Annotated in this window: 99 protein-coding genes (1 of these 99 running past the window's edge); 55 read left to right on the top strand and 44 right to left on the bottom strand. The window is 38.2% G+C overall.

The genetic code is table 11. The features are described from left to right. On the bottom strand, positions 1 to 2,957 hold the 5' portion of the coding sequence (locus A6M55_RS11075; RefSeq protein WP_156511033.1) for a putative LPS assembly protein LptD. It extends 22 nt beyond the left edge of the window; only the first 2,957 of its 2,979 coding nucleotides appear in the window; the start codon lies at positions 2,955 to 2,957; its stop codon lies beyond the left edge, outside the window. 238 nt (positions 2,958 to 3,195) lie between these two features. Between A6M55_RS11075 and A6M55_RS11070 the strand changes: the two genes are divergently transcribed. From A6M55_RS11070 to lptB, 4 genes are all read left to right on the top strand, one after another. Beyond that, positions 3,196 to 3,966, top strand: a complete 771-nt coding sequence (locus tag A6M55_RS11070) for an N-acetylmuramoyl-L-alanine amidase (RefSeq protein ID WP_064197645.1) — start codon at positions 3,196 to 3,198, stop codon at positions 3,964 to 3,966. Between the two features lie 143 nt (positions 3,967 to 4,109). Then, positions 4,110 to 5,039 (top strand): MlaD family protein, encoded by a 930-nt coding sequence (locus A6M55_RS11065; RefSeq protein ID WP_064197644.1) that lies wholly within the window; start codon positions 4,110 to 4,112, stop codon positions 5,037 to 5,039. A gap of 160 nt (positions 5,040 to 5,199) precedes the next feature. Further along, entirely contained in the window at positions 5,200 to 6,912 is a 1,713-nt protein-coding gene (gene recJ / locus A6M55_RS11060) for a single-stranded-DNA-specific exonuclease RecJ (protein WP_064197643.1), read from the top strand. 173 nt (positions 6,913 to 7,085) lie between these two features. Further along, positions 7,086 to 7,823, top strand: a complete 738-nt coding sequence (gene lptB, locus A6M55_RS11055; protein WP_064197642.1) for an LPS export ABC transporter ATP-binding protein — start codon at positions 7,086 to 7,088, stop codon at positions 7,821 to 7,823. A 57-nt stretch (positions 7,824 to 7,880) separates the two neighbouring features. On the opposite strand, the gene A6M55_RS11050 is transcribed toward lptB, so the two are convergent. The 7 genes from A6M55_RS11050 to A6M55_RS11020 all read right to left on the bottom strand — a co-directional run bounded on the left by A6M55_RS11050 (position 7,881) and on the right by A6M55_RS11020 (position 13,985). After that, positions 7,881 to 8,282, bottom strand: coding sequence for a hypothetical protein (locus A6M55_RS11050; protein WP_064197641.1), 402 nt, complete (start codon positions 8,280 to 8,282; stop codon positions 7,881 to 7,883). A gap of 108 nt (positions 8,283 to 8,390) precedes the next feature. After that, positions 8,391 to 8,780 (bottom strand): hypothetical protein, encoded by a 390-nt coding sequence (locus A6M55_RS11045; protein ID WP_064197640.1) that lies wholly within the window; start codon positions 8,778 to 8,780, stop codon positions 8,391 to 8,393. An 84-nt stretch (positions 8,781 to 8,864) separates the two neighbouring features. Then, a complete protein-coding gene (locus A6M55_RS11040; protein ID WP_064197639.1) occupies positions 8,865 to 9,821 on the bottom strand; it encodes a cytochrome c in 957 nt (318 codons plus the stop codon). An 84-nt stretch (positions 9,822 to 9,905) separates the two neighbouring features. Further along, the gene (locus tag A6M55_RS11035) at positions 9,906 to 10,958 is read right to left on the bottom strand and encodes a hypothetical protein (RefSeq protein ID WP_064197638.1); all 1,053 of its coding nucleotides are present in this window, start codon (positions 10,956 to 10,958) and stop codon (positions 9,906 to 9,908) included. 79 nt (positions 10,959 to 11,037) lie between these two features. Then, the gene (locus A6M55_RS11030; protein WP_064197637.1) at positions 11,038 to 11,505 is read right to left on the bottom strand and encodes a hypothetical protein; all 468 of its coding nucleotides are present in this window, start codon (positions 11,503 to 11,505) and stop codon (positions 11,038 to 11,040) included. A 51-nt stretch (positions 11,506 to 11,556) separates the two neighbouring features. Further along, entirely contained in the window at positions 11,557 to 12,168 is a 612-nt protein-coding gene (locus A6M55_RS11025) for a response regulator transcription factor (protein ID WP_064197636.1), read from the bottom strand. Continuing rightward, entirely contained in the window at positions 12,165 to 13,985 is a 1,821-nt protein-coding gene (locus tag A6M55_RS11020; RefSeq protein ID WP_197491693.1) for a histidine kinase dimerization/phosphoacceptor domain -containing protein, read from the bottom strand. The genes A6M55_RS11025 and A6M55_RS11020 overlap by 4 nt, the downstream gene beginning before the upstream one ends. A 108-nt stretch (positions 13,986 to 14,093) precedes the next feature. On the opposite strand from A6M55_RS11020, the gene A6M55_RS11015 reads away from it, so the two are divergent. Together A6M55_RS11015 and A6M55_RS11010 are read left to right on the top strand one after the other, a co-directional pair. Continuing rightward, a complete protein-coding gene (locus tag A6M55_RS11015) occupies positions 14,094 to 15,398 on the top strand; it encodes a dienelactone hydrolase (protein WP_064197634.1) in 1,305 nt (434 codons plus the stop codon). Positions 15,399 to 15,738: 340 nt separating this feature from the next. Beyond that, positions 15,739 to 16,281 (top strand): hypothetical protein, encoded by a 543-nt coding sequence (locus A6M55_RS11010; RefSeq protein WP_156511032.1) that lies wholly within the window; start codon positions 15,739 to 15,741, stop codon positions 16,279 to 16,281. Positions 16,282 to 16,460: 179 nt separating this feature from the next. On the opposite strand, the gene A6M55_RS11005 is transcribed toward A6M55_RS11010, so the two are convergent. Continuing rightward, complete coding sequence (locus A6M55_RS11005; protein ID WP_064197655.1) at positions 16,461 to 18,164, bottom strand: alpha/beta hydrolase-fold protein; 1,704 nt, start codon at positions 18,162 to 18,164, stop codon at positions 16,461 to 16,463. A gap of 207 nt (positions 18,165 to 18,371) precedes the next feature. On the opposite strand from A6M55_RS11005, the gene A6M55_RS11000 reads away from it, so the two are divergent. From A6M55_RS11000 to A6M55_RS10975, 6 genes are all read left to right on the top strand, one after another. Next, positions 18,372 to 20,975, top strand: a complete 2,604-nt coding sequence (locus tag A6M55_RS11000) for a carbohydrate-binding domain-containing protein (protein WP_064197632.1) — start codon at positions 18,372 to 18,374, stop codon at positions 20,973 to 20,975. Positions 20,976 to 21,141: 166 nt separating this feature from the next. After that, complete coding sequence (locus A6M55_RS10995; RefSeq protein WP_064197631.1) at positions 21,142 to 22,185, top strand: sensor histidine kinase; 1,044 nt, start codon at positions 21,142 to 21,144, stop codon at positions 22,183 to 22,185. Further along, positions 22,185 to 22,940: a LytTR family DNA-binding domain-containing protein gene (locus A6M55_RS10990; RefSeq protein ID WP_064197630.1), complete on the top strand. Its 756-nt coding sequence runs from the start codon at positions 22,185 to 22,187 to the stop codon at positions 22,938 to 22,940. Before A6M55_RS10995 ends, A6M55_RS10990 begins: the two co-directional genes overlap by 1 nt. Positions 22,941 to 23,110: 170 nt before the next feature. Then, the gene (locus A6M55_RS10985) at positions 23,111 to 24,517 is read left to right on the top strand and encodes a DUF3500 domain-containing protein (RefSeq protein WP_064197629.1); all 1,407 of its coding nucleotides are present in this window, start codon (positions 23,111 to 23,113) and stop codon (positions 24,515 to 24,517) included. A 92-nt stretch (positions 24,518 to 24,609) separates the two neighbouring features. After that, positions 24,610 to 25,917 (top strand): HupE/UreJ family protein, encoded by a 1,308-nt coding sequence (locus A6M55_RS10980; RefSeq protein WP_064197628.1) that lies wholly within the window; start codon positions 24,610 to 24,612, stop codon positions 25,915 to 25,917. A gap of 122 nt (positions 25,918 to 26,039) precedes the next feature. Then, positions 26,040 to 28,292 carry a TonB-dependent receptor gene (locus A6M55_RS10975; RefSeq protein WP_064197627.1) on the top strand — a complete coding sequence of 751 codons (2,253 nt, stop codon included), beginning with the start codon at positions 26,040 to 26,042 and terminating at the stop codon, positions 28,290 to 28,292. Between the two features lie 43 nt (positions 28,293 to 28,335). On the opposite strand, the gene A6M55_RS10970 is transcribed toward A6M55_RS10975, so the two are convergent. Then, positions 28,336 to 28,824, bottom strand: a complete 489-nt coding sequence (locus tag A6M55_RS10970; protein WP_064197626.1) for a GyrI-like domain-containing protein — start codon at positions 28,822 to 28,824, stop codon at positions 28,336 to 28,338. A gap of 378 nt (positions 28,825 to 29,202) precedes the next feature. Between A6M55_RS10970 and A6M55_RS10965 the strand changes: the two genes are divergently transcribed. The 15 genes from A6M55_RS10965 (at position 29,203) to A6M55_RS10895 (ending at position 51,017) form a co-directional block, all read left to right on the top strand. Continuing rightward, positions 29,203 to 32,241, top strand: coding sequence for a TonB-dependent receptor (locus tag A6M55_RS10965; protein ID WP_229235513.1), 3,039 nt, complete (start codon positions 29,203 to 29,205; stop codon positions 32,239 to 32,241). Positions 32,242 to 32,263: 22 nt separating this feature from the next. After that, positions 32,264 to 33,772, top strand: a complete 1,509-nt coding sequence (locus A6M55_RS10960; protein WP_064197624.1) for a RagB/SusD family nutrient uptake outer membrane protein — start codon at positions 32,264 to 32,266, stop codon at positions 33,770 to 33,772. A 123-nt stretch (positions 33,773 to 33,895) separates the two neighbouring features. Further along, positions 33,896 to 36,574 (top strand): c-type cytochrome, encoded by a 2,679-nt coding sequence (locus A6M55_RS10955; protein WP_064197623.1) that lies wholly within the window; start codon positions 33,896 to 33,898, stop codon positions 36,572 to 36,574. A gap of 138 nt (positions 36,575 to 36,712) precedes the next feature. Beyond that, complete coding sequence (locus tag A6M55_RS10950) at positions 36,713 to 37,489, top strand: DUF1080 domain-containing protein (protein WP_064197622.1); 777 nt, start codon at positions 36,713 to 36,715, stop codon at positions 37,487 to 37,489. A 106-nt stretch (positions 37,490 to 37,595) separates the two neighbouring features. Next, the gene (locus A6M55_RS10945) at positions 37,596 to 38,447 is read left to right on the top strand and encodes a sugar phosphate isomerase/epimerase (protein ID WP_064197621.1); all 852 of its coding nucleotides are present in this window, start codon (positions 37,596 to 37,598) and stop codon (positions 38,445 to 38,447) included. A 169-nt stretch (positions 38,448 to 38,616) separates the two neighbouring features. Then, positions 38,617 to 39,444 (top strand): sugar phosphate isomerase/epimerase, encoded by an 828-nt coding sequence (locus tag A6M55_RS10940; protein ID WP_064197620.1) that lies wholly within the window; start codon positions 38,617 to 38,619, stop codon positions 39,442 to 39,444. A gap of 9 nt (positions 39,445 to 39,453) precedes the next feature. Further along, a complete protein-coding gene (locus A6M55_RS10935) occupies positions 39,454 to 40,263 on the top strand; it encodes an alpha/beta fold hydrolase (RefSeq protein WP_064197619.1) in 810 nt (269 codons plus the stop codon). A 40-nt stretch (positions 40,264 to 40,303) separates the two neighbouring features. After that, a complete protein-coding gene (locus A6M55_RS10930) occupies positions 40,304 to 41,332 on the top strand; it encodes an aldose 1-epimerase family protein (RefSeq protein ID WP_064197618.1) in 1,029 nt (342 codons plus the stop codon). A gap of 347 nt (positions 41,333 to 41,679) precedes the next feature. After that, the gene (locus A6M55_RS10925) at positions 41,680 to 42,882 is read left to right on the top strand and encodes a hypothetical protein (protein ID WP_064197617.1); all 1,203 of its coding nucleotides are present in this window, start codon (positions 41,680 to 41,682) and stop codon (positions 42,880 to 42,882) included. 96 nt (positions 42,883 to 42,978) lie between these two features. Then, entirely contained in the window at positions 42,979 to 44,010 is a 1,032-nt protein-coding gene (locus tag A6M55_RS10920; protein WP_064197616.1) for a sugar phosphate isomerase/epimerase, read from the top strand. A gap of 94 nt (positions 44,011 to 44,104) precedes the next feature. Then, entirely contained in the window at positions 44,105 to 45,283 is a 1,179-nt protein-coding gene (locus A6M55_RS10915) for a Gfo/Idh/MocA family protein (RefSeq protein WP_064197615.1), read from the top strand. A gap of 63 nt (positions 45,284 to 45,346) precedes the next feature. Further along, positions 45,347 to 46,858: a sugar ABC transporter ATP-binding protein gene (locus tag A6M55_RS10910; protein WP_229235512.1), complete on the top strand. Its 1,512-nt coding sequence runs from the start codon at positions 45,347 to 45,349 to the stop codon at positions 46,856 to 46,858. 110 nt (positions 46,859 to 46,968) lie between these two features. Next, positions 46,969 to 47,907 carry an ABC transporter permease gene (locus A6M55_RS10905; RefSeq protein WP_082892988.1) on the top strand — a complete coding sequence of 313 codons (939 nt, stop codon included), beginning with the start codon at positions 46,969 to 46,971 and terminating at the stop codon, positions 47,905 to 47,907. Between the two features lie 11 nt (positions 47,908 to 47,918). Next, entirely contained in the window at positions 47,919 to 48,851 is a 933-nt protein-coding gene (locus tag A6M55_RS10900) for a substrate-binding domain-containing protein (RefSeq protein WP_064197613.1), read from the top strand. Positions 48,852 to 48,896: 45 nt separating this feature from the next. Beyond that, positions 48,897 to 51,017, top strand: coding sequence for a bifunctional aldolase/short-chain dehydrogenase (locus A6M55_RS10895; RefSeq protein WP_064197612.1), 2,121 nt, complete (start codon positions 48,897 to 48,899; stop codon positions 51,015 to 51,017). Between the two features lie 174 nt (positions 51,018 to 51,191). Here the strand turns inward: A6M55_RS10895 and A6M55_RS10890 are convergent, their stop codons facing one another. Continuing rightward, positions 51,192 to 51,392, bottom strand: a complete 201-nt coding sequence (locus A6M55_RS10890) for a hypothetical protein (RefSeq protein WP_064197611.1) — start codon at positions 51,390 to 51,392, stop codon at positions 51,192 to 51,194. Between the two features lie 333 nt (positions 51,393 to 51,725). Between A6M55_RS10890 and A6M55_RS10885 the strand changes: the two genes are divergently transcribed. Further along, the gene (locus A6M55_RS10885; protein WP_082892987.1) at positions 51,726 to 57,176 is read left to right on the top strand and encodes an alpha-2-macroglobulin; all 5,451 of its coding nucleotides are present in this window, start codon (positions 51,726 to 51,728) and stop codon (positions 57,174 to 57,176) included. Positions 57,177 to 57,235: 59 nt separating this feature from the next. Here A6M55_RS10885 and A6M55_RS10880 read toward each other — a convergent pair whose 3' ends face one another. Further along, positions 57,236 to 59,404 carry a hypothetical protein gene (locus A6M55_RS10880; RefSeq protein WP_156511031.1) on the bottom strand — a complete coding sequence of 723 codons (2,169 nt, stop codon included), beginning with the start codon at positions 59,402 to 59,404 and terminating at the stop codon, positions 57,236 to 57,238. 210 nt (positions 59,405 to 59,614) lie between these two features. Then, complete coding sequence (glmM, locus tag A6M55_RS10875) at positions 59,615 to 61,018, bottom strand: phosphoglucosamine mutase (protein ID WP_064197609.1); 1,404 nt, start codon at positions 61,016 to 61,018, stop codon at positions 59,615 to 59,617. Between the two features lie 344 nt (positions 61,019 to 61,362). Here glmM and A6M55_RS10870 point away from each other — a divergent pair, with 344 nt between their 5' ends. After that, positions 61,363 to 61,827 carry a DUF4230 domain-containing protein gene (locus A6M55_RS10870; protein ID WP_229235511.1) on the top strand — a complete coding sequence of 155 codons (465 nt, stop codon included), beginning with the start codon at positions 61,363 to 61,365 and terminating at the stop codon, positions 61,825 to 61,827. A gap of 78 nt (positions 61,828 to 61,905) precedes the next feature. On the opposite strand, the gene upp is transcribed toward A6M55_RS10870, so the two are convergent. Both upp and A6M55_RS10860 read right to left on the bottom strand, forming a co-directional pair. Then, positions 61,906 to 62,550, bottom strand: coding sequence for a uracil phosphoribosyltransferase (gene upp, locus A6M55_RS10865; protein ID WP_064197607.1), 645 nt, complete (start codon positions 62,548 to 62,550; stop codon positions 61,906 to 61,908). Positions 62,551 to 62,623: 73 nt separating this feature from the next. After that, a complete protein-coding gene (locus A6M55_RS10860; RefSeq protein WP_082892986.1) occupies positions 62,624 to 64,366 on the bottom strand; it encodes a capsule assembly Wzi family protein in 1,743 nt (580 codons plus the stop codon). Between the two features lie 258 nt (positions 64,367 to 64,624). On the opposite strand from A6M55_RS10860, the gene A6M55_RS10855 reads away from it, so the two are divergent. Next, positions 64,625 to 65,845, top strand: a complete 1,221-nt coding sequence (locus A6M55_RS10855; RefSeq protein WP_064197606.1) for a 4-hydroxy-3-methylbut-2-enyl diphosphate reductase — start codon at positions 64,625 to 64,627, stop codon at positions 65,843 to 65,845. Positions 65,846 to 65,987: 142 nt separating this feature from the next. Next, positions 65,988 to 66,197 (top strand): hypothetical protein, encoded by a 210-nt coding sequence (locus tag A6M55_RS10850; RefSeq protein WP_082892989.1) that lies wholly within the window; start codon positions 65,988 to 65,990, stop codon positions 66,195 to 66,197. Positions 66,198 to 66,399: 202 nt separating this feature from the next. Here A6M55_RS10850 and A6M55_RS10845 read toward each other — a convergent pair whose 3' ends face one another. After that, on the bottom strand, positions 66,400 to 66,585 hold the full coding sequence (locus A6M55_RS10845) for a hypothetical protein (protein WP_064197605.1): 186 nt from the start codon (positions 66,583 to 66,585) through the stop codon (positions 66,400 to 66,402). A 185-nt stretch (positions 66,586 to 66,770) separates the two neighbouring features. On the opposite strand from A6M55_RS10845, the gene A6M55_RS10840 reads away from it, so the two are divergent. Further along, positions 66,771 to 67,151, top strand: coding sequence for a hypothetical protein (locus tag A6M55_RS10840; protein WP_064197604.1), 381 nt, complete (start codon positions 66,771 to 66,773; stop codon positions 67,149 to 67,151). Here the strand turns inward: A6M55_RS10840 and A6M55_RS10835 are convergent. The 6 genes from A6M55_RS10835 to A6M55_RS10810 form a co-directional block, all read right to left on the bottom strand. After that, the gene (locus tag A6M55_RS10835) at positions 67,108 to 67,632 is read right to left on the bottom strand and encodes a DinB family protein (protein ID WP_064197603.1); all 525 of its coding nucleotides are present in this window, start codon (positions 67,630 to 67,632) and stop codon (positions 67,108 to 67,110) included. The two genes, A6M55_RS10840 and A6M55_RS10835, sit on opposite strands and share 44 nt — an antisense overlap. 58 nt (positions 67,633 to 67,690) lie before the next feature. After that, on the bottom strand, positions 67,691 to 68,350 hold the full coding sequence (locus A6M55_RS10830) for a DUF2490 domain-containing protein (protein ID WP_064197602.1): 660 nt from the start codon (positions 68,348 to 68,350) through the stop codon (positions 67,691 to 67,693). 82 nt (positions 68,351 to 68,432) lie between these two features. Next, positions 68,433 to 69,068: a DUF4956 domain-containing protein gene (locus A6M55_RS10825; protein WP_082892985.1), complete on the bottom strand. Its 636-nt coding sequence runs from the start codon at positions 69,066 to 69,068 to the stop codon at positions 68,433 to 68,435. Further along, positions 69,037 to 69,837 (bottom strand): polyphosphate polymerase domain-containing protein, encoded by an 801-nt coding sequence (locus tag A6M55_RS10820; RefSeq protein WP_064197601.1) that lies wholly within the window; start codon positions 69,835 to 69,837, stop codon positions 69,037 to 69,039. Before A6M55_RS10820 ends, A6M55_RS10825 begins: the two co-directional genes overlap by 32 nt. Positions 69,838 to 69,874: 37 nt before the next feature. Continuing rightward, the gene (locus tag A6M55_RS10815; RefSeq protein ID WP_064197600.1) at positions 69,875 to 70,348 is read right to left on the bottom strand and encodes a hypothetical protein; all 474 of its coding nucleotides are present in this window, start codon (positions 70,346 to 70,348) and stop codon (positions 69,875 to 69,877) included. Between the two features lie 197 nt (positions 70,349 to 70,545). Then, positions 70,546 to 72,087 (bottom strand): CotH kinase family protein, encoded by a 1,542-nt coding sequence (locus tag A6M55_RS10810; RefSeq protein WP_064197599.1) that lies wholly within the window; start codon positions 72,085 to 72,087, stop codon positions 70,546 to 70,548. Between the two features lie 203 nt (positions 72,088 to 72,290). Here A6M55_RS10810 and A6M55_RS10805 point away from each other — a divergent pair, with 203 nt between their 5' ends. Next, positions 72,291 to 72,632, top strand: a complete 342-nt coding sequence (locus A6M55_RS10805) for a hypothetical protein (RefSeq protein ID WP_156511030.1) — start codon at positions 72,291 to 72,293, stop codon at positions 72,630 to 72,632. Positions 72,633 to 72,704: 72 nt separating this feature from the next. On the opposite strand, the gene A6M55_RS10800 is transcribed toward A6M55_RS10805, so the two are convergent. The 8 genes from A6M55_RS10800 to A6M55_RS10765 form a co-directional block, all read right to left on the bottom strand. Continuing rightward, positions 72,705 to 73,094, bottom strand: coding sequence for a DUF1398 domain-containing protein (locus tag A6M55_RS10800; RefSeq protein ID WP_064197597.1), 390 nt, complete (start codon positions 73,092 to 73,094; stop codon positions 72,705 to 72,707). A gap of 142 nt (positions 73,095 to 73,236) precedes the next feature. Further along, positions 73,237 to 74,001, bottom strand: a complete 765-nt coding sequence (locus A6M55_RS10795) for a helix-turn-helix domain-containing protein (protein ID WP_064197596.1) — start codon at positions 73,999 to 74,001, stop codon at positions 73,237 to 73,239. Positions 74,002 to 74,039: 38 nt separating this feature from the next. Next, positions 74,040 to 74,441: a VOC family protein gene (locus A6M55_RS10790; RefSeq protein ID WP_064197595.1), complete on the bottom strand. Its 402-nt coding sequence runs from the start codon at positions 74,439 to 74,441 to the stop codon at positions 74,040 to 74,042. Positions 74,442 to 74,695: 254 nt separating this feature from the next. Further along, positions 74,696 to 75,325: a hypothetical protein gene (locus tag A6M55_RS10785; RefSeq protein WP_064197594.1), complete on the bottom strand. Its 630-nt coding sequence runs from the start codon at positions 75,323 to 75,325 to the stop codon at positions 74,696 to 74,698. A gap of 135 nt (positions 75,326 to 75,460) precedes the next feature. Next, on the bottom strand, positions 75,461 to 76,078 hold the full coding sequence (locus tag A6M55_RS10780; RefSeq protein WP_064197593.1) for a hypothetical protein: 618 nt from the start codon (positions 76,076 to 76,078) through the stop codon (positions 75,461 to 75,463). Between the two features lie 85 nt (positions 76,079 to 76,163). Beyond that, the gene (locus A6M55_RS10775) at positions 76,164 to 76,745 is read right to left on the bottom strand and encodes a Crp/Fnr family transcriptional regulator (RefSeq protein WP_064197592.1); all 582 of its coding nucleotides are present in this window, start codon (positions 76,743 to 76,745) and stop codon (positions 76,164 to 76,166) included. A 129-nt stretch (positions 76,746 to 76,874) separates the two neighbouring features. Further along, complete coding sequence (locus A6M55_RS10770) at positions 76,875 to 77,588, bottom strand: endonuclease/exonuclease/phosphatase family protein (protein ID WP_064197591.1); 714 nt, start codon at positions 77,586 to 77,588, stop codon at positions 76,875 to 76,877. Positions 77,589 to 77,767: 179 nt separating this feature from the next. Next, a complete protein-coding gene (locus tag A6M55_RS10765; RefSeq protein ID WP_064197590.1) occupies positions 77,768 to 79,135 on the bottom strand; it encodes a CotH kinase family protein in 1,368 nt (455 codons plus the stop codon). Between the two features lie 161 nt (positions 79,136 to 79,296). Between A6M55_RS10765 and A6M55_RS10760 the strand changes: the two genes are divergently transcribed. The 4 genes from A6M55_RS10760 to A6M55_RS10745 all read left to right on the top strand — a co-directional run bounded on the left by A6M55_RS10760 (position 79,297) and on the right by A6M55_RS10745 (position 83,373). Further along, positions 79,297 to 80,082: a LytTR family DNA-binding domain-containing protein gene (locus A6M55_RS10760; RefSeq protein WP_064197589.1), complete on the top strand. Its 786-nt coding sequence runs from the start codon at positions 79,297 to 79,299 to the stop codon at positions 80,080 to 80,082. 96 nt (positions 80,083 to 80,178) lie between these two features. Beyond that, positions 80,179 to 82,815: a TonB-dependent receptor gene (locus A6M55_RS10755; protein ID WP_064197588.1), complete on the top strand. Its 2,637-nt coding sequence runs from the start codon at positions 80,179 to 80,181 to the stop codon at positions 82,813 to 82,815. Between the two features lie 88 nt (positions 82,816 to 82,903). Beyond that, entirely contained in the window at positions 82,904 to 83,104 is a 201-nt protein-coding gene (locus A6M55_RS10750; RefSeq protein ID WP_064197587.1) for a hypothetical protein, read from the top strand. Continuing rightward, positions 83,101 to 83,373: a type II toxin-antitoxin system RelE/ParE family toxin gene (locus A6M55_RS10745; protein WP_064197586.1), complete on the top strand. Its 273-nt coding sequence runs from the start codon at positions 83,101 to 83,103 to the stop codon at positions 83,371 to 83,373. The genes A6M55_RS10750 and A6M55_RS10745 overlap by 4 nt, the downstream gene beginning before the upstream one ends. Before the next feature lie 53 nt (positions 83,374 to 83,426). On the opposite strand, the gene A6M55_RS10740 is transcribed toward A6M55_RS10745, so the two are convergent. Together A6M55_RS10740 and A6M55_RS10735 are read right to left on the bottom strand one after the other, a co-directional pair. Next, on the bottom strand, positions 83,427 to 83,879 hold the full coding sequence (locus A6M55_RS10740) for a hypothetical protein (protein ID WP_064197585.1): 453 nt from the start codon (positions 83,877 to 83,879) through the stop codon (positions 83,427 to 83,429). A gap of 76 nt (positions 83,880 to 83,955) precedes the next feature. Next, positions 83,956 to 84,732 (bottom strand): aminoglycoside 6-adenylyltransferase, encoded by a 777-nt coding sequence (locus tag A6M55_RS10735; protein ID WP_064197584.1) that lies wholly within the window; start codon positions 84,730 to 84,732, stop codon positions 83,956 to 83,958. A 163-nt stretch (positions 84,733 to 84,895) separates the two neighbouring features. Between A6M55_RS10735 and A6M55_RS10730 the strand changes: the two genes are divergently transcribed. Beyond that, on the top strand, positions 84,896 to 86,437 hold the full coding sequence (locus A6M55_RS10730) for a M20/M25/M40 family metallo-hydrolase (protein ID WP_064197583.1): 1,542 nt from the start codon (positions 84,896 to 84,898) through the stop codon (positions 86,435 to 86,437). Positions 86,438 to 86,884: 447 nt separating this feature from the next. Further along, complete coding sequence (locus A6M55_RS10725; RefSeq protein WP_064197582.1) at positions 86,885 to 88,120, top strand: serine hydrolase; 1,236 nt, start codon at positions 86,885 to 86,887, stop codon at positions 88,118 to 88,120. Positions 88,121 to 88,143: 23 nt separating this feature from the next. On the opposite strand, the gene A6M55_RS10720 is transcribed toward A6M55_RS10725, so the two are convergent. Next, entirely contained in the window at positions 88,144 to 89,418 is a 1,275-nt protein-coding gene (locus tag A6M55_RS10720; protein ID WP_064197581.1) for a carboxypeptidase-like regulatory domain-containing protein, read from the bottom strand. Beyond that, entirely contained in the window at positions 89,411 to 89,992 is a 582-nt protein-coding gene (locus A6M55_RS10715; protein WP_064197580.1) for an RNA polymerase sigma factor, read from the bottom strand. The genes A6M55_RS10720 and A6M55_RS10715 overlap by 8 nt, the downstream gene beginning before the upstream one ends. A gap of 201 nt (positions 89,993 to 90,193) precedes the next feature. Between A6M55_RS10715 and A6M55_RS10710 the strand changes: the two genes are divergently transcribed. Both A6M55_RS10710 and A6M55_RS10705 read left to right on the top strand, forming a co-directional pair. Then, on the top strand, positions 90,194 to 92,128 hold the full coding sequence (locus A6M55_RS10710; RefSeq protein WP_064197649.1) for a VWA domain-containing protein: 1,935 nt from the start codon (positions 90,194 to 90,196) through the stop codon (positions 92,126 to 92,128). A 189-nt stretch (positions 92,129 to 92,317) separates the two neighbouring features. Beyond that, entirely contained in the window at positions 92,318 to 93,706 is a 1,389-nt protein-coding gene (locus tag A6M55_RS10705) for a thioredoxin family protein (protein ID WP_156511029.1), read from the top strand. A 64-nt stretch (positions 93,707 to 93,770) separates the two neighbouring features. Here A6M55_RS10705 and A6M55_RS10700 read toward each other — a convergent pair whose 3' ends face one another. Both A6M55_RS10700 and A6M55_RS10695 read right to left on the bottom strand, forming a co-directional pair. Then, a complete protein-coding gene (locus A6M55_RS10700; protein ID WP_064197578.1) occupies positions 93,771 to 94,133 on the bottom strand; it encodes a DUF779 domain-containing protein in 363 nt (120 codons plus the stop codon). A gap of 314 nt (positions 94,134 to 94,447) precedes the next feature. Then, positions 94,448 to 95,971, bottom strand: a complete 1,524-nt coding sequence (locus A6M55_RS10695) for an aldehyde dehydrogenase family protein (RefSeq protein ID WP_064197577.1) — start codon at positions 95,969 to 95,971, stop codon at positions 94,448 to 94,450. Positions 95,972 to 96,315: 344 nt separating this feature from the next. Between A6M55_RS10695 and A6M55_RS10690 the strand changes: the two genes are divergently transcribed. After that, complete coding sequence (locus A6M55_RS10690) at positions 96,316 to 97,236, top strand: AraC family transcriptional regulator (protein ID WP_064197576.1); 921 nt, start codon at positions 96,316 to 96,318, stop codon at positions 97,234 to 97,236. Positions 97,237 to 97,293: 57 nt separating this feature from the next. Here the strand turns inward: A6M55_RS10690 and A6M55_RS10685 are convergent, their stop codons facing one another. Both A6M55_RS10685 and A6M55_RS10680 read right to left on the bottom strand, forming a co-directional pair. Beyond that, positions 97,294 to 98,163 carry an alpha/beta hydrolase gene (locus A6M55_RS10685; protein ID WP_064197575.1) on the bottom strand — a complete coding sequence of 290 codons (870 nt, stop codon included), beginning with the start codon at positions 98,161 to 98,163 and terminating at the stop codon, positions 97,294 to 97,296. A 71-nt stretch (positions 98,164 to 98,234) separates the two neighbouring features. Continuing rightward, the gene (locus A6M55_RS10680) at positions 98,235 to 98,714 is read right to left on the bottom strand and encodes a hypothetical protein (RefSeq protein ID WP_064197574.1); all 480 of its coding nucleotides are present in this window, start codon (positions 98,712 to 98,714) and stop codon (positions 98,235 to 98,237) included. Positions 98,715 to 99,093: 379 nt separating this feature from the next. Between A6M55_RS10680 and A6M55_RS10675 the strand changes: the two genes are divergently transcribed. Continuing rightward, entirely contained in the window at positions 99,094 to 100,368 is a 1,275-nt protein-coding gene (locus A6M55_RS10675; protein WP_064197573.1) for a DoxX family protein, read from the top strand. A gap of 40 nt (positions 100,369 to 100,408) precedes the next feature. On the opposite strand, the gene A6M55_RS10670 is transcribed toward A6M55_RS10675, so the two are convergent. Further along, a complete protein-coding gene (locus A6M55_RS10670; protein ID WP_064197572.1) occupies positions 100,409 to 100,822 on the bottom strand; it encodes a DUF6157 family protein in 414 nt (137 codons plus the stop codon). A gap of 66 nt (positions 100,823 to 100,888) precedes the next feature. After that, the gene (locus A6M55_RS10665) at positions 100,889 to 101,695 is read right to left on the bottom strand and encodes an alpha/beta fold hydrolase (RefSeq protein ID WP_064197571.1); all 807 of its coding nucleotides are present in this window, start codon (positions 101,693 to 101,695) and stop codon (positions 100,889 to 100,891) included. Positions 101,696 to 101,854: 159 nt separating this feature from the next. Between A6M55_RS10665 and A6M55_RS10660 the strand changes: the two genes are divergently transcribed. Together A6M55_RS10660 and A6M55_RS10655 are read left to right on the top strand one after the other, a co-directional pair. Next, on the top strand, positions 101,855 to 102,178 hold the full coding sequence (locus tag A6M55_RS10660) for a helix-turn-helix transcriptional regulator (RefSeq protein ID WP_064197570.1): 324 nt from the start codon (positions 101,855 to 101,857) through the stop codon (positions 102,176 to 102,178). Between the two features lie 24 nt (positions 102,179 to 102,202). Then, positions 102,203 to 103,174, top strand: a complete 972-nt coding sequence (locus A6M55_RS10655) for an SRPBCC domain-containing protein (RefSeq protein WP_064197569.1) — start codon at positions 102,203 to 102,205, stop codon at positions 103,172 to 103,174. 65 nt (positions 103,175 to 103,239) lie between these two features. On the opposite strand, the gene A6M55_RS10650 is transcribed toward A6M55_RS10655, so the two are convergent. Further along, positions 103,240 to 104,163, bottom strand: coding sequence for a PHB depolymerase family esterase (locus tag A6M55_RS10650; protein ID WP_064197568.1), 924 nt, complete (start codon positions 104,161 to 104,163; stop codon positions 103,240 to 103,242). Positions 104,164 to 104,325: 162 nt separating this feature from the next. On the opposite strand from A6M55_RS10650, the gene A6M55_RS10645 reads away from it, so the two are divergent. The 6 genes from A6M55_RS10645 to A6M55_RS10620 all read left to right on the top strand — a co-directional run bounded on the left by A6M55_RS10645 (position 104,326) and on the right by A6M55_RS10620 (position 110,208). After that, positions 104,326 to 106,011 carry a GH39 family glycosyl hydrolase gene (locus A6M55_RS10645; protein WP_064197567.1) on the top strand — a complete coding sequence of 562 codons (1,686 nt, stop codon included), beginning with the start codon at positions 104,326 to 104,328 and terminating at the stop codon, positions 106,009 to 106,011. 195 nt (positions 106,012 to 106,206) lie between these two features. Further along, positions 106,207 to 107,220, top strand: coding sequence for a zinc-binding alcohol dehydrogenase family protein (locus A6M55_RS10640; protein ID WP_064197566.1), 1,014 nt, complete (start codon positions 106,207 to 106,209; stop codon positions 107,218 to 107,220). Between the two features lie 242 nt (positions 107,221 to 107,462). Next, positions 107,463 to 107,756 carry a hypothetical protein gene (locus A6M55_RS10635; RefSeq protein ID WP_064197648.1) on the top strand — a complete coding sequence of 98 codons (294 nt, stop codon included), beginning with the start codon at positions 107,463 to 107,465 and terminating at the stop codon, positions 107,754 to 107,756. A gap of 140 nt (positions 107,757 to 107,896) precedes the next feature. Beyond that, a complete protein-coding gene (locus A6M55_RS10630; RefSeq protein WP_064197565.1) occupies positions 107,897 to 108,379 on the top strand; it encodes a DinB family protein in 483 nt (160 codons plus the stop codon). A gap of 69 nt (positions 108,380 to 108,448) precedes the next feature. Further along, positions 108,449 to 109,354: an AraC family transcriptional regulator gene (locus tag A6M55_RS10625; protein WP_064197564.1), complete on the top strand. Its 906-nt coding sequence runs from the start codon at positions 108,449 to 108,451 to the stop codon at positions 109,352 to 109,354. Positions 109,355 to 109,452: 98 nt separating this feature from the next. Next, positions 109,453 to 110,208 (top strand): SDR family NAD(P)-dependent oxidoreductase, encoded by a 756-nt coding sequence (locus A6M55_RS10620; RefSeq protein WP_064197563.1) that lies wholly within the window; start codon positions 109,453 to 109,455, stop codon positions 110,206 to 110,208. Between the two features lie 43 nt (positions 110,209 to 110,251). On the opposite strand, the gene A6M55_RS10615 is transcribed toward A6M55_RS10620, so the two are convergent. Continuing rightward, on the bottom strand, positions 110,252 to 110,596 hold the full coding sequence (locus A6M55_RS10615; RefSeq protein ID WP_064197562.1) for a helix-turn-helix domain-containing protein: 345 nt from the start codon (positions 110,594 to 110,596) through the stop codon (positions 110,252 to 110,254). A 115-nt stretch (positions 110,597 to 110,711) separates the two neighbouring features. Here A6M55_RS10615 and A6M55_RS10610 point away from each other — a divergent pair, with 115 nt between their 5' ends. Then, positions 110,712 to 111,098: a DoxX family protein gene (locus A6M55_RS10610; protein ID WP_064197561.1), complete on the top strand. Its 387-nt coding sequence runs from the start codon at positions 110,712 to 110,714 to the stop codon at positions 111,096 to 111,098. A 54-nt stretch (positions 111,099 to 111,152) separates the two neighbouring features. Here the strand turns inward: A6M55_RS10610 and A6M55_RS10605 are convergent, their stop codons facing one another. Beyond that, on the bottom strand, positions 111,153 to 111,785 hold the full coding sequence (locus tag A6M55_RS10605) for an NAD(P)H-dependent oxidoreductase (protein ID WP_064197560.1): 633 nt from the start codon (positions 111,783 to 111,785) through the stop codon (positions 111,153 to 111,155). Between the two features lie 102 nt (positions 111,786 to 111,887). Between A6M55_RS10605 and A6M55_RS10600 the strand changes: the two genes are divergently transcribed. From A6M55_RS10600 to A6M55_RS10590, 3 genes are all read left to right on the top strand, one after another. After that, positions 111,888 to 112,274: a helix-turn-helix domain-containing protein gene (locus A6M55_RS10600; RefSeq protein ID WP_064197559.1), complete on the top strand. Its 387-nt coding sequence runs from the start codon at positions 111,888 to 111,890 to the stop codon at positions 112,272 to 112,274. 32 nt (positions 112,275 to 112,306) lie between these two features. Beyond that, the gene (locus A6M55_RS10595) at positions 112,307 to 112,837 is read left to right on the top strand and encodes an alpha/beta hydrolase (protein WP_064197558.1); all 531 of its coding nucleotides are present in this window, start codon (positions 112,307 to 112,309) and stop codon (positions 112,835 to 112,837) included. A 67-nt stretch (positions 112,838 to 112,904) separates the two neighbouring features. Beyond that, positions 112,905 to 113,639, top strand: a complete 735-nt coding sequence (locus tag A6M55_RS10590) for a DUF1080 domain-containing protein (RefSeq protein WP_064197557.1) — start codon at positions 112,905 to 112,907, stop codon at positions 113,637 to 113,639. A 74-nt stretch (positions 113,640 to 113,713) separates the two neighbouring features. On the opposite strand, the gene A6M55_RS10585 is transcribed toward A6M55_RS10590, so the two are convergent. Beyond that, positions 113,714 to 115,192 (bottom strand): serine hydrolase, encoded by a 1,479-nt coding sequence (locus A6M55_RS10585; protein WP_064197556.1) that lies wholly within the window; start codon positions 115,190 to 115,192, stop codon positions 113,714 to 113,716. Positions 115,193 to 115,343: the final 151 nt, after the last annotated feature.

Below are 115,343 nucleotides of genomic sequence, written 5' to 3'. Positions count from 1 at the left end.
AATTGTCTTCTACGGCTTACTTTTAGTTCTTGCAATAAAGCACTTCGCACATTAAGCGTAAATGAATAACTACTACGCACCGAATAGCCCGAAATAGGAGTCCAGTTAAATGCCATATCCCAACAGTGAAGTTCACGATGAATCGTGATATTGGTCAATGTTGGTGCTTTTAACTGCATATCATACCCAGTATTGAAACCTAATTTCCATTTTGGCGTAAGGCTCAAATCTCCTTGAACCGTGATAGCTTGCGTGATTTGTGGGTCGGCTAAACCTTGCTTTGAATAATTTAAGTTATAGCTCAAACTCAGTGTCCACGGAATCGTAAAGTCAACGTAGAGTTCGGGATTTGCTGCCACAAATTTTTTCATTGCATCCATTTGTGGGTTATTACTTTGAGTATTCGTCTTTGGTTTTGCTTTATCTGGGTTGAAAGTTGCAGGTGAAAGCCGAGTTGAAATAGCAATATTGGCTGAACGGAGCGTAGCCAAACCCGCAATGCCTTTCACTTGTTGAATTTTATAAAAACGTCTGATACGTCCCGCAGGGTTTAATGCTCTTAATTCGGCTGTACTTTCTTCTTGATAAAAATAAGGATCAAGGCTTGCACCCATGTTTAGGTTTATCAGATTCTTAAATAAGTTGGTATTAGCACTCAAATTGATGTTTGATAGGTTCATTGAGTCACCGATAGCCAATAAGTTATAGGCCGTGCTTAAACTCAAATTATCAAGTAATGAAACCTTTTCAAAAGCTTTGGCCGCTGTATCAGATTTTGAGCGAACTTTTGCCTCCAATTGGTTGGTTAAACTAAAACTAACATTCCCCGAAGCACCAGCCGAAGAGCCTAAAGTTGGATATTTAGATAGTAGTCGTCGTAGGGTATCATAAGTTGTTATCCCATTGACAGTATTTTTATCAATTCTTACAACTTTATAATCAAAAAGTCGCTTCGTAAAGTCAGGAGCATAACTCAAGCTCAATGAGGGTGCTAATGTATGACGAATTGCCTGCAAACGTCCCTTGCCTTTAAACTGATAAGTCCCATAAACACGGGTATTCATTCCACCCGAAACCGATGTTTGGTAGGTAGGAAAGAAACCTTTTACGGTATCTATTTTTACTGCATTTTCGCTCGCAATGTATTCATAACTAAGGCTTTGAGTCGAAATGTCACCTCTGAGCGATATACTTGGCGTAAAGTTGATGTATCGGGCAATCTTGAAATTTGGCAAAGAAATCGGAATCGAATAGGTGCTTGTAAATTTACCATCTTTCAAAACCTCATTAATAGCATCTAAGCTATTCAATTTTCTTACGTTGCTGAGGCGTTCTTGTAAGGCTTTTTGTGCGATTCTTTCTTCGGCTGTCAAGGTTAGTGGATTAGCATCACGAAGCCTGATTTCTTCATTCGTCAAAGGTTTTGCTTCAATGGATGAATAGGTGCCATCAGCGTTTTCTCGCACAATTTTATAATCAGAATAATTCGTGATACTATTTACTCGCGTATTGGTTGCTTGATAGCCACCGCTAACGTTTAGTCCAACCCTAAAAGATTCAAACCAACGTCCGATTTGCTTTTTTTCTGGTACAAAAGGATTAAATTGGTTCAAACCAATACTATAATTAGCCGAAGCATCAACTTGTCCAGTTGTGAAGTTCTGGGAGATATTAATACCCGAACTCGTTACCAATTTCTGAGCGAAGGTACGTCCAAACTGCACCGAAGAGTTAGAGGAGCTACTTAAATAATTACTCACATCAACCGTATTTACATTGTTACGGTTAAAGCCATTGCTACGTAAATTGACCGATGAAGAGAAACTACGGTCGGGACGTTTATTGGCTGGAGAGTGCGACCAACTGAGATTAAAATCCTTAGTTTTATAGTTATTCAAATCGTCGGTTGCTACAACTTCTGGCGTATTATTGTTGTAATTATACTGAAAATTTAGGCTTCCAGAATATTTATATCGTTTAGAGTAATTTGATTGAATACCAAGTCCGAAACTCCCTTTTGTATAAATTTGACCAATGAGTTTTACACCGATTTTTTCGTTGACAGCAAAATAATAACCAAAATCTTTGAAGTAAAAACCTCTATTATTTGGGTCTTCGCCATACGTACCCATGATGATTCCCGAAGTACCAGCTTCTTTATTTTTAGGTACAGGAAAGAATCCAAAAGGCAATCCAATGGGCAGTGGAATGCCACTTAATACAAAATTGAACGGCCCCGAAATAATCTGTTTTTTATTGACAAGTTTGATTTTTCGGGCAGAAATATGAAAATGGGGTTCTTTCAGATTACAAGTTGTATATTTAGCATCGACCAAATACATATCATCATTGGCATCTTTTTTTACACGCTCGCCCGTTACAAAGCCCTCGCCTTGTTGGGTTACAATATTTTTAATAATTGCTTTTTTTGACTTGAAATTATACCGAATCGAATCGGTATTATAATTATCGCCACCTTGCGAAAAAATAGGTTTCCCTTTAGTACGATTCGCTTTTGTGGTATCGGGCGAGCCATGAGCAAAAATTTCGCTTTTTCCCCAATCAATTTTTATATAGTCAGCTTTCAGTTCAATGTCTCCGTAGGTTACAACCGCTTTGCCATAAAGGTTTATTACTTCTCCCGAAACATCCATCACCGTTGAATCTTCGGCCATATACTTTACTGTTGTCTGTAAATCTGTGTCTTTACTGCGAAGTGAGTCAGGGATTGATACACGAGTAGTATCTTTCTTTTCTTCAAAAAGTTTATTTCCGAATGGGCGAGGTGTACTCGTTGGACGAGAGGTTGTAGGGCGGGAAGTATTTCCTCCTCCGAGGTTTTGTAATCTACCACTACCAGGAAACTGTGCAAAAGAATTGAATGTCAATAAAAATAACAGGCCGAAAGCTATTTGAAAACCTAACTTCGGCAATGTATTCAACCTTGCAAATGTCAAATTCGTAAATGTTTTAAGTCCCTTTTTATGGTGGGATGTATATTTTCTAAGTTGTTCCAAAAAACGTATCTTTGTAAAAAATGTCCTATTATTATAACCTACGAGAGAAAGCCGTGCCGAGTATTTATGTAAATCTTCAATTTTTTGGCTTTTTCTGCAAAAACTATTCTATTAACGCTTACTAATGGCACAAAATTAGCTATTATATAGTAGTGAAAGAACGTTTGCCCATAAAATCATGTTAAAAAATCTTAAAGTCCTACTTATCATTATATTCTCGCTCGAAATAGCTCATGCTCAGAGCGGGAAAATCCGAACGATTGTAATTGATGCAGGGCATGGTGGCAAAGACCCAGGCACCCATCATAGCAAGCTCCAAGAAAAAGATATTGCTCTGAATGTGACGCTCAAATTGGGGAAAAAGTTGCAACAAAATCTTCCGGGCGTAAAAGTAATTTATACCCGAAAGACTGATGTTTTCATTCCGCTTCACGAACGAGCGGCTATTGCCAACCGCAATAAAGCCGATTTGTTTATCTGTATTCATGTCAATGCAAATCCACATTCATCAAAATTGAGTGGTTCGGAAACCTACGTAATGGGTTTGCACAAAACTGAAGATAACCTCGAACTCGCCATGCGTGAAAACGAAGTTATTTTGATGGAAGATAACTACAAGAAAAACTACAAAGGCTATGACCTCAGTTCACCAATGGCCAATATTATGCTTGCCAATTATCAGAATGCCTTTATGAAAGAAAGCGTAAAGCTGGCAAGTATGGTTGAAAAACAAATCTCGAAAGTAGGGCATCGTAGTCGTGGCGTAAAACAAGCAGGATTTCAGCTTCTGTGGCAAACAACAATGCCAAGTGTTTATGTCGAAACAGGATACTTGACGAATGCCGCTGATAAGAAAATACTGGGTAGCTCCGACGGACAAGATAAAATAGCCGAAGCAATATTTAAGGCAGTTAAGGCGTATAAGGAAGAGAAGGAGAAAACGCCCTAACCGCTGCGGCGGACCGTCCCTAAAGGGGAACAAACGATGTTTTTTTTAAGTTTTCTTTTTACAAAGTTATGAGTTTTGGTTTGTAGATTGCTTTAGCGTACTTTTGTGAAAAAATAAAAGTTCTCCTTTAGGGGTTAGGGGTTATGAAAAAAGAATACAAAGTTGGTTTATTGGGTATTATTGCTTTTGCAATATTTTATTTAGGATTTAATTTCTTGAAAGGTTTGGATATTTTCCGTACCGAAAATGAATATTATACCTATTACGAAAATGCAGAAGGCTTGCAAACTTCTAACCCTGTAACCTTCAATGGTGTGCCAGTGGGTCGTGTGGTTTTAGTCGAACCAGAGCAAGATAAAAACCGTATAAAAGTAATGTTGGCCATCAAGCGAGACATCAAAATTAGTGATAAAACCGTTGCTATTTTAGCTGATAATGGCCTCTTAGGCGGAAAGGTAGTAAAACTCAGAATTGAAGCAGGAAAAGATTTAGAAGATGAAGGGGTAATAGGAAGTGAAGTTGAAAAGGGAATGGTAGCTTCGGTGACAGATAAACTTGCACCAACGCTCAAAAACGTTGATTCACTTCTGACAACTACTACGGCTATCATCAAACAATTCGACCAAACGGCAGTGGCTTTGAAAACTCTAATGGCAAGTGCTACCCAAACTACCGCAGGTGTGAATGGGGTAGTAGCGGCAAACTCAAAAAATCTTTCGGCAATCACGGCCAATGCGGCCGTGCTTACAGCTAATCTGAATACGCTATCGAGTAACCTCGATGCTCAAATCAAGCCAATTTTGCAGAAAAGTAGCACTTTTGCCGATTCGCTAAATGCCATGAAATTGGGCGAAACCGTTGTGCAACTCAATAAATCGGTAGCTGGTTTGCAGGGTGTTATCAAAGAAATTAATCAAGGAAAAGGAACATTGGGAAAATTGGCTAAAGATGATTCACTATACGTAAACCTCGATAGAACTGCTGCAAATATTGCTCTTCTGATGGCAGATATGAAAGCAAACCCGAAGCGATACGTACATTTTTCGTTGTTTGGGAAGAAAGAGAAGAAGTAATAGGAATTTAGAAATATTCAATGAATCCGTAGTTTTAAGAAATTCTTAGACTACGGATTTTTGTTTTTGCTCCTAAGAATGGCTTATTACAAGGGTTTTTCGTTTAAAAGCATAAATAAATCCGTAATTTTACATCTCGTTATATAAACTAAGCTGTACAATGCCCGAAAAACGTTGGTCATATAAACCTACTCCAAGTACTGAATCTATCGTTGAACTTTCGCAAGCGATTAATGTAGATAAAGCCCTTGCTGCCATGCTCGTGCAGCGTGGAATTACTGCTTTCGATGAAGCCCGAGATTTTTTTCGTCCGCAATTAAGTCATTTACACGACCCATTCCTGATGCCCGATATGGAAAAAGCCGTTGTTCGGCTCAGGGAAGCTATCGAAAATGGCGAAAAGATAATGGTTTATGGCGATTATGACGTGGATGGTACAACAGCGGTTGCACTCGTATATGGTTTTCTATCAACGTTTTATGGAAATTTAGAATACTATAACCCCGACCGCTACGAAGAAGGCTATGGTGTTTCCGTACAGGGCATTGAATGGGCGGCTGAGCAAGGTGTTTCGCTCGTAATTTGTCTTGACTGTGGTATCAAAGCTCAAGATAAAGTGACTTTGGCGAAAGAAAAATTTAACATAGATTTTATCATTTGCGACCACCACGAACCTGATGAAACGCTCCCCGATGCCGTTGCTGTACTTGATCCAAAACGTAAAGATTGCCCATATCCGTACAAAGAATTGACAGGAAATGGCGTTGGTTTTAAATTGCTTCAAGCATTCTGTACTCGCACCGAAATACCGATTGAAAATTTATATGAATTTTTGGATTTATGTGTCGTAAGTATTGCATCAGATATTGTTCCGATTACGGGCGAAAATCGAGTGTTGGCTTTTTATGGCTTAAAAAAACTCAATGAAAACCCACGAATCGGACTAAAGGCTTTGAAGGAAGTAGCAGGTTTTATGACTCCAATGACGGTCGAGAATGTGGTTTTTGTGTTAGGCCCAAGGATCAATGCCGCAGGAAGAATCAAACACGCCAAAGCAGCCGTACAGCTCTTATTATCAGATGATTATGATGAAGCCTTGGCATTTGCAAGTGAAATTCAAAAGCATAATTCTGAGCGAAAAACCTTTGACTCTCGCATTACAGAAGAAGCACTGGCAATGATTGAGGGTGATGAATGGATGCTCAATACCGCTAAAAGTACGGTTCTTTATCGAGAAGATTGGCACAAAGGAGTTATCGGAATTGTGGCGAGCCGCTGCATCGAAAAATATTATCGTCCGACAATTATTCTCACAAAATCGCACGAAAAAGCGGCTGGTTCAGCTCGTTCGGTGGCAGGTTTTAATCTTTACGGGGCGATTGAAGAATGTGCCAATTGGCTCGAACAATTTGGTGGACACACCCATGCCGCAGGCATGACCATGCCCATCGAAAACATTGATGCTTTTCGCTTAGAGTTTGATAGAGTTGTGAGCAAATACATTACGCCTGAACAATTAACACCCGTTGTAACCGTTGATTTAAAGATAAAATTGGCCGAAATTAGTTCTAAATTTTATCGAATTATGAATCAAATGGCTCCATTTGGCCCAGAAAATATGCAGCCAATTTTCGTAACCGAAAATCTTACTCTCAAATATGCACCGAGAGTAATGAAAGAAAAACACCTGCGTTTGGAGCTTTTTGAAGAAGAAACAGGGGCGATTCTGACGGCAGTAGGTTTCGGAATGGTGGAAGAACATTTCGAGCGATTGAACACCAATAAATATTTTAGTATAGCGTATCAGGTAGATGAAAATACTTTCAATAATAAAACGACCTTGCAGTTGATGTTAAAAGATATAAAGTATTAGACGACCGTCGATAGACTGAAAGTCAATAGTTCTAAGAAGCGTTTGCTACCTTAACAAACTTTAACAAGAGTTTTGAATAAAACTCTGTAAATTTGAACCTTAAATGATAAGTAACGGCTTTTATTAATTTATTTAACTGTCGTCTATTGTCCATCGACTGTGGACTAAAAAATATGATATTAAGAACAGAAAATTTGATAAAAAAGTACGGTCAACGACTGGTCAATAATAATGTAAGTTACCAAGTAGGGCAGGGTGAAATTGTTGGACTGCTCGGCCCAAACGGTGCGGGCAAAACCACCTCGTTTTATATGGCGACTGGACTCGTAAAACCCAATAGTGGCAAAGTTTGGCTCGATGATTTGGATATTACTTCGTTGCCGATGTATAAACGTGCAAAATTGGGCGTAGGATATTTGGCTCAAGAAGCCTCAATTTTTAGAGATTTGACGGTCGAAGAAAATATTTTGGGCGTTTTGGAATTGGCAAAGCCCAGCATGACCAAAGCCGAACGTAAAGAAAAAACTGAATCGTTGCTCGAAGAGTTTAGCCTTACGCACGTACGTAAAAACAAAGGGATTGTGTGTTCAGGTGGTGAACGCCGCCGTTGTGAAATTGCGAGAGCTTTATCAGTTGACCCAAAGTTTATTTTACTTGATGAACCCTTTGCGGGCGTTGACCCTATCGCCGTAGAAGAGATTCAAGGAATTGTAGCAAAACTAAAAGACCGAAACATCGGAATTTTGATAACTGACCACAACGTAAACGAAACTCTTTCAATCACCGACCGAGCTTATTTACTTTTTGAAGGCAAAATCCTCCGACAAGGAACAGCCGAAGAATTGGCAAGTGATGAACTGGTAAGAAAAGTCTATCTTGGACAGCACTTTGAGTTGAAGCGTAAGATTTGATAGATCTTCTTCTAATAAAAGCGGTAGTAAAGTACAAACTTTACTACCGCTTTTTGCTTATCTTGGTCTTGGTGGTCTTTCACCATTCGGTGGCGGAGGCGGTGGCCCAGGGCGTTCGGCCTCCAGCTTCAAAAACTGTGCATATTGAGCAGGATTCAAAATACTCTTCATCGTTTTCTCGAAAGCCTTTTTATTGGCATCCAAAGCAGCTCTTTTATCTTTTTCTTCTAATTTACTGGCAAAAATGGCATCCATCTTTTTAATATTATTCAAAAAAGCATCGTGAACCTTTTTTGAAGTAGCTGCATTTAGGTTTAATTCTTTGGTTATTCTTTCAGTAAACTGTTCAGCATTTGGCTTCGGTGGGCGTTCTCCTCTTGGGCCAGCGGGTGGCTGGGCGAGTAAGGAGAAACTCCCCAATACCAATAAATAGAGTAAAGGCAAATTTTTTTTGTTCATAGATTTATCATATCGGTAATTCTTTTTAAACACGTAATTGTATGACTTTAGTATTTAATCGTATAAATATATCTTGCATAACCTACCGCACAAAGCCAATAGAAAGTTTTACTTACAAACCTCCAAATCCATTTTTACACCAAAAGCCGACCAGTTCATTAGTAAATTTGTAGCTGAAGCCGAAGTAATTGTATATTCCCAACCTGTTTTTGATTTTTTGTTATAATCTAACACCGAAGAGAGAACGATTTTTGTTTTATCGGCTGATAAAACCCATTTGCCAGTATCGTTAAATTTTCCGCCCTTCGAGCCTTGTTCCCAAGTGCCATCAGCCTTGAAATATTGTGAGGCAATAGTGCCAGTTCCAGCTTTTGCACACCACCATTTATCAATAATCATGGCCGTTGGGTCGGGTATTGCGGTGGTCGAACCTTCTTTACTACAAGCATTGAGACTGACGAAAAGCACTAAAATGAATAATTTGTGTATAGTTTTCATGGTATAAAATTGTCTGAAATTTGGGCAAAGCGGTAGCTAATCAGTACTATAATAGCACTGATTGACCACAACTTTACGATAATTTTATTTTACTTGATTCTTAATTTTGGGAATCGTTTTGAGATAAGCATAAACAGCTTTTACTTCGTAATCAGTTAGTGTGATATGCGGCTGCATTGGGTAGCGGAGTGTACTGCCATCAGGTTTTTTACAAAGTTTTACTGCGTCAACAAACTGTGCTTCGGTATATTTTTTACCGATACCAGTTTCTTCATCAAATGTTATATTCGATGAGGGGATAATTTGCCCTTCGAGGTTAGGCATCGGGTTTCCTCCTCCGTAAAAACCCAGCGAGTTTTCTGGGTGAAGTGGGTCTTGTTTCGAGAAATCTTTCGAGTGGCAAGCGTAGCAAGCAATCATATCATTGGCAATATATTTTCCGAATTCGACCACGTTCGTCGAATCAGGAACATTGATTGGCTCTTTGATTGGTTCGAGCGGTTTCATTACTGTATTTGTTAGCACTTTTAGCAATAAACTCGGTGCTTGGTCGGGTTGTTTGCCTTTGGTTGCTTGCACAGGATAACGGTCGGAGTGCAGATAAGCAATCACTGATTTTACGTCTTCATCGGCCATACGTGGTAATTTTGGCATAATTGGCGAGTATTTACCGTTGCGTTTGATACCCGTTTTTAAGAAATACATAATTTCGCCATCAGTCCAATTTCCAATTCCTTCTTCCTTATCTTGTGTAATATTGAGCGAGTAGGCTTTGCCAAATTCGGCGGGTAAATCAAGTATTGGTTTGCCTACCAAGCGATTATCATTATTGGCATGGCAACCATTGCAAAGAACTGTCGCAATTTTTTCGCCACGAGCTACACGTTCGGGTGTAACCTCGACTTTTAGGTTTTTAATGTTTTCTGGAATGGCTACTTCATAAGATGGCACCCCTTTGAAGTTGAGAAATAATAGTGCAATACCAATGATTGATATAAGCCCAATGATAGTAAAAAGCGATGTTCGAAGAAAACGTTTCATAGCGTATATTTTTTAAAAGTTTATCAAATTTTGGAAAAATAGCTCAAAAAATAAACTAACTGAGCTATTACTTATTGAGTGGTTTTAGGGAATAAACGGGAATGTGATGACTGTGCAGTTGAAAATACCCCGAGATAAATCTATACTTGATGAACTTAGGTTCGCAAACGTAATCTCAACGGTGTTATTGGCCGAAACCCGTGCATGTGCAATAATAAAACCACTGGGTAAGGTTACATTGGGCGATACCAAAACCGTATTTCTTTCTTTGATGATATTGGCCATTGGAAAACTTTGTGTGTGCGTACTGCCTCCTGCAATACTTGGTAAATCAACCTCTAATTCTTCGTTGTTGATAGCCGTAATTGAGTTGCCATTTACACCAATGCGAGCATTTCCATTTACTTCAAGTGTGTTTTCAAAATTATCGTTAGGAGCTACATTTATTGCTATTCTGGTCGAACTAATAAAGCTTTCAGAGTTACTAGTCAAAGCCCTAACCCGTGAGTCTAAGAATATAAAGCTGCCTTGATTATACTGATCAATATTTTCAAAAACCGTTTGCCCCGCCATGCTAACATTATGTTTCATTATATTACTGGCTGCTGGATAACGCCTAAGCGAAAACTCCGAATCAGATACAACGCCCTTTGTTCGTAATAGAAGCTCAACGGTATTGTATTTACTTGAAGCCCCAATAACATAGCTCGAACTATTGTTCAATACTTGTGTAGTATCACGTACCCAAATGTTATTGTGCGAAATAATGGGCCGATTCGTACTAAAACCTTCTTCAAACCTATACAGGGCATTTGTGCCAGTAGTGTTAAGATTAATAAGAAATTCAGAGTTTAGCTTCCGATTATTCAATAATGCTTTTCCTGTTTCATCAATGCCAAACCAAAGCCCATTGGCAGTATTAGTTCCCGTTGAGCCATTCGTAAATTGCATTTGCACGTTGTTATTGCCAGTTCTATTAATGTGTAGTTCGGCGTTAGGGCTTCCGATATTAATCCCTACTTTATTGGCAGTGCTATTGAGGGCATTACTACTGGCACTATTAGGGAATAGCGTAAAACTTTGGGCAAAAACTACTTGACTCAGCAGTAAGCCGAGGGCTAAAATGTATATTTTCATGGCTATTTATTGAAATGTTGAACAATAAAGGTTTTAGAAACACGCTTAACTTAGCTTCTGAAAATAGCTAAGGATGTCTTCAATAACTCACTTCCTGATTGGCATAGCCATTTTTCTTTTTTGGTAGATTATTTTTTTTGGTTTTTCCAAAAGGGTCGTCGTCTTCACCCAAATTATTAGTTTTCATTGGTTTTGTTTTACCAAAAGGGTCGTCGCCGTCGCTCAAATTATTTGTATCGGGCTTTTTGTTCTTAATAGTTGCGTTTGTTTGATTTTGAGTATTTCTATTTTTCTCTGTTTCGCCAATATACTCACTGCTTCCCTTCGCCGAGCCAACATCACCCCAGCCTTCTTTCTTTATCTTTGCCTGTGGTTTGGTTTCCTGACTATTGTTTTTCTGATTCATTTTAGGCTTTGCTATACGCTGTGCAAAAAGCGTAGCCGAGAAAAGCAAGAGTATTATTGTGAGAGCTGTTTTCATTTGTGTCATGGCTAATTCTTGATTACAGGTGTTTTTTGTTTTGAACACTACAAAATTATTAGCCATTAGTTATTAAAAAATCAGCCTAAAGTATGATTTTTATGAATGAAGAAAATCTTAATTCCGCACCTTTGCCATGAGAGAAGTACGAGAATTTACCTCAAATTTGAAGAAAATATTACTGATGTGAGTCTTGATGGTACTTACCGAAACAAACAAAGCATCGGCCATTTGTTGGTTGGTTTTACCTTCAAAGATTTGTTGCAGTACTTCAAACTCTCGGTCAGAAAGTGGATTGACGATGCTTTTATTGATTCTCGAAAAATCGAGTAACGGACGTGTATATTTTTGTTTTTGAGCAAAATTATAGAGGGCAATTTCGATGGTGGCAAACAAATCTTCTTCATCGAATGGTTTTACGATATAACCACTTGGCTCGGTTATTTTGGCTTTATTTAGTACGTCACGGGTAGAGTAGGAGGTAAGAAAAATAAACGGAATGGCGTGGTTTTGATGAATAAATGTGGCAATATCAATGCCATTTTGCTCAGAAGAAAGGTTGATGTCGAGCAAAATTAAATCAGGTAAATTTGTCTTTAATTGTTCGTAAGCTTGTGTGGGATTATACGCAATGCCCGAAACCCGATAATCAACATTATTGAGATAATCGGCAATGTCAGCAGCAATAATTGGGTCATCTTCGATAATCAGAATTCGGATTTCGCTCATGTTTTTTGAATACTTTTTTGGGGAATTGAAATTTCGATAAAGGTGCCGTTTTCTGTACGAACTGTGAGTTTGGCAGAAAGTTTATTGACAAAATTTTGAATCAACTGATACCCCATCGAGCTACTTTTTTCGATATTAAAACCTTCGGGGAGTCCAACGCCATCATCATAAACTTGCAAAATAAAACTTTCGTTTTCGAGGCCAGTTTTTACCCAAATTATTCCTTTTTTATTATCAGGAAAAGCATATTTGAGAGCATTTGTCACCAATTCGTTGATAATTAAGCCGAGCGGAACAACGGTATCAATATCAAGATTTAATTCGCTGATTTCGGTTTTGAGTTGTATTTTTTCGGGCTGAATATTGTACGAGCTAAACAGATTTTTGATAAGTTTGCTAATGTAGTTTTGCACATTTACGCCCCGAAAATCGTTTTCTTGATAAAGACTTTGGTGAATCAGCCCCATTGTCTTTACACGGTTTTGTCCTTCTTTTATGGCTTCAATTGCTTGATTGTCAGTAAGATGTCGAGATTGGATACTTAATAAACTCGAAACTACTTGTAAATTGTTTTTTACTCGATGATGAATTTCCTGCATCAAAACCTCTTTTTCGTGCAAGGCTTCGGTGATAATTGCATTTTTTTGCGAAAGTTCTTCGCTCGTTTTTTTCTTTACTTGATACAAATAAAAGCCAATTCCTACCAAAACGGCTAAACCTAAAATACCCAAACCATAAAAAACGGCCTCTTCTTCCGACTTCTTGATTTTCAAATCTTTCAACTCATTTTGTGAGTTGAGTAGGCTAATTTGTTGCTCTTTTTTCTCTAAATCATACTTTTTTATGGTTTCGAGCATTCGCTCATCTTTGGTGGCATTAAACAATGAATCGTTGGCTTTCTGAAATTCTTCGCCGTAGAGAAATGCTTCTTGAAATTTTCCCCATTTGGCATAGAGCGTTTTTATGGCCGCCAACGATTTAGTCAGATGCTCAAGCGATTGGTGTTTTTTGAAGATGTCAATGGCACGTAGAAGCTTAGTTTCGCCAGCCGAATAGTTACCAACTTGCGTATAGGCAGCTCCTAAGTTTTCGTAATTGATGCCTACCGCAATCGGGTCGTCGGTTTCCGAAATCAGTTGATTCGATTTCTCGAAATATGCTATTGCTTGTGTATATTTTTCGGTATCAAGATAAATCCGCCCGAGTTGTGTAAAGGCTAATCCTTCAGAGTTTTTATCTTTTAATTCTTGAAAAGACTTTAAGGCTAATTGGCTCATAACGAGCGACTTAGAGAAGTTTTTTTGTTCAGCATATTGGCTTGCTAAATTATAAGAGACATTGGCAATCCATTGTTTATTATTGATTTTCTTGAAAATTGACAAAGCGTTTTCATAATATTCGATGGTTTCTTTGGGCTTTTTTCTGAACTGATAACATGCCCCAATATTATTCATCGAAATGCCCATATAAAGCGAGTCTTTGATGGTCTCGTATTTCTTCAGGGCTTCAACGTAATAGTCAAGAGCCTGCGTTACATCGCCCGCAACGTGGTATGTCATACCAATTAGATTTGTTCCACGGGCAATTTCCTTTATAATTTTATCTTTCTGGGCAATTGAAAGGTATTGTTGGGCAAATTTCCGAGCTTCGGTTGGGTCAGTGTAAAGGCTTTGTTTGATGATGTCGGCAAGAATATTGAGCCGAGCTGTATCGGTTTTGGTTTTTGCTAAGAGCTGTTTTAGGCTATCTACCTTATTTTGAGCAACACTTTCGACTAAGAAGTACAGTGAAAAGAAAAGAGTAAAGATGTTTTTCATGGCTTTGGGTAAAAATAGCAGCATAAAAATAATAGAAAAACCCAAACAAAAATCCTTTTTTCTTGTCTAATTTGCAGAAATATTCTCATTCAAATTCGACTTTAAACAATGAAATTAATCTCCACCAAATTACTGATTCTTGCCATCAGTTTAGTAGCTTATTCAAATACATTTGCCCAAAACACTGCTGAAACTTTTGTTTATGGCGATGCCTTGCCCGATGCCCCTGAACTTGCACCTCGTGGTGAATACAAAATTGGCGTTCGTACGCTTGATTTTGTGAATAAAAACCAAGTTGATGTGCTAAAATCGAAAGGGGGCGTTGACCCTACCTACGACCGACCGCTCAAAGTAGAAGTGTGGTATCCTGCCAACGTATCGGCCGATGTAAAAGATTTAGTAACTTATGACCAAGTGATGGGTTCATCAAATGACCCTAAACGCCCATTGATTCCGTTCACTTTTTTAGGCCGTGCCGTGCGTGATGCAGCCCCGAAAACTACTGATGGAGCGTTTCCGCTCATTATTGTCTCGCATGGTTATTTAGGTTCGAGACTTTTATTGACTTACTTGACCGAAAATTTAGCGTCGAAAGGGTATATCGTAGTAGCGATTGACCATACCGAATCTACGTTTCGTGATGCCGCAGCGTTTTCGAGTACCTTACTCAATCGCTCAAAAGATGATATTTTTATCATGAATCAGATTGCCAATTTAGGAAAAGATAAAAGCAGTTTTTTATCAGGAATTGTTGATGACCAAAATATCGGACTCATCGGCTATTCGATGGGTGGCTATGGCGTTTTGAATGTGGCAGGTGCTGGGTACAGCGACCAAATCATCAAAACTTTTGGGGCATTGAGTGGCGGTAGCAAAGCTATTGAAGTTCGTACGGGTAATAATGCCGAATATAAAGCCAGCATCGACCCACGCATAAAAGCAGTGGTGGCTTTTGCTCCGTGGGGCATGGAACGTGGCGTTTGGGATGCTGAAAGTTTGAAAGGCTTGAAGATTCCGACATTCTTTGTGGCAGGAAGTCAAGATGATATTTCGGGTTATGAGAAGGGAATTAAGGCAATTTATAACGGTGCAGTAAATGCTAATCGTTATATGCTTACGTATATGAACGCCCGCCATAATGTAGCACCAAATCCACCGCCAGCCGAATCTCTGAAGGCAGGGTTACATTTTGATGAATATTACCGCTACGCTGAACCAGCTTGGAACGAACGCCGTATTAATAACATCAACCAACATTTCGTAACGGCCTTTTTGGGAATCCATTTGAAGAAAAAAGATTACGCTAAATATTTAGACCTCAGCAACCAAAACTCTAACGAAAAGCCTTGGACAGGCTTCAAACCTCGTGCATCGGTAGGTTTAGAAATGCTTCATGCTGAGGCTTTGAAATAGCACAGCCAATAAATTGGCCGATTAAGGGAACAAAGGAATTCTTACTTTTCCTTTCGGACTTAAAGTCCGAAAAGTGACTAAAACAATACCTTTGTTCCCTTAAACGCCCATTTCAATGGGTGTCAATACCGCCAACTGGTCAAATCTATCCTCTTTACAGTAACTTCTTAATGCCTTTTATACACATCATTAATAAATCTTTAGTTGGGAAGGTAATAATATTATCAAGAATGTACTAATGAACCACAATATGCTTTTCTACTTTATAATTGTATTCTTATTTGGATGTAAGGACGGTTCAAAGTCGTTACAAAAAAGTACGGGTGAAGATATTAAATTAATGAAAGAGTCAACCTTGGGAAAAGATGATTTTTTTAGTTGTACTGAAGTCAAGGATACTGTTTTTGTGAATAAAGACTATGTGAAATATGTACCTATTGATAGTGGCAAGTTTGATGTTGAAGTAAAGATGAGTGGGCTTGTAGATTCTCTTGGCTTATGGTTAAGTTGCGAAACTCACAGCGGAATGATTCCGAGATTTATCTTTAGACCTACGTCAACTTATATTTGTTTGGGAAGAGGTGCAGGTAGTTATAGATATTTGACGTTGTGCAGTTTAGATAAAAAGTTAAAAAAAATTGATATAATTAATTTTGAGACAGCGATTGATGTGTCTGCCGAAAATAATGGTTTCATTTTTAAAATTAACGATAAAATTTTCTTCTATGATTTAAGCAGAAGGGTTTTACGCTTTAAAAAATTACCTGCTAAATTTTTGAGAGCAAAAGTAAAAGAATCAATTTTTATTAAAAATATGGTTTATATTACTTTGGATAAAGACCTTTCTTTGTCTTATAGATTAGATGATTTTCAAAAATATTAGTTTTACATAAAATCTTTATTATGGTCTGAGGCTTGGAAGAAATGAATTTATTGACTTTTCTGCCAATAAATTGGCTGACTAATGGAACAAAGGAATTCTTACTTTTCCTTTTAGACTTCAAGTCCGAAAAATGACTATAACAATTCCTTTGTTCCCTTAAACGTCCATTTCAATGGGTGTTAATACCGCCAACTCGTCAAATCCACACCTTTGGGTGCAGTTTTCTTCATATCTTCTGTCCATTTTGGAATAAACATTCGGTGGTAACGTAGGCGACTGATGTAGTTTGGTTGGGTGTGGTCGCCGTTCCAGCAATGTTCGGCACGGTCACCGTAATCTACTTCACCTTCGTAGGCTGGGCTGTTGAGGTTTTTCAATTCAGCTTCGGCCAAATATACGGCATTATTCAGATAAAAATTATCCATGTCTCCGCAGTAGATTCTGATTTTTCCACGCCATTTATCGCCATATTTTGGCCAATCACGCTTCAGAATATAAGTCAAATCGTAGTTTTCTTTCCAATATTCAGCTACTTTTTTGTCAATGACACCCGTTTTTTTATCCCAAATGGGTTGTGGATAGCCGTCTTTTCCAACAGGCGAATACACCGCCTCCCAAATATCCCATTGCTGCCCACCTCTCGAATTAGTGCCGAGAGCCAACTCTCGCATATTCATATCTTTCAATGTTGCCGAAAGTTGCCCCAAATAATCACGATGCCCAGGGCGTGGCGTTTGCTTAAATTGGCTATCGTAGAAATAAGCGTTCTTGTCTTCATATATATTCACAGTCGTAAAAGCCCTAAAATCAATTGGGTCGGGGCAAGCTGCATAGCAACCGCCATACTCATTGGGGTATTTTACTTGCACAGCCAACGCTTCCCAACCACCCGTTGAACCACCATAAGTAAATCTCGCCCAACCTTCACCAATTCCCCTAAATTGCTTTTCTATGTATGGAATCAACTCGTAAGTAATGGCATCACCATACGGCCCAATGCTTTCCGAATTTACGGCATACGAATCATCGTAGTAGGGACAAGCATGTTGAATTTCGATAGCCAAAACTCTTGGAAAATTTGGACCAGTCCACATTTTATAAAAATCGTAGGCTTCCTGCTGTACTATTTTTTCATAACCATAAATTTTGAAGCGTGAATTATAATTATTTGGTAAATTTTCGTCGGGCGGAGTTGTACGAAAACCATCAAAATCGCTCGGGAAATGTCCATGAAAAACAGCTAATGGATATTTTACATCTTTGTGTTCGTCGAAACCTTCGGGTAGCAAAATATGAGCCCCTAAATACATCGGTCTGCCCCAAAATTCCGTCAAAAGTTTACTCTGAATCTTAATGTGTTTGATGTATTTGGTATCTTTTGGTTCTTCGATTGGCGGAATCGTTTGGTCGAGATTGATAACAAAATTTTGAACTGATTTTGGATTTATCGTAATTTTTATGGGTTTTGAATAGATATTGCCTGGTGCCAAATTCCACTGTTGACCTTCGCCTCTATCCATTGGGAGTTTTACTATTTTTCCGTCTTTTCGCTTGAAAGTTTCGTATTTATGTAGTAAAACTTGTACATAATATTCGCCCGCAGGAATATCTTTTAGGGCTTGAATCGGATAACCAAAAGTATTTGCCGAAGTCATCGTTTTGGGCATTGCCGAAGACCAATTATCTAAATTTAGACCAAAAATCAATTGCGTATCGTGTCCATCAATTACCTGAAAACGTGGTTCGGATTTATCGTTTTTAGCCAACATCAGCAATAAACGCCCATCAAGCGAACCAGATGCAGGAAATTTTACCGAAAAATTGGTCTGAGCCAACGAAATTGAAGTAATAAAAAGTAAGGCGATGAAGTAAGTTTTTTTCATGAGTTTTGAAGGTTGTTTTCCAAAGATACAATTTTCATAGTCAAAATAAATAATCATTCCCGAAGAAATTTTTACCGCATAATTTGTCCCTTTTACCTCATTTTTATTTCTACGTGCCACCTTTGGGAGCTTGTAGTCGTCTATCAATTTAATAGCAGCATATTCACACTTATACTGCTCCGATTTTTCCTCTAAAAAATTAACACCATGTTTAGAAAAGGTTTATCATTTGTTGGCATTTTGCTAACCTCTATTTTTATTTTTCAATCGTGTAAAACCGATGAAGTAACCACCGCAAAAACACCTACAATTACAGCCCTTACTTGTTCGGCAACTACGTTTTCGGCAACTGCTACGAGTGGGACCTCTTACACGGCCACAGCCTCTGTGCCTTACACAGGCGGCAATGGCATTGAATATTCAGCAGGTACAGCCATTGCTTCATCGGGCGTAACGGGGCTGACTGCAACACTTTCGGCAGGAACTTTGGCAACAGGAAGCGGAACTGCAAGTTTTGTAATAACAGGCACACCCGCAACTGCTGGAACCGCCAATTTTTCAATAGATTTAGGTGGGCAAAACTGTACATTATCATTGCCCGTGGCAGTTTCTAATGCCAGCATTTCGACCCTAACGTGTATAGTTGCACCAGCTATTGGCACAAACGGAACTGCCTATACAGGTACTGTTACGATGGCTTATACAGGAGGAAATGGCGGAACTTATGGCATTTCGACGGCATCTTCCACTGGCGTAGAAGGTTTAACGGCAACGGTTGCCGCAGGAACATTGGCCAATGGTGCAGGAAATCTTATTTATACAATTTCGGGCACGCCAACATCGTCGGGTACTGCCACTTTTAATCTAAGTTTGGGCGGAAAAAGCTGTACAGTTACGCTTGCCATTGCCGCTGGAACAACAGGAACGGCAACGGCGGCCAAAGATACGGTTGTAATTGCATATTCGGGTACGAGTGCTGCCATCAATAATCCTTATTCGAGTTCGGGTGTGGCTGTGGCAGTAAGTGGAGCAGATGTAACCGTTACTTCGACCAATACTACGAAGGAAATCGTTTATTTATTATCGGGAACAGCCACCAAAGGAAGTTTCAAAATTTATAGTGAATACCGATTTAATATCACGATGAAAGGTGTGAGCCTTACAAATTCTGCAGGACCAGCAATCAATATTCAGTCGAGCAAGAAAGGTACGATTAATATTTTGGCTGGAACAACCAATAATTTGACCGATGGAGCAACCTATGCAACGAGCAAAGAAGACCAAAAAGGTACGTTTTTTAGCGAAGGTCAATTGAGTTTTATGGGAACGGGAACGCTGAATGTAACGGGGCTTAATAAACATGCCATCGTGGCCGATGATTATATCGCAATCAGTGAAGCAAATATTGTTATAAAATCGGCCGTAAGTGATGGTATTCATGCCAATGATTACTTTCAAATGGATAATGGAACAGTGAATATTACTTCATCAAGCGATGGTATAGTAGCCGAAGAAGGTTATGTAGCAATCAATGGTGGAACAATAAGCATCAATAGTGTTGATGATGGAATCGTAGCTCCTTACGAAGGGACAGATGCCACAATTACACCTTATGTATTAATAAAAGGTGGTAAAATAAGCGTTACTACAACAGGTGATAAAGGAAATGCCATTAAGAGCGAAAGTTACATGACAATCGGCACGGCTGATGCAGTTACCTTGACGGTATCGGGTAAAGGCTCGAAAGGCATAAAAACTGGTGGAGATTTTACGCTCACATCGGGAACTATAAAAATTACAACAACTGGGGCGGCATACTACGATACTGCCGATGCCGACGTGGCAGCACCTGCGGGTATTAACTGCGATAAAAACTTAGCAATCAGAGGTGGAAACTTGACAATAGCAAGTACAGGCATCGGTGCAAAGGGAATCAATATTGATGGAACGGCAACTGTGAGTGGCGGTACGACCAATATTACGGCATCGGGAGCAAAATATACATACAGCAGCACAATGACCAGTGAAGCCAAAGGCTTTAAGAGCGATGGTGAATTTATTATGAATAACGGCGACCTTACTATTTCGGCAACTGATGATGGTGTGAAATCAAATAAATCTATTACCGTAAACGATGGGACAATTCTTGTAACGAAATCTTATGAAGGCATGGAGTCTATCATTATCAATATCAATGGAGGTCTTACTAACCTGACTGCAAGCAACGATGGCATCAATACATCTTATGGAACAGTTTCGGGCGGAACAGAATCGAACGATAATAGCCAGTTTAATATGAATGGTGGGGTGCTAATCGTGGCGGGGTCTGATGCCATAGATAGTAACGGTAACTTTACGATGAAAGGTGGAACACTCATTGCCAATGGCAACGAAAGCATTGATATTAATGGAAATTTCTTGGTAAATGGTGGAACTGTGGTTTCGGGTGGACCAAACTCAAATATGACAAAATCTATGGGTGCAGCCTCAACGCAAGTGAGTATGTTTATCAAGTCGAGTGCTTCGGTGGCTGCTACTTCATTGATACACATAGAGGATGCTTCGGGTAAAGACTTGGCCACATTCAAACCTCGAATCGCTACAAGTATTATACATTTTTCAAACCCAAGTTTGGCTAAAAGCACCGCTTACAAAATTTACTTCGGTGGCACATACACAGGCGGTAGTTTTGTAGGTGGGTCATCGGGCTGGGGGCTTTATACTGGTGGAACTTACTCAAATACTGGTGCTACGCTAAAATCTTCGCCAACTACTTCGGGGTCGGCAACGGTCAATGCCTTGACTTTCTAAAAGATGATAGAATTTTAACAAAAACCGACATGAGCCTTACTTGTGTCGGTTTTTTGTTAGCCCCGTTTTAAAGTTTTTCAAACGCCAAATTTTCCTATTCACTTTCTTTTTTTGATAATAAAATCAGAAAAGGGTTAATTTTGTTTTTTCTCTAAATACCAACAAGATGATTAAAAATCCTGCAATACAACGATTTATTTGGGGCTTTTCGTTGTTGGTGGCTGTTTTTGTAAACTTCCCGTTTATCGCATTGCAATTGCCTCATTTGTCTATCGGGCAAAAGCCTCCACATCCCAATCAATTTCATGCTCATAAGCCGCCCATGCTGGAAAGTCAAAAAATGGCAGGTTTGGATATTTTCTTGCAAATTTTCTTGTGTTTTTTATTTGCCATTATCATGATTGAGGTATTCCGTCAGTATTTTCTGGGCAAAAAATCTAAGCAAATTTGGTATTTCTTATTGCTACTTGTGGTATTTATTACTTCGTTGGGCGGGCTTAATTTTTTCGTAATTGGGATTCATGCGAGTATGATGTTTGTTACGGTCGCCATTCGTGGGGTTCTGATTTTAGGAATAGCTTATGTTTTTAGCAAGTTTTTAGTCGAAAATGAACAAAAAAGTGAGATTTTACTCGAAAACGAACACCTCAAAAATGAAAACCTATTGGTTCAACTATCTGCATTAAAAAACCAACTGAATCCTCACTTTTTATTCAACTCGCTCAATACCCTCAGTTGGCTGATTAATGAAGACAAGGAAAAAAGTCAGCGATATTTACAAAAACTTTCGCAGGTTTTGCGGTATTCATTGAGCATGCAAGAGCAGTCGTTGGTACCGCTGAAAGAAGAACTCGCTCTGCTCGAAAACTATATTTTTCTGTTACAGATAAGATTTGGCGATAACCTGAAAATAGTCAGAAATATCGGAGATATTCCCTTCAAAATTCCGCCGCTTTCGTTGCAATTGCTCATCGAAAATGTCATTAAACATAACGTTATTTCTACGGCTTCGCCGATGAAAATTTGGGTTGAAATGAATGAAAACAAGAAAACAATTATTGTTAAAAATACGCTCAATCGCAAGATAAATTCGGAAGGAACTGGCATTGGTTTAGTCAATCTCAACGAACGATTCAAGATTTTGGCAAGCCAAGAGGTAGAAATTGAGCAAAATGAAAAAGAGTTTACGGTGATTTTACCTTTAATCTGATGAAAATACTAATCATAGAAGACGAGTCAGCAGCATCGAACCAATTAAAATTTTTATTAAATCAACTAAACATAAGTTGTGAAATTCTGGCAATTATCGAAACTGTCGAGGAGGCGATAAAATGGTTTACGACAAACGAAAGCCCTGATTTGATATTTTCGGATATTCAGTTGGCCGATGGCATTTCTTTTGAAATTTATGAGCAAGTAAAAATCAATGCACCTATCATTTTTATTACTGCCTTTGATGAGTTTGCCATTCGAGCCTTCAAGCTCAATAGTGTTGATTATATTCTAAAACCACTTGATGCCGATTCATTGCGTTTTGCCATCGAAAAGTTTAATAATCAAACTTTAGTCAAACAAGAAACCCTCAATGAGTTGATTAAACAGCAGGTCTTTTCACCAAAAAGCTATCGAAAAAGTTTTTTAGTGCGGTATCGAGATAAACTTTTACCCATCAAATCAAGTGAATTTGCTTACTTTTTCATAGAAAATGGCTTAGTTTTCGGTCAATTATTCGATAGCAGAAAGTTTATCCTTGATTTCAAACTTGAAGACCTTGAAAACCAACTCGACCCGCACGAATTTATAAGAGCCAATAGGCAATTTATTCTTTCGAGAGAAAGTATTCTTGAGATTGAACCTTATATCAATAGCAGAGTTTTGGTTAAAACCCGCCCTACATCGCCTTACGAAGCCATAATCAGTAAAGAGAAAGTTACACCATTCAAAAAATGGTTTGAAGAAAGATGATTTAAACTACCGACAAAATTTCGACGGTTCGACGTATCGACGGTTCGACGTATCGACGGTTCACCTCTCATTTTTTCCTTTTCACTTTCAAAGTCTTCTTTTTACCCCACCTAATTTTGAGTTTCAACGTCTATAATATCAGTACTAAATATTATAAACTGATAAATTTTATGAAATTCAAAAACGCATTTTTGAGCCTTACAATTAGTGCAGCCTTAACGATTATTGCTTGTGAAAAAACTGAAGTGGCCAGTACCACAACTACCACTGCAACCGTAACGGCAATCAATTGTTCGGCAGCTACTTTTTCAGCCACACCAACAGCCAGCACCGCATTTACAGGCACAGCCACAGTGCCTTATACAGGTGGAAACGGTGCCGCTTATTCGGCAGGTTCGGGTATTGCTTCCACTGGTGTAACAGGTCTGACAGCAACTTTGGCAGCAGGAACATTGGCTTCGGGAGCTGGTTCGGTAACTTTTGCCATTACAGGTACACCTTCGGCGGCTGGTACTGCTACTTTTGCTGTTACAGTTGGTGGACAATCGTGTAGTTTTTCGATGACGGTTTCGGCGGCAAGCACTGGTACAGGCACAAGCACAAGCACTTCCGCTTGGGCTATCGAAACAGACATGGATGCTATTGTTAAAGCAGCAGAAGCTTTTAAAGCTACCTTATCTTCAACTCAAGTAGCAGCATTGCAATATACCTACACAAAAGCCCACGCCCAAAAGTGGTCAAACTTCCCAGAATCTATTTATAAAGGTAGAGTTGGCTTGCAAACATCCACTTTATCGACTACTCAAAAAGCTGCATTTTTGGCTCTTTTGAAAGTATCGACAAGCACAACTGCCAATGAAGGCTACGAAGAATACACGGGTATTTTAGATGCTGATGATTATCTCGGAGCAAATGGCGGTGGAAGTGGCTATGGTTCGGGTAATTATTACATCGGATTTTTGGGAACACCAAGCACAACGGGTTTATGGTGTTTACAAATTGGCGGACATCACGGAACAAATATATTTACTTATAGCGGTGGCAAAATGACTGGTGGAACGCCAAATTTCCGCTCAACTGAGCCATATCCAACTTGGACATCGATCAATACTGGTAAAACCGTACAGCCATTGGTACAAGAAACCGCTACTTTTGCCAATTTCTTAAAAAGTTTAAGTTCGACAGAATTAACAACGGCCAAACGTGCATCAGCTCAAAATGACTTGATTGCTGGGCCACAAAAAGATGCCGCTTTTCCGTCAACTAAAACAGGTGTAAAAGCAGGAAATCTTACTTCTGCCCAAAAAGATTTATTGATGCTTGCCATTAAAACATGGGTAGATGAACTCGACGACAAAGCCGCCGCCGCAGTTTTGGCTAAATACAAATCAGAACTTGATGAAACCTACGTATCGTATTATGGAAGCACAACAATGGCAACACAAGGCGATTATATTTTGATTGATGGCCCAAGTGTTTGGATTGAGTGGTCGATGCAGGGTGGAATTGTTATCCGAAATAGTGTTCACCCACACGCTGTTTGGAGAGATAGAAAATCGGATTACGGTGCAAATTGATTTGAGAGAGTTAAATTGAAGATAAAAAATAGGGTTGTACGTAGAGACGTTGCATGCAACGTCTCTAACTCGTAATAATTTTTTAAAAAGCAATGAATCGAATCAAAATAATAATTTTAGTAGTATCAATAGTTACTTTTTGTGAGAGAGAAGTGATAGCCCACCCAATGCCCAGCTCGATGGTCATTTTGAAGATTCACGAAAAAAATATTTCGGGCGAAATTCAATTGCCTTTGGGTGAGTTACAGTCGGCTATTGGAATGGGCGTAAATGATAATTCTGAGCGTTTAATAGAACGTTTGGGAGATTCTCTAAGAATTTATCTGCTAAAACATATCCGACCACGCACTTTTGATGGGAAATTATGGAATGTTCGACTTGGAGAAATGCAAGTGAATGAAACAAAAAACGAACTTTCGGGCGAATACAAAGAACTCGTAATAGCTTTTTCGATGACTCCACCGCAACACTATGACCTCCGAAATTTTTACTTCGATTATGACGTAATCTTGCATCAAGTGGCGAGTCACAAGGCACTTATTGCCATCAAACAAGATTGGCAACAAGGCATCATGCACGAAGACGGTACGCCGTCCGACATCACCATGCAACAAGTGGGCGTAATAGAATGGGACGTTGTGAATAATAAACTCAATCCGTTTCAGATTAGCCTTCAACAAGGCAGTGTTTGGATGGGCTTTAAAAGCATGGTTTCGCTCGGAACTAAACATATTTCGGAAGGAACAGACCATTTATTGTTTCTTTTAGTGCTTTTACTGCCCATTCCGTTGGTGGTTAATCAAAAAAAATGGGCTTCGGCTCGCTCGGTTCGAGAAAGCTTGTTGCATATCTTCAAAGTTGTTACAGCTTTTACAATTGGACATTCAGTCACGCTTTTGCTTGGGGCTTTAGGTTGGGTTTTTCTGCCAAGCAAACCTATCGAAGTACTGATTGGAGTATCCATTTTGGTATCGGCAATTCATGCTATCAAACCTTTTTTTCCCAACAAAGAAACGCACATTGCTCTTGGTTTTGGTTTGATTCATGGCCTTGCGTTCGCTTATACTTTGCAAGATTTGAATCTCAGTACGAGTAAAATGGCCTTGAGTATTTTGGGGTTCAATATCGGCATCGAACTTATGCAACTGGCTGTGATTGTAGCCGTGATTCCGTGGTTACTTTTGCTTAGTCGAACCTCATTTTATACAGTTTTTAGAGTATTTGGGGCAATTTTGGCAGGATTAGCAGCTATCGGATGGATTATCGAACGACTTTCCGAAACACCAAATTTTATTACAATAGCAATAGAAAAAGCTGCTAATTATGCAGTTTGGTTGCTGGGTATTTTGATGATAGTTTCAGTGATTACCTATTTTTTCAAGAATAAAAAAGTGATTTGATAGAGGCATAAATATTATTTTAGAAAACTTTTACTAAGTCTTTCTATCAATAAAAGTTTTTAAAATGCGATGTAGCATCTAATTTTGTAAGCTAAGACTCACTTCATCTCAAATACAAACCAATGAATTTTTTTAAATTTATTTTATTTTTCTTCACAACTTCAACTGCATTTGCTCATCTCGGAAGTATAGTAGGTAAGATTACCGATGCTCAAACAAAACTACCCATCAGAGGGGCAAGTGTTAGTCTCGTCGGGCAAAATCGAGGAGTAGTCACCGATGAATCAGGCTATTTTCAAATCAATAATCTTTCACCAGCTCCTTATAAAATTGAAGTGTCATTTATGGGTTATGTTGCTCAAAATCAAATGGTTATCGTAAAAGAAGACGAAGCCAGTACGGTTGAGTTTACATTGAAAAATGCCGAATTTTCGCTCGAAGAAGTGAAAGTTTCGGCCGCAAATCCACAGCATCAACAGCTCATTTCAAGTTTGGATATTAAACTCAGAACCATCAATAATTCGCAAGAAGTGTTACGAATTGTGCCAGGTTTGGTAATTGGCCAACATGCTGGCGGAGGTAAAGCCGAACAGATTTTTTTACGTGGTTTTGATATTGACCATGGCACGGATATTAACTTAACTGCCGATGGCGTGCCAATCAATATGGTTTCGCACGCACACGGACAAGGCTATGCCGATGCTCACTTTATCATTCCCGAATTGATTGATGGCGTAGATTTCAAAAAGGGACTTTATGATGCCGATAAAGGAAATTTTAGCACAGCAGGTTGGGCAAATTTCCGTACGAAAAAAGTTTTAGAGCAAAATTTTGCCAAAGTTGAAGTCGGACAGTTTAATACGTATCGTTTGGTGGGTGCTGCTAATATTTTAGGCAAAAAAGCCCAAGATAAGAACCAAAATGCTTATTTAGCAGGTGAATATAATTATTCGGATGCGTATTTCGATGCTCCACAGGCTTTCAATCGTTTAAACTTACTGGGGAAATATCATGGGCATATCACCAAAAATACAAGTTTAACTTTCACCGCTTCAACCTTTTGGAGTAAATGGAATGCTTCGGGACAAATTCCCGACCGTGCCGTTGAGTCTGGACAAATCGGTTTCTACGGAGCAATCGACCCAAATGAAGGTGGACAAACGAGCCGAACCAATGCCAATGCTGAGTTTTTGACTTTAACCAAAAGAAACCACGTTTGGAAAAACCAAGTTTTTTATTCAAACTATAATTTTGAGCTGTTTTCAAACTTTACTTTTTTCTTGGAAGACTCCATCAATGGCGACCAAATTAAGCAAAAAGAAGGCAGAAATTTGTGGGGATATAACTCAAATTATTCGATTGCTCACGGTTTAGGGACAAAACAAGCAACTTTAAATATTGGCGTAAATTATCGACACGATCTAACCAAGGATTCGGAACTTTCGCACACAAAAGACAAAACAACATTACTCGAAAGTATCAAGCTGGGCGATGTAAACGAAGCAAACGTTGGTGCATACATTGATGAAACAATTCAGCTAAGTCCAAAATTGTCGCTCACGGCTGGTCTTCGATTCGATTATTTCAATAATCAATACCTTGATAAATTACAGAATAATACAATTTTCAAAGCCAATGCTTCTATTGTTTCTCCAAAACTGAATTTGTATTATACCAAGAATCAAAACTTGCAGTTTTATCTGAATCTCGGTAAAGGATTTCACTCAAACGATACTCGTGCGGTTGTCGAACAAAACGGTTTGGAGATTTTACCAGCCGCTTACGGTTCAGATTTAGGTACAATTTGGAAACCTTTCCCGAAAATGGTTATTAATGCAGCTTATTGGTATTTGTGGCTTAATCAAGAGTTTGTGTATGTAGGCGATGCGGGCGTAGTTGAGCCTTCTGGACAATCAAAAAGAACAGGTTTTGATGTGTCGATGCGTTATCAACTAACAAAAAACTTATTTTTTGATGCTGATGTAAATTATGCAAAGCCAAGAGCCATCGGAGAAACCGAAGGCCAAAACCTCATACCTTTAGCCGTAAAATGGACAAGTATTGGTGGGTTAACGTTTAAAAATTATAAAGGATTTAGTGGAAGTTTACGCTACCGTTATGTAGGAGATAGACCAGCCAACGAAGACAATAGTATCGTAGCAAAAGGCTATTTTATCAGTGATGCTCTATTGAACTATACCAAGAATCGTTATTCAGTCGGACTTTCAATGCAAAATATTTTTAATACAAAATGGAAAGAAACCCAATTTGCTACCGAAAGCCGTTTACAGAATGAGTTAAACTCAGTCGAAGAAATTCATTTCACTCCAGGCACTCCATTTAATGCTAAGTTGAGCTTTAGTGTGAGTTTTTGATTTATTTTGGGTGGGGGAACAATTCGCTCAGTCACCCAAAAGGTTATACTTTCAACTTTATCGGTATCCAAACTTCTTCTTCCGAATCGGGGCTTTCGTTTTTATAGTTTTCACCCAAAAGTTCAAAATGTTCTCGGTTGTCAATCTGATAGTCAGAATTTGGTAACCAAACGCCAAAAATGTATTGAAATGTTCGTTGAAAGTCCAACGAAGAACCTTTGTGCGTGAATACTGCATAAAGTCCACCTTTGAGCGTATAACTTTCCATATTTTCTGGAATTTGCTCAAAATCAGTCACTTCCACGGCTGCCCATTTTGTAAAATTATCGTTGGGGTTAAAGTTCTGAAAATCAAAAAAGCTATTGTAAATCTGCATCGAGTAAAGTTCCGAGCCAATATTATTGGTAATTTCTTTGCGTCTGGGCATAAAACTTCGCCATAATTCGCCTGTTCTGTTATTTACATAACTCATTTCAAGCTTTTTGCCGATGAGTTTTTTTTGTTCTAAGTTTCTTAGAATTGGAGCATTCATGAATGAAAATTGATATTTTTTATCAAATTAAATGGAAGTTTTTTCTTAAACGTAAATAAACGCCTTTTCATTGGCACATTCTTTTATCTCGTCTCAATTTTTGTTTGATAGGTAAAAAAGCAAAAATATAAAACTTGTATTGTTTATTCTATTTTGTCTACTTTTTGCTCCGAAAACTTCAAATAATACTATTTTTTCTTGATACAGCACAGTACAGTACAGGATAGTGCTTTCCTGAGAAGTTTTAATATTTGTATAATATCAAGGAATAATATCCTTATATGAATAACCATTCTATTTTCAACCTAAAACATTAATCAAATGAGACAAAGATTTACTTTGTACAAAACAAAACGCTATGCGAGTATTTTCTCGCTGATGCTGGGTTTGTTTTGTACTTCATTTGCTTTTGCCCAACAGGTCAAGGGCAAAGTGACTGGCCAAAATGGCGAAGCATTGGTGGGGGTGAGTGTAACTATCAAAGGTATCAATCGAGGTACACAGTCTGATGCCGATGGTAGCTACAAATTAGAGGTACCAAACAACTCAACTTTAGTATTCAGCTTTGTGGGTTATACGGCCAATGAGGTTGTTTATACTGGACAAAAAGAAATAAATGTTTCTTTGAGCCTTGATGATAAATTATTGAGTGAAATCGTTGTTGTTGGCTACGGTAGCCAGTTAAAGAAGAATGTTACAGGAGCCGTGCAGACAATTGGATCGAAAGAAATAAAAGATATTCCTGTATCGCAAGTTACACAAAAGCTACAAGGGCAGTTGGCTGGCGTACAAATCAATCAGACTACAGGTAAACCAGGGCAGGGGATGAGCGTCAGAATTCGTGGACAACTATCGGTTTCGGCTGGTAGCGACCCACTTTATGTCATTGATGGTTTCCCTATTACGGGTGATATTGGAGCAATGAACCCAGATGAAATTGAAGATATTTCTATCTTGAAAGATGCTTCTTCTACATCATTATACGGTTCTCGTGCGGCTAATGGTGTTGTTTTGATTACAACCAAAAAAGGTAAATCTAATGGTACAAATGTAAGCTTTAATACTTTTGTTGGTATGCAAGAAGTACCAGATAGAGGATTAATACAAATGCTTACGGCCGAAGAATTTGCACAATTTAAGAAAGAATACTACGAAGATGCCAAACAACCTGTTCCTGCCGAGTTCCAAAATCCTTCACAATATGCAGGAAAAGATAATAACTGGTATAAGGCATTATTGAGAAAAGCACCTCTACAAAGTTATAATTTGACGGTTACGTCTAATAAAGAACGTTCACGAACATCATTTGTTGGTGGGGTTTTCAATCAGCAGGGGGTTGTACTAAATAATGAGTACAAAAGATATTCGTTAAGAATGAACTCAGAATATGATATTTCTGATAAAGTAACGGTTGGTTTTAATGTTGCTCCACAGTATGTTTTTGATAATACGCCACGTACTGATGGTGACCGTGGAACGGGTATTTTGTTTAATGCCTTACACACTTGGCCAGTAATGCCGATTTATGAAGCAGATGGAAAAACGTTGACTTTATTCAATAGATTCCCTGCCAGTACAGGAAATATCTTTGCCTATCCTAACTGGGTAAGAGCCGCTAACGAATTAGTTAACGAAACTACAACAACCAATTTGCTCACAAATGCTTTTATTCAGTATCGTCCAATCAAAGATTTGGTATTGAAATCTACTTTCAACGTAGAAATGTTGCGTTCTAAGTTTTTCTTCTTTAATCCATCAACTGCAACAAGTGCAATCAATGTGGCCATTCCAACAACAGCCGTTTCTATTCGTCAGAATGTTGAAAACCTCACTTGGTTGAATGAAAACTTAGCTACTTACACAAAAAGTGTCGGCGACCATAATTTTGAACTCTTAGGTGGTTTTTCTCAACAAAAATTTACACAAGAAAGCACAAGAATTCAGGCAGATACTTATGCTGATGACCGCCTCCCAACTGTACAAGGAGCTATCAATATCAGCCGTGGTGGTACAAATACAGGTGTTCAAGAGTGGGCATTGACTTCACTTTTATCAAGATTAACCTATAATTTCAGAGGTAAATATTTATTTACAGCGGCTGTTCGTCGTGACGGTTCTTCTCGTTTTGGTTCAAATAACCGTTGGGGTACTTTCCCATCGTTTTCGGCAGGGTGGGTTATTTCTGATGAAGATTTCATGAAATCAATGCCAAAAGTATCATTTGCTAAATTAAGAGCAAGTTATGGTGTAATTGGCAATAATAATATCGGTAACTATACTCCTTACGCTTTGGTAAATAATACTGTGAATGCTGTATTTGGTAGTACTGTTGCTCCAGGTGCAGTTGTTTCAACCTTAGCAAATAGCAATTTAGGTTGGGAGACTACTAAACAAGTGGACGTTGGTTTAGATTTAGGTTTTCTAAACGACCGTATCACCTTTATTTATGATTATTACACAAAACGTACAACCAACTTATTGTATAGCGTTCAAATTGCTCAAGAAGCTGGTTTTGGTAACTTTAATGATAATATCGGAGAAATTAAGTTTTGGGGTCATGAATTTGCTTTGAATACAAAAAATACAACTGGTAAGTTTAAATGGAGTACCAACGCCAATATCTCATTCAATCGTAATAAAGTAATAGCATTAGCCGATGGTATCGACCGTGTTTATGGAACTTTCCATATCACTCAGGTAGGCAAACCTTTCGGACAATTCTATGGACATATCTCGCAAGGAGTTTACAAAAATGCCGAAGATTTAAAGAGTTCGCCACAAGTTCCTGGCCGTTCGGTAGTTGGAAGTATTAAATTAACCGACCAAAACGGTGATGGTATCATTACGAATGGAGGAGACTTTGATGATAGAGTAATCATGGGTAATCCTTTCCCAACGTTTACGTATGGTATCACCAATAATTTCACTTATGGCAATTTTGATGCGAGTATCGTTGGGTCGGGCTCACAAGGCAATCAGTTGTTGGTTCGTCATATTTATAGTACTGCTAACCTTGATGGTGTATTCAATATGGTTGCCGAAGTAAAATACCGTTTCCGTTCGGAAGCAAATCCAGGTAAAGGAATGTATGGAACAACCGTTGGCGGTGGAAACGTAACAGGTATCGAAAGAGACTGGATGAACAGCCGTTTTATTGCTGATGCTTCATTCTTCACCATCAAAAACGTAACAGTTGGTTATACAATTCCGAAGAGTAATAAAATATTCAAGTCAGCTCGTGTTTATGCTTCCGTACAACAGCTTTATGTATTTACAAAATACTGGGGCGGGCCAAATCCAGAAACATCGGCACAAGCCGATGGAAATGGAAACGGTGGTAACTTAAGTCAAGGTATTGATTTATCGAACTATCCAGTTCCAAGAACTTATACTGTTGGTATAAACTTGAACTTTTAATTAACGAAATTACTATAAGATAATGAAAAAGATAACAACAACAGCACTGTTTATGTTTTTGGGCTTAATGAGTTGTGATAAAGACTTTTTAACAGTTGTCCCAGAAACGAATCTCAGTACGGCCATATTCTTTACAAAAGAAGCTGACTTTCAGCAAGCAGTCAATGCCAACTATGTGCCTTTACGGGCAATCGTCAACGACCGTGCTTGGCTTTTAGGCGAAATGCACTCTGACAACGCCTATTATTACAGAAATATCCTTTTTGGAGCAACCGAGCAGCAAGAAGATATTGCCGATTTTGCAATACCTACCGCTAATGGTGTTACATCTAATACGCACGTGCTGAATCAGTATCGTCTTGATTATCAAATAATTGCACGTGCCAATCAAATTTTGGCTTCGATTGATGCCGTTGATTTTAATGCAGAATCGAAGAATAACCTGAAAGGCCAAGCTCAGTTTTTGAGAGCTTATGCCTATTTTGAATTAGTTCAGTACTTTGGTAAAGTGCCTTTACACCTTACTCCTGTAACGAATCGTCAAGAAGCAGCATTGCCACTGGCGAGCGTTGATGAAGTTTATGCACAAATTATTAAAGATGCTACTGCGGCCATTACTGGTTTATTCCCAAAATCAAAACAAGAAGCAGGTAGAGTTACCTCAGGAACTGCAAGAATGTTATTGGCAAATGTTTATATGGTACAGAAAAAATGGGCAGATGCTGAAAAACTATTGAAAGAAATAGTGGCAAGTAATGAGTATAAGTTGATGCCCGATTTTAATGACGCTTTCTCGACAAATACTGGTAACAAAAACAATGCAGAGTCTATTTTTGAAGTGCAGTTTTTGGAAGGAGCGGCAGGCCTAAACGGAGCCATTATGTATAATTATATGCCACGCCCAATGAGTCCTGACGAATTGAAGCCAATTTCTGGTACTTCAAATCCGCAGCCACTCACTGGCGAAGGAAACGGAGCTCCAACTCCTGACCTCATAGCTTCGTTTGAGAAAGGTGATAAACGATTAGATGGCACAATTGCCTATGTAACGATTTCGGGAAGTTTAAGAGCAGATAAAAGATTCCCTTATAACAGAAAGTTTGCGAAGACACACTCGTTGCATGGCAATACGGGAAATAATTTTCCGATTTATCGTTACGCAGAAACGTTGTTGTATTTAGCAGAAGCTTTAACTGAGCAAGGTAAAATGTCAGAAGCATTACCAATCTTGAATCAAGTACGTAGTCGTGCTGGCTTACCTGCTGCAACTGCAACAGCACAGGCAGCTTTACGAACACAAATTTATCAAGACCGCAGAAGCGAACTGGCTTTTGAAAATAAACGTTGGTTTGACCTTGTTCGTACGGGTACAGCCGTTGAAGTTATTACGGCGTATGGCAATCGAGTAAAAGCAAATCCTGTGGCTTATTATTATCCAGAAGGTGCAGTGCCGAGAAGTAATGCTTTTACTAATATTAGTGTATTATATGGACTACCAGCTGATGAGGCCGCTTTATCGCCATATTTTTAATTTTTTTTAATAATACTTTTTTTCGCTGTATATTGTAAGTGAATTTCTACTCGACAATATACAGCGAATATTTAGAGACGAAATTACACTATTCGACCATAAATATTTAACCCTTACTTTATCATGTTTTCTACAAAAAACACCATTAAACTGGGACTTGGAATAGTCGCAATCGCAACGGCTGCTTCATTTACGCTACTAAATGAACCTAACCTATCGGCAATAACCGTAGGCGACCCAAAACTCGACAAGCTAAAATATCCAGCAGGATTTAAAGCTGAACACCTTTTTAGCCCATCTGAAAACAAAATAGGTTCTTGGGTTTCGATGACATTCGATGACAAAGGTCGAATGATTTGTTCAGACCAATACGGAAAACTATTTCGCTTAAAAATGCCCGCAGTTGACGGTAAAATAGCTGCATCTGATGTTGAAAAGTTAAAAGTTGGACCTGCTACCGATACAATGGGTATGGGCTATGCACATGGCTTGCTCTATGCGTTCAATAGCCTTTACGTAATGATAAATAATAGTAAGGGTAATAAGATTTTTACTAAAAAAAGTGGATTGTATCGTCTTCAAGATACCGATAACGATGACCAATTTGATAAAGTTACTTTACTAAAAGAACTTGTAGGCGATGGCGAACACGGCCCTCATAGCATCGTGCTTTCACCTGACAAAAAATCGCTTTATGTAATAAACGGAAACCACACCGATGTGCCACCTTTAGATTCATACAGACTGCCATCTAATTGGAAAGAAGACAACTTATTTCCACTCATAAAAGACCCACGTGGACACGCCAACGACCGCATGGCCCCAGGAGGTTGGATTGCAAACCTTGACCCCGAAGGTAAAAAATGGGAGCTTGTGAGTGCGGGTTATAGAAATGCCTTCGATATGGCTTTTGATGCCAACGGCGATTTGTTTGTCTATGATGCCGATATGGAATGGGATTTTGGCTTGCCGTGGTATCGCCCAACTCGTATTACGCACGCAACGAGTGCCTCAGAATTTGGTTGGAGAACAGGAAACAGCAAATGGTCGCCAACGTTTCCTGATAATCTTCCTCCTGTTATTAACATCGGACAAGGTTCGCCAACCAATTTATTACATTTGAAAGATGCTAAATTTCCTGCAAAATATAAAAATACTCTCTTGGCTTTCGACTGGACTTTTGGTGTAATGCACGCCATTCATCTCAAGCCTGCGGGTTCGAGTTTTTCGGGTGAAAGAGAAGAGTTTTTATCGGGTATTCCACTTCCATTGACCGATGGTGCAATTGGTCCAGATGGTGCTTTATATTTCCTAACAGGCGGTCGTCGCTTAGATTGTGATTTATACCGTGTTTCTTATGTGGGTAACGAAAGCACAGCTCCAATTGCTGCCGCTCCTATCAATTCAGCCAATGCTCTGCGTAGAAGTTTGGAGAAATTCCATACTGGCGGACCAAATCCTGCGGCGGTAGCTACGGCTTGGCCTCAGTTAAAAAGTCCAGATAGATTCATTCGTTATGCCGCACGTTTGGCTTTAGAGCACCAACCAGTTGCACAATGGCAAGATTTAGCTTTGAAAGAAAAAGACCCGGTTGCTCTTACGCAATCATTGATTTCATTGATTCGTATGGGTGACGGTTCTAAGAAAAATGAAATTGTAAACGCACTTTTGGGCGTAAACTTCAAGGCTCTACAGCAATCTCAACAATTAGATTTATTAAGAGCCTTTGAATTGGCGTTCTTGCGTATGGGACAGCCTGACGCAACACTCAAAACCAAAGTAATTGCCTATCTAAACCCACTTTATCCAGCTAATACTGCTCACTTAAATCGCTCATTGAGTAAACTATTGATTTACTTAGATGCCCCAGAAGCAGTTGCAAAAACAATGGCTTTGATGGATGTTAAAACTGAGCCAGGAAGCGATGCTCTGAATATTGAAACGGCTACTGCTTCAAGTGATTTGATTTTGAGAAACCCTCAATATGGAAAGGATATTGCCGCAATGTTGGCCAATTTGCCACCAGCTCAGCACACGTATTATGCAGTAATGTTGAGTCTGGCAAAAGAAGGTTGGACTCCCGAGCTTCAAGACAAGTATTTTAAATGGTATTACAAAGCTTTTGAATACAAAGGCGGAAACAGTTATATCGGTTTCTTGGATAGGTCGTTGAAATTGGCCTTGAAAAATGTCCCTGATAGCAAAAGATCCTATTTTGAAAAATTGGCTGGGGCAGAACGCTTGAGTAAAAACGGCAATGATTTTATCTCATTAACCGCACCAAAAGGCCCAGGAAGAAACTGGAGAATGGAAAATGCTCTTCCAATCATCGAAAAAGGATTAGTAGATAGAGATTTTGATAATGGTAAAGCCATGTATGCTGCAACTACCTGCAAAATGTGTCATTCGATGAAAGGTGATGGTGGAGCGATTGGGCCAGATTTAAGTCAATTATATACCCGTTTCTCTTCAAAAGATATGTTGGAGTCAATCATTATGCCTGATAAAACGGTTTCTGACCAATATGCGGCTACTTATTATAGTTTGAAAAATGGTAGCTCAATTGTAGGGCGTTTGGTCAATGAAGACAAAACTGCTTATTATATTTCTCAAAATCCTTACGCTCCAAATGAGTTGGAGAAAGTTTTGAAAAAGAATGTGATTTCTTCAAAACCATCGGCTGCATCAATCATGTTTGGTGGTTTGATAAATAGTTTGAATGAAGAAGAATTGAAAGATTTGATGGCATATTTGATGTCGGGAGGAAGTGAAAGTAATGCCATGTTTAAACAAAAAAAATAAGTAGAGAGTAGATTTGATTAAGTTTAATATGCTTGTTTGAAGGAGTTACAACGAATTTGGACAGGCATATTTAAAATGAAGCCTATGCGTTTAACAATAGAGAATTAAAAACAGAATACTCTTTTTAATCATATACCAATGACAACAAAAAATAATATAAAACCTTGGAATATTGCAGTTCTAATTGCTATCTTGGCAATTGGTTGTAAAGTTTCAAATACGGCTCAAAGTGAAAAGGGTTTCAAGTCAATTTTCGATGGAAAAACGCTTAATGGCTGGGAAGGAGACACTAAATATTGGCGAGTAGAAAACGGCAATTTAGTTGGCGAAATCACCCCCGAAACCTTACTCAAAACCAATTCATTCATTACATGGAAAGGGGGAGAACCAGCAGATTTTGAGCTAAAAGGCGAGTTTAATATCACCGAAAAAGGCAATTCAGGAATTAATTATAGAAGTGTAAAACTTCCTGATATTCAATATGCTTTACGAGGTTATCAGGCAGATATTGATGGAAATAACACTTATACAGGTCAAAACTACGAAGAACGAGGCCGAACAACCTTAGCTTATCGTGGGCAAATTACGAGCATAAACCCTCAAGCGAATCCAATGACTCCCGAGGAAGTTCGCAAAAAAGTACAAAAAAATGCTTGGACAGAATTAAAAGTAACAGGAAGTTTAGGTGAAAATGAGGCTCTGAAAACTAAAATCAAAAAACAAGATTGGAATACTTTTCACTTGGTAATCAAAGGCAATCGTTTACAGCATTACATCAACGATATTCTGATGAGTGATGTAACCGATAATGATTTAGTAAATGGAAAATCGAAAGGTATTTTGGGCGTGCAAGTCCACGTAGGCCCACCCATGAAAGTGCAGTATCGTAATCTAAGAATTAAAGAATTGAAATAAGACAAGACAAGGGAGAAAAGATAAGAGACATGAGACTTTTCTATTTACTTCTTTTTACGTAATAGGTTTTTCTCTTGTCTTTTGTCTCATGTCTAATATCTAAAATATGAATAAAATAGGATTCAACGTTTTGGCATGGTCGGCCAATGTTTCAGAGGAGTTATTTCCGATTATTGAAAGATTAAAAACCATTGGTTATGATGGCGTAGAGTATTTTGTAGGAGCAACCGACGAAAATGCGTATAAAGTAGTAGGCCAACACTCAAAGGCTATTGGTTTGGAGGTTACAACGGTTACAGTAGTTAGTCCCGATGCCAACCCCATCAATGAGTCGGCAAGTGTACGTCAGAAAGGTTTAGACCGAATAAAATGGGCAATCGACCGCTCGTATGATTTAGGTTCGACGGTTCTCTGTGGGCCTTTTCATTCAGCTCATGCACACTTCGAGGCACATCCCGCTCTCGACGAAGAATACAAAAGGGCTGCCGAAATCTTGCATCAAGCAGGCGAACACGCCAAGCAAGCCAACATTATTTTAGCTCCTGAAGCCCTCAATCGTTTTGAGTGCTATTTGTGCAACACGATGGAACAATTGGCTAAATTGATAACAATGGTCAATCATCCGAATGTTCGAGCCATGTTCGATACGCATCATGCCAATATCGAGGAGAAAAAATATGCTACGGCAATCAATACCATTGCTCCGTACTTGAGCCACGTACATATCAGCGAAAACGACCGAGGCACCCCAGGTGACGGACACGTTCCGTTCAATGATGCTTTTGCCGCACTATCTGCCGCAAACTATAAAGGTTGGCTAACGATTGAGGCTTTTTCGAGAAATGACCCAGACTTTGCTAATGCCATCAACGTTTGGCGTGAATACAACGACCCGTGGCACATTGCCGAGGGTGGTTTGAAATTCATCAAAGAAATGTGTCAAAAACACGGATTGTAAGAAATTTAGGTTCTACATTTTGCGGCAGAGCTGCTCAATATTTGTAGAAAATAATATGTTTTTCCCATTTCGAGCTACATCGTAGCGAAATACTACGACAACTAAGATTCAGCATTGAATGATAAAGTAATTCTAAAATCCAGAGTAAAGATATAAAAGCAGATTAAAAATGAAAGAAAAATTGCCTTTTCGATTTGGTTCGGAAGTTTATACATGGTTTATGAGTGGCAATGGCCAAACGCACCAAGGTCGGCTGGGCCACATGATAGAAGTGATTGCCAAAGCGGGTTTCACCGGAATTCAACCAATTTTTACTTGGATGGGCGATTTAGTTGATGCCGACCGCTTGGAGGCAAAACTAAAAGAACAAGGCATCGAACTGGCCGCTCTCGCCTTAGCTTTAGAATGGAATGGAACGGAAGAATCAGAAAACGAAAAGCAAATTGCCGATAATGCCATTGCATTGCTGGAGCGTTTTCCTGGAGCAGTTTTAAATACCGTGCAGATTCCAACGGGTCGCCACGATTTAGAAAACCGCCAGCGAAATTTGGTAAATATCGTTAATACAGTTTCTAAAAGAGCTGCCGACAAAGGTATTCCTTGCAGTTTTCACCCGAACTCTCCTCATAGTTCAATTATCCGAACAGCATCAGATTACAAAGTAGTTTTAGAATCATTGGATAGTTCGGTAACTGGTTGGACACCCGATGTGGGTCATATCATCAATGGGGATATGAATCCGCTTGAAAAAATGAAAGAATATGCGTCACTTATCAACCATGTTCACTATAAAGACTGGAATGGAGAACCCGAATTTGCTTTAATGGGCAAAGGAAAAGTTGACCTACTTTCAATTACGCAATGGCTCAAAGATATTAATTATAAAGGTTGGATTATTTGTGAAGACGAAGGAGAAGAAGCTTTGGAAGACCCAGATTTCGTAACCCTTCACGATGGAAATTGGATATTAAACGACTTAATTCCTAACCTTAAATAGTTGAGTTGTATGCCATTCGTACAAACAAACGAAATCAATTTTTACTACGAAGAGCGTGGTTCAACTACTGCTCCACCACTTTTGATGATAATGGGAATTACGGCCTCTGGTGGAGTTTGGGAGCCTCATACTGCGTATTTCGAGAAACATTTTAGATGTATTATCGGAGATAACCGAGGAGTAGGGCAGACCGATAAACCCGAAGGAGATTATTCAACGGCAATGATGGCTGATGATTATGCTGGTTTGCTCGATGAGCTTCAAATCGAAAACGCCTACGTAATTGGCTGCTCAATGGGCAGTACTATTGCTCAGCAATTAGCAATCAGACACCCCAAGAAAGTAAAATCTTTGGTGTTGATGTGTCCGTGGGCTCGTTGCGACAATGCCGCCAAAGGCATTTTTCAGCACATCGTCAATTGCAAAGCAAAGTTTAGTCCCGAAGAATTCAGTCTTTATATTCAGCTATTGATTTATTCAAAAGCTTCGTGGGACGATGAAAAATTTGCGGCCGAACTGAAGGAAGGTCGAAAAAATGCTCATTTAGACCCGAACCCACAGCCCTTACACGGCCTAAAAGGTCAGGCAGCGGCGTGTATTAATCATTCGGTGCTGGCAGAGTTAAGCTCAGTTTTGCAGGCTACTCTCGTAATTGGTGGTAAAGAAGATATTTTTACACCTGAATGGATGGCCAATGAAATTGTGGTAACGATGCCCAACGCCGAACTTTTCCTTTATGAAAAAGCGGGTCATGCCTTCCATTTTGAAAACGTCGAAGATTTTAATACCCGAGTGACCGACTGGTTATTGAGCCATTAAAATACTTTCAATGTAAAAACTTTGTCAAACTTTATTTTAAATGAGCGGAATACAAAATTGCAGAGATAAAATTTCAAATCATGCCCAAGTGGGGGGCATCGAAACTTCCGTTCTTGATAATGGCTTAGGTCGTGGAAATCGAATTGCTTGGATAAACACAGGAACTGGGCTGAGATATAAAGTGGTCATTGATAGAGGAATGGATATTGCCGAGGCATTTTATAACCAACATTCTTTAGCGTGGCTAAGCCATGGAGGATTTAATGCTCCGCAACCCAACTCAGACCGAGGAATTGATTGGTTAAAAACTTTTGGCGGTGGACTCTTAACCACTTGCGGACTCTCGCACGTGGGCGGCCCCGAAAAAGATGAGTTTGGCGAAAGAGGTATTCATGGAAATATTTCAAATCTTCCTGCCGAAATTGTTTCGATTATTCAGCCCGACCCAGTTGTGGGAAAAATGGAGTTTAGTATAACAGGAATCATCAAAGAAACCAAAGTTTTTGGACCAAGTTTAGAGTTGAAAAGAACCATTTCGGGAGTTCTCGGAGAACCAATGCTCCGAATACATGATGAAGTTATCAATCGAGGAAATACGCCCGCACCGCTCATGCTGATGTATCATTTCAATTTTGGGTATCCAATGGTTGATGAAGGCACAAAAATACTTTGGGAGGGAAAATGGAAACCTCGTTTTGGCAATGAAAATGCTAAAATATTTAAAGAAGGAAATAATTTTAAAACCTGCCCAGCACCTATTGACGACCACCTCGGCACTGGTGAAGAAGTAGTATTTATAGACCCAAATGCTGATGATTCAGGTATTTGCGTTGCAGGGCTTCATAACCCTAAACTTGGTCTGAAAGTAGAAATTAATTTCAAAAAAGACCAATTACCACACTTAGTTAATTGGCAACATTGGGGTAAAGGCGAATACGTAACAGGCATTGAACCCGCCACTAATCCACCAATCGGACAAGCCCAAGCAAGAGCTAATAATGAACTGATTTTTTTGAATTCTTATGAAATAAGAAGTTTTGATTTGGAAATCAGAGCGAAAGAAATTTAGGATAAAATCAATAAAAGTAGGTAGTTGTATTTTTTAGCCCTGAAAGGGCATAACATATTAAAATAGGGCCAATGCCCTATTATTGAGTAACACTAAAACTCATACGCACTGAAAGTGCAACACAAGTTTTTATCCAATATTTCGCCCTTTCAGGGCTTTAAGGCCTTGTTAATATGTTTTTTAAGGGCGTTGCCCTTAGTTAATTTGTATAAACCCTTTTAGGGTAAGTTAATTAAAGGCCTTTAAAATTAGGTTTAAGAAAATCAAATTTTACAAAATTCAAAGCACTAAAACTATAACACATAACTAAAAGGAACATAATTCAACTCTATAATAACCATTACATTATGTCAAATTTAAGTATAGCACAAAAAGCTTTAGAACAAGGAAAAGGAATTTTACGATTAGCACCGACTTGGGTTCCACGTTCGTTTTGTGTGCCAGGCCGCAGAATAAAACTTCATCCCGATGATTATTACGTACTCGGTGGTGTTCGTGGCGGAATCGACGAGCGTTGGCTTTCGTCAACAACTCCTGCAAAAAATGGCCCGTTAACTGGCGAAAATGAAGGTTTAAGCTTCGTTATCGTAGGCGATGAAAAAGTGCTTTTGAAAGATGCAATCGACGAACTTGGTGCAGAAATCATTGGCGAACGCCTCTGGAATGAGTATAAAAGTTGGCCGATGTACTCTAAGTTTTTTGATAATATGGGGCCTTTACCACACCATATTCATCATAACGACGAAGAAGCAGCTAAAATTGGTCAACTCGGCAAGCCCGAAGCCTATTATTATCCGCCACAATTAAACAATCACGGGGGAGATTTTCCTTATACATTTTTTGGTATTGCCCCAGGCACAACCAAAGAGCAAATCAAAGAATGTTTGATGAATTTCACGAAAGGTGATAATAAAATCACGATGTATTCGCAAGCGTTTCCATTAATTCCAGGAACTGGCTGGGATGTTCCCCCAGGAATGCTTCATGCACCAGGTAGTTTGTGTACTTACGAGCCACAAAAAGCATCTGATGTTTTTGCGATGTATCAATCTTTGGTAAATGAGGCAGTTATTCCAGAAGAATTATTGTGGAACGGTACACCTCCTGACCAAATTGGCGATTATGACCAACTAATGGGGGTAATTGATTGGGAATTAAATACCAATCCAAATTTGCTCGAAACTCGTTTTATGCAGCCAAAACCCGTAAAAGACGTGGCAGAAATGGAAGCAGAAGGCTATATAGAAAAATGGGTTTGTTATCGTTCAGAAGCATTTTCTGCTAAAGAACTAACCGTTTTTCCAGGACAAACCGTAACGATTAAAGACAGTGCTGCTTATGGTATAATCATGATGCAAGGACACGGTAAAATGGGCGTTTGGAATATCGAAACCCCTGCCTTGATTCGTTATGGACAGCTCACAAACGATGAGTTCTTCATCACCGAAAAAGCAGCCATAGAGGGTGTCACTATCACGAATCATTCTGCTAATGACCCAATCGTAATGCTTAAACATTTCGGACCAAATAACCCTGATTTAGTTTTATAAACCCCCAACCCCTAAAGGGGAGTAAAACAATCAACTTTAAAATAATAGCTCCCCTTTAGGGGAGGGGGGTATTCAACCTAAAAATCTATTAAATAAATGGAAAATAATTATCCTAAACTCCACAATGCCACATGGCCGGGTATTGTAGGAAAAGGACCTGACTCAGAGCCACCAATTTCATTGGATACGATGCTCGAAATGACAGCTGCTGCCGAAGTAGATGGTGTAAAATTTGATGGTGTTGATTTAGGACTTTTCGACCCTCATTACGACCTTGATACTTCAGATGATGCCATCAAAAGATTAGCCGATAAAGTATCAAAACATGGTCTTGAAATTGGTAGTTTGGTTGCTCCGATTTGGGGTGGACCAGCAATGGGAAGCAAAGAAGAGCGAGCCAACTTTGTAGAAATGGTTCGTAAATCATGCCATATTGGTCAAAAACTGCGTGAAATGGGCATTCGCCCCAACGGAATTGTCAGAATTGATTCAGCGAGTACTCCTCACGCTTGGGCAGCCGACCCCGTAGGTAATACAAAATTGATTGCACAGACATTTAGAGAGGCGTGCGATATAGCTGCCGATTATGGTGAAAGACTCGCTGCCGAAGGAGAAATCTGCTGGGGAGGAATGCACTCATGGAAAGCCATGATTGATACACTCGAAGCCGTTGACCGCCCAAATATTGGTTTCCAAGCGGATATGTCGCATACTACGCTTTACTTGCTTGGTTATAATGCTCCCGAAGCTCGTATTCTTCCCGAAGATTTTCAGTGGGGAGATAGAGAAACATTCCTTGCAGGATTAAGAAAATTAACTGATGCTCTTCGCCCATGGACGATTGACTTCCACGTAGCTCAAAACGATGGCACAGTTCACGGAACAGGCTCACACGATAAAACTGGTCGCCACTGCCAAGCTACTGACCCTAATGGTAAATTGGATATTACTCATGATGCAGGTCTTTGGCTTCGCAATGATGCGGGCGAATTGACCAAAGCTTTCCGCCACATTTGTTGGGACGGCTGTATGTTTGATAATGCTGTCATGACTCAACCAAAAACATGGAATGATATTTTGGCTGCCATGATAAATGTTAGAAAACAACATGGGTGGTATGAAGCATAAATTTATATAAGATATTGGACAAAAGACATGAGATAAATAATACTATTCTCTTGTCTCTTGTCTAACCCTCTCCTGTCTAAAAATCTATAAAACTATGTCAACGAAGAAACCTCTTAGAATCGGATTAATAGGAACGGGCCTTATGGGAAGAGCTCATTCTAATGGATATAATCGCATTACAAATTTCTTTCCTGAATTGGAATATACGCCTGTATTGAAGGCGGTTTGCTCACGAAATGAGGCAAAAGTACAAGCATTTGCCGACCAATGGGGCTTTGAATCTATCGAAACCGATTGGAGAAAACTCATTGCCCGTGATGATATTGATGCCGTTGATATTTGTACACCCAACGATTCGCACGCTGAAATTGCTTTGGCAGCGGCAGCGGCAGGGAAAATGATTTTGTGTGAAAAACCTTTAGCTCGTACTTTGGAAGAAGGACAAATAATGGTTGATGCCATCGACAAAGCGGGAATAGATGGCAAACCATTGAAAACTACTGTGTGGTATAACTACCGTAGAATGCCAGCAGTTACCTTAGCAAAACAAATCATTGAATCTGGAAAACTGGGTAAAATATATCATTATAGAGCTAATTTCTTACAGGATTGGACTATCAATGCTGACCTCCCACAAGGTGGAGAGGGCTTATGGCGAATGGATGTAGGTGCAGCTGGTTCGGGTGTAACAGGCGACCTTCTGGCTCACTGTATTGATACAGCCATGTGGCTCAATGGGGCAATAACCGATGTTTCTGCCGTTACCGAGACTTTTGTAAAAGAGCGTATGCACCAGTTAACTGGCAAAGTTGAACCTGTTGGAATTGATGATGCTTGTATTTTCCATTGTCATTTTGCAAATGGCTCACTTGGTCTTTTTGAATCTACTCGTTACGCACGTGGACACAAAGCTCTTTATACGTTTGAAATTAACGGTGCTGATGCTTCTATTCGTTGGGATTTACACGACCTCAATCGTCTTGAATATTTCGACCACCGTGATGATTCAATTGTTCGTGGATGGCGTTCGATTCATGTGACCGATGGCGACCAACCTTATATGAATAAATGGTGGATTCCTGGTTGTGGTATTGGTTATGAGCATAGTTTTATTCATCAAGTGGCTGATTTCTTGAAAAGTTTAGAAACTGGCGAAGATTGTTCTCCAACATTCAAAGATGCCCTTCAAACCCAAAAAGTTTGTGCAGCGGTCATTGATTCTGCCAATTCAAGAAGCTGGAAAGATACTAATGTAGATGGTGATTTTGTGTAAAAAAATGATTCTCAACGTTTTTTACACCATGTAGAGACGTTGCATGCAACGTCTCTACCCAAAATGTATTATTTTATCAAAAATATGCCCTCAAACCCTCAAAATATTCTTCAAGTTCAGAATCTCTATAAGTCATTTTTAGGGGTAAGGGCATTGGATAATATTCAATTTGACCTCCAAAAAGGCGAAGTGCATGCCTTAATGGGTGAAAATGGAGCAGGGAAGTCGACATTTATGAAGATTTTGATGGGCTTGCTTAAACCAGATTCTGGTGAAATTATTTTTGAGGGAGAAGTATTAAAGAGCAATAACGTTCACGAAAACCTACAGAAAGGAATTTCTATGATTCATCAAGAAATCCTTGTCGTTCCCGAATTGACCGTTGCTCAAAATATTTTTTTAGGTCGAGAAACAAACTATCGAAGTTGGCTAAATGATAAAGTCATCAATCAAAAAGCTCAAGAAATACTTGATTTGATTGGTGTAAAAATTAATGCTCAGACCAAAATCAAAAATCTGAGTATTGCCGAAAAGCAAATGGTAGAAATTGCCAAAGCAATTTCAAACAATGCAAAAGTGATTATCATGGATGAACCCACATCGGCACTTACCGATAACGAAGTGGCGATGCTTTTCAAAATCATTAAAGATTTGAAAGCCAAAGGTGTGGCAATTATCTATATTTCGCACAAAATGGACGAAATATATGAGATAACAGACAGAATTACGGTTTTGCGTGACGGAAAATACATCGCTACTAAAAACACAAACGAATTAGATAAAAATGCCTTGATTGCATTGATGGTAGGGCGGCAAATAAACGACCTATTTCTTGAAAATAATTCAATAAAAGGAGAATCTATTCTTTCAGTTCAAAATCTAAACAAGAAAGGTAAGTTTAAAGACATTAACTTTGAAGTTTATGCGGGCGAAGTGCTTGGTATAGCAGGTTTGATGGGAGCGGGACGAACCGAAATAGCCAGAGCGATTTTCGGACTGGATAAATACGATAGTGGTAAAATCATATTGAAGGGCAATAAGGTTGAAATAAAATCGCCCGAAGATGCTATCAAAAATGGCATCGGATATGTGAGCGAAGACCGCAAGGCTTTGGGTTTTATTCCTGCCTTATCCATTAAAGAAAATATTAGTTTGTCGAGTTTAGCAAACTTCTCAAAAGCGTGGTTTGTAAATTCAAGCAGCGAATATGAGGCGACGAAACAACTGGCAAACGATTTAAAAATAAAGTCCACGAGCATCAATCAAAAAGTGATGACGCTCAGCGGGGGAAATCAACAAAAAGTAGTCATCGGTAAAGTTTTACTAACCTCACCAAGCTTGGTTATTTTAGACGAACCCACTCGTGGTATTGACATTGGAGCAAAATTTGAGATTTATAAATTGATTAATCAGTTGACTGATAAAGGAATAGCAGTCATTATGATTTCGTCAGAATTGCCCGAAATTATTGGTATGAGCGATAGAATTATGGTTCTCTCAAAAGGAAAACAAACGGCTTTATTATCAAAACAGGAGGCAACCCAAGAAAAAATTATGCAATATGCAGTGGAGTGAATGACGAATATTTGAATGACGATTTACGAATTTTAGACTAAAAATAGTATTTTTAATTTCGTCATTCGTCACTCGTCATTCGTCACTCGTAAATCGTCATTCAAAAAGAAATGCAGTACATTAAAACCCTAAGACAGTACGGAATTTTTGTGGTATTTATCATCATTTGCCTCATTCTTTCCTTTATTTCACCCCAATTCTTGACAGTTTCAAATTGGACAATCATCATTACACAAGCATCTATCAATGCTCTTTTGGCTTTTGGTGTAACTTTTGTAATCATTACAGGTGGAATTGACCTTTCGTTAGGTTCGATGGTTGCCGTAACAGGCGTAACAGCTGCAATGCTGGCACACCCCGATACATTCCCCGTAGCATTACCGATTTTTGCGGGTTTACTGGCTGGGCTTTTGATGGGAGTTTTCAATGGTTTTATTATTACAAAAAGTAAAATTGCCCCATTTATCGTTACACTCGGAACCATGACAATCGGGCGAGGTTTGGCTCTGATTTTAAGTAAAGGTCGGCCAATTTCAAACCTTTCTGATTCGTTTAATTTCATTGGTGGGGGTGATGTTTTTGGTATTCCGTTTCCAATTATTGTGTTGGCTATCGTTTTTACGATTTGTTCAATTACCCTTAAAAAAACATTACTCGGCAGGTATATTTATGCTGTCGGTGGTAACGAACAAGCCGCACGAGCCTCAGGAATTAATGTGAATCAAGTGAAAATGGCAGTTTATTCGATTTCGGGTTTATTGGCAGGATTAGCAGGAGTTTTACTGACATCAAGAATCACCACTGGCCAACCCAATGCAGGAGCAGGTTTTGAATTAGATGCCATTGCAGCAGCAGTTATTGGAGGGACAAGCACTTCGGGTGGAACTGGTACTATGATGGGTACTTTGGTTGGCGTTTTGTTGATTGGAGTAATTAATAATGGCCTTGATTTACTCAATGTAACATCTTATTACCAACAAGTTGTGATGGGAATAATCATTATCGGGGCAGTAGTTTTAGATAGTTGGAATCAAAAAAGTAATTCATAAAATAAACAATAATGAAACACCTTTATTCAATTCTAATCCTTTCGGTTTTCTTGTTTGCCAGTTGTAATCAATCGAAAAAGGCAGAAAATAGTGGCGAGAAAAAAATTAAAGTCGGGGTTACATTACTCAGTATGCAAAATGAGTTCATTGTCAATATCAGTGACGAAATGAATAAAAAAGCCGAAGAATTGGGCGTTGAATTGATAAGTGTTGATGCCGAACATCAGCCATTGAAGCAAATCGAACAGGTAGAAAGCTTTATTGCTCAAAAAGTAGATGTTATCATTATGAATCCTTGTGAGGTTGAGGCAAGTTCGCCCGCAGTTACGAAAGCTTTGGCTGCAAAGATTCCAATCATTAATGTAAATTCGGCCACAAGCACTAAACCAACGGCTTTTGTTGGTTCAAATGATGTAGAATCGGCCAGAATTGCCATGAAATTTATTGCCGATAAATTGGGTGGAAAAGGAAATGTAGTGATGATTCATGGTTTTATGGGACAAGCAGCACAGATTCAGCGTGAACAAGGGGCAAAAGAAATTTTGAAAGATTATCCTGATTTAAAACTCTTAGCTCACCAAACTGGCGAGTGGGACAGAGCAAAAAGCATGGATTTAATGCAAAACTGGATTCAATCGTACGGAACAAAAATTAATGCGGTTTTTGCTCAGAATGATGAAATGGGACTCGGAGCATTGAAAGCCCTACAAGATGCTGGCCTGAAAGATAAAGTAATTGTAGTAAGTATTGATGCAATAGCCGATGCTTTGCAAGCCGTGAAGAAAGGCACACTCGATGCAACTGTTTTCCAAAATGCGAAACAACAAGGGGCAGGGGCAATCGAAACGGCTGTGAAAATTGCCAAGGGTCAGCCTTACGAAAAAGAACTAATGATTCCCTTTCAGTTAGTTACTAATGAGAATGTTGGGCAGTTTTTGAAGTGATTTTTAAGAGAAAAAGAAGATTTTAAGCTATAATTAAGAAAAAAAATGGAAAATTCTAAGACTTTCAACCATGTAAGCTACCTATGGGATGATGCAAAAGCCGCTGAATTGGCAGGTGATGAAGTAGCTTTGTTTATATATCGTTCAAATATTCTCGGAGCAGATTTAAGATTGACAAATTATGGCGGTGGAAACACTTCTGTAAAAATCATAGATAAAGACCCCCTCACGGGAGCCGATACCGAAGTAATGTGGATTAAAGGTTCGGGTGGTGATATTGGCACACTCACAAAGTCGGGTTGTGCGGCACTTTACATGGAAAGGCTTCTAAACCTTGAAAGAGTTTACCGTGGTATTGAGTTTGAAGACGAAATGGTTGAACTTTTCAATCACTGTATTTTTGACTTAGCCTCAAAAGCACCTTCAATTGATACTCCACTGCACGGATTTTTACCTTTCAAACACATCGACCACCTTCACCCCGATGCCGCTATTGCGATTGCCGCCGCCAAAGATGGGAAGAAAATCACCGAAGAATTATTCAATGGTGAAGTGGGTTGGGTTGGTTGGCAACGTCCAGGTTTTGATTTAGGTTTGCAATTACGCACGTGCTTAGAAGAAGCCGCCGCTCGTGGAATCAAACTGCGTGGAATTATGCTCGGTTCGCACGGACTTTTCACTTGGGGAGATACCGCTTACGAAAGCTATATCAACACACTCGAAGTAATCGAAAAATGTGCAGAATATCTGGAAAGTAATTATAAAAATGTTTTTGGGGGACAGAAAATCGAAAGCCTTCCGACTGATGCACGTCAATTGCAAGCTGCTAAAATTGCTCCAATTTTAAGAGGTTTTTGTTCATCCGAACGCAAAATGATTGGACATTTTACCGATGATGCACGAGTTTTAGAGTTTATTAATTCTAATGATTTAGAAAAACTCGCACCGCTTGGAACATCTTGTCCTGACCACTTTTTACGTACAAAAATTTCTCCTTTGGTCTTAGAATTAGCTCCAAATGAAGATTTAACAGATGTTTCGGTACTAAAAGCAAAACTTACGCCAGCATTTGAGGCTTACCGTGCGATGTACACTGAGTATTACAACACTTGTAAGCATCATAATTCCCCTGCGATGCGTGACCCAAATCCTGTGGTAATTTTATACCCAGGTGTGGGAATGTTTACTTTCTCGAAAGATAAAACAACGGCTCGTTTGGCATCAGAATATTATATCAATGCCGTAAACGTAATGAAAGGAGCAGAGGCAGTGTCTGAATATACTTCTTTACCACGCCAAGAGGCATTTAATATCGAATATTGGTTGTTGGAAGAAGCCAAATTACAACGTATGCCAAAGCCAAAAGCCTTGTCAGGCCGAGTTGCTTTGATTACAGGTTCGGCTGGTGGAATTGGCAAAGCCATTGCCAAAAAATTTGCCGAAGAAGGGGCGTGCGTAATCATCAATGATATTAACGAAGAGCGTTTGGAAGGAGCAAAAGCTGAGTTTATCAAAACTTTCGGACGAGATGCAGTAGCAACTACTTTGCTAAACGTAACCGATGCTGCAAGTACCGAAAAAGCACTTGATGCTGCTTGTCTGGCCTTTGGCGGAGTTGATATTGTGGTAAATAATGCTGGAATTAGTATCTCAAAATCTATTGCTGAGCATAGCCTCGAAGAATGGGATAGGTTGTATGATATTTTGGTAAAAGGACAATTCATCGTATCGAAAGCGGGCATTGAAGTGATGAGAAAACAAGGTTTCGGCGGTGATATTGTGAATATTGTATCGAAAAATGCCGTAGTTTCTGGGCCAAACAATTCGGGTTATGGTTCGGCCAAAGCGGCACAAGCCCATTTATCTCGTTTGATGGCTGCCGAAGTTGGAGGAGACAAAATTCGTGTCAATACGGTGAATCCTGATGCGGTTATCTCTGACTCAAATATTTGGGCAGGTGGTTGGGCCGAAGGCCGTGCAAAAGCATACGGCATTACGGTGGAAGAATTACCAGCCTATTATGCCAAACGTACATTGCTCAATGAAGTTATTCTTCCAGTTGATATTGCCAATGCTTGTTTTGCCTTTGTGGGTGGACTTTTAAGCAAATCAACAGGTAATGCTATCAATGTTGATGGTGGTGTAGCTATGGGCTTTTATCGATAGGACTTTTCAAAGAAACTGATAAAATTATGGCCGAATTGTATATATTCAACTCGGCCTCAATTTTTCAATAGTGTTGTGTCAGCATGAATTCTACCTACCAAACCACTACTAAGAGTAATAATTATTCGGTCAGAAGGAATACCAAAACTTACCAAAGAGTCAATCACAAAACTTTTAATGGCTTTTGCTACTTCTTTGAAAGTATTGAGGTCTTAATACCCATACAAATATTGGCAATTTTGATTTTTTCGCTACCCAAAACTCTAATTTCTTAGTTTTTGGATTAAGTTCTGCTCCTAAAATACTCAGTTTTATACCAGTAGTTCCAACATCTATTCCTGCATAATATTCTTCTTTATTATTATCACTTGACATCAATTTCTGAACAGCTTTTACACTGGCAACGTAGTTGGTTTTTGGGTAAATATCCAGTGTCTTTGTGAAATATTTTTGAGCCTCTGCTTATTCATCGTGGTCACGACAGAGTAAACCTAAGTTTTCGTAATCGGCTATTTTCAAGTATTTTTGCTTTGGGAATTTTGTAGTGATTAAGGTATTCGCCTTCCTTCATCAGATGAAAGGAATTCTTGAATTTTTCTGATGTAGTTTTTGATCAAATCCTCCAAAAATAATTTTGATAATCCGCTACAATTTCCCGAACTTTCCACGTTAATACCCTCGAAACCTATTCAAATCTTCAAATCGCCCATGAACCCTCTTTCTTCTCGCCTAAAAGCCAATAGCTTTGTGCGTGTACTCTTTTTTTCATATCTAATAGCTCAAACCTCATATTTATTCACGGGCTGTTCCAAACTCAACGAAGTAAGCGTAGCCGCCAGAAACTTTGAGGATGAGATTCAACTTGCTCAAAACTTAGTTTTTACTTTCAATAAAGACTTGGTTTCTGAGGCTGACTTAGAAACTTGGCAAGCAGTTGAATACGTCAGAATTGAGCCAAAAGTTGAGGGAGTTTTTAAATGGTCAGCCAAAAACGAATTGGTATTTTCTCCATCAAATGGTTTCAAAGGAGCAACCAACTATAAAGCGGTGCTTACCAAAAATCTTTTGAGCAAATCGGCAACTAAAAATTATGGTTTAGATAATGAATCTTTTGAGTTTCATACACCGCATCTAAAAGCTCAGAAAATAGAAACGTATTGGATGAAAGGTGCTGATAATAAGCCAGTTGCGAAAGTAAAAGTTGATTTTAATTATCCAGTTCAAGAAACCGATGTTACGAATTTACTAAAGGTTCAGCTCGAAGATGCTGATACGAAATTTAACCTAAATAGCACACCCAACGACCAAAAGTTGGTACTGGCCCTTGATAATGCACCTTCACTAAAAGATGAAAGTTCGCTTAAAACAATCATCGAAAAAGGCGTAAGAATTGCAGGAAGTGCAGGTGCTACACAAGAAAAAATCGAATTGGAGGGTGTTTTACCTTCACCGTATAATGTAAAAGTGGTTGATATTGAAACAGGTTTCGAGAAAAATCAAGGTTTTGTGAAAGTAATCACCACCCAACAAATTTCGGGCGAAAACCTCAAAGATGCATTCAAAATCGAACCATCCGTCGATGTGCAAACCGAATTGACCGAAAACGGTTTTATCATCAAAGGTTTTTTTAGTGCTTCAGAGGCTTATACACTCACAATAAAAGATAATCTACGTGGTACACTCGGAGCAAAACTTGATGGTGATGTAACGAAAGATTTATTTTTCGGAGAAATGCCTGCAAGTATCGAATTTACGAGCAAAAAGGGTTTGTATCTCTCATCAAAAGGTAGTCGAAATGTAGGAATCCGCATTACGAATATTCCAAAAGTAAAACTCAAGATTGTGAAGATTTACGAGAATAACTTGCTCTCGTATGTGCGAAATAACCGCTACGAAAACTACGATTATGACGGTGAAGAAAGCCGAGTAAACGGCTTTAACTACGGCACTGACGACCAAGGAATTTATAGTGATATAATTGTTGACCGCACCATCGAAACGGGCAATTTATCAAAAGTACACGGAGTTTCGGTGCTGAATATGCCCATGCCTGAGCAAGATAAATTGCGTGGCGTTTATTTGGTCAATCTCAACTCAAACGATGAATATTATCAGAACGCCACCAAACTCGTTTCGGTGTCTGATTTAGGAATTATTGCCAAAAAATCTGCCGATGGTGACCAACTCATGGTGTTTGTTAATTCAATCATAGATGCCGAACCAATGGGTGATGTCGAGATAAAATTGATTTCGACTAATAATCAAATCATGGAAACGCAAAAAACTGACAGTAAGGGCGTTATCGTTTTTGAAAAACTCAAAGAAAAAGCCCCGAACTTCAAGTTGGCTATGATTACGGCTCGTACCGAAGACGATTTTAATTATATGTTGCTCGAAGATACGCAAGTAGAAACCTCACGTTTTGAGGTGGAAGGCAAACGAGCAAACTCAACGGGTTTTGATGCTTTCGTTTATGGCGACCGTGATATTTATCGCCCAGGTGAAACTATTCATTTCAATACCGTTGTGCGTGATGCCAAATGGGCTTCTGCGGCAGATATTCCTTTGAAAATCAGACTTATTTTGCCCAATGGTCGTGAATTTAAATCTTTCTTGAAAAATACCAATGCACAAGGAGCAATCGAAACATCAATTCCGCTCGACCGTGCCGCCGTAACAGGAACTTACGCCATCGAAATCCTGAACGGAAATGATGTTTTGCTTACCTCAAAATCTATCAGCATCGAAGAATTTATGCCTGATAGAATCAAAGTTGACGTTTCGGCAAAAGACAGCTACAAAACTGGTGAAACCGTAAATCTGGTGGCAACGGCAACTAATTTATTTGGTCCGCCAGCATCGAACCGAAATTATGAAATGGATTTTTCATTAAAAAGAAAAGCCTTTTTTGCGAAAGGTTTTGAAGCGTATTCGTTTGATATTCAGAATGATACGAAATTTGAGCATGACCTCAGACAAGGTTCAACTGATGAAAACGGACAAGCCAAACAGGCCTTTCAATTGGCCACTACTTACCAAGATATGGGTGTGCTTGAAGGAAAAGTTTTCGTGACAGTTTTTGATGAAACTGGCCGTCCGCTCAATCGAGTAAAAAGTTTTGATGTTTTCACACAAGATACTTTTTATGGTATCGGGTTAGCCGATTATTACGTCGGAACGCACGTGCCCATGACGATTCCACTCGCAGCCGTTTCGACCGATGGAAAAGCAAAGTCTGCTAAAGCCGAAGTTTTGGTCTATCGCATTGAATATCAGACGGTTGTCGAAAAAACTGATGGAGTAATTCGCTATAATTCTAAGCGACAAGAGAAGCTCGTCCAGACCAAAGAGGTGAGTTTTGCGGCAGGAAAATCTTCGATAAAATTCATTCCGCAAGTATCGGGCGAATACGAAATTCGTATTGCCCAAGCGGGTGCAAAAAGCTACGCTTCGCAAGGTTTTTATGCGTATGGCTATGGAAATACATCGAGCAGCTCATTTGAAGTAAGTAACGAAGGGCAAGTTTTGATGGAATTTGATAAAGAAAAGTACGAAGTGGGCGATAAAGCTAAAATTTTGATGAAAACGCCATTTGCAGGAAAAATGCTCGTAACGGTAGAAAAAGGAACAGTTTTAGAGCATTTTTATGTAGAAACCGATAAAAAATCGGCCGAAATCGACATCAAAATTACCGAAGAAATGTTGCCAAATGTCTATGTAACGGCAACGCTCATTCGCCCAATGAAAGGAACAGATATGCCGCTCACGGTGGCTCACGGTTTTGCTCCGATGAAAGTCGAAAAACCAGCCAATCAATTGCCAGTTGAAATTGTGGCGGTGAAAGAATCTCGCTCGAAACGTAAGCAGAAAGTTACGATAAAAACCAAAGCCAATACCGAACTCACGATTTCGGTGGTTGATGAAGGCATTTTGCAAATCAAAAACTTTAAAACACCCGATATTTACAATTATTTCTATCAAAAACAAGCTTTGGAAGTAAGCAGCCACGATTTGTATCAATTCCTTTTCCCTGAATTATCATTGGCAAGTAGTAGCACGGGCGGTGATGGTTATAACCTCGAAAAACGAGTAAATCCATTAAGTAATGGTCGTACGAAATTGGTAGCAATTTGGTCAGGAATCTTAAAAACTGGCATGAATGGAGAAGCCGAATTTGAATTTGAAATTCCGCAATTTTCGGGCGATTTACGCATTATGGCGGTTGCGTATAAAGATGAGGCTTTTGGTTCGGCTAATGCCAATATGAAAGTAAAAGATCCAATTGTTATCAGCACGGGAGCTCCGAGGTTCTTGAGTCCGAACGATGAAGTGATGATTCCTGTAACGGTTACAAATACTACCAAAACCGCCACAATTGCCAACGTTTCGGTTAATCTTACTGGTGGATTGGCTTTGCAAGGTGCTAATAACCAGTCTATTGCAGTTCCTGCGGGTAAAGAAGTTCGCACGATGTTTAGTATCAAAGCACCTGCGGCTATCGGCACTGGAAGTATTGCGGTAGTGGTAAATGGTTTCAAAGAAAAGTTCTCTGAGAAAATAGATTTAACAATCAGACCTTCAACTTCGTTGCTCAAAACCTCATTGTCAGGCGTAGTTTTGGCAGGAAAAACTGAAAGTGTAAATCTTGGAAACGATTATATGACAGGCACGGCACAGGCAAGTTTGTTGGTGAGTCGCTCGCCGATGGTGCAGTTTGCGAAGCAGTTAGATTATTTGTTGGGATATCCGCATGGTTGCGTTGAGCAGACAATTTCAAAGGCTTTCCCACAATTATATTTTGCCGATTTCACAAAAATGATTGCAAAAAACTCTCGCTCGCTCAGAGTTTCGGGCGAAAATGACTGGAATCCACAATTTAATGTGCAAGCGGCTATTCGTAAAGTAGAAAGTATGCAATTGGCAAATGGTGCGGTGAGCTATTGGCAAGGTGGCGATAGCGAAAGTTGGTGGGGAACAGCCTTTGCGGCTCATTTCTTACTCGAAGCTAAAAAAGCAGATTTTGAGGTAAGTGACGAAAATCTAAATCGAATGTTGGATTATCTGACTACCAAAACTTCGATGCAAGATTTAACCGAAACTGATTATATTTATAACGAAACTGGCACTTGGACAACTCGAACGATTGCACGTCATGAAATGATTTATTCACTCTATACGCTCGCAATGGCAGGAAAGGCCAATCAGCCAGTGATGAATTATTACAAGGCCAATCAGCCTTTATTGACAACCGATGAGCGATATATGCTCGGTGCAAGTTTTGCTCAAATTGGCGATGAAGGTAGTTTCAAACAGCTTTTACCGAAAGATTATGTGATAGAAAACACCCAAAAACAAACAGGAGGGAGTTTTGCTTCACCTATCAGAAATTTAGCTATTTCGTTGAATAGTTTGGTAGAATCTGACCCCGAAAATCTGCAAGTGCCAAAACTGGCAAGAATACTTTCGCAAGCCATCAAATCAACGCCTTATCTTTCAACGCAAGAATCGGTGTTTAGTTTCTTAGCTTTGGGTAAAATTGCTAAACGTACGGGTGAATCGACTGTAACGGCTTCATTATCAGTTGATAATAAGATTTTAGCGAATTTTACAGGAACAGATTTGAATATTGGAAAAGGCATCGCAGGGAAATTGGTCAATATCTCGGCCAAAGGAAAAGGTGGCTTGTATTATTTCTCTCAGCAAGAAGGGCTAAGTGCCACAGGAAGCTACGTAGAAGAAGATAATTTCTTGAAAGTTCGCCGACAATTTTTAACCCGAAATGGAGAGCCGCTTAGCGGAGCTTTAAAACAAAATCAGTTAGTTGTAGTAAAAGTGAGTGTAAGCAGCACGCTCGGCACACCCGTTGAAAATGTGGTCGTAACAGATATGCTTCCAGCAGCATTTGAGATTGAAAATCCTCGCCTGAACGAAGACCGCAATATGACGTGGATAAAAAATGCTTCAACACCCCAACATTTCGATATTCGTGATGATAGAATCAATTTCTATACCACAGCCGATGCTACCGAAAAGACTTTCTACTATTTAGTAAGGGTTGTTTCTCGTGGTAAATTTATTCTCGGTCCAGTTTCAGCCGATGCCATGTATAACGGCGATTACCGCAGTTATAGCGGTGGTGGAAATGTGGTGGTAGAGTAATATTATTATAACAAAAAGCCCCAAAATCTTTAGTTTTGGGGCTTTTTAGATATAAGTATTTATTTTCTTGGTCTAAATTCAACCCTCGTAGAACCGTGACACGGACGAGAGTCTGGAAATATACCTGGTTGGGCTTGAACGTGAGCTGGGAAACTTGTAATTCTTCCAGTGAAAGTTGTTGCTGTTTTTGAAATCGTTTCTACATTTTCATTGTACCAAAACAATTCTTGATTTGGTAAAAGTGAACCTGTCCATGAGGCAGTAAAAATTTCACCTGAATTATAATATTCTTTATCAAGAATTACATCTCGGTCATTTTCTGGGCAGTCAATCGGAGCATTATCATGCTCACAGGTACTTGTATAACTTTGATATTCAAAATCATGATAACCCTCTTTTGAGACCTTCACTACGAAATAGGCATTCCCATTATTCGGAAGATTATTCTTAGTTATCAGCGTATTTCCATTGAAACTAAATTCAATTTTAGGGTCGAGGTTTTGCACTGATATTTTATACTGTCCCAAATCTGTACTCGGTGTAAAAGGCATAAATTCAAATTTCATCCCGCCTTCTCGGCATTCATTATTTATCTTTATTTGAATAGGATTAGGACTAATACCACCAACGGCATTACAACCGGCTGAGTTGAAATCGAGAGTTGAACCAAATTCGCTATCAAAACCAGCAACAATATCAACGTTTTTATTGGCACCGTAATGAATTGACGAATTTTTAGATACTTTATCTGATGTTATAATACTTTCGGAGGCTACTACTTCTGAATTAACAGCTACTAAATCAGCGGAAGTAACAATTTCAGTTTCACATCGGTAATTTATCTTTACAAACCAGATGTCTCTGTTGTTTTGAGAACTGAAATGGTTTCCTGAAACATCACCATCTAATGATTGGGTAGTTCCGATACCAATAAACGCCCCTTCATTAGATTCTACAATCCCATTTCCTTCATCTTCTGATGAGCCACCGAGTGTTTTTGACCAAATATAATCAAAATTATTACCTATTTTCATGAGCAATAAATCATATTGTCCATTATTATTAGAAGGAATTCGATTACGGTCATTGATATCTCCATTATTTGACCTTGTTGAGCCTGCAATCGCAAAATTACCGTCTCTGGTTGCAATTAAATCGTTAAGAATATCACGACCAGCACCACCAAACATTTTTTTATTTTGCAGTTCACCACTGGAGTTGAGTTTTAGTAGCCAAATGTTTTCTTCAAAATTATTTGGGAAAACATCGTTTGGTGTAAACTGAAAATCATCACCCGAAGAGTTAGAAATTAAACCAACAATAATATCACCATTAGGTTGTATTAATACTCTCTTTGCTTCATCTTTTTGGTTTCCGCCATAAGTTTTTTTCCAAACCACATTGATTGATTCATCAATTTTTACGGCTAAAATATCTTTTCCGCCCTTATTTGGCCCTATTTCATTATCATTTGAATTGGTACAACCAACAATTACGAATCCACCATCGGCTTTTTTCATATCAAAACCCATTTCGTCTCCGCTGCCACCGATACATTTTTTTGATAATAGTGAGCCGTTTTGGTCTAATTTGGCAAGCCATAAGTCTTGATTAAAGCTTGATGTATTTTTATTAGAATTAGCAATATCACCATTCGAAGAGCCAGTATGAGAGAGTAGCATCAGATTCCCATCATTGGTAGATAAAACTTTTATTGGAATATCCTCACCATCACCTCCGTAAGTTTTATTCCAAACCATTTTACCTTCACCATCGAGTTTAGCGATTAGAATATCAACATTACCTTTGCTGGCTATTGCAGAAATATTGAGAGCATTTGTATTACTAAAGCGTAGGTTTGAATAATTATTAACTCGTGCTACTAAAATATAGCTACCGTCAGGATTTTGAATAATATCTTGGGCTTTAAAGCCTGTGTAAACATTATTATCTGACACCGTTGTTTCCCAGAGCATATTACCCAGTGAGCCTATCTTGGCAACCCATATAAGTTCTAAACCATTTAAACTCTTTTTACCAATGGCAATATAATTTCCATCTTGTGTAGGAATAATCTTAGTGCCTTCATCTCCGTGGTAATCGTTCCAACCATAGCATTTTTGCCATTCAAGGTTCGTCGGAAAACCTTGTCCAACTACCACTTGCATACTAACTATCCATAGAAGGATAGATATTATAAATCTTGAGTTTTCTTTTTTCCTGAACATAATAAATCAAATGATTGGATGATTGTAAAACAACCATTTATAAATAAGCGAATCGTTTGTGCAAAAATGATGCACAAATTCAGTGCCAAAACTAATAGCCGATGTTAGCTTACGGATTCTTCGAGAACAGAAGATGAAGAATGTACGCATAAAAAAAGAGCTTAAAACTGTTTGTACAATTTAAAGCTCTTTAAAAAATATAGAATGTGATTACTGAGCAATCAATTCTTTAATATCTCGAATGATTTTATCGGCGAGATTTGAGGCGGTTGTTTCAAACTCCGACTCAGCGTAAATTCTGATGATAGGCTCAGTATTCGATTTACGCAAATGAACCCATTCTTTTTCAAAATTTATCTTCACACCATCTTCAGTATTTATCGGATAGCGTTCGTATTTATCTTTAATTTCATCTAAAATTCCATCGACATCCAAATCTGCGGTAAGTTCTACTTTCTTTTTGGCGATATGGTAGTTAGGATAAGTATTACGTAAGAAACCAATCGGTTTGCTGAATTTTGCCAGATGTGTTAAAAATAAAGCAATTCCAACCAGTGCGTCACGTCCGTAGTGGAATTCTGGATATATGATTCCTCCATTGCCTTCTCCACCGATAATTGCACCAACTTCCTTCATTTTGGTTACAACGTTTACTTCACCAACGGCTGCTGAATGATAAGTTCCACCAGCTTTAACAGTTACATCTTTTAATGCCAAAGTCGAAGAAAGGTTTGAAACTGTTGTCAAATTTTCTTTATTTTCGGTATTTTTTAAGATATAGTCAGCAACTGCCACGAGTGTATATTCTTCGCCAAATGGCTCGCCATCTTCATTTATAAATGCTAATCTATCTACATCTGGGTCAACAACGATTCCTAAATCATAATTTCCCTTGCGTAATTCACCCGAAATTTCTCTTAAATTTTCAGGTAATGGTTCTGGATTATGAGCAAAAACGCCCGTTGGCTCGCAGTTTATTTTCTTGATTTCACTTATGCCTAAAGCTTCTAAAAGCATCGGAACTGCAATTCCACCCGAAGAATTTACGGCATCAACACAAATTTTGAAGTTAGCTTTTGCAATGGCTTCTTTATCTACCAATGGCAATTCTAAAATCATTTCGATGTGTTTTTGTAAATAAGTATCATTCGTTTCTACTTTCCCCAAACTTTTTACATCGGCATATTCAGCACTATCGTTTTCGGCAATTGCCAGTAATGCTTCGCCGTCGGCACCAGAAATAAACTCGCCTTTTTCGTTGAGTAATTTTAGAGCGTTCCACTGTATTGGATTATGGCTTGCCGTCAGAATAATACCACCTAAGGCATTTTCAAGTGGAACAGCAATTTCAACAGTAGGAGTAGTAGATAGGCCTAAATCAATTACATTAAAACCCATCCCGACAAGAGTAGCAGATACCAAATCGGAAACCATTTTGCCTGATAAACGGGCATCTCTTCCAATTACTACACGAAGTGGTTTTTCTGAATTTTTGTTTTTAAGCCAAGAACCGTAAGCAGCAGTAAATTTTACAACATCTAAAGGGGTCAAGGAATCGCCACTTTTTCCGCCAATAGTTCCTCTGATACCCGAAATTGATTTGATAAGCGTCACTGTAAATAGAGTTTTTGGTTACTTTTAACTTTACAAAGATACAGAAAACATCTTAAAATTTAGTTTAAAATTATATTATAATCAAGATGAGAATTTTAAAAGGTAATTTTTTTAATGTAGCTTTTATAATAAATAAGCATACTTTATTTCGAAAGTAGTGTAATTTTACATGAAGGAGTACTTTTATATAAATCAAAATAAGGAAAATGCTGAAAAGATATATACAGATAATAATACTATTCATTACAGTGATATTATCAATTTTTTTGTGGGAAAAATTTAAAAACTTTAACCCTTTCACTATTAGAGATATTCAGACGACCCACAATATAGTGTTGAAAGAAATGACTGTTTTAGGCAAGTTAGAATTATCGAATTTTGCTTTCAGAGATGTGGTCGAGCAAGAATTAGTAAGAGATTATATGCCTAATCCGAAAGCAATTTTGATTGTACAAGGCGAAGCGATCGGTTGTATAGATTTAACAAAAATTAAAGCTGAAGATATCATAACCAAAGATGATACATTAATTGTTCATTTACCTGACCCTGAGCTGTGTAGTTATAAAATTGATCATAGTAAATCGAAAATTTACGATACTGAGTATGCTTTCATGAACGAACAATCGCTGATGAACGAAGCTTACACCCGTGCTGAAGCTAAAATCAAGGAGTCAGCTCTTGAGATGGGAATTCTGGAGCAAACCAAGAAAAATGCAGAATTGGTGTTAAAACCTTTACTCGAAAATGTATCTGGTAAAAAAGTAGTGCTTCAGTACCGTATGAAAGCTACACTTGAGCGATTAAAATAGTAGTTATTGGTTATTGGTAAACTGGTGACTCGAAAAACAAATCTACTAATTCTCCAATAACATATCAGTAACTAATCACTAAATCTTCCCTCCAAAGGCTAAATCGCCAGCATCACCTAAGCCCGGTACGATATACGATTTTGAATTCATCTCAGTATCAATATCTCCAACCCATAAGCGGCATTGAGGTAGGCGTGCTTGAATAAAGCGTACACCCCGCTGGCTCGCAATAGCCGATACAATATGTGTCTTGGCAGGAACTCCGTAGCGTAGCATGGCGTGGTATGCCTTTTCGATTGATTTACCAGTAGCCAGCATGGGGTCGCTGATTATCAATACTTTATCGTGTATATCTGGACTTGTAATGTAGTCCATTTCTATCTCAAATGCTTCTTTTTCGTCGTGTTTACCTCTATATGCTCCTATAAAAGCATTTTCTGCTTTATCGAAATAGTTTAGCAAGCCTTGATGCAAAGGCAAACCTGCCCGAAGAATCGTTACCAAAACTACATCTTGTGAAAGATGGTAAGTCTTTTTTATACCGAGCTGAGTGCTTACGTCGTGTTTTTGAAAACCCAAAGTTTTGGAGATTTCATAAGCAAAAACTTCACCCAAACGCTCTAAGTTTCGGCGAAATCTCATCGAGTCTTTTTGCGTTTGTTCATCTCTCAGTTCAGAAAGAAAGTGGTTGGCTAAAGAGTTATTTTCGGTAAGGACAAACATGATTATGGAGAATGTATAATTAACAATGAATAATGGTAAATTTTAAAAAATAGCACAAACAGTATTTAGAAAGTTAAAATAAAAACTGCCTTTGACTTGTATTCCAGCGGAGGCCTACCGAAAAAATCATGTTCTTTTTATCATCAGCATCGCCTGATAGATTAATGTTACGGTTTTGAACCTTTAAATCAGCAAACAGGTTATGTGCGATCATGTATGATGCTCCAAATTGATAGAATTTTGTATTAATTGTGCGACCTTGACCAATTTCATTTCCATAGTCAAATGGGCGGGCAAAATTGTAATTTCGCAAAATATTTCCTCCCCAATTGATAATATTTGAATCTTTGCCTTGTTGAGTGAGCATTGTCGTGAAGTTTAGGAACAAACGCCTCGTTGGTTGATAACGTCCAATTAGCAGAAGTTCTGTGAAATTTGCTCCCAAAGGATGAGCCAAAGGAAGGTTATAATTGACATAATTACTGTAAGTCGAATTATGACTATACATATATGGTCTTACTAAGTTGTATTCTGTCTGAAAATCAAGGTTTTTTATTCCGAAAACATCAATATAGCGTCCACCGATTTGAGCAGCGTATTTTTTAGCCCACCAACCATCTTGCTTGAAATATTTTACATTAAATTCATCCAACACAAATTGTCCGTATAGAGAAAAGTGACGTTTGAAATTATATTTAAAATTTAATCCAGCAATCGAATTATCGACACTTCCGAGGTGTCCTTCTGCAAAACGTAGAAATATCACAGGATTTAGGTAATTAATATCGAACCCAACTTGGCGTTTGCCAAAAATAATACTTTCAAAAATTCCAATATTTAGGTTTCGACCAATATTTACACTTAAATGATGCAACGAAAAGTATTTGGGTGGGAGTTGTTCTGTTCCGTCAGCAGCTAAGGGAATTTGCTTGTTTATCATCTGAGCAAACAAGTTCATGTACTGAAAACGCCCAACATTAGTCGTAATTTTGAGGTGCAAATAAGGTGCAGAGAAATCAGATAGAATCATTGAGCGAATGCCCGATCCAATGAAGTTTTTATCATGTCCAAACTGAATTTGTACACTTTTGATGGCCTGAAAAGTAATATATCCTCGTGCCGAAAAGAAATCTGCTAAGTATTTACTCGAATCGGCATTCGGAATCTTAGTGAATCCTTCGTATGGATTTGCGTTGTATTCTCGTCCGTATTCTCTGATATATTCAGGATATACAATCTGATTTTCGGTAAGCATTGAATAAAAACCCAGTTTTTTATTCAATGTCCCTCGTACTTCAATACCACGTGTATTGGTATAGGGTGTTTCCTTAGCAAGATTATCCTGAGCAAAAGTAAACTGAAAAATCGGACTAACATGAAAGTCTATGTCTTTGTTTTGGGTGCTATAAAAGTCAGATTTCTTTCTAAATAAGTGTGTCCATAATGGTTTTTTGCTATCACTCTGTGGGAGTTTTTCATTATCAAGCCATTCCCAGCTATCATTTTGGAGATAAGCTAAATTGAATCGGTCAGTTTTAGATAAGTTAGCTTTTTCGTCCGATTCCAGTTCAGTCGTTAATTTTACCAGATCTTTTCTTCTTACTGGCTTGATGTTGGTATGAAGGCTCGATAAACTACCGCTTTTTATCTCGTAGCGTTCAATCAAGTTTGTATAATCTTCGTTAAGAGGAGTAAAATTACTTTGAGCTTTAAGACCAGATTTGCTTATAAGAAACAGAAAAAATAATATACTCAATTTCCCAAATAGGAGTGTAGTAATAGAAAGTTTAAGATATTTTATAAAACACAATCTCATTAAAATATGTTATTTTTAGTAGAAATAACTTTTACTTACTTATTTTTAAGTGTCTGAATTAAATTTGTTTGTGTTAGATGTCGTTGGAAAGCAAACTACATAACAACAAATTAACCAATAACAAACTTTCAATAATTACTAATAAGTATATAAGTTGTGCGAAAATACAGATTATTCCTCATTATATGTAAATCATCTGTTAGATTTGTAAATAAATTAGTGATTGGCTTAGGTCAGTGACTTTTAGCTTCAAAAAATATGAAATCATTTGTCATTCCAGAAATTTATAAGAGCAATATCATCGGTAAAATCAAGGAGGCTCGTCGAACAAAAGATAAACTGAAGAAAGATTTTACACCAACTGTGCTCGATTTTGGTTCGGTTAAGTTTCTGATTGCCCGACACTTTGGCTTTTGCTATGGTGTAGAAAATGCCGTTGAGATTGCCTACAAAACTATTGCCGAAAACCCAGATAAGCGGATCTTCTTCTTGAGTGAAATGATTCACAACCCCGATGTAAATGCTGATTTACTCTCGCAAGGAGTAAAGTTTTTGATGGATACAAAGGGAAATCAATTAATTGATTGGCAAGAACTCAAACCCGAAGATGCGGTCGTTGTTCCAGCGTTTGGAACAACTATTGAGATTCAGCAGCAACTTTCTTCGCTCGGTATAGACCCTTATAAATACGATACAACTTGTCCGTTTGTTGAGAAAGTTTGGAACCGTGCGGGGCAAATCGGCGAGCGTGGATACAGCATTGTTGTACACGGAAAGCCCAACCACGAAGAAACCCGTGCGACGTTTTCGCACAGCAAACAAAATGCTCCGACTGTAGTCGTAAATGATATAAAAGAGGCCGAACTGCTGGCAAAGTATATTACTCGGGAACTTCCAAAAGAGCAGTTTTATACAGATTTTGCGGGACAATATTCGGAAGGTTTCGACCCCGAACGTAACTTAGAGCGAATCGGAGTAGTGAACCAAACCACAATGTTGGCATCGGATACACAAGGCATTGCCGACTACTTGAAAAAGATAATTATTGGGTATCACAAAGCCCAACCAGCCGAAGTTGAACGCTATTTTGCTAACACTCGTGACACACTTTGCTATGCAACCAATGATAACCAAGAAGCAACCTATGCTCTGCTGGAAAATGAAGCTGATTTGGCAGTAGTTGTTGGTGGATACAATAGCTCGAATACTACACATTTAGTTGAACTTTGCGAGGCTAAACTCTCAACATTTTTTATACAATCGCACGAAAGTATTTTGGATAAAAATCTAATTAAACGCTACGATTTACACAAAAAACAAGAGATTATAGGCGAATTCTTGGTCGAAAAAGAAAAAACTACTATTATGCTCACTTGTGGGGCATCATGCCCCGATGCCGTAATGGAAGCAGTTTTGTTGAAAATTTTATCATTTTTTAACACTACAAAAGAAATAGATGAACTCCTTTTGACGTTATAAATACACAGCCAAAAAGGTAATTTAGGAGAAATAAATTGCTAATAAATATCTTGTATATTCTTTGTATAATACAAAAATTTATTTTTAAATTTACATTAAAATTCTCCGTTACCCATCAGTTCATTATAAAAAGTAGATGTTTATGAAGATGATTGAGTATGTAAAACTGATCTTAGAGAAAGTCAGTTTTGAGAGAGAACTGTTTGAAAAAGAATTAAAAAAAGGCCTTAAACTATTATCCTTCAAGGAAATTCGAGAACTAAGGAAATGGTGCTACGAGCGTTTCGGAAGTATCTACCGAGGAATTCTTAATCGAACATTTCGCAAAACCCAAGTAACAGTAAGTGTTTAAATAATGAAGCCCTTCGATCTAAATCGAAGGGCTTCTGTTTTTAGCGATTGTTTAGAAACAAAATAAAGCAGAGTGAAAATCTCCCTGCTAATTCTTTGATTACTAACCTAAACAAAACTATATGATATTCTTTAAGATGATAGATAAAAATCTTTTAACTGTAATCGTTTCTATCTTTAAATCTTATAAATCGTGCTAAAAATTAGGCGGCAATTGAGAAATTCTCGATAGAATTATCGAAAACTTCATCAAAATCATCACCTTCAAAGGCATCACCGTACAAATCTTCGTCGGTGTCTTCATACAAACGCTCTTCGCTGAGTCCGTTTGTGGTTCTCACGGTGTATCTCCAGTGAGTTTGGTTTAATCTAAATGTACTCTTAATCATTAATGTGTGTTTTAAATTTTACTGACACAAAGGTCGTATTATACTATAAACTAAAAATTGTGCCAATGTTAAGAAATCGTAAATAAAGGTTTGGCTTCGGTGTTTTATAAACTTTACTTTTTCTTAATATTCCGATAAACTCTTCCTAACATCTGCAACTTTACTTTGTAATAAAAACAACGGTAATGCAAACAACGTTTCCTTCTCGCCAAAATCATTTTCAAAATTTGCTTACTCTCGCAATATTTATGCTGATTATCTGTTACTATGCCTTCAATGGTATTCCGAAAAGTGAGACGTTTGTGCTTGAAAATTCGCCCGAACAAAACAAAAATGTGGTTTTAGAAACCAGCATCAGCAAACTACGTGCTGCGGTGCTGATGGATGCCGATATTGTTGAAGTAAATGGAAGTTTGTATGCCACTGAAAACGCTTTGGAAGACTTGGTTGGCTCTAAAAAAACAAAAGTAGCCATTCGGAAGATTCACGAAAAGCTACTTTCTGGCGATAAGCAAAGTGCGGTCAGACTGATAAATCAGTTATCTTCTTTACAACTTTTGAAGTAACCAAAAGTTGCCCCAAATGTCTTGTTGTGTGTTCAGCCGCATGAAAAAGTAAGCCAATCACGGTTGACGGAATTTGAGCTCGCCCAACGCCTCTGACTTCGGTTAAAGTTGTCTCATCGGTATTTTTTAACTGAAAAATAGCTTTTTCTATTTGTTTATTGAAATCTTCGATGAGTTGTTGAACTGTAATTTCAGTATTTCCTACCCCTTCTGCTTTTAGGTTTTGCATCTGAATTTCGCTCAGAGATTCGCCACGAGCGTAAGTAAATATGCGGTCAAGTACGCCTGTAAGGTGCTGTAAATGAAAAGCCACCGAAGCAACATCAGCTGGGCGTTGCCAAAGTAGATTATCGGGAAAATCGCTTAGATATTCGTACAACTCTTCTTGTGCTTGAAGCAAAGCATGAGCTATTGGTTGCAGGAGAGGAGGAACATCGGGCAGTGGACCACGCAACCAAACTTCGAGGTTATTTTTAGGCATTGTTTTGGAATTAATGGTCAGTATCACGCCAAAAGTAGGGCTTGATACTGACAAGAATTTACTTAACTTTAATGCCAAAATTAAAATTAATACCTAAGATATTTTTAGTGTCGGGGTAATTTTTATTTACGTCGGGTTGCCAAATATAGTATAAGCTCACACTTTTATTCTTTAGATATTCATAGCTGATTCCTGCACGGTTTCTCCAAAAATCTGTCTCGAAAACCCCATCGTTTTTGTGCATAAACGGCTCGGTCGAAACATTCAGGTCTAATTTTTTTGTAACAGCATATTTTACACCGAGTCTTGAGCGGAGATAGTTTTCGGCTGTACCTTCATCATCGCCAACAAATGTTTGTTTTTGTGATTGATAGGTTTCACGAAGCGAAAAAGTAAATTTATTGATTTTGTACTTTCCTTCGATATTTCCAGAAAATCGATTAAAGTTTTCGCCATTGACCATTCCAAGTCGATAGCCAACGCCAGCCGATAAATACTTATTTATCTTTTTTTCGCCCCCAAGATAGATGTATGATCCTCGGTAATTTGTAGAATTTTCGTTGAATCGGGTACGGAATTCGCCTTGTACTTCCCAACCTTTGGGTAAATCTAAGCTTAAACCAATGCCTTGACGGGTTTGAAAATCTACTTCTGATTTTTGGGCAAAAGTGACTGACGAAATAAGTAATAGCGTGATTATTTTAAGGTATTTTTTCATAAGAGAGAGACAGTTTTTAGCATTTACTTCACTATTGGAAATATTATCTTATTAATGCCATGCACAGCATGACACTGGGAAATTATTCATAAAAATAAATTGTCATACGAGTGGCATCTTTCAAGAAATCAATTTCTTGGATTTCTACCCGATGAACATTGAAACCTGTACGTTTTTTCAAATCTGCCAGTAATTCTGTGCGTTTTTCGGGCGTAATCAGATTGATATTATCGTAAACGATGTTTTTAGTAAATTCTTTTTTGATGAGCCAATTGCTTTCGAGCAAAAATGTGGCGGTCAGAATAATTCCATTCAAAAGTGCCAGTTCGTCCCAGCCACCTTTGCTGATGGCCGAAAGTAAACCTATGGCGATAACCAAGAAAAGATAGGTCATATCTTTGGTCGAAATGCTTTCGGTGCGGTAACGAAGCATCGAAAAAACAGCAAATAAACCAAAGGCCGCACCCATTGACATTTCGACTTTGTTGAGCAAATAAGTTATCAAGAAGATAACCAAGTTGAAAGCAAAAAACGTCAGATATTGGTCGGCTTTTTTGTAATTTTTGTAGAAAATCAGACGAATTAATACAAAAACAGAGGTTAAATCTATGAATAAACGGATGAAAAATTTGCTTGAAAGTTTGTCGAATAACTCGAAAGAAGCTGCTTGGACGGTTTGTAGGGTGTCAGGCGATAGCGTTTGCTGTAAAAGATTCATATTGGTGTAAGGTTTTTGAAATTCTTTTTAGGTGTCGTTTAAAATTATTTTGTTTTACGCCCTCAAAAAGGCTGATGATTCCGAAGCAATATTTGCTTATCGACCCCGATTTTAGTTGGTATTTTTTCAGAATATCCAGTATCGGCGAGGCTCCCACTTTTTCTTGCTTGATTTCGGCAATCGCTATTTGAGCATATTGTACTTCTTTTGAATCATTCTTGAAAGTAAGCTCCAAATCAATCGTAAGGCGTTCAGGGCTGTGCTTGCTCACGAGCGTAAGTCGGCTGTAATTGACCCACATAACTCCCTGCAAATTTTCGGGTTCGAGCGGACTGATTTTACTCAAAAAAGCCGAACTTTCATCGTGCAAATAAGGCTCATTTATGCCATTAGTTTTGATGCGTTTTTTGATGGTTCGACCGTGGTTATTCTTAAATTTTACTTCAAAAAATTGCAAATTTGAACCAACGTAATTGCGTGAACGCACTTTATACCGATTTTGCTTACCTACTTGGTGTTGGTGATAAAGCCGTAAATCTTCGGTATCATAATAGAGCGTTTGATAGGGGCAAATTCGCTGATTATCAATCTCTAAGAGTTTATAATGTTGCTTAGCATCGGCCAAGATATTGGGTAAGAAATTTACTGGAATTAGGTATTTTAGATCCATTCTGTCCATTAGTTTCACCCCTTCCATTTCGGCCAAAGTAATCGGCTCAAAGAGATTAACTTCTTCTTGTATTTTATCGAAAAAAATCTTTGGTGTCATTGTCAATTACTCCCCTTTAGGGGGTTGGGGGTGGTGGTTAGAACTCATAAATATACTTTTTGGTCTGCATCAACTTGCCTTTGGCATCGTAGGTTTTTCTTTCGGTTTTTAGCCCTTTTCCATTGATTGTATAAACCGAACGACTGATGATGACATTCTTGGCATCATATTTAATTTCCTCCGATTTTTCGCCGTCGGCATTGTATTTATACACAAAACGATTGATTTGCTTACCAGCGGCATCGAAAGTGGTTTCTTCGATTTTATCGCCATCTTTATTGAATTTTGTAGCAGTTTTGTCTTTTAATGCTCCGTTTTTATCGTAATTGACTTCTAAAATTACTTCGCCTTCTTTGTCGAACTTTTTCGATACATCGTTATGGCTGACTTCTTTTCCGTTTTCATATTCTACGATTACTTCGGTCATTCCCTTGACACCATTTTTACGAATATCTTTTTTTGATTGTGCCAATAGGCAGAAAGGCATTAAAAGCAAAATTAAAATTCTCATGTTTTTAGTTTAGCGTTTTCATTTACTGTTTCTAAGCAAAATTGAATAGTTTAGCAATATCGGCACAAAATTTAATACTTGAAATAAAACTATTCTGATGCTGATTTTATTACTTATTCTTGTCAATTTTGGAACACGGATGACGTGGATATTCCTAAATATGGCACGCCCCTCAAAGGTGTGCCACATTTGAATCTCTATTTCAAAAATGTAGCAACTGCCTGATTACGAGTCACAACGTGAGCTTTTAATTGCGTAATAGCACTCGTGAAAGCCGTCGTATTTGATAAATATGAATATGGAGCAACTTCCTGCATCACCGATGATGAAATCAGGTTGTAGTTTTTATCAAAAATGGCGTTCATTTTGGCAGTTGTGAAATAATTATCATTGAAATCTTTTACATAAGACTTATATTTTGCGTAATACGTTGCGTCATCGGCCAAATATCTGATTAAAGGCCAACTGGCAGCCACTTCTGTCATTTCGAGCGAAACTCCTCTGCCCATACCTGCACCGCCTTGTTGTTGGGTGTTTCCGCCAGCTGCTGCCGTTGTGGAAGTCATTGAAAGGTTAAAATCCCACGGAATCCATGTTACTTTTTTGGTGGCGGTTGGCGTATAAAGATAATAGTTATGAGCCATTGCCCCATAAGCATCCCAGTTGACGATGGTGTTATTGATGGCCAGTACCTTCAAGAAATGGTCAACGTTGAAGCTTTTTTCGAGGTTTGCTCGCCAAGCGGCCGCATTTGATGTACGGTTGGTGGCATTGAGAGCCGTGATTACCGATTGCACATCGCTCCAGTCGGCAGCAGTTTCATTGTTTTTCTTTTCAAAATTGGCCTGTACGAAACTTTGGAAAGTTGATTCTGGCTTATAGATGTTTCCTTTATCTTCGCCAAATTGATTTTCTACCATTGTATCGTCAATGACTTCAACCATTGTATAAACACCGCAATATTTCAGACCTTCACCAAAATTGATGTATATTTTGTAGAAAGAAGTGCGAGCCGCAGGAATACCTGCCGAACGAAATAAATCAGAGACAACTTTATCTCGCATCAAAGAAGCATCGCCTTGCCCTGGAGACATCGAAAATTCTTTGAATCCATAAAAACGTTGATCGGTTATTTCGGGATTTGCGTCTTCAAACTCATCAAACTGTAATTTGAAAGGCAATTTATAAATACCTGCACTCCAAGCCTGCGATAAACTCGAATTCCCTTTCAGACGAAACCCCACTTTATACCATTCTTTTCCATTGAATTTGACCGATGATTGTACATAGATGGGGTCGCCAGGAATAATATCTAATGCCCCGCCTCCACCATTTGGGAGATTTCCTCCCATAGCTGCTCTCAAACTATCAATATTGACACCTGTTGGCGGAACTCCTCCACCCATTTGTCCGCCTCCGCCAGTTGGAGGGGTTATACCACCACCCATTTGACCACCACCTTGTGTTCCTCCTATACCAAAATCATTACCTGCTTTTGTTTTCATGTCGGCCTTAATGGCTGCCCAGTTTTCGGCTGTGAGCGTAATTTCGAGTGTATTGATTTTATCTTGCGGAAAAACTACATCATAATTAGGGTCAGTTTTGCCGTGAGTTGCTTCTGTCCAGTCGGTTAGACCTGCATGAATTGGGTCGATGGTCTCAGAATCCCCCAGTTTATTACACGAAATACAGATACTTACGAGCGAGATAGCAGTAAAAAATAGATTCTTTGATTTCATAATCGGTGCTTTAGGTTTGTCTTTTTGATTAGTTGAAATTTTAATAAAAACTTAACATTTGCTTCACATTCAAAAAGACGAAGGCTTTGTTGGTTTCGTGTCAAGGTGTCGAAAAACGTATGATTTGTGTATATCGAAAGAAACAACCTGCTATTTTTTGTGTAATTTAGCTAAGTGATAGTACCATGAAAACTAAATTTACCATGAAAAATATTACTTCATTTCGCAAAATAAACCTAAAAAAGTACTTGATTCTTGGAGTTTTTATGCCTTTTATGCAGAGTTGTGATTGTTTGCAAAAAGTAGAAGGAAAGGTATTTGATGCTCAAACGATGAAAGTTTTGTCGGATGTGGTGATATACAAACAGAACCAATCTTACTCAATTATTAAGAGCGATACAAGTGGAAGTTTTAAGTTTAGTGACATTGATGGCGGACGAAATTGCTCTAATGTGAGCTTAGTTTTTGAGAAAACGGGCTACAAATCTGATACGATTGTGTTTTCGGCAAGTACTTCGGGGGCGGAGGTGAAGTTGAGTAGGTGAGGTCTTTATAAACAAACAAAGCAGAATACAGATTTACTCTGCTTTGTTTGTGGGTAATTATACACGAGATTTTTATTGTGGTATTTGTTCTACTAAAATTTTATTTCCTGCTTTATCAAAATAAGTACAGGTCATTTTATCCATACAGATTTCCCATTTTTCAATGCCTGTTTCTGCACACATACGGATAAAGGTAAGATAATCGGTTTTTCCTTGTTGATGTGCCAATAATTCTGCTTTAAATTCTTCTATTTTTGAGGTATCAGCAATGATTAATGGCTCGTATTTGGCAGGGACAGTTGTAGTGTAGTCTTTTTCTCCGTGGTAGTCGATATGACCGTCTTCTACATACGCTTCGTAATGAGTAACTCCCATTGATTTGATTTCTTTAATATAAGCAGGAAAATCTGCTCCTGATTTTACCTTGCTGTGAGCCGCTTTGATTTGTTCTACTGTAAACATTTTACTTTGCTGTTAAAGGATTAATTGATTATTCGCAATAGTAACGCTTAATCTTATCGAAATGAATTTTGAGGTCGTTGCATTAAGATTACGATGCAAAGTTGCAACGCTTAAAATAGCTGTAATTGTAAAAAAACGTTTTTTACAAAAAGCGTTTAAAATTTTCTGGAGTGTCACCCGTAAACAGTTTAAAGTCTTTGATGAAATGGGCTTGGTCAAAGAAATTGTTTTCGTAGCAGATTTCAGTTAAAGTTTTGGAAGAGTTCAGATGGTCAAGAACTGTATTGAAGCGAACTATAGAAGCAAATTTTTTGGCTGTTGTACCAACCACCTTTCTAAATCGTTTTTCAAAAGGGCTTTGACTAATAGATAGTCTTTCGTTCAACTCTTTTATACGAATTGTTCCATTGGTTTGATAAATCAGCTTAATTGCTTCAACAATCAATTTATCAGTTTCAATGTTTTTGAGCTGCGATACTAAAAACTGCTCAACTATTTTTATTCGATGTTCATCACTCGTGGCGACCGTCAGTTTTTCTTCTACTTCAGTTATAATATTTCTATCAAAAACATCGTCAAGTGAGAGGCTTAAATTAAATAATTCGTTGGCAGGATGTGATGCAAAATGAGCAAAGCCAGTTTCGGTAAAGTAAATCAATATTGTGCCAATATCAGCAGAGTTTTTGAAAACCTTATAGCCGTCTGTAATCCCAGTAATGCCAGCTGAAGTTAGTTTGTTTTCGGTATTTTGATTAATTGTAGCAAGTTGTCCTTTGTATTGAAAACCGATAACAAGTCCTGATGTAGGAAAAACTTTGTATTCATTTGCAAGTTCATTTTCTGACACTACAAAGTATTTGATGTAGGGTTTTAGCTGGTCAGTTGGTATGAATTTGTCAAATCTCATTGATACTAAAGGTCAAAGAACTGCCTTTTTTATTGATTTTAGGAGTTTATTGGCTCCCATAATTCTATTTTATTGCCTTCTGTATCCATGATATGCACAAATTTTCCGTAGTCATACGTTTCAATATCGTCGAGTATGGTTACGCCATTTTCTTTGAGTTGACTCACAAGGCCTTCGATGTTTTGTACTCTATAATTTATCATAAATTCCTTTTTTGAAGGGGCAAAATATTCGCTTCCTTGTTTAAAAGGATTCCATTGAAGGCTATTAATTTCATCAGGCTTATCAACATTTCTGGAGTCAAAACTTGCTCCTCCCCATTCATTCATTTCAAAGCCCAAGTTTTTAGCATACCAATTTTGCAGTTCTTGTGGATTTTCAGAAAAAAAGAAAATTCCACCTATACCTGTTACTTTCGGAGTTATATCGTTATTTGCCATTTTTAGGGCTGTTTTGATTCAATATAAAATTAGGGTATTTTTATGAATTTTAAAAAGTAATTACATTTTTAGTGCCAACTGAATTGCTTTCTCAACGGGACAAAGCTCATCGTCCGTTTTACTGAGGTCTTAAACCAAATTATTGTAGCAAAGTAAAAAATAACACACAGATGACACAGATTCGCACAGGTTTATTAAGAGAAATCAGTGTGAATCTGTGTACTATTGTTTTCGACAATAAGTTAATGATTTTGTTAAAAATTAAACCCAAAATGAAATCCAGGTTCACCGAAGATGAATTTAGACCATTTATCATCTAACTGTTTAAATCCATCAGGCAATTTTGTGTGATAAGCACGGTGTGTAATGGCGATTGATGGTTGAATAAAAAATCTGTCTTTAAAAAGTTTGATATGATAACCAATTCGGTAAGTATTGAAAACCTGAAACCCATTGTCGATTTTATGGCCGTCGTTATCCACAAATTTTTGCCAAGTAGGCATTACATTAAGCTCAGCATATAACCCTTTATACAAAAAACGTTGGTAAGCTACTGAAACGCCAACCTCACGCACATACCCTGGGAATTGTTCTTCGGGCTTTTTGTACGAATCACTAAAAAATGGATGAATACCATTGGGCCAAGCGTATTTCCAAGTTTTGGGCTCAACAGTAATGACATCTTTTGCTGTAAGCCGATACCCTATATTGAGTTGAGCGAAGTTGGGAGGGTTTTTAGTATCTAAATTACCCAATAAAACAAATAAAGAGCTTCCAATAAACCACCGTTTGTAAGTGCTATCTTGTTTGTCATATTGTGCATTTACCTGTAAACTACTTACCAGCACTAAGGCAAGTACAATCCATAAAGTTTTCTTTTTCATAAATTTGTGATTGATGTTAAACGATGCTGCAAAGGTAGATTTGCAGTAGATTTAAAATCGTTCACTTAAGTTAAGAAAGGATTTCTTCGTTACTTTTTTCGAGCGTTTAACTGCCTTTATCTAATTATCGTAGTTTTAAAACTTAAACCCAAAATCAAACCCAGGTTGAATGAAATAGTTGTTCCATCGTTGTTCTACTGCTTTAAAAGATGCTGGCACATTCGTTCTTACAGGCCAATAACTAATTCCGATAGCTGGTTCAAAAAAGAAGCGGTTCTTAAAAAACTTAAAATGATAACCTAAATAAAAGTCCAGATACAGCGTGTAACCATTCCCAATCTTTTTATTATTCTCATCCATATATTTTTCAAAAGCATTTAAGGCTTGTACGGATGTATAGGCTCCTTTCCACCAAAAACGTTGATAGCCCAGTGTTGGTGCAAGTATGCGTGCATGACCAGGATAGTTCAGACCTGGTTTATCGAATGATGGCCCGAAAGGGATACCAATTGGCCAAGCATAAATGGAGCGTTTAAATCGAAGAGAAATAACATCTTTAGGTGTTATCCTATACCCAACATTTAGTTGTATATACTCGGGGTTGTTGGTTTTATCTAAATTTCCTAACAAATAGAGTGTACTACCACCAAACCACTTTTTGTAGGTGCTGTCTTGTTGGGCATCTTGAGCATTCACTTGTAGCTTACTTGCCATGAGTAAAGTCAAAGCGAACAATAAAATTTTCTTTTGCATAGCTGTTTTAATTGATGTTAAACGATGCTGCAAAAGTAGATTTGTCAAATACTATAACTCGTTCACTTAAGTTAAGAAAGGAATCTCAACCCTTATCCTTCTCCATGATTCTTGCTCGTAATCTGCTTAAAGATTGCGGTTTGATACCCAGATAACTCGCCAGTTGGTGCTGTGGCACACGTTGAATAAGGTCTGGTCGTTTTTGTATTAAGTTGAGGTAGCGTTGTTCGGGAGAAGAAGTTTTAAACTCGTCGAAATCTATTCGTTCTTTGGCCAGCAATTCTTCCGACAACATTCTACACATTATATCAAACTTTGGAAATTTGCTGTTTATTTCTTCTTCCATATCAGAATTGGAAATTAAAAGAATACTGTCTTCTATACAACTTACATAATATTCGGAAGGGTTTTTATTGATGACACAAGGAGGTGTTAAGGCGTCCATTTCTGTGTAGAAAGCAGTAGTTTTTTCTTCACCTTCTAAGACATAATAGGTTCGTAAACAACCTTTTAAAACAAAGTAGCTTTCTTTCGATTTTTGCCCTTCTTTGAGTAAAATTGTTCCTTTCTTTACCGAGCGGAAAATGTCTAACGAAAGTAGTACGTTTTTCTCTTCTTCGTTCAGAGAGACGTATTTTGATATAAAGTTAAAGAGTATGTTTTTCATAATTTTGTTTGTAGTTACTATTGTGTATTATACTTTATTACAACGTTGTTGGACTTGGCGAAGGAGAATTAGCATTTTGTCTGCTAAAATTATAGAAAACCCAATATTGAATATTCGCCCTTATTTGTATTAGTTGTCAAAAGATACAACAACTGGAACGTGGTCACTGTATTTTTTCCATTCATCAAAGTTGCCAATTTCAACTGAATTTACTTTAGCTAATAAGTCTTTTGAAGCAAAGCAATAGTCAATATGATAAGGTTTGTCTTTGTGTCTATACATATATAAAGTTGGGTGTTCTTCTGTTCCTTGTGTTTGCTTATGATATAAATGATATGTGCTGAAAATTCCTTTGTCTTCTAAAAACTTTACAACATTGGAGTGATTACTTTCTCTATGTTTTCTGTCCCAAATTGTGTTACTGTTAAAGTCACCAACGAGAACTGTTTTTGTGTCTGTAAGCAAGTTACTGTAATGATTGACAGCTTTCCAAACTTGTTCAATATATTGTCCATCTCTATCTGCTGGATTGTTAGCCCAAATTGCAAATAAATTAAAGTCAAACTGCCCATTAGTTACGGCAATTGGAATAATTATCTGTAAGTCTTGGTTGTGATTGTCAAGAACTGTGAAGCGAAAATTACTGTAAGAAAGTATTGCAAGTCCTTTATTTTTATTTTTACCAAACCATAAAATATCTGTCGGTTTTGGTGTGTCAATTGGAAATAATAATTTGTCTGGATGCTCAGACTCTGGAATGATTAAAATGTCTGGTTTGTATGCCAGAATGAAAGTAGCCTTTTTTCTGAAAGCCATATTACAGTTCCAAGTTATTATTCTCATTAATCTGAGTTTTAAGGTTATGTGTAACTCCCAAATATACAAAAGTTTTGTAGTACTTTTAACTCACAGTGTTTCTAACAAGATACAAATTGATAGAATTTTATCCATAAAAAAGCCATTAAGTTATGAAATTTGGAAATCAAATTCTGTAACTTAATGGCCTTCAAGATTATATTTTCCTACTTCAAAAACACACTTACCGCCTGATTTCTACTCACAACGTGTTGTTTTAAAACTGGCAAAGCTGCCGTAAAACTGGCGGTATTCGTAAGATTTGAATAGGGCTTTTCTTCTTTTTCAGTACCGTTTACATAGGGCGTAATGAGTGTCGTTGCTTTATCGAAAATCTCATTCATCTTGCTGGTAGTAAACACATTATCGTTAAATTCTTTTACATAAGCCTTATATTTGGCATAATAAACGGGGTCGTTGGCAATATAATTAATCAGAGGCCAGTTGGTGGCAACACCTGTGAGCGAAAGCTGCACACGAGCTTGTGAAGTGAGAGCTTCGTTATTATCCCACGGAATCCAGAGCAGTTTTTTTGATGAATGGTTATACAAATAATGATTATGAGCCATTGCTCCGTAGGTGTCCCAACTCACCAAAGTTGTGTTCACGGCCAACCATTTTACAAAATGGTCAACATTCAGGACTTTCTCCAAATTTTCACGCCAAAGAGCAGGGTTTGAAGTGCGAGTCGAGGCATTCAAAGCCGTGATAGTTGCTTGCACATCGCTCCAATCGGCTGTTTCTTCATTAGTTTTTTTCTCGAATTGTGCTTGTGAAAAATTCTGAAAAGTAGATTCTGGTTTGTACAAGTTTCCGCTTTTTTCGCCAAACTGCGATTTCAGCATGGTATCTTCCACGGCTTCAATCATCGTATAAACACCGCAGTATTTTAGACCATCACCAAAATTGATATACACTTTATAAAAAGCCGTTTGAGCCGCAGGAATACCCGCCATGCGGAAAATATCGGACGCAACTTTCTCCCGAATCAACGAATTATCTTTAAAAGCGGGCGACATCGAAACCTCCTTGAAACCATACAAACGTTGGTCGTTAATTTCGGGATATTTATCTTCAAACTCGTCAAATTGCATTCTGAAAGGTAATTTGTAAATGCCGCTACGCCAAATCGAAGATAAACTCGAATTGCCTTTGAGCCTAAAACCAACATTATTCCATGTTTTGCCGTTGAACTTTAGCGTAACCGACACATATTTTGGTTCGGTAGTGCTATTTACACCACCGCCGCCCATTCCGCCGCCTCCTTGTGTTCCTCCCACGCCAAAATCTGAACCTTTCACCGAAATCATATCCGTTCTGATTTCCTGCCAAGTTTCTTTGGTCATGCTTATTTCCAAACTATTGACTTTATCTTGCGGAAAAACCACCGTGTAGTTTGGGTCGGCATCATTACTGTGGCTCTCGGTTGACCAGTCGGGGTTTGTGTTAGAAGGCGTGATGGTTTCGGCATTTTTTACGCAGGCAACCAAAAGCCACAAACCCGTAGCTGCAAGTAATATTTTGATAGGTTTCATAAATGGTGTTTAGTTTTACACGATAGACGTAAGTTCGTAAGGAATAGTTGTTTTGATGCGTTTTTGACCAAAAACTTGCGAAAAATCTCAAAATGCCTGTAATCTAATTTGTTCTCTGTAATTTTGTCACGCAAATTTTATTTCGCCAAGCCCGAAAATCATTGCACGAAAACGGAAATCTTACTACTCAAATTGCCATGAATATTCTTTTGGTCGAACACGATGAGAATCAGGCAAAGCTACTAATACAAGTTTTAGCTGAGTACTTTCCTATGTCTAACATTGAGTTTTGCCAAACAAACGAAGAACTAAAAATAGCCCTCAATGCAGGAGTTTTGTATGATTTGGCTCTGTGCGAAGTAGAATTAAGGGACGGGTTGGTTTTTGAAATATTTCAAGAATCATTGCCGAGTTTTCCTGTCGTCTTTATGTCGGCTTATGACAAATATTGGTCGCAATCAATGGCCTACAATGCCATTGATTACCTCAGAAAACCAATAGGGAAGGAAGAAGTAAATCGGGTTTTGGAGAAATATGAAGCATTGAAATTGCATTTTTTGAAGCGTTTTTCGGCCGAAAATGATTCAAAAATAACAAAGTCTGCTTTTCAGAAAGACCGCCTGATTGCCAAGAAAGGCACAAACTATTATGTGGTTTCAACCAAAGATATTGCGTTTATTTATACCGAATCAAGAATTGTATTTTTGATAGACCGAATGGGCGAACGCTACTCCGTAGAACGTAGCCTGAGCGAACTCGAAATCGAGTTGCCGAGTCGAGATTTTTTTCGGGTAAATCGCAAATTTATTGTTCATATTGATGCCATTTTAAGTTTTAAACCTTCATTCAAAGGCAAAATTGCCCTCGAACTCCTGCACCTCGCCAAAGCCGAAGTAAGTATCAGCCAAGAAAACGCCGCCCAGTTTAGAAAATGGATTGAGGAGTGACCCCACCCCAACCCTCCCCGAAGGAGAGGGGGCGTAAAACTAAACTCCCTCCCAGTCGAGGAAGGCTGGGGGTGGGGTTTTTAAACCAAACGGAAAATGAAAAAAAGATTTACAATTTTTACCAGTATTTTAGTTGTATTGCTATCATTTCGAGCATCGGCTCAGCTTGATAGTGTTCAGAATCTCAACGAAGTCGTGATTTCGGCTTCTCGCATCGAAGAAAGTATTTTCAAAGCCCCAGTTTCGGTCACGAAAGTTTCTGCCTTGCAGTTGCAAAATTCTCCGAGCGTAGAATTAATTTCTTCTTTGGCTCGCTACAAAGGCATTGATGTAAGCCAGTCGAGCTTGTTCGTGACAAGTCTAAGTACACGCGGATTTAATAGCGGAAAAGCCGAGCGTTTACTGCAATTGGCTGATAATGTGGAGTTTATGTCGCCAACTTCTTCGCTTTATGGCGGGAATTGGATGGGAACTCCCGAATTGGATATTGATAATATCGAAGTAATCTACGGAGCAAATTCGGCCCTTTATGGTTCGGGGGCGTTGAACGGTGTGATTTTGATGAATTCAAAAGACCCATTCAAGCATCAAGGCATTACTGTTTCGGTGCGTGGTGGTTCCCGTCTTTTATTCGATACTCAACTGCGTTATGCACAGGTTTTTGCTAAACGTTTTGCCTTCAAACTCAATGCTAATTTTATTTCGGCCGATGAGTTTTTGGGCGAATCTGATGCCGCTATCAAAGCCACAACCGAGGGTGGTTTAGCAGGTTCGGATGCCGCTAATAATGCTTATGGCTCGCCTTTTGGTTGGAATAAACTTAACTATTTTGGTGATATTGGCTCTACGATTACCAACGAAGCTTTTACTAAATACAATGATGGTAAGCCTTATAGAATTTATATGCCAGGTTTCAAAGAAGGTGAAATTTTGACCGTAAATGATGGCCGACAATTTGGTTTTGGTGGAGATTTTAAAGCAGGAAATGTACGTTTGAATCCTTCGCTTCATTTCAAAATCAACGAACGAACAAAGGCTTCTTACGAATACCGTAAATCAATCGGAAATGGTATTTTTCAAAGTACGAGCCGCTTTGCTTGGCGAGAAATGAAGTATGATTTGCACAAATTTGAGATTAAAAACGACCGTTGGTTTGTGCGTGCTTACTCAATGTTTGATTATGGCGGAAAAGCCTACGAAATTGGTGGTGTGGCTAATGCCCTCCAAAATATGCGATTAGCAGACCCTGCTTTGGGAACCTACCCAACTGTTGCCGCCAACTATTTCAGTGCTTGGAATCAGATTTTTGCCGCCGCTCGTGGTAATGGTTTCGGCGGCGGAAATTTGGCAGGGGTTTATGTGCCAGAGTTGGTCAATTCAGTTGCTCCAGCGGTCTTTACTTTACCAGCAATTCAAGGCGGACAAAGCATTGAAAATGCTGCAAAATTGGCTTTTGATTTGACACAAAATCTGCAAATTAAGCAAGTTCAGGGAGCATCTGTGCCGACAGTTTTTGAGCGTGTAACGCAACAAGTAGCCAACGGCGTAGGTGATTTAAAAGTAAATGGTTCAACTATCAAAGGTGCAGCTTTTACAAATACCGCTCGCAATATTGATTTTTCGGCACAACGTGAGTTCCGTTTCAAAACTACCAATGTGGTAGTGGGTGGAGCATACCGAAAATATATTCTAAAGTCGGCAGGAACATTGCTTTCAGATGGCATTTATTCGCCATTAAACACCGAACAACGAAACGAAATAATTAACTGGGAATCAGGAGTTTATGGACAGATTCAACAAAAGCTTTTCGATGAAAAACTGACACTCGCAGCAGCTACTCGATTGGATGCTTTCAAGAATTTCGATACGAAACTATCACCTCGTTTATCTGCCGTTTATGCTTCGGGGCGTCATAATTTTAGAGCCAATTATTCTACTGCTTTCCGAGCTCCTGCTCAACTCGACCAATACATTTATTTAGATTATGGCAGTATTTTGCTCATCGGAAATACCGAAAATGGTTTTAAAGGCTTAAACTCAGCAGGAACTGCACCCTATGAAGTAAAAAAACTCGCTCCCGAAAAAATGAATTCTTGGGAAGTTGGCTATAAAGCCCTGCTAACCAAAGATTTACAAGTTGATTTGAGTTATTATAGAAGTTTGTATAATGGTTTTATCGGAATCGTACGCTTCCAAGGCCGTGAAGATGGACAAATACCCGAAGGTGATTTTGTAAAGAAAACAGGTGATTGGGCAAAACCAGCAGCCGACCGTACTCGTGGAAGATTTATTCAGACTTGGGCGAATTTTGATAAACCCGTAACCACCCAAGGGGCTTTCGTAAGTTTAGATTATCGTTTAAACAAAAATGTGAGTCTTTACGGAAACTACACTTGGTCGAAAATTTCAGATATTAAAGGACTAATTGCTGGTTTCAATACACCAAAGTATAAGTTTAATTTAGGAGTTAATGGCTTGATAAAGAAAGACTTAACATATTCAGTGAATTATCGTTGGACAGATACTTATACTTATTTTATGCCATTTGATGAAGGCGAAATAAAAGCCTTTGGAACGCTTGATGCACAAGTAAATTATCACGCAAAGCCACTTAAAACAACCTTTAAATTAGGTGGTACAAATCTGACAAACGCTAATGCTATTACGGTTTACGGCTCAGCACCAATCAGCCGAATGTTTTATTTAGGTGCGGTGTTTGATTTGAAGTATTGATAGAGTTATAAAAATATGTGCTACATCTTTTTGATGTGGCACATATCATTGGTAATATTTTGTTATTTTTGTAAAAATATACAGAAATATGAGTGCAATTATTTTAGAAAGCCAATCGGTAGAAGATTTAAAACTGCTTGTTACACTGGCAAATAAGTTGGGCATAAAAAGTCAAAAAATATCTACTCAGCAATGGGAAGACCATCTTTTGGCATCGAAAATTGATGTTGGAATGAAAACTGAGACAGTAAATAGAGAAGATATTTTGAAAGCTTTGGGTAAAATATGAAAGTTGGATTTAAGAACTCTTTCTTGAAAGCTTTGCAGAAACTCAAAGATGAAGATGTAAAAAATGCCATTTATGAAGCCATTTTAGATGTAGAAAAGTCTGATAGTTTAACTGAAATTCGTAACATAAAGAAACTGAAAGGATATACTTCCTATTTTCGTATTCGAGTAGGAAATCACAGAATTGGTATCAAATGGGAAGAAGATGAAAAAATGCTTTATTTTGTAACATTTGACCATCGAAAAGATATTTACAAAAAGTTTCCGTAAAGAAAACGCTCCAAATAACAGTTTAATTTGGAGCGTTTTTCCATTTAAAATTCCTATTCAACCGCACCTTTATAAAGCAATTTTTTATTGGCATCTTCGATGCTGTAAATTTCTTTGGCTTTAGTCAGCACATATTTATCATTTTTCCATTTATTCGTAGCTTCTTTTTTTACGATAATCGTTTGTTCGTCATAAGGCACAAAAAGTTCTATTTCTTGGTCGCTGCTGTCAGTTTTAATGACCACAAAAGCCGATAATGATTGTTCGAGGTCTTTCGCTACGGGGTCTAATCGTACGCCCGTTTCAAATATTCTGATACACTCATTTCGTAAAACCGACCACTGATACCCAGCCGATGCCTTGCAGCCGTGTTCGTCGGCATCATTACCTACCATTGGTGGTAGGTTGACTTTTTCAACGGTTAATGTGTCTTGTTTTTGCTTGTTTGAAGGTGCACAGGCCATTAATAAATAGGTTAGAGTTAAAATCGAAAAGTGTTTTTTCATGTTTTAGTTTTTTAGTGTTTAAGATTTACTCAGGAACGTCCAATTTGGACATCCCTACGCATAAATTCTACAAAATTTATTTAATTTTCTCAAAATACTCCATCACTTTCATTTCGGTTGATAGTTGTAATTTAATAGAATCAGCGTAAAGTTCGGCTCGCAAATTCCGATAAAGTTCAACAGCATTTTCTAAACTTTCTAAAAGTGATTCACGGTTATAGATAGGAATTGTATCTCGGAGTGCTGCAAAATCTTCGGCCAATAATTGTGTTTCTACTTTTCGTACACCTCTCGGCAGATTTCCATTTTTGATGTGTAATAATGGCCCCAAAACAACCATTCGTACAAAACCCATAAAATCAAGGGCTTCGGTGTATTCTCCTCGCCCGATTTTCAGCAGTGCATAATGCACCCAAATCCAAAAGCGGTCTTCAAGCCATTGATAGTCGGGATAAGGAAACTGATAAGTTGTTTGTTCGATTACTTGCTGTAATTGCCCGTCAGTATCGAGTAAAATAACAGGATTTTCGATGCGATAGCTAAACTCTTCGATAGTTAGAAACTTAATATCGACATGTAGCAGTGGATTATCATACAGGCAAATCAATACTCGTGGTTCGCCTACATGCTCACCTGTGAAGCCCGACAAAAAATTACCCAATTTTTGAGCATAATCAATCATCAACGATTTATCGCATGAGACTTTTTGTCTTGTTACCAAAACCAAATCAAGGTCTGAAAACTCATCAATTTCATTTGTGAGCCACGAACCCGCCACCGCCAGCCCAATCACTGATTCGTCTTTTCGGAGAGTTCTCACGCAGTTTTTGGCAAATTCCTGTTGTATGGTCATATCATTAGAGAGGTTTACTTTCAAAGTTACAGAAAATATACACTCCAAATCAATATTTAAGCTCAATTAATCGCTTTATCGACCGCATTAATCTCAAAATTTTGTCCACCCCAATTATTACGTATATCTTTAGCCTTCAACAAACTAAACACATCTATATTGTATGAAAAAACTCCTACCTATTGTAGCACTCAGTATGTTTTCTTTGGGTGTAGCCAATGCCCAAGAAGAGAAAATTGATTTAGAGACAACCAAGAAAATTCGTCAAGAAGGGCTTCAAAACTCAAAAGTAATGGATATTGCTTTTCATCTGACCGATGTAAACGGTCCTCGTTTGCAAGGCTCGCCAGGGTATATGAAAGCAGCTAATTATGCTAAAGGAAAACTATCAGAATGGGGCTTAGAAGATGCCAAGCTCGAAGCATGGGGCGATTTTGGTAAAGGCTGGGAACTCAACAAAAGCTACGTGGCCATGACCGCTCCGTATTACCGACCTTTGATTGCATACCCAAAAACTTGGACGGCTGGTACAAAAGGAAAACTAAAATCGGCTGAGATTTTGTTGATTGATGAAACCGATACTCTCGGCCTTGAAAATTATCGTGGAAAACTAAAGGATAAAGTGATTTTGCTTTATAAAAACGATAAAATTCAACCATCTTTCAAGCCAGATGCGAGCCGTTATACCGACGAAGAATTGGAGAAAATGGCTGCTGCAACACCGACTACTACTACTGCACCCGATACTGCTTTCCGCTCAATGATGCAGGCCATGCGTAGAACCAATATGCTTTCTACAAAAACCAAAGATATGGCCAAAAAAGAAGGTGCTTTGGCTCTTTTGAGCATGAGTGCCAGAGGAAAAGACGGTACGTTATTTGTATCGGGTGGAGGTTCATACAAAGCCACTGACCCTGAAGGTTTACTTGATATTATGCTTGCTGCCGAAGATTATTTATCGCTTTGCCGATTGACAAAAGCGGGGATTCCAGTAAAATTAGAGTTAGATGTAAAAACAAAATTCTATACCGAAGATTTGAAAGGTTATAATGTTTTGGCAGAGATCAAAGGTACTGACCCAAAACTGAAAGAAGAAGTGGTAATGTTGGGTGCTCACCTCGATTCGTGGCAGAGTTCGACTGGAGCAACTGATAATGCTGCGGGTTCTGCGGTGATGTTGGAGGCCGTTAGAATCTTGAAAACATTGGGAGTTCAGCCACGTCGCACTATCAGAATTGCTCTTTGGAGTGGTGAAGAACAAGGACTTTTTGGTTCGAGAAATTACGTAAAAAATCATTTAGCCGACCCGAAAGATGCTAAAAAAAGCAATGCAGAAGGCGAGAAAGTAGCGGCTTATTTTAATGTTGATAACGGAACAGGTAAAATCAGAGGTATTTATTTGCAAGGAAACGAAGCTTGTCGCCCGATTTTTACGAAATGGTTTGAGCCTTTCAATGATTTAGGAGCAAAGACCGTTACGATTAGAAACACTGGCGGCACCGACCACCTTTCGTTTGTGGGTGTTGGTATCCCAGGTTTTCAATTTATTCAAGATGAAATCGAGTATAACACTCGTACCCACCACACAAACATGGACTCGTATGACCATCTTCAACCAGAAGATTTAAAACAAGCAGCAACTATCGTGGCTTCGTTTGTCTATAACGCCGCCATGCGTGACGAAAAATTACCGAGAAAGAAATAGAGCTTTACTTCTCTACAAACAAACTGCGAGAAGTTGTTGAATACGAAAGCAGCCTTATATTTGAAGATAAGGCTGCTTTTTTTAATATAGACTACATAAATAATTAATGCCATAAAGTTCGTTTTATCCTAACGTTAAGTAGATTTTCAAGACTGAATTTATAATCATCTAAAGAAAAATGTTGTAATATATAATTTTTTCAACCTTAATTATACGTTATATTAAAGGCATTTATTCACCTCGAAAGCTATATTATAGGTTTGTAGATGGGTCATGAAAACATTGTATTTTTACTTTTACAAGCTCCAGAAGCAATTTTGGGCTTGTTTGTTTAATCTTTTTTAATTTTAGATTATATTGCAATTCTTCACAAAACGCTCAGTATCACAAAACAAAGCTTACTGGCCCTAATATTGTTATAAATAAAGACTCAAAATCGCCTTAGTTATGTTAAAAAAAACGCTTACATTATTATTGGTATTAAGCTTTACATTGGGAAATGCTCAGAATAAAGCATCTTGTATTTCAGAAATAAACACCATTATTCAGACTTATATTGAGCAATCAAAAATTCCTGGGGCAGTCATTCAAATCAAGAAAGGGAATGAAGTTATTCTCAAAAAAGCATACGGTTATGCCCAAATCAAAGGTTTTGATGGTAATCAATTGGCGTTTCCCGAAAAAACTTCAATCAATCATTTATACGACATCGCATCTTTAACAAAGGTTGTTGGCACAACTACGTCAATAATGCTTTTGGTTGATGCTGGCAAAATCAATGTTGAGGATAAAGTAGGAAAATATATTCACGGCTTCAATCAGTCCGATAAAAAAGACATTACAATTAGGCATTTATTGACCCATACGTCGGGGCTCTACGACTGGTATCCATTGTATTATCGCTGTAAAACCAAACAAGAAACTTTTAAATTTATCGAAGAATTACCACTTAAATTTCCGATTGGAGAAGGCCGCCATTATAGTGATTTAGGATTTACTATTTTAGGTGAAATCATCGAAAAAATTTCAGGCAAACCATTGAATGTTTTTATGGAAGAAAATATTTTTCGACCATTATCAATGAAAAATACTACTTATAAACCCAATGAAACTGCTAAAAAACTGAAAATTGCGGCTACATCACACGGTAATCCTTATGAAAAAAGAATGGTTGAAGATGCAAGTTTAGGTTTCAAAATAAAAGAAATTGACCCAAATTCATGGAATGGATGGCGTCAATATACACTAAAGGGCGAAGTGAATGATGGAAACACATGGTATGCGAATGAAGGTGTTTCGGGAGCTGCGGGTATTTTTTCGACGATTGATGATATTCAGAAGTTAGTAGATGTATTAAGAAATAAGGGTAAAATTGGTTCAAAACAGTTTATTTCAGAGAAAACACTTGGGCTTTTTCTGACAAAAGATGACTTTAAAAATGGACTTGGTTGGATGATGGATAATCAAAATGCTTTTATGAAAAATGCCAGCGAAGGTTCTTTTGGTCATACAGGTTTTACGGGTACAAGCATTTGTGTTGTACCTGACGACAATATTTCAATAGTTTTGCTCATTAATCGCCAAAATATTGGATTATCTCCAACAAAAGATTATTTCAATGTAAATCCTATCAGAGAGCAAGTTTTTAAGACTGTGATGAAGTATTATTCAACAACCAAATAAGGATCGAAATGCATTTAGAAAAGCTATCTAAGCTTTAACTCTCTTTTTACCTCTTTTTTTATTTTTTTGCCTTTTCGTTTGGCGGGAAGCCATTTTGGCCCTTTTTTTATGGCTTCAACCACTTTTTGAGTATTTTCTTTGTCGAGTTCGTTGTCAATTTGCACGTTTGATGGCGTACCATCTGGCTCGACAGTGAGACGTAGGCGGAGGGGTTCTTCAAAATGTAGAGTCGATACCGAACCTGTACTTTTGAGTGAGTTTCGCAGATAAGTATCGTAGTTACTCCAACCACCTATTGGAATAGGGTCTTGCGTTGGCGGTTCGTTGATTAGAATGGTTTTTTGTTCAGCTTTTTTTGCCTTTGATTGATTATCCGCTACAATCACTTCGGCCAATGCACTGCTATTTTCTGAAAGATTAATTTTTCCTAAATCTTGATTTTTTACCACAACTTCTTGCGAATGATAACCAATGGCATTGATTTCTAAAGTTTCACCAATATTTACATCATTGATTCTGAAAACTCCATTTATATCAGCTTGTACACCTTTATTGCTATTTTTGAGGCTAACGATTGCCCCAGCAATCGGCTGATTTTCTGTGTCGAGAATCTTTCCTGAAAAAGTCGGAGTTCTTTCTCTACTTGCCAAAACTACTGGTGTTTTTGCAGCTTTTGGTTCGGCAATTTCTTTTTCAGAGCTTATTGGTGCCGCAGGTTTCAACACCTCATCGGCTTTACTTTCTTCATTGTTTTGTAGTGCTAAATCTTGTGATTCTTGAGTTGGAATTTGATTACTATTTTCTTGCTGATTACTATTTTGTGGGCTTGGCGAAATTGTTTCTTTTGCTTTGGTAGCCTTTGGCTGATTGATAGCAACTACTTCTTTTATCGTTTCTTTCTGCGGAGTTTCGGCTGTTGTTTTTGGAAGCGTTTCTTGTGGTTTGTTTACAGCAAGTGTTTGATTATCAGTTTTGTAGAAAATCAAATACAATCCAACACCAAAGACTAAGGCAATTGAAGCTGCCACCGAGACACGCTGCCAAAGTGGAATAATGTTGGTCTGCTTTTGCTTCGTTTTTACTCTTAAATCAAGGCGTCTTTTCAAGTCGTTCATCGCAGCCGAAGTATCAATTTTTTCAGCCGATAATTTTTCTAAACCTTCGGAAGCATCAGCCGCAAATGCATCGTTGAGTAGTTGTTTTTCTACTTCTTGCATTTGTTTGGCCGAAGCTTCGCCCGAGAGATATTTTTTTATCTCTTCGGCTGTCAGTTTAGTATTTTTTTTGCCTTTATTCATGCTTTTTTTCAATACAAATTTTCAGATTCCGCTTGCCATTTTGTATGTAACTTTTCACTTTATTCAAATCATAACCTGTAAGGTCGGTAATTTCTTTGTAACATTTCTCCTCTAAATAAAATAATCGGATACTCGTTTTTTGTTCGTCCGAGAGCGTTTCGATGCAATCGGTCATTTTCGATAAATTTTGTTCCAGTTCAAAAGGTTCATCTGATTGATGCTCAAACGGCTCATTTTCCACAGAACGATCTTCAAAAAAATCGATACCCTCGGTTTGCAGGCGATTACTGCGGAGGTGCATCAGACAATGATTCCGTGCCACACTGTGCAGCCAACTTCTAAAATTCTCGACCGAATGGTTGCGTAGTTTTATGACCAACTCCTCAAAAATCTGCATTACTGCATCTTTGCTTTCGTCTTCATCTTGCAAATATTTAAAGCAAACTGCAAACACCATTTCCATATAACGTTCATACAATTCTCCCAACAATTCAAGGTTTCCCGTAGCCTGATACGCTGCCAAATATTCGGCATCGGTGGTGGGCTTTGGTTTGCTGAATCGCTTGAAAAACATTATTCTTAGGGTATGAGCGTTTTATGGAATATGAGTTAAGTGTTTGCTTATCAGTATTTTATACTTGTTGATTTTAAAATGCCTTCCCTAAAATTAGTCTTTAATCGACACTCTGCAATTTTTTGCTAAAAAAACTCAAAAATATTTATGGAAAAAATTGGAGTCGTGCATCAATGGTATAAAATCAAAACTTATACAATTATGAAAACGAAAATTTGGGTACTTATTGCGTTGGTGTTTGGCATTTTTGCATTTACCACTCAGCGAACAATCAAAGGTAAAGTACTTTCCGCCAGCGATGGCTCCGCCTTATCAGGTGTGATGGTGGCCGTAAAAGGCACGAGTATCGGTACACAAACCGATGTAAATGGCGATTTTCAGCTAACGATGCCAGCAGGTAGTGAAAAACTGATTTTTAGTTATATCGGGTACAAATCTCAAGAAATTAAAGTCGGACAAGATAGTATAATTACGGTGAAACTTGAAGACGATACACAGGCTTTACAAGAAGTTGTGGTGGTGGGATATTCAACCCAACAACGCCGAGAAGTTACTGGTGCAGTTTCTGTGTTGTCAAAAAATAAAATTATACCCTCAGCAATGCTACAAGGGCGAGTTGCAGGTGTGCAAGTCCAACAAAGTGGCACGTACCGTGAGCGAAAAAAGCGTTATTCGGCTGATAAACCCAAAGAAGATTTTAATACCGAAGAGTATAACTCGTTGGTCGAAAATATTTTTCAAGAAACGAAAAGCAATCCACTCACCACTTTTTCGATTGATGTCGATAGGGCAGGGTATAGCAATGTGCGTCGGATGTTGAATGCTGGTATGATGCCAGCAAAAGATGCTATTCGTATCGAAGAAATGGTTAATTATTTTGATTATGATTATCCGCAACCAACTACTAATGAGCCTGTTACAATAAATTCAGAATTATCTGATTCGCCGTGGAATAAAGGTTTAAAATTATTAAAAATTGGTATTCAAGCCCAAAAGATTTCGACTGAAAATCTTCCTGCATCAAATCTCGTTTTCTTGATTGATGTATCTGGTTCGATGGCTACGCCTGAAAGACTCCCCTTAGTCAAGCAAGCACTTTATTTATTGACCGACCAATTACGTTTGCAAGATAAAGTTTCAATCGTGGTCTATGCGGGTGCGGCGGGTTTGGTGCTTTCGCCGACTTCTGATAAAAACAAAATCAAAAATGCTCTCGAAAACTTGCAAGCGGGAGGCTCGACCGCAGGTGGTGAAGGTATAAAATTGGCTTATAAAATTGCCGCTGAAAATTTGATAAAAGGCGGAAATAACCGAGTGATTTTAGCAAGTGATGGTGATTTTAATGTAGGAGTTTCGAGTGAGGCAGAATTGAAAGCTCTGATTGAAGAAAAACGCAATAGTGGTGTGTTTTTGAGTATTTTAGGATTCGGAATGGGCAATTATAAGGATAATAAAATGGAAACTTTGGCCGATAAAGGCAACGGAAACTATGCCTATATTGATAATCTGCAAGAAGCTCAAAAGGTTTTTGTACACGAATTTGGCGGAACGATGTTTACGGTGGCCAAAGATGTGAAACTGCAATTGGAGTTTAATCCAGCATTCGTAAAAGCATATCGCTTAATAGGTTACGAAAACCGAATGTTGCATAATGAAGACTTCAATGATGATAAAAAAGATGCAGGCGAAATGGGTTCGGGGCATACGGTTACCGCTTTATACGAAATCGTGCCTGTGGGCATAGAAAGTGCGTACTTGAAAAATATCGACCAACTAAAATACCAAACCGAAAACGGCCTTTCTGTCGCTGCTAAATCCAATGAAGTGCTTACGGTAAAATTACGTTATAAATCGCCCGATGAAAACAAAAGTAGATTGATGGAAAAAGTAATAACTGACCAGCAAAAATCATTCGATAAGACCTCTGAAAACTTTAGATTTGCCGTTGCTGTGGCCGAGTTTGGATTGATTTTACGCCAATCAGAGTTTAAAGGAATGGCCAATTATGAGCAAGTAATTGATTTAGCCAAAAACGCCAAAGGCTCAGACGACGAAGGCTACCGTGCCGAATTTATCAAGTTAGTAAAAACCGCCAAAATGCTTGATAAAACAGTGGTGGCAAGTAATAAGGATTAAAGAAAATCTAACAGAAAGAGAAGAGAGTTGTGTAAGAACTTTGATATTTGTCATTAGTGGTCAGATAAACAAACTTACATAACTCCTTTTTAGTTTGAAAGAGGTATAAAATGTTGCTTAAAAGTTTTATTTACCCCCTTAATTAGCTAAATTTAGCTTTTCTTAACTCTATACAATTTTATCAAGACCGTGAATTTCTCTCGCATCACAACTATCCTTCTTTTGTTTTTCTGTTTCGGAAAAATATACACAGCAAATTCACAATCAGTGCAAAGGCCAAGTCAGTTATACAGTACTTATTATAATTTTCTGACACAGAGTTCTAATGTAGATTCGGTAGTGTTTTACCACAAGAAATTATTAGCCAACTCTGAATTGGCTCAAAATGGGTTATTGGACTGTTTGGTAAAAAATGCGATGATAAATCAATTCCTTTCTGTTCGGAAGAATGAAACAAGCGAAGAGAGTAAGAAGAAGATATTTCTCAAAGAAGTCTTAAATAGGTTGGAAAAAGAGCAAATTGCCGAGTCAATGCCCTTGATTTTATGGGCGAAAGTAGCCGAGAGCAATAGTGTAGATACTTTGAAAAGTGTTGCTTCGACTTTTATAGAATTAGCCACCAAAACTACGGATTATTACGCAAACTTTATTGGGCGTTACGGTATAGGAACTTATCAAATTATAAAGAAATATCCCGAATTGAATGACTTATCTGCAAGGTTATTTCTAATTCTTGAAACGCACTTACGAGAAAATCAGATTCCGCAGGAAAGTGCTAATACGAGAAGTATTGAATTCAAAAGAGCCAATTTAAGGTATTTATATGCTTATCTGAATTATGACAAAGCCAGTGAGATAAAAGACATCAATGAAAAGAAACTATTACTAAGAAATGCTTCAGAGTTTAGTCCTGATGTGTTAGATATTGGTAATAAAATGGCGTATATGACTGATGCACAACTATTAAATAGTAAAAAAACATTTGAGGAAGATTATTTAAATTTTTTGGTGAATGAGTTACCAAATCAGTCAGAGGCTTTGAGTAGTTTAACTGCCATTGCACTCAAAGAGCCAATTAATAAAGAAAGACTGAAACAGTTTTATCTCAAAACCAATACTTCTAATGAGACGTTTGAAGGTTTTTGGTTAGAACAGATAGAAAACTCTGGCAAAGCTATACCAAAAGTATCGCTATCGAAGTTTTTAAATACTCAGCTTTCATTGAAAAAAGAAATGAGTAAAAAGTGGATACTTCTCGATTTTTGGGGAACTTGGTGCGGGCCATGTATTGCCGAACACCCCGAAATACAAAAGTTTTATGATTCAACAGTCGTTAAGAATGCCGATAAACTTTCGTTAATTACTATTGCTTGCGGCGATACAGAAGCTAAGGTTTTGAAGTACATGAATGAAAAAAAATATACATTCCCAGTGCTTTTATCAGATGATAAGATTGAGAAGGACTTTCAAGTCAGTGGCTATCCGAGCAAAATGCTAATTACTCCAAATAAGAAATTCATTGTTATTCCGTTAGGAGTAGATTGGCAAAAATATATTGAGAAATACATGGAATTGTGATAAGATGTAAGTATACAGAATATTAAAAATCACTCCGAAAACTTACAATTTTCGGAGTGATTTTCTAAATTTCCCCCAAAGCCTCTGATTCCTCTTCACTGAAAAGCCTTGATTTTATCACAAATCGTACGCCCAACGGTATTTCGAGCGAAAAACTTGCACCTCGCCCTTTCACTACATCGAGCGTTAGGTGCGTGTGTTTCCAATACTCAAATTGGTCTCTCGACATATAAAAATCACAGCCGTGAATTGTGCCGAGTTTTACATCGTTTTCGTTGAGCATCAATTCTCCAACCTGAAAACACATCGGCGATGAACCATCACAACATCCACCACTTTGGTGAAAGAACAATGGGCCGTTTCTGTCTCTCAATTTATCAATAATTTCGGCCGCTTCTGGCGTTACAGCCACTCGTTCGATAGTCATATTTTTCCTAAATTTAGATTTGAATATAAAAAGTATGAGAGAGCCAAATCTGACTCTCTCTACTATTATTTTAGCCTTAGACCTATGTATTAAGTAAGTACTTAGACAAAAGACACGAGACAAAAGATTCGAGATAAATGCCTTATTATCAAATACTTACATCTTATTAACTTGTTGGGTTGTTTTGTCCCAGTACTTAATTAACTTGAAATAATCGACAATTTTACTCAATATAAATTATTGATTATCAATAATTTATCGCAACGGCGAACCGTTCTCATATCTTTTGTCTAATATCTCGTGTCTATTACTTATCAGAAAAATCCGAGTTTGTTTTTGTCGTACGAAATCAACATATTTTTCGTCTGACGGTAGTGACCCAACATCATTTTGTGGTTTTCACGACCAATACCCGATTTTTTGTAGCCACCAAACGGAGCGTGTGCTGGGTAATCGTGGTAGCAATTTACCCAAACTCTACCCGCTTGTACGGCTCTTGCTACTGTATATGCTTGGTGCATATCACGTGTCCAAACTCCCGCACCCAAGCCATAAAGTGTATCGTTGGCAATCGCAATGGCTTCTGCTTCATCTTTGAAAGTGGTCACACAAACCACTGGCCCGAAGATTTCTTCTTGGAAAATTCTCATTTTATTATTTCCCTTGAAAATCGTTGGTTTGATGTAATAGCCACCTTCTAAACCTTCGTTGTAAGCGGCTGCCCCACCTGTTAAAACCTCAGCACCTTCTTCTTTTCCGATTTCGATGTAGTTCAAGATTTTCTCGTATTGGTCGTTTGATGCTTGAGCCCCCATCATTGTTTCTGGGTCGAGCGGGTGGCCGAGTTTGATGGCATTTACACGCTCAACTACACGCTCAATAAAGGCATCATAGATCGATTCTTCCACCAAAATTCTTGATGGACAAGTACAAACTTCTCCTTGATTAAGGGCAAACATTGTAGCACCCTCAAGTGCTTTATCGAAAAATTCATCATCAGCTTCCATGATGCTTTTGAAGAAAATATTTGGTGATTTTCCACCTAATTCCAACGTTACAGGAATAATATTTTTAGAAGCATATTGCATAATTAGTTGACCAGTAGTGGTTTCGCCAGTAAATGCAATTTTATTGATACGAGGACTCGATGCCAATGGCTTACCAGCTTCAATACCAAAACCATTGACAATATTTAGCACGCCATTTGGTAATAAATCTTGAATCAATTCGGCCAAAACCAAAATTCCAACTGGTGTTTGTTCGGCTGGTTTCAAGACTATACAGTTACCTGCCGCCAAAGCTGGTGCAATTTTCCAAGCAGCCATCAAAATCGGAAAATTCCACGGAATAATTTGTCCAACTACGCCCAGTGGTTCGTGAATAATCAAAGAAAGTGTATTGGCGTTTAGCTCAGAGGCAGAACCTTCTTCGGCACGAATCACACCCGCAAAATAACGGAAGTGGTCGATTGCCAAAGGTAAATCGGCCGCCATTGTTTCACGAATTGCCTTGCCGTTATCCCAAGTTTCAACACGAGCCAAAAGGCTAAGGTTTTGCTCAAGGCGATCAGCAACTTTCAATAAAACATTGCTACGAGTAGTAGCCGATGATGAACCCCAACTTGGAGCAGCCGCCCAAGCGGCATCTAATGCCAAATTTATATCTTCTTCGGTCGAGCGAGCTACTTGCGTAAACACTTTGCCATCAACGGGCGATGTTACCTCAAAGTATTCGCTTTTCACGGGAGCAACCCATTTACCACCGATAAAATTATCATAATGAGTCTTAAAGCTTGGTTTTTCTACCAAATTACTTTTTTGTGTTGTTACTGCTGACATTGTTTATAGTATTAAAGGTGAAAATTATAGTGCAAATAAATCTTACAATAATGATATTTAATGTCATTTTTCTGCCGTCATGTACCACTTTTCAGTCAACTGATAGCACTATTCTGTATTCAGTTGTACAATCCTATCATTTTATGGTCGATTAGTTAATTTATATAGTTATATTTTTTGTGGAAATAATAATATTGGTTAGGTTTGTTTAGCGTAAATAATACCAGAGAAAATGCATCCCGTAAGGATTTAATATTGGTAGAAAGTAAAACACCACAATTAATATGATGCCGTTAGGTATCAGACTTTTTGAATACATGTATCATCAGTAAAAAACGGATAACATGATTAATCTAAATACATCTCATTACGAAAGCCGTAAGCTGGTAAGTTTGGTCGAAAACCGAACCATTCATACGCTAAATAATGCCGAATTGAATATTTTCGAGACACACCAACAGGCATCGCAGGTTTTACTTCGATTCAGTGAACCTGTTTTGGCAAGTATGATAAAAGGTAAGAAAGTGATGCACTTAGAAAACACGCATTCGTTTGGGTTTTTGCCAGGCGAATCAGTAATTTTACCTTCAAATGAGCTGATGTGTATTGATTTTCCCGAAGCTACCGAACACAATCCAACGCAATGTTTGGCTTTGGCTTTTTCGGAAGGGAAATTGCGTGAAACAGTAGAATTATTGAATAATCGAGGTACTAAACAAAACGGCAAAGAATGGAGCATGACCGACTACAACTATCATTTCACGAATGAGGTAGCCATTAATCAGATTCTCCAACGCCTTATCTTTATTTTTACCGAAAAACACCCTTCAAAAGATATTTTTGCCGATTTACTGATTCAAGAATTGATTATCAGAATATTACAAACCGAGTCGAAAAGTATTTATCTGAAAAAAGCCCAACACGACTCAAATAATGATCGTATTTCGTTCATTATCAAGTATATACAAGATAATATCACGGAAGACTTATCAGTAGAATTGTTGAGCGAAAAGGCTTACATGAGCGAGTCCAATTTTTATAGAACTTTCAAGCACGAACTTGGTTCATCGCCCAATGATTTTATCATTGAAGAACGCCTAAAAGTAGCCGAAAGTATGCTCAGAAACCCTAAAGTGAGCGTAAAAGAAGCCTATATGGCAAGTGGTTTCAATAGTTTTTCGTATTTCTGCCGAATCTTCAAGAAAAAGAAAAACCTTTCACCGACTGAGTTTAAGGAAAAAGCGAGCGTGATAAAAGTTAAATAAAAAAGGGGAGATGTCTCTCCCCAGGCATTTAGTCGTGGATGTGTAGTGATAATATTTTTAGAGATGCTTATCAGCAAACTCAAGCATGATATCAAGCGTTTCGGGAAGTTTGCCCCATTCGTGATACAATTCTGGATAAAAATAATATTTGTGTTTATCGCCTAATTCTTCTAATTTTTTCTGCATTTTTTCGCCTTGCTCAGGTGGCACAATCGTATCACTTCCACCATAAAATAAAATTGTAGCTGGTGAGGTCTTTTTTATCTGAAATAATGGACTTGCCGAGCGATATTCACCAATTGTTTCATTGCTGAATGGTTTTCCGACGAGCTTTATAATATCACTATTCATTCTTCCTTGTCTGATTTGTTCAGAAGTCAAGTCAGCAGGGCTGGCTATTCCACCTACTACTTCTACCAGATTCTTATCATCAGAAGTATAAGAATATAGCATCGCCAAATGCCCGCCTGCACTAATGCCTAAAAGGAAAAATTTAGGTGCAATATTCAGTGATTTAGCGTCTTTTTGTAACTTTTTGAGCAAGGAATCAATATCGGCCAATTGTTCACGGTAGGTAATTCCTTGTTGAAATGTAAGCCTATAATTGGTATTAACAATGGCACATTTAGTGCGTTTTTGGCGGAGTGTTTCTACAATTGGATTGATAAATCCTTTGTCACCCTCGCTCCAGCCACCGCCGTGGAGCAATACAACTACTGGTACTTTATCGGGCTGATTTTTTGGTAAATAAATATCGTAATTTTGGAGTTCGTTATCACCGTATTTTTCATTTTTTCTGACCTCATACTCAATATCAATTTCTTCTTCACCTTGAATTGAATAGTTTTTATTGAAAAGTGGTACAACATCAACCCTATCGCAAGAACTGAGCAAGAGTATTAAACCGATTATAAAATAGTTTTTCATGGTTAATAAAATTTAAGAATCATTTAATAAATATAAATTTATGGATGATCAACGGTTGAAAACGTGGAGGCTTACTTAATGGCGATACGAGCCGTTACGGCTACGTCATCGAGCCAAACTCCTTGATAGCCAATAAGATTAATGGCAGGTTTCCAGTCCAGACTTAAATTGAGCGGAATTTCTCGGAAAGTATATTCAAGTCCTAAAATTCCATCTGCACCAATAACCGTGTGATTATCGTTATTATCAAACCACGGATTGCCGTATCGACCACCATCTCGCCAGAACCCTACGTGTCCACCAACGCCATAGTACCAACGCCAGTTCGGTGTTTGAAACGCCGCTTTGTGGATTTCATAAAGCCCTGTTAGATTTACGCCCTGCCATCTTGAATACAAAATACCTTCAACGGCTTCCTTGTTATTCATTTTATACTTTACACTAAGGCCGTAACCATAGTTAAGTCTTGCTCCGATCCCCAATTTATATTGAGCTTGGGCAGTTGTTAGCGAAATAATAATTAGAAAAGTACTTACTATTATCTTATTCATTTGAAAGTTGGTTTAAGTGTATAGATCTAATTTAAAACACTGTACCAAATCGTAAAAACTGATAATTGGGGTTTGTAGTGATGAATTTTGTGGATTTTTTTCTACGATTTGTAGAGGATTTGGCTAAAAAAAATGTGGAATGAAATTTTTGTCATTAAAGATGATTAGAGAAAAAAAGGCATTGCTTCTTTTGTAGGACAAGAAGCCAATAGGTTTATAAATAGTGTTTAGGTTAGTAAATGGTAAATAGCTGCAACATTTGAGTGCAGCTTTTTCTTTTTTTAGAGGTTTGAATGTATAATCAATGAAAAAACGCAGAAAATGCTTATATTTTCGACGTTTTCTGATTGAACACTTTTACACTAAACCTTATAATTCTATGGCAAATACGGCTAAATGGTCAGTTGTTCACAAACTGATTTTTTATTTTTGCTTTTTATACTTTGGTCTAAATATCTTCCCATTTCCCTTAGATTTCATCGGAGACTTAATTTATAATCTAATTGAAAAATTGTGGACTCCAATCATCAATCTATTAGGAAATATTTTTTTAGGGGTAAACGAAATAACTGTTCGCCCAAATGGTAGCGGCGATACTACTTTTAATTGGCTCCAACAACTTGCTATTCTCATCATTGCATCGCTCGGAAGCATGGTTTGGCTGATAGCTGCCCGCAACCGAGCAAATCACGAAAAATTGGCTTATTGGCTCAGAATCTATCTACGTTATTATCTGGCTGCAACCATGCTTTCGTATGGTTTGGTAAAAGTTTTTCCATTACAATTTGGCACAATTACCACTTATCGCCTCTATGAACGCCTCGGCGAAATGAGTCCGATGGGGCTTTTATGGACATTCATGGCTTACTCAAAGGGGTATCAGCTTTTTGGTGGACTGATGGAAGTTGTAGCGGGTTTATTACTAATTTTTCGTCGAACCACTACACTCGGTGCATTGCTGAGTGCGGGTGTGATGCTCAATGTATTCATGATGAATTTATTTTTTGATGTACCCGTCAAGATTTTTTCGTTTTGGTTGATGCTCATAGGTATCTATTTGCTTTCGGCTGATGCCAGACGGCTTTGGCAATTTTTTGTATTGAATGAGCCAACACAAGCTGCTCAAGAAATAAAAGTTTTTGCAGATAAAAAATGGTTTAATATTGGTAGAGTCGTGCTAAAACTACTTTTTATAGGCACTACTTTTATTGCTCAATTTTACAGTAATTGGCAAGCTGCTGCACCTATTTCTGCACCAAAATCGGCTATTTATGGGCCTTATAAAGTAGAAAAGTTTGAACGCAATAATGTTGTTTCAGAAACTGATACTTTACGTTTACAAGAGGTATTTATCGACCGTCGAGGGGCATATGATATGATTTATGTAACCAATGAAGATGGTCTGCGTAAACGAGTCAATTTTACACTTGATTCTACGAAGCATATTATCCGAATGAACGACTACGCTGCTTCCATAACCGACACGACTCAGTATGCTTTTACCTATACACAGCCAGATTCAGAAACTTTATTTTTGAAAGGAAAAATTAAAAACGATTCTATACGAGTAGCAATGAAGAAAATGAATCCCAGACACTTTTTGCTTACCACACGAGGTTTTCATTGGGTAAATGAAGTGCCATTTAATAAATAGACAAAACGCCTACCAAATTTGTTTTTGGTAGGCGTTTTGTCTATCTACTCGACCGCATTGCCTTATAAACTTTTATCGAATTATCATTTATAAATTGCTCATATTCAGGACTTTCGCAGCCAAAAATAGCAATTTTGCCATCTTCGTTGTGGTGAACGCCCCAACCATATCGCTTCGTGAGGGGCGAAGCCCTAAAACACGCTTGTCCCTTAGAAAAATAAGCCGCACGAGCATCCGCTAATTCAGCTTCGGTCAACTCATTTTTTTCGGCAAAAACCTGAAACAATACATCATCGGAGGTGTACTTGTATGGGTTTTTCTTCAAAATCTCAAACTGAATATTGGCGATTGATTTCTTGTCACCTTTCATTGGCGGCACTTCACCCATGCTGGCGGGGCAATCGTCGGCCACGGCAATGAAGGCCGTTTCGTAGTTGGTCGTATGTACTTTCATCTTATAATTGATTTTCTACAAAGAAAAACAAACTCACTGACAACCCTATGTCAGTAGAAGATATTTTTAGTTCAAAAATGCTCGAACTCCCTCCGAAAATTCTTCGGTATTGTAAGAACCATTATGATTTCCCTTCACAATTTTCAGCGTAGCATTTTTAAAATAAGTCTGCAAAACTTCTGGATCGCCGTTATCTTTATCTTCATTTCCTGCAATAATCAATACTGGTTTTTTGAATTTCATCAGTTCAGCAGGTGAAGTTACTGGCTGGTATTTTTGCAGAAAACCCAAAGCCAAAGTATCGGCATTGATAGATTTGGCGTATTTTACCGCACCTTGGGCAATTGGGTGGAGGTGAGCTTTTCCGCTAAAGGCTTCAGCAAACATCAGCCTTCTATCCCAATTAGAGTTCGTAAAATGTTGTCCCATTCCGCCCAAAACTACCTGTGAAATACGCTTATCTTTTGTCAGCAATTTGGCTGCCACAATCGCCCCACGAGAATAACCCACAACTGCATAAGTCTTGATTTTTAGGTCTGAAATGATGCCTGCCACATCAGCAGTTTCGATGTCGTTTGCGTAAAATTTATCTTCATGAGGTTTATCCGAACGCCCGTTTCCACGCAAATCGGGTACGATTACCCGATACCCATTTTTAACTAAATCCTTGAATAAAGCTGTTTTTCGCCAATTTGCCCCAGTATTGATAAATCCGTGTAGCAAAACGATAGCTTTCCCCGAACCTGTATCGGTATAAGCAATTCTGATTTTATCGGGAGCTTCGTAGTATTTGAAACTTTGTGCAAATCCAGAAGAAGAAAAAAGCAGTACGAGAATCACACCAAAGCTACTAAGTTTTTTTAAGCGTTTCATAATTTTGATTGAGGTTGAAAAGAGCAAGCAAGATAAGGTTTTATTGTAAGACTTCAATCATTCTTTCAAGCCTTCTAATCTTTCTCAAAAATAAAATCAAAAAAACATTTGTGCAAGTAAATACTTGCGTATATATTTGCAATCAAATACTTGCATATTATGGAAGCCAGAAGAGATGTTTTTCAAGCAATAGCCGACCCCACAAGGCGACAAATTATTGATATGTTGGTTGATAAACCGCTCAATGTCAATGCTTTAGCCGATAATTTCAGCATGAGCCGACAGGCGGTTTCATTGCACGTAAAGATTTTGGAAGAATGCGAATTAATTGTAATCAGAAAGCAAGGCCGAGAAAGAATCTGCGAAGCCAAGTTTGAAAAACTCAGCGAAGTAGCCACTTGGGTGGAGCAATACAGTAAATATTGGGAAGAGAAATTTGATGCTTTGGAGAAATATCTGGAGAAAATTCAACAAAAAAAGTAGGACAAAAAAATTAATTGATGAAATATGGAAACACAGAAAAATGAAAAAGCTACCTTAACGATTATCCGAAAATTCAATGCTCCAAAATCATTGGTTTTTCAGGCATTTGCCACGCCCGAAGCAATGGGCGAATGGTGGGGACCAAGCATCGCCAAAATGACGGTCGTAAGTTTTGACTTTCGCCCGCAAGGAATATTTCATTATAAAATGGAATATTCGGCCGAACAAACACTTTGGGGAAAGTTTGTTTATGGAAATATTGTAGAACCCGATTTGATTGAGTTTACGAATGCTTTTTCGGATGAAAATGGCAATTTAACCAAAGCCCCATTTGCCCCTAACTGGCCTTTGGAGATTTTTAATCGAGTGACTTTGAGCGAGCTAAATGGGCAAACTACGCTTATTTTGAAGGGGTATCCTGTAAATCCGAGCGACTTGGAAACCAGTACTTTTATCGAAATGCAGCCAAATGTTACCGAAGGTTTCAATGCTACTTTCGACCAACTCGAACGCTACGTAAATGCGGCATTAACAATCAGAAAAGAATTAAAAACTACCAAGAAGGCACGCACAAGCACATACCTGAATTTTGCAGGAAATACCGAAGAAGCCTTTATGTTTTATAAATCTGTTTTCGGAACTGAATTTAATGGTGGGAAATTCCAGCGTTTTGGCGATATTCCAGCAACGGAAGGGCAACCACCGCTTTCGGACGAAGTAAAAAAAATGATTTTGCACATTGAATTACCGATTTTAGGCGGACATATTCTGATGGCAACCGACGCACCCGAAAGCATGGGCTTTTTTCTCAAACGTGGCGATAATATGCACATCAATCTTGAACCAGAATCGAGAGAAGAAACCAAGCGATTATTTGATGCTCTTTCTGAAGGAGGAAATATCACGATGCCACTCGAAGACATGTTTTTTGGAGCTTATTATGGAAGTATCACCGACAAATACGGCATTAATTGGATGTTGCATTTTTCGGAGTGATAAAATACTTTACGAGAAAAACCTGCAAGCGATTTTTGCAGGTTTTTCTTTTTTCTAATAAAATATCAAGGTAATTGATATTTCTTGAAAAAATCCCAAATTAGATCATTGGCATTGATGGCTGTCGAAATTTCATCTGCATCTGCTCTTGCTTTTTCGCCACTTGGCCACGAATGTCCACCGTCTTTAGTCAAATAAATTTCTACCGAACTATTGGTGCAGTTTGCCCACTTTGTAATGCTGTATTTCTCGAAATTTTGAACTGTTTTGGCCGTAGTATTACAAGAATTATTTTTCAACCAAGCATTAATTCCCTGCTCAACTGGTGGAATTGTGAAGCCAAAAGTGCTTCTACCACCATTATAAGGTACTTTTGTGTCTAAAATAGAATGAATATGCAAAACTGGAACTGGTCTTGACGAAACACACGGTTGAGTAGTGACCATCGAGCCAGCTACTGGGGCAATAGCAGCGATTTTATTCGATAATTCGCAAGCCAAACGATAAGACATCATCGCTCCGTTCGACATGCCTGTTACGTAAACTTTCTTACGATTAAGTTTCGGATAATTCTTCAAAAGTTCATCAATCATTAGACTGATAAATTTTACATCATCAATGTTTTTTTCTACGGCATAATCGCAGCAAGTGCCTGCATTCCAAGTTCTGGCTCTTAGTATTCCGTCACTTTGCACGCCTTCGGCATAAACTATGGCAAAGTTCTCTTTATTAGCCTTTTCGGTCAAAAAATAGTTTTTCTCCATTTGAGTGGCACTGCCAGCTCCGCCATGTAGGCCAATTACTAATGCAAAATCAGTTGCTTCATTATAATTGGGTGGAAGGTTGAGCAGATAAGTGCGGCTCAGCCCATCAACGGTCATTGTACCATTGACTCGAAATTCTTTGATGAGTGCGATTTTTTCCTTGAGTCGTTCGCAACTAAAAACTGTAAACGAGAAGCAAACAATTGAGAGGAGGATTTTTTTCATAGATTTTCTTTGGGAATGTGTTACGAAATTAGACCTTTTCGGCCGTAAAAGGTTTAATAATTTGATTAATTCAATACTCGACTTTTTATTAGTGAACCTTCGTAAACAAAGAAATGATTTCTGATTATCTTTGTTGAAACTCTATTCAACCTTACATTTCTAATGAAAAAATCACACTTGCTTATTGCATTGATGGCCTTGTGTACGCTTGGTTTTGCACAAACTTCTGCACCCGAAAAAACAATTATACAGATAGATTTAAACAAAAAAGTTGGCGAGATGTCAACGATGTGGGCGTGGTTTGGGGCTGATGAACCTAACTATGCGTACATGAAAGACGGCAAAAAACTATTGACCGAATTGAGCCAACTGAGTCCAGTACCTGTTTATTTTAGAGCCCACAATATGCTTACCTCAGGGCATGACACCCTTACAATGAAGTGGGGTTCGACGAATGTTTATACCGAAGATGCCAACGGAAAACCAATTTATGATTGGACTGTTGTCGATAAAATTTTTGATACTTACCAGCAAAGAGGTATTAAACCAATGGCTCAATTTAGTTTTATGCCCGAAGCTCTTTCTACCAAACCACAACCTTATGAGCATAATTGGAAACCAGGAATGAATTATACCGAAATCTTTAAGGGGTGGACATACCCTCCTAAAGATTATAAAAAATGGGCAGATTTGGTCTATGCGTGGGTAAAACACTCGGTTGAAAGATACGGAAAAACCGAAGTAGAAAGTTGGTACTGGGAACTTTGGAACGAACCAAACATTGGTTATTGGAGCGGAACGGTAGAAGAATATTGCAAACTATACGACTACACCGCCGATGCCGCTAAACGTGCTTTGCCAACAATCAGAATAGGAGGCCCAGAAACCACTGGTCCAAGTTGGAACAAAGCGGCTGATTTCTTGAAAACTTTTCTAACTCACTGCCAATCAGGAACAAACTACGTCACAGGAAAAGTTGGTTCTCCACTTGATTTTATCACTTTTCACGCAAAAGGTTCGCCTAAAATCGTTGAAGGACACGTACAGATGAATGTCGGTACGCAACTCAGAGATATTTCGGAAGGTTTCAGAATAGTTACATCTTATCCGAAATTCAAGAAACTACCAATCATCATTGGCGAGTCTGACCCCGAAGGTTGTGCGGCTTGTGGCATGAAAACAAATCCATCAAATGCGTATCGAAATGGCACGATGTATTCAAGCTATACCGCCGCCTCGTTTGCCCGAAAATATGCTTTGGCCGATTATTTCAAAGCCAATTTGTTAGGAGCAGTAAGCTGGTCATTTGAGTTTGAGAACCAACCGTATTTTTATGGTTTCCGAGATTTGGCTACCAATGGCATTAATAAACCAGTGCTAAACGTTTTCAGAATGTACGGAATGATGTCGGGCAATAGGGTAGAGGTAAAAGGCAATCAGAATTATACTTTTTCGATGGTGCGAGATTCGAGTGTACGCAAAAAAGCCGATATTGATGCCCTCGCCAGCAAAGACCAACGCTCGGCGGCCGTAATGGTTTGGCATTATCATGATGATGACGTAAAAGCTGAAGATGCCACCATTGAAGTTGATTTAAAAGGTTTTCCTGCCCAACAAGTTAATTTTAAGCATTACCGAATCGACAACGAAAATAGCAATTCGTATGAAGTTTGGAAGAAAATGGGTTCACCCGAAAATCCAACGGCCGAGCAAATCAACACCTTAGAAAAAGCAGGACAATTGACATTGCTGACTTCACCCACATATATAAAAACCGATAATGGTAATTTAAAACTGAATTTAAAATTACCTCGTCAGGGAGTTTCATTGTTGAAGTTTGATTGGTGATTAGTGTATATCGAAATATATGATGTTTACGAGCGGGAAGTTAAGATTTAGGGTATAAAAATAACTTATCTTCAATGATTTTGTAAGGTAAAAAGTCCTTTAGAAGTAGGTGAACAAAGAATTGTAAAAAGACGTTGTTAAAACTGTTGTAGTAGTCATAGCTGGCTACCACAAAAATCATAAACCATATAAAAAATGAAAGCCGTAGGATTTAAAACCTCATTACCAATCTCAGAAGAAAATAGTTTCATTGATTTTGAAACAGCCAAGCCAATTCCAGTTGGGCATGAATTATTAGTAAAAATTAGTGCAATTTCAGTCAATCCAGTTGATTTTAAAATCAGACAAAACTCTGCAAAAGATACTGTTTTAGAAAACCCAAAAATCATTGGTTGGGATGCCGTTGGAGTAGTAGAAGCCGTAGGAGAAAGCGTTTCGCTCTTCAAAGTAGGTGATGAAGTTTATTATGCAGGAGATATTACAAAATCAGGCTCAAATGCTGAATATCAAGCAATTGATGAAAGAATTGTAGGCAAAAAGCCTAAAACTTTGAGTATTGCCGATGCGGCTGCAATTCCATTAACAGCTCTAACAGCTTGGGAAATATTCTTTGATAGAATGAGACTCAGCGCTGAAAAAGATAAAGGCAAAACACTTTTAATCATTGGTGGTGCAGGAGGTGTTGGTTCGATAGCGATTCAATTAGCCAAAAAACTTTTAGGTTTGAAAGTTATCGCAACGGCCTCAAGACCCGAAACTATTCAATGGTGTAAGCAATTGGGTGCAGATTTGGTAGTTAACCACCGAGATTTAGTCAATGAAGTGCGTAATGCGGGTTTTCAATACGTTGATTTTATTGTTGATTTCGTAGATACCAACGCTTATTGGGATAGCATGGCCGACCTCATCAAACCACAAGGACATATCGCTTCTATCACTGGTAGTGCTGCACCTGTGGTTTTAAATAAATTGAAAACCAAAAGTGTGAGTTTTTCTTGGGAATTTATGTACACCCGCTCAACTTTCCAAACCGAAGATATGATTGAGCAGCACCATATTCTAAATAAAGTAGCTGATATGCTTGATAGCGGAGAGTTGGTTTCAATACTCAAGCAAACACTCATAGGGCTTTCGGCTGATAATCTCAAAAAAGCTCATACGCAGTTAGAATCTGGCACAACTATCGGAAAGTTAGTTATTCAGTTCTAAAACTTTACAGAAAAATGTTTTACCAAATTATTAGGGTATGAAAAGAATTGTTTTCTACCCTAATAAATCTGCTGTCTATTAAAAAAAGCAATCCTATCTCTCATCGGTTTCATTGAAAGCATATACCACTCAGGTAATTTTATGAATTGATTCTAAAATCTTGTATTTTTTCTTGGAAATTTGTTTTTAAATTATTTACTTTGAAACACAAAGTACTTTTCATTAATTTAAAACATAAAATTATGACAGCTCAAAACAGCAATCGATTAACGATTATCTTATCAGCCGCAGGGCTTTTACTTTTAGTACCATTAGTAGCAATGCAGTTTACGAATGAAGTAAATTGGACTTTCTCCGATTTTATAGTAGCGGGTGTTTTGTTATTTGGTACTGGCGGATTAATTGAATTGGCTATGCGAAAAATTAATAAAGTAGGAACAAGAGTTTGGGTAATTTTAGGAATATTGATAGTATTATTTTTAGTTTGGGCTGAATTGGCAGTCGGAATCTTCGGAACTCCATTTGCTGGAAGTTGATTTTTTGAATTGAAATCATACAAAACCTGCTTCGATTCAGCTGAAGTAGGTTTTTTATTTATGTTAATAGTCTGAAAATACTTTTGGCTCTTGAGTGCTTAACCGAATATGTTCGGCTAACTTAGCCGAAAACTATTGGTATGCTAAACATCATCAAACAAAGCCTTTGGAATCAAATGGGAGCGAGTATTGATATGCTCGAAGACTCGATTTTACTCTGCCCAAACGACCATTGGGACACCGAACGAAAATTTTGGTATCAGTCTTTTCATGTCTTATTTTTTCTTGATTATTATCTTTCTACCGAACCTCCAACTTTTTCTACACCAAAACCTTTTACTGAGTCAGAATTTGAAGACCGAATGCCTGAAAGAGTTTATACAAAACCCGAATTACTCGAATATTTGCAGTTTTGTAGAGAAAAATGTAAAGACTTAATCGAAAATTTGAGCGAACAGCAATTAGAATTTCGCTGGATAAATTCTTCTGGTTCGATGAATTATTCCATTCACGAAATACTTTTATACAATTTACGCCACGTACAGCACCACGTAGCACAGCTAAATTTACATCTAAGACAAGTTATTGACGATGCTCCTGAATGGGTCTTTCGTACGAATTGAGTAGAAAAGTTTACTTGTAATTTGTATTTGCTTTAATAGCCTTTATATTTGATTTTTACAACAAAATATATGAGCAGCATTACAGTCGAAGAGTTTTATAAGGAAATCAATGTTCCGATTCCAGAGGGGTTTCGGAAAGAAATCGGGCATTTCAATGTTTTTGAAATAGATGATTTTATTAGAGGGCTACGTGAAAAAAACGTAATGCTTTATAATAGGAGGGCTTATTATAAAATTAGTCTGATTATAGGTAAAAATAGAGCCGAATATGCCGATAAAGTGATTGATATTGAACAAAATGCTTTGCTTTTTGCAACGCCTCAGATTCCGTATCATTATGTTCCACAAGACACCAATCAAAAAGGTTTCTTTTGTGTTTTTACGCCCGAATTTCTGATAAAAAGTAAAAGTGGAGTCAATATCGACGAACTTCCAATTTTCCGACCAGATGGCTATCCTGTTTTTCAACTTTCTGACGAAAATGTAGAAGAACTATTGGCTATTTTCAAGAAAATGCACCGAGAAATAGCCTCTGACTATGCTTATAAGTATGATTTACTCCGAAATTATGTCTTAGAATTGATTCATTACGGACAAAAACTTCAACCCGCAACGGCCATATATTCAACGCATAATGCGGCTTCGAGGGTTTCTTCATTGTTTTTGGAATTGCTTGAAAGACAATTTCCGATTGAATCTCCACAACAAAAACTCAATCTCCGAGCTGCCAAAGATTACGCCGACCGCCTTTCGGTGCATGTCAATCATTTGAACAAAGTTTTGAAAGAAAATACTGGTAAAACTACAACTGAAATCATCGGTGGAAGAATTACGCAGGAAGCAAAAATATTATTAAAACAAACCGACTGGAATATCTCCGAAATTGCCTATTCGTTGGGCTTTGAAGAAGTGGCTCATTTTTCTAATTTCTTCAAACGTCAGACCTCACTTTCGCCTGCCCAGTTTAGAGTTTGATTTTTCAATGTTTGAATTTTGCAAATAATGCTTTCGTTTTTGCAAACACATAGTCAACATTTACCTACAACTTTGCAACATCAAATAAAACAAAAAACATGAACAAAATTGCACTCGTAACAGGCGGAAGCCGTGGACTTGGGAAAGACATGGCTCTTTCGCTTGCCAAAAAAAACATTGATGTTATTTTAACCTATAACAGCAACCAAACAGATGCTGAAGAGGTAGTGAAAGCCATTGAAGACAGCGGCCAAAAAGCAGTTGCTCTAAAGCTCGATGTGGGTGATATTAAATCTTTTGATGTATTCTTGAGGCAAGTTTCAGCGGTTTTAGAAAGCAAATGGCAAACTTCTACTTTCGATTTTTTAATCAATAATGCGGGTATTGGCGGCACTATTCCGATTGCCAATATGACCGAAGAAATCTTCGATAATTTTGTAAATATTCATTTCAAAGGTGTTTATTTCTTGACCCAAAAATCATTGTTGATGATGAATGATGGAGGCGGAGTAATTTTTATATCATCAGGTACAACTCGCATGACAATTCCTGGTTATTCTATCTATTCATCATTGAAATCAGCTATTGAAACCTTCACAAAAGTGGTTGCTAAAGAATATGGAAGTCGAGGGATTCGCTCGAATGTGGTAGCACCTGGCCCAATAGAGACTGATTTTAACGATGCAGCCATCAGAAATAACCCACAAATGAAAGGCTATTTATCGGGCATTACAGCACTGGGCAGAGTAGGAAATGCCGATGATATTGGTGGCGTGGTGGCTTTTTTGTGTACGGAAGATGCCAAATGGATAAACGGACAACGAATTGAAGTTTCGGGTGGAATGAGTTTGTAAAATGAGGTATTTAAGAGACACAGATATTTGATGCTTGTGCCTCTTATTCTTCTTCCCGTATAATTTTATCACGGTGTTGTAGCCCCCAAAAGTGTAATTCATCCATTACTTTTTCGAGCGACATTCCGTGTTCGGTAATCGAATATTCAACCGTAGGTGGGAAGGTGTCGTGTACTTCTCGCTTGATTAATTGATTGGCTTCTAAGTTTTTCAATTCCTTTGATAAAACCTTATCCGTAATTCCGCTTACTTCTTTTGAAAGTTGCTTAAAACGCTTTGTTCCTGAAGATAAAGCAAATAAAATCAACAATTTCCAGCGTCCTTCGAGAGCTTCGAGGGCATCTTTTATCGAAAGAGCCGATTTCGGACAAGTTCCATTCCCAAGCATAGACAGTTATTTTTGTGTTACTTTCCAGTTGGATAGTGCTATCCAATTGGAAAGTGCTATCATTCGGGTAGTAAAGATAAATACTTTTGTGCCATTATAAAAACAAAAATAAAGAATGGAAAAAACACAAAAGAACTCAAAAACACTCAATCTCATACTTTGGGGCGTACAGTCTTTGATCGCCATCACTATGCTATGGGCATCGGGAATGAAATTATTGCAACCCACCGAAAAATTGGCTCAGATGTGGCCTTGGGTGGCAAATCATGCAGTTTTAGTGAAGTTTACGGGTATTGTCGATTTACTTGGCGGAATAGGCATTATCTTACCAACCATACTCCGCATTAGGCCGAAAGTCACGGTCATAACTGCCTTAGCAATTGTAGTACTTATGCTTTGTGCCACTATTTTTCATATTTTGAGGAGCGAAGCACCACAAATTGGGGTAAATATCGTTTTTGGATTTATGGCAGGATTTGTGGCTTGGGGAAGAACTCACTAAAAAAAGATAGGACACCACAATTATCGTGAGTGTCCTATTCGTTTTTCACAGTAATTAATTCAATTCAGTTACAAATTCGTTCTTAGGCTTACGCACTTTCTTCAAGTTTGCGTTCCAGTCGTTGGCGGCATCACGGTAGCCTAAAGGTAAAATCACTACACTTTTTAAGCCTTTTTCGCTTAATCCAAGCAATTTATCCAGTTCAGCAGGTACAAAACCTTCCATCGGCGTAGCATCAACTTTTTGCTCTGCTGCGGCAGCAATAGCCATCGAAAACGAAATATAAGCTTGCTTAGCTGCGTGCGTAGCGTGCCATTCTTTTCCGAGTGGCTCATACATTCCCCAAAGCATATTTTTATAATCATCCATTTGTGTTAGTGGCAAGCCTCTTTCTGTCAGGATTGCATGAAAAGCCTTTTCAATACGTTCTAACGAATAACCATCCCAAGCTGCCCAAACCAATAAATGCGAACCATCGGTAATTTGACTTTGATTAAAGGCAAATGGTTTGATTTTTTCAAGCATTTCTTTATCTCTAATCACAAAAACCTCATAAGGCTGCAAACCCGACGACGATGGAGCAAGTCTTGCTGCTTCCAGTATATAATCTAATTTTTCTTGTGGCACCACATTGCCATTCATTTTCTTGGTGGCGTATCGCCATTCTAAACTTTCTACTAAGCTCATTTTCTTTGATTTAATATTTGATTGCAAAACTATGAATGATTAGTTACTTTTAGTAACTTTGTGTCAAAAAGTAATAGTGAATTTTAAGCAACTTAATTACCTATGGGAAACCAACTTACATCCGAGAAATCAATTCAATGTAAAAACTCAGTAAGAGCCATTCATGATGTAATGGATATTATTGGCGGAAAGTGGAAAATCTCGATCATTGCCTGTTTATGCTTTCATAGTATGCGTTTTAGTGAAATTTTAAAAGAAATTAATGGAATTTCGGGCAAGATTTTGAGTAAAGAACTAAAAGACCTCGAAATGAATCAGTTGATTACCCGCACCGTGATGGATACGCAGCCCATAACCGTTGAATATGCTATAACCGAATATGGCAGAACCTTGAAAGAGGTAACGAGCGTAATTGCCGATTGGGGCATGAAACACCGACGACGAATCATGCACCAAGAAGAAGTAGAAATGGCAGAACTATTTCATTAAAAGTGAGTGTTAGCCAATTAAAAACTTTTTCTATGACAACCTATTTAATCATTCCTGGCCTCGGCAATTCGGACGAAAACCATTGGCAAACACACTTTGAAAATTCGGGAGAAAATTTCATTAGAATTAATCAAAAAAGTTGGGACGAACCCGACTGTGAGGACTGGATTCAGAACATCGAAAAAGCAATTTCAGCTTACGAGCCTTCAAACGTTGTACTGGTTGCTCATAGTCTGGGTTGTACGGCTGTGGCTCAGTGGGCGAAACGCTACCCAAAAGCTATCAAAGGAGCATTATTGGTTGCTCCGAGCGATATTGAAAACCCAGTTTATACTTTCCCGATGACAGGTTTTACGCCAATTCCTTTAGATAAACTGCCTTTTAAAAGCATTGTAGTGGCAAGTTCAAATGATGTTTGGGTGTCGGAAGAACGAGCCAAATTTTTGGCCGATGCGTGGGGAAGCGAATACCTAAATATTGGCGAAGCTGGGCACATCAACGTAGCGGGTGGTTATGGTGAATGGCCTACTGGTTTGGAGTTACTAAAGAGCTTTGATGTTTGAGTATTTTTTGTATTTTTGGAAGAAAAAATATTCTCATTCAACCAAAAATTAACGAAAAGACATCTTTATGAAAAAAACACTCGTTGCCTTGTTTTCAGTAGGCATCCTATCAGTAGCTTTATGCTCATGCACAGAAAATAAGGCAAAAAATAATGAACTAACCAAGCAAGAAACAGAAGAAGGCTGGAAATTGCTCTTTGATGGCAAAACCACCGACGGTTGGCATTTATATAACAAAGGAAAAGTGGCTTCATCGTGGACAGTAAAAGACGGGGTATTGGCTTGCAATACTGATACGACGGGCATCGAACATGGAGATTTGGTTTCGGATAAAATTTATAAAAATTTCGATTTAAAATTTGACTGGAAAATCTCAAAAGCGGGTAATAGTGGCGTTTTTGTGAATGTAATTGAGCAAGATACAATTCCGACGGCTTGGGCTTCGGGGCCAGAATATCAGCTACTCGAACACGAGAATATCGGAGCAGCTTATCTGAAAGATTCTACCAAATGGTCGGCTTGTTTGTATAGTTTTAAACCTCAGCAAAATCCTGCAAAACTCAAGCCACTGGGCGAATGGAACGAATCGAATATCAAACAAAACAATGGTAAAATTGAGTTTTATTTGAATGGTGTTCTGACCGCCGAACAAGATTTAACTGCCGATACTTGGAAAAATATGGTCAGCAAAAGTGGGTTTAAATACTTTCCGTTATTCGGTAAAAACACTTCTGGTCGAATTGCCCTGCAAGAATGGTCGAAAGGGGTTGCTTTTAGAAATATTAAGGTGAAGGAGTTGTAGAAAAATAGAGATGAAATGTGGCACACTTTCTTTATCGCAGATAACAAGTGTGCCACATTTCATTTTTTTGCTTTCTACTTCAACCGAATACTATACGCCTGAATCAATGGTGGGTTTTCGGGCGACATCGTGAAACTTACTTCTACATTTCCTTTTTCTCCTTCCATCAAAAACTTCCCTCTGAGGGCATTTTCGGCTACGATTTCGTGGACTTTTATGATTTTTCCTGCTTTCTCAAAAATTCCTTCGGCTTCGGCTTTCAAGAGGTCTGGGAAATAGTCTAAGAAGAAGTTTTCGGCAAAAATGCCCGATTTTTCGGCATTTTCCCACGCTGGAAGTAGTTTTATGAGTTCATTTTGGCGTTGTTTCAAAATTGGCGAAACAGGAAATGCAATAGGTTTAAGACCTGCTTTCTCGACAATAAATGGCAAAATTTGGTTGTTCATCAAAGCCGCACCACCGTAAGTTCCGTTCGTGAAAGTGACGATTCCGACACCGTAATTGGGCAAGATTTTCCAGTCAGAGCCAAAACCTGGGAGTCCGCCCGAATGCCCAACGCTCGTGATTTGGTTGCAGTTTTTGTCGATACGCAAGCCGTAACCATAAAACGCAACATTTGTGCAAGGCTCGCCCGCACCTGTATAGCCACGGTTACTTAGACTATTGAAATTCCACGGAAAGTGCATTTCTTTCAAAGAACTTTTCTTCAAAATTGTAGAATTGGCCGCTTTTATATCATAAGCCGCTTGATGAAAAGCCATGTATTTAGAAAAATCTTCGATGGAAGTCAGCACACCGCCCATGATTCCGTACGCACCGTCGGGTTCGATGGGTTGCTCAATGTATTGTTCACGCAACCAACGGTAGCCCCGCACGAGTTGATTGTCTGGCACTTTCGTATAGTCCCAATAGGTATTAGTCATGCCGAGTGGTTTCCACACTTTCCCAATAATGTAGCTTTGGTAACTTTGTCCCGACACATTTTTGATGATTTGCCCCAACATCGCAAAGCCCATATTGCTGTATTCGTAGGCAACGCCTGGTTCGTTTGAGAAGGAGATGCCTTTCTTAAACATTTTCAACATGGTTGCTTCTGAGATACCGAGTTGGCGGTCGCCCCACGGATTATCTTCGGGAAAACCTGCTGCGTGTGAAAGCAAATGACGCACAGTAATTTCGGGTGAATCGGCCGAATATTTTTGACCTTTTAGTTCGGGTATATATTTCCAAACTGGGTCGTCGAGTTTGAGTTTTCCTGCATCTCGGAGTTGCAAAATAGCCACCGAAGCAAAACTTTTCGACATCGAAGCAATGCGATAAACCGACTGATTATCAGCGGTTTTATTGGTTTTGTAATTGACAATACCGCTATTGCTCTGATAAATAATTTTGCCATCAAGCAAAACTGCATACGCCACGCTCGATAAATGACTTTTGACCTTAAAATCTTGAAACTTCGCATCAAGTTCGGGAATCAAAGCCTTGATTTTATCTTCGGTACTTTGAGCGAAAAGATTTAGGCTAAGAAGTAAGAGAAGGAGTAGTTTTTTCATGTGTTGGTTGATGAAGGGGGGAAGTTGGGAGAAGGTTAGCTATGATATAAATATTCATCAAATTGTTTCAATAGAACCATCTTTACGTTCAATGACCATTACCCCATTTTTTGAGTAAATTAAAGGCTGATTGATAGAAAAAAGATATTCT

This window comes from Emticicia sp. MM (genome assembly GCF_001649495.1).
Note: the sequence above shows the minus strand (reverse complement) of the source record. Positions and strands in the feature narration are given on the sequence as shown.

Excerpts from the sequence above, each read along its gene's own strand:
- A6M55_RS11070 (WP_064197645.1), top strand. The coding sequence starts at position 3,196 with ATGTTAAAAAATCTTAAAGTCCTACTTATCATTATATTCTCGCTCGAA.
- A6M55_RS11065 (WP_064197644.1), top strand. The coding sequence starts at position 4,110 with ATGAAAAAAGAATACAAAGTTGGTTTATTGGGTATTATTGCTTTTGCA.
- recJ (WP_064197643.1), top strand. The coding sequence starts at position 5,200 with ATGCCCGAAAAACGTTGGTCATATAAACCTACTCCAAGTACTGAATCT.
- lptB (WP_064197642.1), top strand. The coding sequence starts at position 7,086 with ATGATATTAAGAACAGAAAATTTGATAAAAAAGTACGGTCAACGACTG.
- A6M55_RS11050 (WP_064197641.1), bottom strand. The coding sequence starts at position 8,282 with ATGAACAAAAAAAATTTGCCTTTACTCTATTTATTGGTATTGGGGAGT.
- A6M55_RS11045 (WP_064197640.1), bottom strand. The coding sequence starts at position 8,780 with ATGAAAACTATACACAAATTATTCATTTTAGTGCTTTTCGTCAGTCTC.
- A6M55_RS11040 (WP_064197639.1), bottom strand. The coding sequence starts at position 9,821 with ATGAAACGTTTTCTTCGAACATCGCTTTTTACTATCATTGGGCTTATA.
- A6M55_RS11035 (WP_064197638.1), bottom strand. The coding sequence starts at position 10,958 with ATGAAAATATACATTTTAGCCCTCGGCTTACTGCTGAGTCAAGTAGTT.
- A6M55_RS11030 (WP_064197637.1), bottom strand. The coding sequence starts at position 11,505 with ATGGCTAATAATTTTGTAGTGTTCAAAACAAAAAACACCTGTAATCAA.
- A6M55_RS11025 (WP_064197636.1), bottom strand. The coding sequence starts at position 12,168 with ATGAGCGAAATCCGAATTCTGATTATCGAAGATGACCCAATTATTGCT.
- A6M55_RS11020 (WP_197491693.1), bottom strand. The coding sequence starts at position 13,985 with ATGAAAAACATCTTTACTCTTTTCTTTTCACTGTACTTCTTAGTCGAA.
- A6M55_RS11015 (WP_064197634.1), top strand. The coding sequence starts at position 14,094 with ATGAAATTAATCTCCACCAAATTACTGATTCTTGCCATCAGTTTAGTA.
- A6M55_RS11010 (WP_156511032.1), top strand. The coding sequence starts at position 15,739 with ATGAAAGAGTCAACCTTGGGAAAAGATGATTTTTTTAGTTGTACTGAA.
- A6M55_RS11005 (WP_064197655.1), bottom strand. The coding sequence starts at position 18,164 with ATGAAAAAAACTTACTTCATCGCCTTACTTTTTATTACTTCAATTTCG.
- A6M55_RS11000 (WP_064197632.1), top strand. The coding sequence starts at position 18,372 with ATGTTTAGAAAAGGTTTATCATTTGTTGGCATTTTGCTAACCTCTATT.
- A6M55_RS10995 (WP_064197631.1), top strand. The coding sequence starts at position 21,142 with ATGATTAAAAATCCTGCAATACAACGATTTATTTGGGGCTTTTCGTTG.
- A6M55_RS10990 (WP_064197630.1), top strand. The coding sequence starts at position 22,185 with ATGAAAATACTAATCATAGAAGACGAGTCAGCAGCATCGAACCAATTA.
- A6M55_RS10985 (WP_064197629.1), top strand. The coding sequence starts at position 23,111 with ATGAAATTCAAAAACGCATTTTTGAGCCTTACAATTAGTGCAGCCTTA.
- A6M55_RS10980 (WP_064197628.1), top strand. The coding sequence starts at position 24,610 with ATGAATCGAATCAAAATAATAATTTTAGTAGTATCAATAGTTACTTTT.
- A6M55_RS10975 (WP_064197627.1), top strand. The coding sequence starts at position 26,040 with ATGAATTTTTTTAAATTTATTTTATTTTTCTTCACAACTTCAACTGCA.
- A6M55_RS10970 (WP_064197626.1), bottom strand. The coding sequence starts at position 28,824 with ATGAATGCTCCAATTCTAAGAAACTTAGAACAAAAAAAACTCATCGGC.
- A6M55_RS10965 (WP_229235513.1), top strand. The coding sequence starts at position 29,203 with ATGCTGGGTTTGTTTTGTACTTCATTTGCTTTTGCCCAACAGGTCAAG.
- A6M55_RS10960 (WP_064197624.1), top strand. The coding sequence starts at position 32,264 with ATGAAAAAGATAACAACAACAGCACTGTTTATGTTTTTGGGCTTAATG.
- A6M55_RS10955 (WP_064197623.1), top strand. The coding sequence starts at position 33,896 with ATGTTTTCTACAAAAAACACCATTAAACTGGGACTTGGAATAGTCGCA.
- A6M55_RS10950 (WP_064197622.1), top strand. The coding sequence starts at position 36,713 with ATGACAACAAAAAATAATATAAAACCTTGGAATATTGCAGTTCTAATT.
- A6M55_RS10945 (WP_064197621.1), top strand. The coding sequence starts at position 37,596 with ATGAATAAAATAGGATTCAACGTTTTGGCATGGTCGGCCAATGTTTCA.
- A6M55_RS10940 (WP_064197620.1), top strand. The coding sequence starts at position 38,617 with ATGAAAGAAAAATTGCCTTTTCGATTTGGTTCGGAAGTTTATACATGG.
- A6M55_RS10935 (WP_064197619.1), top strand. The coding sequence starts at position 39,454 with ATGCCATTCGTACAAACAAACGAAATCAATTTTTACTACGAAGAGCGT.
- A6M55_RS10930 (WP_064197618.1), top strand. The coding sequence starts at position 40,304 with ATGAGCGGAATACAAAATTGCAGAGATAAAATTTCAAATCATGCCCAA.
- A6M55_RS10925 (WP_064197617.1), top strand. The coding sequence starts at position 41,680 with ATGTCAAATTTAAGTATAGCACAAAAAGCTTTAGAACAAGGAAAAGGA.
- A6M55_RS10920 (WP_064197616.1), top strand. The coding sequence starts at position 42,979 with ATGGAAAATAATTATCCTAAACTCCACAATGCCACATGGCCGGGTATT.
- A6M55_RS10915 (WP_064197615.1), top strand. The coding sequence starts at position 44,105 with ATGTCAACGAAGAAACCTCTTAGAATCGGATTAATAGGAACGGGCCTT.
- A6M55_RS10910 (WP_229235512.1), top strand. The coding sequence starts at position 45,347 with ATGTATTATTTTATCAAAAATATGCCCTCAAACCCTCAAAATATTCTT.
- A6M55_RS10905 (WP_082892988.1), top strand. The coding sequence starts at position 46,969 with ATGCAGTACATTAAAACCCTAAGACAGTACGGAATTTTTGTGGTATTT.
- A6M55_RS10900 (WP_064197613.1), top strand. The coding sequence starts at position 47,919 with ATGAAACACCTTTATTCAATTCTAATCCTTTCGGTTTTCTTGTTTGCC.
- A6M55_RS10895 (WP_064197612.1), top strand. The coding sequence starts at position 48,897 with ATGGAAAATTCTAAGACTTTCAACCATGTAAGCTACCTATGGGATGAT.
- A6M55_RS10890 (WP_064197611.1), bottom strand. The coding sequence starts at position 51,392 with ATGTCAAGTGATAATAATAAAGAAGAATATTATGCAGGAATAGATGTT.
- A6M55_RS10885 (WP_082892987.1), top strand. The coding sequence starts at position 51,726 with ATGAACCCTCTTTCTTCTCGCCTAAAAGCCAATAGCTTTGTGCGTGTA.
- A6M55_RS10880 (WP_156511031.1), bottom strand. The coding sequence starts at position 59,404 with ATGTTCAGGAAAAAAGAAAACTCAAGATTTATAATATCTATCCTTCTA.
- A6M55_RS10870 (WP_229235511.1), top strand. The coding sequence starts at position 61,363 with ATGACTGTTTTAGGCAAGTTAGAATTATCGAATTTTGCTTTCAGAGAT.
- upp (WP_064197607.1), bottom strand. The coding sequence starts at position 62,550 with ATGTTTGTCCTTACCGAAAATAACTCTTTAGCCAACCACTTTCTTTCT.
- A6M55_RS10860 (WP_082892986.1), bottom strand. The coding sequence starts at position 64,366 with ATGAGATTGTGTTTTATAAAATATCTTAAACTTTCTATTACTACACTC.
- A6M55_RS10855 (WP_064197606.1), top strand. The coding sequence starts at position 64,625 with ATGAAATCATTTGTCATTCCAGAAATTTATAAGAGCAATATCATCGGT.
- A6M55_RS10850 (WP_082892989.1), top strand. The coding sequence starts at position 65,988 with ATGAAGATGATTGAGTATGTAAAACTGATCTTAGAGAAAGTCAGTTTT.
- A6M55_RS10845 (WP_064197605.1), bottom strand. The coding sequence starts at position 66,585 with ATGATTAAGAGTACATTTAGATTAAACCAAACTCACTGGAGATACACC.
- A6M55_RS10840 (WP_064197604.1), top strand. The coding sequence starts at position 66,771 with ATGCAAACAACGTTTCCTTCTCGCCAAAATCATTTTCAAAATTTGCTT.
- A6M55_RS10835 (WP_064197603.1), bottom strand. The coding sequence starts at position 67,632 with ATGCCTAAAAATAACCTCGAAGTTTGGTTGCGTGGTCCACTGCCCGAT.
- A6M55_RS10830 (WP_064197602.1), bottom strand. The coding sequence starts at position 68,350 with ATGAAAAAATACCTTAAAATAATCACGCTATTACTTATTTCGTCAGTC.
- A6M55_RS10825 (WP_082892985.1), bottom strand. The coding sequence starts at position 69,068 with ATGAATCTTTTACAGCAAACGCTATCGCCTGACACCCTACAAACCGTC.
- A6M55_RS10820 (WP_064197601.1), bottom strand. The coding sequence starts at position 69,837 with ATGACACCAAAGATTTTTTTCGATAAAATACAAGAAGAAGTTAATCTC.
- A6M55_RS10815 (WP_064197600.1), bottom strand. The coding sequence starts at position 70,348 with ATGAGAATTTTAATTTTGCTTTTAATGCCTTTCTGCCTATTGGCACAA.
- A6M55_RS10810 (WP_064197599.1), bottom strand. The coding sequence starts at position 72,087 with ATGAAATCAAAGAATCTATTTTTTACTGCTATCTCGCTCGTAAGTATC.
- A6M55_RS10805 (WP_156511030.1), top strand. The coding sequence starts at position 72,291 with ATGAAAAATATTACTTCATTTCGCAAAATAAACCTAAAAAAGTACTTG.
- A6M55_RS10800 (WP_064197597.1), bottom strand. The coding sequence starts at position 73,094 with ATGTTTACAGTAGAACAAATCAAAGCGGCTCACAGCAAGGTAAAATCA.
- A6M55_RS10795 (WP_064197596.1), bottom strand. The coding sequence starts at position 74,001 with ATGAGATTTGACAAATTCATACCAACTGACCAGCTAAAACCCTACATC.
- A6M55_RS10790 (WP_064197595.1), bottom strand. The coding sequence starts at position 74,441 with ATGGCAAATAACGATATAACTCCGAAAGTAACAGGTATAGGTGGAATT.
- A6M55_RS10785 (WP_064197594.1), bottom strand. The coding sequence starts at position 75,325 with ATGAAAAAGAAAACTTTATGGATTGTACTTGCCTTAGTGCTGGTAAGT.
- A6M55_RS10780 (WP_064197593.1), bottom strand. The coding sequence starts at position 76,078 with ATGCAAAAGAAAATTTTATTGTTCGCTTTGACTTTACTCATGGCAAGT.
- A6M55_RS10775 (WP_064197592.1), bottom strand. The coding sequence starts at position 76,745 with ATGAAAAACATACTCTTTAACTTTATATCAAAATACGTCTCTCTGAAC.
- A6M55_RS10770 (WP_064197591.1), bottom strand. The coding sequence starts at position 77,588 with ATGAGAATAATAACTTGGAACTGTAATATGGCTTTCAGAAAAAAGGCT.
- A6M55_RS10765 (WP_064197590.1), bottom strand. The coding sequence starts at position 79,135 with ATGAAACCTATCAAAATATTACTTGCAGCTACGGGTTTGTGGCTTTTG.
- A6M55_RS10755 (WP_064197588.1), top strand. The coding sequence starts at position 80,179 with ATGAAAAAAAGATTTACAATTTTTACCAGTATTTTAGTTGTATTGCTA.
- A6M55_RS10750 (WP_064197587.1), top strand. The coding sequence starts at position 82,904 with ATGAGTGCAATTATTTTAGAAAGCCAATCGGTAGAAGATTTAAAACTG.
- A6M55_RS10745 (WP_064197586.1), top strand. The coding sequence starts at position 83,101 with ATGAAAGTTGGATTTAAGAACTCTTTCTTGAAAGCTTTGCAGAAACTC.
- A6M55_RS10740 (WP_064197585.1), bottom strand. The coding sequence starts at position 83,879 with ATGAAAAAACACTTTTCGATTTTAACTCTAACCTATTTATTAATGGCC.
- A6M55_RS10735 (WP_064197584.1), bottom strand. The coding sequence starts at position 84,732 with ATGACCATACAACAGGAATTTGCCAAAAACTGCGTGAGAACTCTCCGA.
- A6M55_RS10730 (WP_064197583.1), top strand. The coding sequence starts at position 84,896 with ATGAAAAAACTCCTACCTATTGTAGCACTCAGTATGTTTTCTTTGGGT.
- A6M55_RS10725 (WP_064197582.1), top strand. The coding sequence starts at position 86,885 with ATGTTAAAAAAAACGCTTACATTATTATTGGTATTAAGCTTTACATTG.
- A6M55_RS10720 (WP_064197581.1), bottom strand. The coding sequence starts at position 89,418 with ATGAATAAAGGCAAAAAAAATACTAAACTGACAGCCGAAGAGATAAAA.
- A6M55_RS10715 (WP_064197580.1), bottom strand. The coding sequence starts at position 89,992 with ATGTTTTTCAAGCGATTCAGCAAACCAAAGCCCACCACCGATGCCGAA.
- A6M55_RS10710 (WP_064197649.1), top strand. The coding sequence starts at position 90,194 with ATGAAAACGAAAATTTGGGTACTTATTGCGTTGGTGTTTGGCATTTTT.
- A6M55_RS10700 (WP_064197578.1), bottom strand. The coding sequence starts at position 94,133 with ATGACTATCGAACGAGTGGCTGTAACGCCAGAAGCGGCCGAAATTATT.
- A6M55_RS10695 (WP_064197577.1), bottom strand. The coding sequence starts at position 95,971 with ATGTCAGCAGTAACAACACAAAAAAGTAATTTGGTAGAAAAACCAAGC.
- A6M55_RS10690 (WP_064197576.1), top strand. The coding sequence starts at position 96,316 with ATGATTAATCTAAATACATCTCATTACGAAAGCCGTAAGCTGGTAAGT.
- A6M55_RS10685 (WP_064197575.1), bottom strand. The coding sequence starts at position 98,163 with ATGAAAAACTATTTTATAATCGGTTTAATACTCTTGCTCAGTTCTTGC.
- A6M55_RS10680 (WP_064197574.1), bottom strand. The coding sequence starts at position 98,714 with ATGAATAAGATAATAGTAAGTACTTTTCTAATTATTATTTCGCTAACA.
- A6M55_RS10675 (WP_064197573.1), top strand. The coding sequence starts at position 99,094 with ATGGCAAATACGGCTAAATGGTCAGTTGTTCACAAACTGATTTTTTAT.
- A6M55_RS10670 (WP_064197572.1), bottom strand. The coding sequence starts at position 100,822 with ATGAAAGTACATACGACCAACTACGAAACGGCCTTCATTGCCGTGGCC.
- A6M55_RS10665 (WP_064197571.1), bottom strand. The coding sequence starts at position 101,695 with ATGAAACGCTTAAAAAAACTTAGTAGCTTTGGTGTGATTCTCGTACTG.
- A6M55_RS10660 (WP_064197570.1), top strand. The coding sequence starts at position 101,855 with ATGGAAGCCAGAAGAGATGTTTTTCAAGCAATAGCCGACCCCACAAGG.
- A6M55_RS10655 (WP_064197569.1), top strand. The coding sequence starts at position 102,203 with ATGGAAACACAGAAAAATGAAAAAGCTACCTTAACGATTATCCGAAAA.
- A6M55_RS10650 (WP_064197568.1), bottom strand. The coding sequence starts at position 104,163 with ATGAAAAAAATCCTCCTCTCAATTGTTTGCTTCTCGTTTACAGTTTTT.
- A6M55_RS10645 (WP_064197567.1), top strand. The coding sequence starts at position 104,326 with ATGAAAAAATCACACTTGCTTATTGCATTGATGGCCTTGTGTACGCTT.
- A6M55_RS10640 (WP_064197566.1), top strand. The coding sequence starts at position 106,207 with ATGAAAGCCGTAGGATTTAAAACCTCATTACCAATCTCAGAAGAAAAT.
- A6M55_RS10635 (WP_064197648.1), top strand. The coding sequence starts at position 107,463 with ATGACAGCTCAAAACAGCAATCGATTAACGATTATCTTATCAGCCGCA.
- A6M55_RS10630 (WP_064197565.1), top strand. The coding sequence starts at position 107,897 with ATGCTAAACATCATCAAACAAAGCCTTTGGAATCAAATGGGAGCGAGT.
- A6M55_RS10625 (WP_064197564.1), top strand. The coding sequence starts at position 108,449 with ATGAGCAGCATTACAGTCGAAGAGTTTTATAAGGAAATCAATGTTCCG.
- A6M55_RS10620 (WP_064197563.1), top strand. The coding sequence starts at position 109,453 with ATGAACAAAATTGCACTCGTAACAGGCGGAAGCCGTGGACTTGGGAAA.
- A6M55_RS10615 (WP_064197562.1), bottom strand. The coding sequence starts at position 110,596 with ATGCTTGGGAATGGAACTTGTCCGAAATCGGCTCTTTCGATAAAAGAT.
- A6M55_RS10610 (WP_064197561.1), top strand. The coding sequence starts at position 110,712 with ATGGAAAAAACACAAAAGAACTCAAAAACACTCAATCTCATACTTTGG.
- A6M55_RS10605 (WP_064197560.1), bottom strand. The coding sequence starts at position 111,785 with ATGAGCTTAGTAGAAAGTTTAGAATGGCGATACGCCACCAAGAAAATG.
- A6M55_RS10600 (WP_064197559.1), top strand. The coding sequence starts at position 111,888 with ATGGGAAACCAACTTACATCCGAGAAATCAATTCAATGTAAAAACTCA.
- A6M55_RS10595 (WP_064197558.1), top strand. The coding sequence starts at position 112,307 with ATGACAACCTATTTAATCATTCCTGGCCTCGGCAATTCGGACGAAAAC.
- A6M55_RS10590 (WP_064197557.1), top strand. The coding sequence starts at position 112,905 with ATGAAAAAAACACTCGTTGCCTTGTTTTCAGTAGGCATCCTATCAGTA.
- A6M55_RS10585 (WP_064197556.1), bottom strand. The coding sequence starts at position 115,192 with ATGAAAAAACTACTCCTTCTCTTACTTCTTAGCCTAAATCTTTTCGCT.